At 51.1% G+C, this 115,343-nt stretch carries 107 protein-coding genes, 7 tRNA genes, 1 pseudogene and 1 riboswitch (2 of these 116 cut by a window edge); of the genes and pseudogenes, 66 read left to right on the top strand and 49 right to left on the bottom strand.

All coding sequences use genetic code 11. The annotated features are described in order from the left end of the window. Window positions 1-505 carry the 3' portion of a 5-oxoprolinase subunit PxpA gene (gene pxpA / locus C3D30_RS05860; RefSeq protein ID WP_105284760.1) on the top strand. The gene continues 230 nt to the left of window position 1, outside the view, so the window shows 505 of its 735 coding nt (coding positions 231-735); the start codon falls outside the window, past its left edge; the stop codon is at window positions 503-505. Window positions 506-540: 35 nt separating this feature from the next. Further along, window positions 541-1,332: an endonuclease VIII gene (gene nei, locus C3D30_RS05865; RefSeq protein ID WP_105286591.1), complete on the top strand. Its 792-nt coding sequence runs from the start codon at window positions 541-543 to the stop codon at window positions 1,330-1,332. Here nei and C3D30_RS05870 read toward each other — a convergent pair. From C3D30_RS05870 to C3D30_RS20300, 7 genes are all read right to left on the bottom strand, one after another. Further along, a complete protein-coding gene (locus C3D30_RS05870; RefSeq protein WP_105284762.1) occupies window positions 1,329-2,375 on the bottom strand; it encodes an AbrB family transcriptional regulator in 1,047 nt (348 codons plus the stop codon). The two genes, nei and C3D30_RS05870, sit on opposite strands and share 4 nt — an antisense overlap. 151 nt (window positions 2,376-2,526) lie before the next feature. Then, a complete protein-coding gene (locus tag C3D30_RS05880; RefSeq protein ID WP_105286592.1) occupies window positions 2,527-3,588 on the bottom strand; it encodes a fimbrial protein in 1,062 nt (353 codons plus the stop codon). Further along, window positions 3,585-4,316, bottom strand: coding sequence for a fimbrial biogenesis chaperone (locus tag C3D30_RS05885; protein WP_000142795.1), 732 nt, complete (start codon window positions 4,314-4,316; stop codon window positions 3,585-3,587). Before C3D30_RS05885 ends, C3D30_RS05880 begins: the two co-directional genes overlap by 4 nt. 14 nt (window positions 4,317-4,330) lie before the next feature. Continuing rightward, window positions 4,331-6,790: a fimbria/pilus outer membrane usher protein gene (locus tag C3D30_RS05890; RefSeq protein ID WP_176257471.1), complete on the bottom strand. Its 2,460-nt coding sequence runs from the start codon at window positions 6,788-6,790 to the stop codon at window positions 4,331-4,333. 50 nt (window positions 6,791-6,840) lie between these two features. Continuing rightward, window positions 6,841-7,407, bottom strand: coding sequence for a fimbrial protein (locus C3D30_RS05895; RefSeq protein ID WP_000472410.1), 567 nt, complete (start codon window positions 7,405-7,407; stop codon window positions 6,841-6,843). Between the two features lie 384 nt (window positions 7,408-7,791). Further along, the gene (gene gltA, locus C3D30_RS05900; protein WP_000785828.1) at window positions 7,792-9,075 is read right to left on the bottom strand and encodes a citrate synthase; all 1,284 of its coding nucleotides are present in this window, start codon (window positions 9,073-9,075) and stop codon (window positions 7,792-7,794) included. Window positions 9,076-9,280: 205 nt separating this feature from the next. Next, complete coding sequence (locus C3D30_RS20300; RefSeq protein WP_122983127.1) at window positions 9,281-9,388, bottom strand: hypothetical protein; 108 nt, start codon at window positions 9,386-9,388, stop codon at window positions 9,281-9,283. Window positions 9,389-9,768: 380 nt separating this feature from the next. Here C3D30_RS20300 and sdhC point away from each other — a divergent pair, with 380 nt between their 5' ends. The 29 genes and pseudogenes from sdhC to pnuC all read left to right on the top strand — a co-directional run bounded on the left by sdhC (window position 9,769) and on the right by pnuC (window position 33,697). Next, a complete protein-coding gene (sdhC, locus tag C3D30_RS05915) occupies window positions 9,769-10,173 on the top strand; it encodes a succinate dehydrogenase cytochrome b556 subunit (protein WP_000263354.1) in 405 nt (134 codons plus the stop codon). Continuing rightward, entirely contained in the window at window positions 10,167-10,514 is a 348-nt protein-coding gene (sdhD, locus tag C3D30_RS05920; RefSeq protein ID WP_000254365.1) for a succinate dehydrogenase membrane anchor subunit, read from the top strand. The genes sdhC and sdhD overlap by 7 nt, the downstream gene beginning before the upstream one ends. Beyond that, entirely contained in the window at window positions 10,514-12,280 is a 1,767-nt protein-coding gene (sdhA, locus tag C3D30_RS05925) for a succinate dehydrogenase flavoprotein subunit (protein WP_000775532.1), read from the top strand. The genes sdhD and sdhA overlap by 1 nt, the downstream gene beginning before the upstream one ends. 15 nt (window positions 12,281-12,295) lie before the next feature. Continuing rightward, window positions 12,296-13,012 (top strand): succinate dehydrogenase iron-sulfur subunit SdhB, encoded by a 717-nt coding sequence (gene sdhB / locus C3D30_RS05930; protein ID WP_001235265.1) that lies wholly within the window; start codon window positions 12,296-12,298, stop codon window positions 13,010-13,012. 258 nt (window positions 13,013-13,270) lie between these two features. Beyond that, complete coding sequence (gene sucA, locus C3D30_RS05935) at window positions 13,271-16,072, top strand: 2-oxoglutarate dehydrogenase E1 component (RefSeq protein ID WP_016159060.1); 2,802 nt, start codon at window positions 13,271-13,273, stop codon at window positions 16,070-16,072. A 14-nt stretch (window positions 16,073-16,086) separates the two neighbouring features. Next, window positions 16,087-17,304: a 2-oxoglutarate dehydrogenase complex dihydrolipoyllysine-residue succinyltransferase gene (odhB, locus tag C3D30_RS05940; RefSeq protein ID WP_016159059.1), complete on the top strand. Its 1,218-nt coding sequence runs from the start codon at window positions 16,087-16,089 to the stop codon at window positions 17,302-17,304. 184 nt (window positions 17,305-17,488) lie between these two features. After that, window positions 17,489-18,655: an ADP-forming succinate--CoA ligase subunit beta gene (sucC, locus tag C3D30_RS05945; protein WP_001048608.1), complete on the top strand. Its 1,167-nt coding sequence runs from the start codon at window positions 17,489-17,491 to the stop codon at window positions 18,653-18,655. Further along, window positions 18,655-19,524, top strand: a complete 870-nt coding sequence (gene sucD / locus C3D30_RS05950) for a succinate--CoA ligase subunit alpha (protein ID WP_000025458.1) — start codon at window positions 18,655-18,657, stop codon at window positions 19,522-19,524. The genes sucC and sucD overlap by 1 nt, the downstream gene beginning before the upstream one ends. A gap of 219 nt (window positions 19,525-19,743) precedes the next feature. Further along, a pseudogene (locus C3D30_RS05955) lies at window positions 19,744-20,349 on the top strand (tetratricopeptide repeat protein); the annotation flags it as partial. Window positions 20,350-21,826: 1,477 nt separating this feature from the next. Then, window positions 21,827-23,395: a cytochrome ubiquinol oxidase subunit I gene (cydA, locus tag C3D30_RS05960; RefSeq protein ID WP_010345240.1), complete on the top strand. Its 1,569-nt coding sequence runs from the start codon at window positions 21,827-21,829 to the stop codon at window positions 23,393-23,395. 15 nt (window positions 23,396-23,410) lie between these two features. Next, window positions 23,411-24,550 carry a cytochrome d ubiquinol oxidase subunit II gene (gene cydB, locus C3D30_RS05965; RefSeq protein WP_000568269.1) on the top strand — a complete coding sequence of 380 codons (1,140 nt, stop codon included), beginning with the start codon at window positions 23,411-23,413 and terminating at the stop codon, window positions 24,548-24,550. Between the two features lie 14 nt (window positions 24,551-24,564). Then, on the top strand, window positions 24,565-24,678 hold the full coding sequence (cydX, locus tag C3D30_RS05970; protein ID WP_000270283.1) for a cytochrome bd-I oxidase subunit CydX: 114 nt from the start codon (window positions 24,565-24,567) through the stop codon (window positions 24,676-24,678). Then, entirely contained in the window at window positions 24,678-24,971 is a 294-nt protein-coding gene (gene ybgE / locus C3D30_RS05975) for a cyd operon protein YbgE (RefSeq protein ID WP_000034602.1), read from the top strand. Before cydX ends, ybgE begins: the two co-directional genes overlap by 1 nt. Before the next feature lie 149 nt (window positions 24,972-25,120). Continuing rightward, window positions 25,121-25,525: a tol-pal system-associated acyl-CoA thioesterase gene (ybgC, locus tag C3D30_RS05980; protein WP_001098384.1), complete on the top strand. Its 405-nt coding sequence runs from the start codon at window positions 25,121-25,123 to the stop codon at window positions 25,523-25,525. Continuing rightward, complete coding sequence (gene tolQ / locus C3D30_RS05985) at window positions 25,522-26,214, top strand: Tol-Pal system protein TolQ (protein WP_000131314.1); 693 nt, start codon at window positions 25,522-25,524, stop codon at window positions 26,212-26,214. The genes ybgC and tolQ overlap by 4 nt, the downstream gene beginning before the upstream one ends. Before the next feature lie 3 nt (window positions 26,215-26,217). Next, window positions 26,218-26,646 carry a colicin uptake protein TolR gene (gene tolR / locus C3D30_RS05990; RefSeq protein ID WP_000090097.1) on the top strand — a complete coding sequence of 143 codons (429 nt, stop codon included), beginning with the start codon at window positions 26,218-26,220 and terminating at the stop codon, window positions 26,644-26,646. Between the two features lie 64 nt (window positions 26,647-26,710). After that, window positions 26,711-27,979 carry a cell envelope integrity protein TolA gene (gene tolA, locus C3D30_RS05995; RefSeq protein WP_105286595.1) on the top strand — a complete coding sequence of 423 codons (1,269 nt, stop codon included), beginning with the start codon at window positions 26,711-26,713 and terminating at the stop codon, window positions 27,977-27,979. Between the two features lie 132 nt (window positions 27,980-28,111). Beyond that, window positions 28,112-29,404 carry a Tol-Pal system beta propeller repeat protein TolB gene (tolB, locus tag C3D30_RS06000; protein ID WP_010352214.1) on the top strand — a complete coding sequence of 431 codons (1,293 nt, stop codon included), beginning with the start codon at window positions 28,112-28,114 and terminating at the stop codon, window positions 29,402-29,404. Window positions 29,405-29,438: 34 nt separating this feature from the next. Beyond that, entirely contained in the window at window positions 29,439-29,960 is a 522-nt protein-coding gene (gene pal / locus C3D30_RS06005; RefSeq protein WP_010352216.1) for a peptidoglycan-associated lipoprotein Pal, read from the top strand. Between the two features lie 9 nt (window positions 29,961-29,969). After that, window positions 29,970-30,761: a cell division protein CpoB gene (gene cpoB / locus C3D30_RS06010; protein ID WP_000097569.1), complete on the top strand. Its 792-nt coding sequence runs from the start codon at window positions 29,970-29,972 to the stop codon at window positions 30,759-30,761. A 164-nt stretch (window positions 30,762-30,925) separates the two neighbouring features. Next, a tRNA-Lys gene (locus tag C3D30_RS06015) sits at window positions 30,926-31,001 on the top strand. A 26-nt stretch (window positions 31,002-31,027) separates the two neighbouring features. Continuing rightward, window positions 31,028-31,103 (top strand) — tRNA-Val (locus tag C3D30_RS06020). 2 nt (window positions 31,104-31,105) lie between these two features. After that, window positions 31,106-31,181, top strand: a tRNA-Lys gene (locus C3D30_RS06025). A 51-nt stretch (window positions 31,182-31,232) separates the two neighbouring features. Then, window positions 31,233-31,308 (top strand) — tRNA-Val (locus C3D30_RS06030). A 3-nt stretch (window positions 31,309-31,311) separates the two neighbouring features. Continuing rightward, window positions 31,312-31,387 (top strand) — tRNA-Lys (locus C3D30_RS06035). A 47-nt stretch (window positions 31,388-31,434) separates the two neighbouring features. Beyond that, window positions 31,435-31,510: transfer RNA gene (locus C3D30_RS06040), tRNA-Lys, on the top strand. A gap of 33 nt (window positions 31,511-31,543) precedes the next feature. Further along, window positions 31,544-31,619: transfer RNA gene (locus tag C3D30_RS06045), tRNA-Lys, on the top strand. A gap of 278 nt (window positions 31,620-31,897) precedes the next feature. Beyond that, the gene (nadA, locus tag C3D30_RS06050) at window positions 31,898-32,944 is read left to right on the top strand and encodes a quinolinate synthase NadA (RefSeq protein ID WP_000115322.1); all 1,047 of its coding nucleotides are present in this window, start codon (window positions 31,898-31,900) and stop codon (window positions 32,942-32,944) included. A 33-nt stretch (window positions 32,945-32,977) separates the two neighbouring features. Further along, the gene (gene pnuC / locus C3D30_RS06055; RefSeq protein WP_105286596.1) at window positions 32,978-33,697 is read left to right on the top strand and encodes a nicotinamide riboside transporter PnuC; all 720 of its coding nucleotides are present in this window, start codon (window positions 32,978-32,980) and stop codon (window positions 33,695-33,697) included. On the opposite strand, the gene zitB is transcribed toward pnuC, so the two are convergent. Continuing rightward, the gene (gene zitB, locus C3D30_RS06060) at window positions 33,694-34,635 is read right to left on the bottom strand and encodes a CDF family zinc transporter ZitB (protein WP_105286597.1); all 942 of its coding nucleotides are present in this window, start codon (window positions 34,633-34,635) and stop codon (window positions 33,694-33,696) included. The two genes, pnuC and zitB, sit on opposite strands and share 4 nt — an antisense overlap. Window positions 34,636-34,747: 112 nt before the next feature. Continuing rightward, on the bottom strand, window positions 34,748-35,128 hold the full coding sequence (locus C3D30_RS06065; protein ID WP_000784348.1) for a YbgS-like family protein: 381 nt from the start codon (window positions 35,126-35,128) through the stop codon (window positions 34,748-34,750). Window positions 35,129-35,443: 315 nt separating this feature from the next. Between C3D30_RS06065 and aroG the strand changes: the two genes are divergently transcribed. Then, window positions 35,444-36,496 carry a 3-deoxy-7-phosphoheptulonate synthase AroG gene (aroG, locus tag C3D30_RS06075; protein ID WP_001109203.1) on the top strand — a complete coding sequence of 351 codons (1,053 nt, stop codon included), beginning with the start codon at window positions 35,444-35,446 and terminating at the stop codon, window positions 36,494-36,496. A 158-nt stretch (window positions 36,497-36,654) separates the two neighbouring features. Here the strand turns inward: aroG and gpmA are convergent, their stop codons facing one another. The 7 genes from gpmA to modE form a co-directional block, all read right to left on the bottom strand. After that, window positions 36,655-37,407: a 2,3-diphosphoglycerate-dependent phosphoglycerate mutase gene (gpmA, locus tag C3D30_RS06080; protein WP_001295305.1), complete on the bottom strand. Its 753-nt coding sequence runs from the start codon at window positions 37,405-37,407 to the stop codon at window positions 36,655-36,657. A 202-nt stretch (window positions 37,408-37,609) separates the two neighbouring features. Further along, window positions 37,610-38,650: a galactose-1-epimerase gene (gene galM, locus C3D30_RS06085; protein WP_105286598.1), complete on the bottom strand. Its 1,041-nt coding sequence runs from the start codon at window positions 38,648-38,650 to the stop codon at window positions 37,610-37,612. Beyond that, window positions 38,644-39,792, bottom strand: a complete 1,149-nt coding sequence (gene galK, locus C3D30_RS06090; RefSeq protein WP_000053421.1) for a galactokinase — start codon at window positions 39,790-39,792, stop codon at window positions 38,644-38,646. Before galK ends, galM begins: the two co-directional genes overlap by 7 nt. A gap of 3 nt (window positions 39,793-39,795) precedes the next feature. Then, on the bottom strand, window positions 39,796-40,842 hold the full coding sequence (galT, locus tag C3D30_RS06095) for a galactose-1-phosphate uridylyltransferase (protein ID WP_105286599.1): 1,047 nt from the start codon (window positions 40,840-40,842) through the stop codon (window positions 39,796-39,798). Between the two features lie 9 nt (window positions 40,843-40,851). After that, window positions 40,852-41,868, bottom strand: a complete 1,017-nt coding sequence (gene galE / locus C3D30_RS06100) for a UDP-glucose 4-epimerase GalE (RefSeq protein WP_001265443.1) — start codon at window positions 41,866-41,868, stop codon at window positions 40,852-40,854. A 251-nt stretch (window positions 41,869-42,119) separates the two neighbouring features. Continuing rightward, window positions 42,120-43,592: a molybdate ABC transporter ATP-binding protein ModF gene (gene modF, locus C3D30_RS06105; RefSeq protein WP_105286600.1), complete on the bottom strand. Its 1,473-nt coding sequence runs from the start codon at window positions 43,590-43,592 to the stop codon at window positions 42,120-42,122. Between the two features lie 67 nt (window positions 43,593-43,659). Next, complete coding sequence (gene modE / locus C3D30_RS06110; RefSeq protein WP_001147450.1) at window positions 43,660-44,448, bottom strand: molybdenum-dependent transcriptional regulator; 789 nt, start codon at window positions 44,446-44,448, stop codon at window positions 43,660-43,662. Window positions 44,449-44,576: 128 nt separating this feature from the next. Between modE and acrZ the strand changes: the two genes are divergently transcribed. The 4 genes from acrZ to modC all read left to right on the top strand — a co-directional run bounded on the left by acrZ (window position 44,577) and on the right by modC (window position 47,416). Next, entirely contained in the window at window positions 44,577-44,726 is a 150-nt protein-coding gene (gene acrZ, locus C3D30_RS06115) for a multidrug efflux pump accessory protein AcrZ (protein WP_000891515.1), read from the top strand. Window positions 44,727-44,892: 166 nt separating this feature from the next. Further along, complete coding sequence (modA, locus tag C3D30_RS06125) at window positions 44,893-45,666, top strand: molybdate ABC transporter substrate-binding protein (protein ID WP_000113011.1); 774 nt, start codon at window positions 44,893-44,895, stop codon at window positions 45,664-45,666. Then, complete coding sequence (modB, locus tag C3D30_RS06130) at window positions 45,666-46,355, top strand: molybdate ABC transporter permease subunit (RefSeq protein WP_000604034.1); 690 nt, start codon at window positions 45,666-45,668, stop codon at window positions 46,353-46,355. Before modA ends, modB begins: the two co-directional genes overlap by 1 nt. A 2-nt stretch (window positions 46,356-46,357) precedes the next feature. Further along, window positions 46,358-47,416, top strand: coding sequence for a molybdenum ABC transporter ATP-binding protein ModC (modC, locus tag C3D30_RS06135; protein WP_000891689.1), 1,059 nt, complete (start codon window positions 46,358-46,360; stop codon window positions 47,414-47,416). Here modC and ybhA read toward each other — a convergent pair whose 3' ends face one another. After that, window positions 47,417-48,235 (bottom strand): bifunctional pyridoxal phosphate/fructose-1,6-bisphosphate phosphatase, encoded by an 819-nt coding sequence (ybhA, locus tag C3D30_RS06140; protein ID WP_000213423.1) that lies wholly within the window; start codon window positions 48,233-48,235, stop codon window positions 47,417-47,419. Between the two features lie 154 nt (window positions 48,236-48,389). Between ybhA and pgl the strand changes: the two genes are divergently transcribed. Continuing rightward, the gene (gene pgl, locus C3D30_RS06145) at window positions 48,390-49,385 is read left to right on the top strand and encodes a 6-phosphogluconolactonase (protein WP_000815423.1); all 996 of its coding nucleotides are present in this window, start codon (window positions 48,390-48,392) and stop codon (window positions 49,383-49,385) included. A 40-nt stretch (window positions 49,386-49,425) separates the two neighbouring features. Here pgl and C3D30_RS06150 read toward each other — a convergent pair whose 3' ends face one another. After that, entirely contained in the window at window positions 49,426-50,379 is a 954-nt protein-coding gene (locus C3D30_RS06150) for a LysR family transcriptional regulator (RefSeq protein ID WP_105286601.1), read from the bottom strand. Window positions 50,380-50,563: 184 nt separating this feature from the next. On the opposite strand from C3D30_RS06150, the gene C3D30_RS06155 reads away from it, so the two are divergent. The 3 genes from C3D30_RS06155 to C3D30_RS06165 all read left to right on the top strand — a co-directional run bounded on the left by C3D30_RS06155 (window position 50,564) and on the right by C3D30_RS06165 (window position 55,454). Next, a complete protein-coding gene (locus tag C3D30_RS06155; protein ID WP_105286602.1) occupies window positions 50,564-51,616 on the top strand; it encodes a 4-oxalomesaconate tautomerase in 1,053 nt (350 codons plus the stop codon). Between the two features lie 75 nt (window positions 51,617-51,691). Further along, window positions 51,692-53,125: an anion permease gene (locus tag C3D30_RS06160; RefSeq protein WP_001036486.1), complete on the top strand. Its 1,434-nt coding sequence runs from the start codon at window positions 51,692-51,694 to the stop codon at window positions 53,123-53,125. A 67-nt stretch (window positions 53,126-53,192) separates the two neighbouring features. Beyond that, window positions 53,193-55,454, top strand: coding sequence for a hydratase (locus C3D30_RS06165; RefSeq protein ID WP_105286603.1), 2,262 nt, complete (start codon window positions 53,193-53,195; stop codon window positions 55,452-55,454). Window positions 55,455-55,594: 140 nt separating this feature from the next. Here C3D30_RS06165 and C3D30_RS06170 read toward each other — a convergent pair whose 3' ends face one another. The 3 genes from C3D30_RS06170 to bioA form a co-directional block, all read right to left on the bottom strand. Continuing rightward, window positions 55,595-56,878, bottom strand: coding sequence for a putative acyl-CoA thioester hydrolase (locus C3D30_RS06170; protein ID WP_001091595.1), 1,284 nt, complete (start codon window positions 56,876-56,878; stop codon window positions 55,595-55,597). A gap of 151 nt (window positions 56,879-57,029) precedes the next feature. Continuing rightward, a complete protein-coding gene (locus C3D30_RS06175) occupies window positions 57,030-57,506 on the bottom strand; it encodes a kinase inhibitor (protein ID WP_000767387.1) in 477 nt (158 codons plus the stop codon). Window positions 57,507-57,564: 58 nt separating this feature from the next. Continuing rightward, on the bottom strand, window positions 57,565-58,854 hold the full coding sequence (gene bioA, locus C3D30_RS06180) for an adenosylmethionine--8-amino-7-oxononanoate transaminase (RefSeq protein WP_105286604.1): 1,290 nt from the start codon (window positions 58,852-58,854) through the stop codon (window positions 57,565-57,567). Window positions 58,855-58,940: 86 nt separating this feature from the next. On the opposite strand from bioA, the gene bioB reads away from it, so the two are divergent. From bioB to uvrB, 5 genes are all read left to right on the top strand, one after another. Then, window positions 58,941-59,981 carry a biotin synthase BioB gene (gene bioB / locus C3D30_RS06185; RefSeq protein WP_000951213.1) on the top strand — a complete coding sequence of 347 codons (1,041 nt, stop codon included), beginning with the start codon at window positions 58,941-58,943 and terminating at the stop codon, window positions 59,979-59,981. Then, window positions 59,978-61,135, top strand: coding sequence for an 8-amino-7-oxononanoate synthase (gene bioF, locus C3D30_RS06190; protein ID WP_000118850.1), 1,158 nt, complete (start codon window positions 59,978-59,980; stop codon window positions 61,133-61,135). The genes bioB and bioF overlap by 4 nt, the downstream gene beginning before the upstream one ends. Then, entirely contained in the window at window positions 61,119-61,874 is a 756-nt protein-coding gene (gene bioC / locus C3D30_RS06195) for a malonyl-ACP O-methyltransferase BioC (protein WP_105286605.1), read from the top strand. Before bioF ends, bioC begins: the two co-directional genes overlap by 17 nt. After that, entirely contained in the window at window positions 61,867-62,547 is a 681-nt protein-coding gene (gene bioD / locus C3D30_RS06200) for a dethiobiotin synthase (RefSeq protein WP_105286606.1), read from the top strand. The genes bioC and bioD overlap by 8 nt, the downstream gene beginning before the upstream one ends. A gap of 573 nt (window positions 62,548-63,120) precedes the next feature. Beyond that, window positions 63,121-65,142 (top strand): excinuclease ABC subunit UvrB, encoded by a 2,022-nt coding sequence (gene uvrB / locus C3D30_RS06205; RefSeq protein WP_000042545.1) that lies wholly within the window; start codon window positions 63,121-63,123, stop codon window positions 65,140-65,142. A gap of 158 nt (window positions 65,143-65,300) precedes the next feature. Here uvrB and yvcK read toward each other — a convergent pair whose 3' ends face one another. Beyond that, window positions 65,301-66,209, bottom strand: coding sequence for a uridine diphosphate-N-acetylglucosamine-binding protein YvcK (gene yvcK, locus C3D30_RS06210; RefSeq protein ID WP_010347415.1), 909 nt, complete (start codon window positions 66,207-66,209; stop codon window positions 65,301-65,303). A 265-nt stretch (window positions 66,210-66,474) separates the two neighbouring features. Continuing rightward, a riboswitch (molybdenum cofactor riboswitch) is annotated at window positions 66,475-66,619 on the top strand. Here yvcK and moaA point away from each other — a divergent pair. From moaA to C3D30_RS06245, 7 genes are all read left to right on the top strand, one after another. After that, window positions 66,607-67,596 (top strand): GTP 3',8-cyclase MoaA, encoded by a 990-nt coding sequence (moaA, locus tag C3D30_RS06215; protein WP_010351242.1) that lies wholly within the window; start codon window positions 66,607-66,609, stop codon window positions 67,594-67,596. (Overlaps the previous riboswitch by 13 nt.) 21 nt (window positions 67,597-67,617) lie before the next feature. Further along, window positions 67,618-68,130, top strand: a complete 513-nt coding sequence (gene moaB, locus C3D30_RS06220; RefSeq protein WP_000084634.1) for a molybdenum cofactor biosynthesis protein B — start codon at window positions 67,618-67,620, stop codon at window positions 68,128-68,130. A gap of 2 nt (window positions 68,131-68,132) precedes the next feature. Continuing rightward, on the top strand, window positions 68,133-68,618 hold the full coding sequence (gene moaC / locus C3D30_RS06225) for a cyclic pyranopterin monophosphate synthase MoaC (RefSeq protein WP_000080885.1): 486 nt from the start codon (window positions 68,133-68,135) through the stop codon (window positions 68,616-68,618). Beyond that, on the top strand, window positions 68,611-68,856 hold the full coding sequence (gene moaD / locus C3D30_RS06230) for a molybdopterin synthase sulfur carrier subunit (RefSeq protein WP_000598607.1): 246 nt from the start codon (window positions 68,611-68,613) through the stop codon (window positions 68,854-68,856). Before moaC ends, moaD begins: the two co-directional genes overlap by 8 nt. Window position 68,857: 1 nt before the next feature. Next, complete coding sequence (gene moaE / locus C3D30_RS06235) at window positions 68,858-69,310, top strand: molybdopterin synthase catalytic subunit MoaE (RefSeq protein WP_000852287.1); 453 nt, start codon at window positions 68,858-68,860, stop codon at window positions 69,308-69,310. A gap of 135 nt (window positions 69,311-69,445) precedes the next feature. Then, window positions 69,446-70,150 (top strand): Bax inhibitor-1/YccA family protein, encoded by a 705-nt coding sequence (locus C3D30_RS06240; protein WP_000373623.1) that lies wholly within the window; start codon window positions 69,446-69,448, stop codon window positions 70,148-70,150. Window positions 70,151-70,463: 313 nt separating this feature from the next. Continuing rightward, window positions 70,464-72,125 carry a phosphoethanolamine transferase gene (locus C3D30_RS06245; RefSeq protein ID WP_105286607.1) on the top strand — a complete coding sequence of 554 codons (1,662 nt, stop codon included), beginning with the start codon at window positions 70,464-70,466 and terminating at the stop codon, window positions 72,123-72,125. Between the two features lie 219 nt (window positions 72,126-72,344). Here C3D30_RS06245 and C3D30_RS06250 read toward each other — a convergent pair whose 3' ends face one another. From C3D30_RS06250 to C3D30_RS06260, 3 genes are read right to left on the bottom strand one after another with little or no spacing between them, the layout of a single operon-like run. Then, window positions 72,345-73,301 (bottom strand): lysylphosphatidylglycerol synthase domain-containing protein, encoded by a 957-nt coding sequence (locus tag C3D30_RS06250; protein ID WP_000045487.1) that lies wholly within the window; start codon window positions 73,299-73,301, stop codon window positions 72,345-72,347. Next, window positions 73,301-74,542, bottom strand: a complete 1,242-nt coding sequence (clsB, locus tag C3D30_RS06255) for a cardiolipin synthase ClsB (protein WP_000650352.1) — start codon at window positions 74,540-74,542, stop codon at window positions 73,301-73,303. Before clsB ends, C3D30_RS06250 begins: the two co-directional genes overlap by 1 nt. Further along, a complete protein-coding gene (locus tag C3D30_RS06260; protein ID WP_001113360.1) occupies window positions 74,539-75,300 on the bottom strand; it encodes an endonuclease/exonuclease/phosphatase family protein in 762 nt (253 codons plus the stop codon). The genes clsB and C3D30_RS06260 overlap by 4 nt, the downstream gene beginning before the upstream one ends. Window positions 75,301-75,432: 132 nt before the next feature. On the opposite strand from C3D30_RS06260, the gene C3D30_RS06265 reads away from it, so the two are divergent. Next, window positions 75,433-75,843 (top strand): YbhQ family protein, encoded by a 411-nt coding sequence (locus C3D30_RS06265; protein WP_000871987.1) that lies wholly within the window; start codon window positions 75,433-75,435, stop codon window positions 75,841-75,843. Here C3D30_RS06265 and C3D30_RS06270 read toward each other — a convergent pair. From C3D30_RS06270 to cecR, 5 genes are read right to left on the bottom strand one after another with little or no spacing between them, the layout of a single operon-like run. Continuing rightward, window positions 75,805-76,911, bottom strand: coding sequence for an ABC transporter permease (locus C3D30_RS06270; protein WP_000469029.1), 1,107 nt, complete (start codon window positions 76,909-76,911; stop codon window positions 75,805-75,807). The two genes, C3D30_RS06265 and C3D30_RS06270, sit on opposite strands and share 39 nt — an antisense overlap. A gap of 10 nt (window positions 76,912-76,921) precedes the next feature. Then, the gene (locus tag C3D30_RS06275; protein ID WP_000070111.1) at window positions 76,922-78,055 is read right to left on the bottom strand and encodes an ABC transporter permease; all 1,134 of its coding nucleotides are present in this window, start codon (window positions 78,053-78,055) and stop codon (window positions 76,922-76,924) included. Further along, window positions 78,048-79,784, bottom strand: a complete 1,737-nt coding sequence (locus tag C3D30_RS06280) for an ATP-binding cassette domain-containing protein (RefSeq protein ID WP_010351232.1) — start codon at window positions 79,782-79,784, stop codon at window positions 78,048-78,050. Before C3D30_RS06280 ends, C3D30_RS06275 begins: the two co-directional genes overlap by 8 nt. Then, entirely contained in the window at window positions 79,777-80,772 is a 996-nt protein-coding gene (hlyD, locus tag C3D30_RS06285; protein ID WP_016159031.1) for a secretion protein HlyD, read from the bottom strand. The genes C3D30_RS06280 and hlyD overlap by 8 nt, the downstream gene beginning before the upstream one ends. 2 nt (window positions 80,773-80,774) lie before the next feature. Then, window positions 80,775-81,446 carry a DNA-binding transcriptional regulator CecR gene (cecR, locus tag C3D30_RS06290; protein ID WP_010351229.1) on the bottom strand — a complete coding sequence of 224 codons (672 nt, stop codon included), beginning with the start codon at window positions 81,444-81,446 and terminating at the stop codon, window positions 80,775-80,777. A gap of 228 nt (window positions 81,447-81,674) precedes the next feature. Between cecR and rhlE the strand changes: the two genes are divergently transcribed. From rhlE to C3D30_RS06325, 6 genes are all read left to right on the top strand, one after another. Further along, entirely contained in the window at window positions 81,675-83,039 is a 1,365-nt protein-coding gene (rhlE, locus tag C3D30_RS06295; protein ID WP_016159029.1) for an ATP-dependent RNA helicase RhlE, read from the top strand. Between the two features lie 156 nt (window positions 83,040-83,195). Next, window positions 83,196-83,636: an antitoxin PaaA2 family protein gene (locus tag C3D30_RS06300; protein WP_105286608.1), complete on the top strand. Its 441-nt coding sequence runs from the start codon at window positions 83,196-83,198 to the stop codon at window positions 83,634-83,636. Then, window positions 83,636-83,917, top strand: a complete 282-nt coding sequence (locus C3D30_RS06305; RefSeq protein WP_105286609.1) for a type II toxin-antitoxin system RelE/ParE family toxin — start codon at window positions 83,636-83,638, stop codon at window positions 83,915-83,917. Before C3D30_RS06300 ends, C3D30_RS06305 begins: the two co-directional genes overlap by 1 nt. A gap of 170 nt (window positions 83,918-84,087) precedes the next feature. Continuing rightward, the gene (gene dinG, locus C3D30_RS06315; protein ID WP_105286610.1) at window positions 84,088-86,238 is read left to right on the top strand and encodes an ATP-dependent DNA helicase DinG; all 2,151 of its coding nucleotides are present in this window, start codon (window positions 84,088-84,090) and stop codon (window positions 86,236-86,238) included. 27 nt (window positions 86,239-86,265) lie between these two features. Then, window positions 86,266-87,228, top strand: a complete 963-nt coding sequence (gene ybiB / locus C3D30_RS06320) for a DNA-binding protein YbiB (RefSeq protein ID WP_105286611.1) — start codon at window positions 86,266-86,268, stop codon at window positions 87,226-87,228. Between the two features lie 140 nt (window positions 87,229-87,368). Continuing rightward, the gene (locus C3D30_RS06325) at window positions 87,369-88,454 is read left to right on the top strand and encodes a malate/lactate/ureidoglycolate dehydrogenase (protein WP_000443555.1); all 1,086 of its coding nucleotides are present in this window, start codon (window positions 87,369-87,371) and stop codon (window positions 88,452-88,454) included. A 152-nt stretch (window positions 88,455-88,606) separates the two neighbouring features. Here C3D30_RS06325 and ybiJ read toward each other — a convergent pair whose 3' ends face one another. From ybiJ to mcbA, 5 genes are all read right to left on the bottom strand, one after another. After that, complete coding sequence (gene ybiJ, locus C3D30_RS06330; RefSeq protein WP_000849307.1) at window positions 88,607-88,867, bottom strand: DUF1471 family protein YbiJ; 261 nt, start codon at window positions 88,865-88,867, stop codon at window positions 88,607-88,609. 264 nt (window positions 88,868-89,131) lie between these two features. Next, a complete protein-coding gene (gene ybiI, locus C3D30_RS06335) occupies window positions 89,132-89,398 on the bottom strand; it encodes a C4-type zinc finger protein YbiI (protein ID WP_000146361.1) in 267 nt (88 codons plus the stop codon). Between the two features lie 73 nt (window positions 89,399-89,471). After that, entirely contained in the window at window positions 89,472-90,149 is a 678-nt protein-coding gene (gene ybiX, locus C3D30_RS06340) for a PKHD-type hydroxylase YbiX (protein ID WP_105286612.1), read from the bottom strand. A gap of 213 nt (window positions 90,150-90,362) precedes the next feature. Beyond that, window positions 90,363-92,645, bottom strand: a complete 2,283-nt coding sequence (locus C3D30_RS06345) for a catecholate siderophore receptor Fiu (protein WP_105286613.1) — start codon at window positions 92,643-92,645, stop codon at window positions 90,363-90,365. Between the two features lie 264 nt (window positions 92,646-92,909). Then, a complete protein-coding gene (gene mcbA, locus C3D30_RS20305) occupies window positions 92,910-93,170 on the bottom strand; it encodes a DUF1471 family periplasmic protein McbA (RefSeq protein WP_123058516.1) in 261 nt (86 codons plus the stop codon). A gap of 275 nt (window positions 93,171-93,445) precedes the next feature. Here mcbA and rlmF point away from each other — a divergent pair, with 275 nt between their 5' ends. Further along, window positions 93,446-94,372: a 23S rRNA (adenine(1618)-N(6))-methyltransferase RlmF gene (rlmF, locus tag C3D30_RS06355; protein ID WP_010351220.1), complete on the top strand. Its 927-nt coding sequence runs from the start codon at window positions 93,446-93,448 to the stop codon at window positions 94,370-94,372. Here rlmF and ybiO read toward each other — a convergent pair. The 6 genes from ybiO to rhtA form a co-directional block, all read right to left on the bottom strand. Next, window positions 94,369-96,588, bottom strand: coding sequence for a mechanosensitive channel protein (gene ybiO, locus C3D30_RS06360; RefSeq protein WP_016231639.1), 2,220 nt, complete (start codon window positions 96,586-96,588; stop codon window positions 94,369-94,371). The two genes, rlmF and ybiO, sit on opposite strands and share 4 nt — an antisense overlap. A 116-nt stretch (window positions 96,589-96,704) precedes the next feature. Next, a complete protein-coding gene (glnQ, locus tag C3D30_RS06365; RefSeq protein WP_000569080.1) occupies window positions 96,705-97,427 on the bottom strand; it encodes a glutamine ABC transporter ATP-binding protein GlnQ in 723 nt (240 codons plus the stop codon). Then, a complete protein-coding gene (gene glnP / locus C3D30_RS06370; RefSeq protein ID WP_001159053.1) occupies window positions 97,424-98,083 on the bottom strand; it encodes a glutamine ABC transporter permease GlnP in 660 nt (219 codons plus the stop codon). Before glnP ends, glnQ begins: the two co-directional genes overlap by 4 nt. 137 nt (window positions 98,084-98,220) lie before the next feature. After that, the gene (glnH, locus tag C3D30_RS06375) at window positions 98,221-98,967 is read right to left on the bottom strand and encodes a glutamine ABC transporter substrate-binding protein GlnH (protein ID WP_000843874.1); all 747 of its coding nucleotides are present in this window, start codon (window positions 98,965-98,967) and stop codon (window positions 98,221-98,223) included. A 403-nt stretch (window positions 98,968-99,370) separates the two neighbouring features. Next, window positions 99,371-99,874 carry a DNA starvation/stationary phase protection protein Dps gene (gene dps, locus C3D30_RS06385; protein ID WP_000100800.1) on the bottom strand — a complete coding sequence of 168 codons (504 nt, stop codon included), beginning with the start codon at window positions 99,872-99,874 and terminating at the stop codon, window positions 99,371-99,373. A gap of 299 nt (window positions 99,875-100,173) precedes the next feature. Further along, window positions 100,174-101,061 carry a threonine/homoserine exporter RhtA gene (gene rhtA / locus C3D30_RS06390; RefSeq protein WP_010351217.1) on the bottom strand — a complete coding sequence of 296 codons (888 nt, stop codon included), beginning with the start codon at window positions 101,059-101,061 and terminating at the stop codon, window positions 100,174-100,176. A 233-nt stretch (window positions 101,062-101,294) separates the two neighbouring features. Here rhtA and C3D30_RS20310 point away from each other — a divergent pair, with 233 nt between their 5' ends. Beyond that, window positions 101,295-101,360 (top strand): hypothetical protein, encoded by a 66-nt coding sequence (locus tag C3D30_RS20310; RefSeq protein WP_123056750.1) that lies wholly within the window; start codon window positions 101,295-101,297, stop codon window positions 101,358-101,360. Between the two features lie 52 nt (window positions 101,361-101,412). Continuing rightward, the gene (gene ompX, locus C3D30_RS06395; protein WP_010351215.1) at window positions 101,413-101,928 is read left to right on the top strand and encodes an outer membrane protein OmpX; all 516 of its coding nucleotides are present in this window, start codon (window positions 101,413-101,415) and stop codon (window positions 101,926-101,928) included. Between the two features lie 49 nt (window positions 101,929-101,977). On the opposite strand, the gene opgE is transcribed toward ompX, so the two are convergent. Next, window positions 101,978-103,561: a phosphoethanolamine transferase gene (gene opgE, locus C3D30_RS06400; protein ID WP_105286616.1), complete on the bottom strand. Its 1,584-nt coding sequence runs from the start codon at window positions 103,559-103,561 to the stop codon at window positions 101,978-101,980. A 271-nt stretch (window positions 103,562-103,832) separates the two neighbouring features. Next, on the bottom strand, window positions 103,833-103,961 hold the full coding sequence (gene mntS, locus C3D30_RS06405) for a manganase accumulation protein MntS (protein ID WP_001001761.1): 129 nt from the start codon (window positions 103,959-103,961) through the stop codon (window positions 103,833-103,835). 185 nt (window positions 103,962-104,146) lie between these two features. On the opposite strand from mntS, the gene mntR reads away from it, so the two are divergent. Both mntR and C3D30_RS06415 read left to right on the top strand, forming a co-directional pair. After that, window positions 104,147-104,614, top strand: coding sequence for a manganese-binding transcriptional regulator MntR (gene mntR, locus C3D30_RS06410; RefSeq protein ID WP_000091016.1), 468 nt, complete (start codon window positions 104,147-104,149; stop codon window positions 104,612-104,614). Then, the gene (locus tag C3D30_RS06415; RefSeq protein ID WP_000056428.1) at window positions 104,611-105,729 is read left to right on the top strand and encodes an anion transporter; all 1,119 of its coding nucleotides are present in this window, start codon (window positions 104,611-104,613) and stop codon (window positions 105,727-105,729) included. The genes mntR and C3D30_RS06415 overlap by 4 nt, the downstream gene beginning before the upstream one ends. A gap of 58 nt (window positions 105,730-105,787) precedes the next feature. On the opposite strand, the gene ldtB is transcribed toward C3D30_RS06415, so the two are convergent. Continuing rightward, on the bottom strand, window positions 105,788-106,708 hold the full coding sequence (gene ldtB / locus C3D30_RS06420) for a L,D-transpeptidase (RefSeq protein WP_105286617.1): 921 nt from the start codon (window positions 106,706-106,708) through the stop codon (window positions 105,788-105,790). Window positions 106,709-106,926: 218 nt separating this feature from the next. Between ldtB and C3D30_RS06425 the strand changes: the two genes are divergently transcribed. After that, the gene (locus C3D30_RS06425) at window positions 106,927-108,519 is read left to right on the top strand and encodes an ABC-F family ATPase (RefSeq protein WP_105286618.1); all 1,593 of its coding nucleotides are present in this window, start codon (window positions 106,927-106,929) and stop codon (window positions 108,517-108,519) included. A 228-nt stretch (window positions 108,520-108,747) separates the two neighbouring features. On the opposite strand, the gene C3D30_RS06430 is transcribed toward C3D30_RS06425, so the two are convergent. The 4 genes from C3D30_RS06430 to C3D30_RS06445 form a co-directional block, all read right to left on the bottom strand. Then, window positions 108,748-110,007 carry a DUF1479 domain-containing protein gene (locus tag C3D30_RS06430; RefSeq protein WP_105286619.1) on the bottom strand — a complete coding sequence of 420 codons (1,260 nt, stop codon included), beginning with the start codon at window positions 110,005-110,007 and terminating at the stop codon, window positions 108,748-108,750. 150 nt (window positions 110,008-110,157) lie between these two features. Continuing rightward, entirely contained in the window at window positions 110,158-110,973 is an 816-nt protein-coding gene (gene ybiV / locus C3D30_RS06435; protein ID WP_000216899.1) for a sugar-phosphatase YbiV, read from the bottom strand. Between the two features lie 140 nt (window positions 110,974-111,113). After that, window positions 111,114-113,546 carry a glycyl radical protein gene (locus tag C3D30_RS06440; RefSeq protein WP_000209334.1) on the bottom strand — a complete coding sequence of 811 codons (2,433 nt, stop codon included), beginning with the start codon at window positions 113,544-113,546 and terminating at the stop codon, window positions 111,114-111,116. Window positions 113,547-113,551: 5 nt separating this feature from the next. Further along, window positions 113,552-114,451: a glycyl-radical enzyme activating protein gene (locus C3D30_RS06445; RefSeq protein ID WP_010351157.1), complete on the bottom strand. Its 900-nt coding sequence runs from the start codon at window positions 114,449-114,451 to the stop codon at window positions 113,552-113,554. A gap of 129 nt (window positions 114,452-114,580) precedes the next feature. On the opposite strand from C3D30_RS06445, the gene fsa reads away from it, so the two are divergent. Continuing rightward, entirely contained in the window at window positions 114,581-115,243 is a 663-nt protein-coding gene (fsa, locus tag C3D30_RS06450; protein WP_105286620.1) for a fructose-6-phosphate aldolase, read from the top strand. A gap of 87 nt (window positions 115,244-115,330) precedes the next feature. Here the strand turns inward: fsa and moeB are convergent, their stop codons facing one another. Continuing rightward, on the bottom strand, window positions 115,331-115,343 hold the 3' portion of the coding sequence (gene moeB, locus C3D30_RS06455; protein WP_105286621.1) for a molybdopterin-synthase adenylyltransferase MoeB. It continues 737 nt past the right edge of the window; the window shows 13 of its 750 coding nt (coding positions 738-750); its start codon lies off the right edge, out of view; its stop codon occupies window positions 115,331-115,333.

The raw sequence follows: 115,343 nt of genomic DNA on the forward strand, positions 1-115,343 counted from the left end.
GGTTTACGCCCAGACGTTGTATCAAATTGGCGCGCTGGCAGTGATTGTCCGTGCAGAAGGTGGCGTGATGCGCCACGTCAAACCGCACGGCATGTTGTATAACCAGGCGGCGAAAGACGCACAACTGGCAGACGCTATCGCCAGAGCGGTTTACGCTTGCGATCCGGCATTGATTCTCGTTGGACTGGCGGGAAGCGAGCTGATCCGTGCAGGCAAGCGTAATGGCCTGACAACGCGCGAGGAAGTGTTTGCCGATCGCGGCTATCAGGCTGACGGCTCGCTGGTGCCGCGAAGCCAGTCAGGCGCGTTGATTGAAAACGAAGAACAGGCGCTGGCGCAAACGTTGGAGATGGTGCAACACGGCAGAGTCAAAAGTATCACCGGCGAATGGGCAACGGTCACGGCGCAAACGGTCTGTCTGCATGGCGACGGCGAGCACGCACTGGCGTTCGCCCGCCGACTACGCGCTACATTTACCCAAAAGGGGATTGTTGTCGCAGTATAATCCCGCTGAACAAAGAACGAAAAAAGGATATCACCATGCCTGAAGGCCCGGAGATCCGCCGCGCAGCGGATAACCTGGAGGCGGCGATCAAAGGCAAACCTCTAACTGATGTCTGGTTTGCCTTCCCGCAGTTAAAACCTTATCAATCACGACTTATCGGTCAACACGTTACCCATGTGGAAACGCGTGGTAAGGCGTTGTTAACTCATTTTTCCAACGACTTAACGCTCTATAGTCATAATCAGCTTTACGGCGTCTGGCGCGTGGTCGATACCGGCGAAGAGCCGCAGACCACGCGAGTATTGCGGGTAAAACTGCAAACGGCTGACAAAACCATTCTGCTTTATAGCACCTCGGATATTGAGATGTTGACGCCGGAACAACTGACCACACATCCGTTTTTACAACGCGTTGGCCCCGATGTGCTGGATCCGAATCTGACGCCGGAGGTAGTGAAAGAACGGTTATTGTCGCCGCGCTTTCGTAACCGGCAGTTTGCCGGATTACTGCTCGATCAGGTGTTTCTGGCAGGGCTTGGCAATTATTTGCGGGTGGAGATCCTCTGGCAGGTCGGATTGACCGGAAGTCATAAAGCGAAAGAGCTCAACGAGGCGCAACTGGATGCACTCGCGCACGCGCTACTGGATATTCCGCGTCTTTCTTACGCTACGCGGGGGCAGGTGGATGAGAATAAACATCATGGCGCGCTGTTTCGCTTTAAGGTTTTTCATCGTGATGGCGAACCGTGCGAACGCTGTGGCGGCATCATTGAGAAAACCACGCTGTCATCGCGCCCGTTTTACTGGTGCCCTGGCTGCCAGCATTAGGCAGAACGTTTCGGCGCATAGGTTGAAATAAACCGTGCAATGGCTGGCCCCGTCAGCAAAATACTGAACAAGCGCAGGGTTTGCATCGCCATAATGAGCGCCATATCGGCATTGCTCCCTGCGGCGATGACCGCCACCGTATCAAGTCCGCCAGGGCTGGTGGCGAGGTAGGCAGTCATAAAATCAATATGCATAAACCGGGTCAGCCCCCACGCCATACCCGCACAAATAGCCAGTAGAGCAAAAATCGACAGCAGGATTTGCGGTAGCGGGCGTAGTGCTCGCAGTAAGATTTGCTTATCGAAGCCCAGACCAATTCGCCAACCAATCGCCATATAAGCTATCGCCAGCAGCCATTCTGGTAACTCAATTGTGATGAACTCGCCAGACTGGAGTACCGCGCCCGCCAGCATCGGGATGAGCATCGTGCCGGAAGGAAGACGTAGCAGGCATCCCGCCGTACCGGCAACGACCGCGAGCAAAATCGTAAGCAGGATATTAATGCTGACTGGCGGGAACCAGACGATCTGTTGATTAACCGCTTCAGCGTTATCGCCCAGCATCATCCGCGTAACCAGAACTGCCGCACCTGCGACAAACAGTACTCGCAAATATTGCATAAACGCCACCAGACGGATATCTGCGCCGTAATCCTGCGCCATAGCGACCATTGCCGCTGCGCCGCCTGGAGAAGAACCCCAGGCGCCGGTATTACCCGGTAGCGAGCTATAGCGCACCAATAACCAGCCCACGATGGCGCTGGAAAGCAGCGTCACCAGTAAAATGGCTAACACAATTGGCCAGTTAACGGCCAGAGTAGTGAGGATCGAGCCAGTGAGGTTTTGCGCAATCATGCAGCCAAGAATGGCCTGCGCAGCAAGAAAAGCGGAGCGAGGGAGTTGCAGAGTCATTCCGCGCATACTGAAGATGATCCCGGCGATCATCGGCCCAAGTAATAGTGCCGCCGGGAGATGTACCGCGAGGAAACCAATAGAAAGGAGAAGTGATAACACACATAACATTCCCCACTGCAAGACTGGCATCCTTCGCTCCCTCATTATTTTCTCTTTGGTGTATCGATACAGCATAAAGAAAGCCGGGCCTGGAAAAAATAACGGTAATCAAGGAAAAGGGGAAAATAAGCAATTATCTGAAAGAGATGCCCTTTCTGGCTGCAAAGGGCATCATGGTAACTCAGTTATAGTTAATCTTAAAAAGCACTACTGTATCGAAGGGACCAGCCTCGATGGGGGTGCCTGGTATGGATGACAATTCGGCGGTAAAGTTTTTTTCATAAACTAACATGTCGCTGGTGAAATCGGCATATTCGCTGTATTTGTTGAAAGTATAGGGCGAGGCGTTTTCATCCAGTAAACGTAGTTTAAGGCCATTACCAATCAACAATGCTTTATCTTCTTCAACCAACGTTTCTTCGGTATAAAACGAGGAACTGACTTTAAATCCGTCGGTGCACTGGTCATTTTGTGATTTCGTCGTCTTAATACTAAAACTTTTCGACATCGTGTGACGGCGAATATCCAGTACGTTAAATTTACCAAAATCAATCACCTGTGTTTCAGGCGAAATAGAAAAGTTAACGCTGCAATCCAGTACACGGATGTTTTCCAGACCGGTAATATGATATTTCAGGTTTTGGGCGGAAGGATCTTCATTAACACTGCCAGCGCCATCAAATTGCACCACAATATAGTCGCTCAGCGTACTTTGATAATCATGCGGCGGCATTTCACGAACTTTAACATAGAGCCGCATACGCGCGAGAAATGTACGCGACATATGAATATTGCTGGGATCGCCGGAACAAATCTTATTTTGCCACCCCATGGCAATGATTTGCTCTGGTGTGTAGATATCAATTTTCTTGCTGTCGATACACTGGTTGGTGTCGATTCGACTTTTCCCGAGACTGGCATCGTAATCAACGCCGTTATATGTTACGCCAAGTTGATAATAGCGATCCTGCATTCCGGGGTAGGGGTTTACCCAGGCATAAACATGCTCGCTTTCAAAGTTGCCGTTAGTATTGTTATCACAATAGACGGGAATTTTAATATCGTCAGATTCCCAGATTTTATCGCCAGGTTTAGCATTGCCCGGCACAGCAAAGGGTTGAATAGCTTCTGATTTTTCTACAGATCCGCCAGATGTGCCAAAATAGCAGTTCAGCGCCAGCGCAGACTTCAACGGCAGAAATAACAGACAGATGATGAGCAACAATCCCTTGCCAGTACTCATTTCTTCGCCTCCACCGCCTGTAAACGACATTGTCCGTTACAGTTCAGAGTATTCATCCGTAATGCGCCGTAATCATCCATGTAACCCAGGTAAAAATGATTACCGTTATAGCTTCCAGTATTCGTTGTGACGGTGCTAAAAGGGGCAATCATCAGCGATTTAAAACCGGGGAGCACACCTTTATCATTTTGCCCAAGATAGGCAATCGTCAGGTAATAGGCGGTAGGGTTTTTCAGGGTAAGTTGGTTGCCCTGCTGGCTAACCTGTAACTGTAGCTCTACGTGTTCACCTGTTTTCTTGCGCAATGCCGCAGGTCGCCAGAACAACTTGATACGGCTTTGGATCGCGACCTGAAGTATCGCATGGTCGCTGCTTTTATCCGGTGCTGGCGGAATTTCGCGCATGTTATAGTAGAACAGCGTTTCACGATCGCCGGGTAACTGTGTGGTTGACGCTTGCTTTACAATCCGCACCTGCGATGTTGCTTTTGGTTCCAGGCGCTGTATTGGTGGCAGAGCGACCAGAAGATCGTCGCTTTTCTCCCCTTTATCATTTTCTATCCAGGAATAAGCAAGGTAAGGCAGTTTGTCACTCTGGTTTTCTATGCGCAGGCTGGTGGCTTTGTCGTTGGCGTTAAACACAACTCGTGTGCGATCGGGTTGCACGGCAGCGTGGCTACCCAGGCTGACGGCTAACAGAATCAGGGGCAATCCTTTAATAAATGTCATTCTCTTTTCCTTAATTAATGACAAGGTAAAATCAGGCGTTTGGTCGTATCTTCCAGACGTTCTGGCAGATGAATAATGCAACTTTGTTTGTCACCCCAGAGCACTGTAAATTGCTGGTTTTCAGCTACTCCACCAAGCCAGGCATGGCCTTCCTCGCTAACCATACCTACACTGATTCCGCTGCCATTCTGCTGAATATCGGCACCGAGAGGGGGATAGTGACCGCTGACGTCGCGAATAATAATGTTAACGTCTTTACCAGAACGGGAAGCCAGCGATTTGTAACCAATAGCGCCTTCAATCCACGTTTCTTTGATGACGTTTTCAGCAACAGTCACGCCGTCAGGTAAATCATTCATGTTGACTGCCACGGTGGAAGGTTGGTAACTGGAAATTAGCGGCACTACCGCAATACCAAAATGGTTGGTGTAGTCGAGGTTACCCTGAACCGGAATATTTGCCACGCCGTCGGTGCTGACCATCAGCCGTGGCTCGTTGGTTGAACTGCGGCGATGGAAGGCTGCGCCATATTGAGTGGCGGTAAAGGAACCACTCCAGCTACTGCTGACGGAGCTGTAATCATTGGCGGCATAAGTGCCAGACAAATCCCATTCACCGGCTGAACTCAGGTGTTGATAGTTGCCGCTCACCTGTGCGCCATTATCAGGGCGATCGGATTGTGCTCCGGCAGACATGCCCCAGCTATTACGTTCATCCAGCGTATCGTTCCACGACATGCGGTGTGTAGTGCTGTTACTACTGTTTTGCATGTCATAGCCGACTCGACCACCGTTACCGACAGGTAATGAAATCGACAGGTAAATCTGGTTGTCGCGATCTTTGTCTTCGTAGTGGGTTGTGTTGAATGACGTCGAAATTGATATATCTTTCCACTCACCGATATCAATATTAAAACCTGCCGTTATGTTGGCAGTCGTGGAGGTATTTGCGTTCCACCAGGTCTGATGTAACAGGTTGGCGTACAGGTTGAGGTTCAGAGGGGTTATCGGTTGGCCTACTGATAAGCTGATCGTCTGTTTTTCGTCTTGTGCATCGTTGTCGTTGTATTTGTGATCCAGATAGTTGGCGTAGCTGTGAAAATGACGATCGGAGAAGCGATAAGCAGCGAGTGAAATCGTACTATTTATGGCGTCCACTTGTTTGCTGTAATTGAAACGGTAGCTTAAGCCTCGCTCGTCCTGCTGGGTATCAAATTGGCTACTGGCCCAGGTGACATCAAATAACAATGCTCCCAGCCAGAGCATATTTTGCCCGATGCCTATTGCGCCAGAATGATAGTCATTTCCGGAGAGTAGCAAACCGCCATATAACGAGGTATTCGAGAGCATCCCCCAGGACATTTCATTGCTAAAAAAGGTTTCATTTTCAGTTTGATGAGACATTGAGGTTCGCGGCTGACCAACAGCAAGTTTATAGCGAACCTGACCCTGGCGCGTCAGGAAGGGCGTCGAGGCGGCCGAAACCTGAAAGTTGTTCACACGTCCATCGTCTTCCGTCACTTTGACATCCAGCGTACCCTGGACAGACTGATTGATGTCATCAATGATAAACGGGCCTGGCGAGACTTTTTTCTGGTAAATAACTCGCCCCGAATGACTTACGGTGACGGTGGCGTTGGTTTGCGCAATACCGCTGATTTGTGGGGCGTAACCGCGCAATTCCCAGGGCAACATCCGGTCATCGCTGGTCAGTGCCGCACCGGTATAAGAAAAACCGTCGAAAATATTGGAACTGAAATCAGTTTCGCCCAGGGTTAATTTCGAACCTAATTGTGGTAGTGGGCGAAAAAGATAAGTACGTGATATTCCGCCGCTCTGGTCATGGGCATTGTCGCTTTCGGAACGGCTCAACTGGTAATCGCTGCGTAAGCGCCATGCCCCCATGTTAATACCGGTAGTACCATAAGCGTTCAGGTTGGTGTTGCTGCTACTGCCTTGTGGACGGTAGTTGCTGGCAAACAGGTTGTAATCCATCAGAAAGCCGGCTACACCTTCTTTCCATGTTGATGGCGGCATCCAGTTTTCTGAGTGCCATGCCAGCCACGCTTGCGGAATGGTGATATTGAGTTGCTGATTGGTTTGATCGAAATTGAAGCGTATTTCTGGATGCGAGCTAAAATCAACACACTGATTTCTCTGTATTAATGATTGACGGAAGTCTGGTTTTAAACCGAATTTATCCACCAGTGATTCATCAATGCACGGAATGGTTTTATCACCGCTTTTTTGCCAGCTAATTTTTTGCCCGTTACTGATTTGGTTATTATTAACGGCAATGCTAACAAAATATTCACCGGGGGCAATCACCCCTTTGTCTTTTAATAATGAAATATCAATGCTATCACGCATCGATTTGTCGAGGACGCTCAGGTTAAATTCGACCGCCAGCGCGGACGGCATTACCATCGTCAGGCAGGAAATAAAAGAGAGTCGATAAATATTCACGGTGTCCATACCTGATAAATATTTGCAGAAAGGCGGCTACGTCGCCGCCATAATTATGCTTATTTATAATCCAGAACGTAGGTCGCGTTAGCGGTTACGGCACCAGCCGTGACATTGACTGCATTATCAATTTGTTCCATCCAGGCAAAGAAGTTCAGCGTTTGTTCTGTTGAGCTTGAATCCAGGTCGAGGTCTGGCGCAGCTGTACCCAATACGATGTTTGTGTCATTTTTGTCCATCAGTCTTACGCCGACACCTGTTGCTTCGCCAGCACTGGTATTACTCAACAGAGGTGTTGCCCCGGTCGTTTTAGCCGAACCGTCGAAGGTTACGGCAACTTTGGATATCGGCGAACCGCTACCATTATCAGAACTTGGCAGGTCACAGTTTATTAAGCGAATGTCGACGGCCACTTTATTGCTGTGATGATCCCGGTTTATGTGGGTCGTCGTGACTTGTCCAAGGTCAATATTTTTATCAACATCATCTGGATGAATGTCACAAGGAGCTTCAATAATTTCACCTTTAAAGTGAATCTCACCAGAGCCTTCGTCTGCAGCATAAACAGGAGCAGTGAACAACAGAGATACGGCCAATGCGGCCAATGTTTTTTGTCCTTTAAACATAACAGAATCCTTTAAGGAAATAGAAAAATAGTATAGCTCTGCCAGATTATCTGATTTTGCGTGTGGAGTGTTTTTAGTTTTACTTAAAAATAGATTTAGTATTACTAAATACGAAAGTAATTAATTTGTGATGTGAATTGATTTGGCTATTAAAAATAGAAGTGAGAAATGGATATGCATAATATTCAGAAGGTTATAAACAGGACGGAGAGGACAATTATTCCTAAAAAGATATTATATTGATTGCTATATAAGCTGCTTGTTTTTTGTTCCTTGCCCGCTTTTTAATTTTATTTTTACAATTTTTCGTGTTTTATCCAACAAAAAATAACCCGCCATATAAAAAGGGCGGGTTAGATGAATTTACTGCTCAGTCATCAACGATTAACGTTTAATATCGCTTTTAAAGTCACGTTTTTCATAGCCAGTATACAGCTGACGCGGACGGGCAATTTTCATGCCGTCACTGTGCATTTCGCTCCAGTGGGCGATCCAGCCAACCGTACGTGCCATAGCGAAGATCACGGTGAACATGGAAGACGGAATACCCATCGCTTTCAGGATAATACCGGAGTAGAAATCGACGTTCGGGTACAGTTTTTTCTCGATAAAGTACGGGTCGTTCAGCGCGATGTTTTCCAGCTCCATTGCCACTTCCAGCAGGTCATCTTTGGTGCCCAGCTCTTTCAGGACTTCATGGCAGGTTTCACGCATTACGGTGGCGCGCGGGTCGTAATTTTTGTACACGCGGTGACCGAAGCCCATCAGGCGGAAAGAATCATTTTTGTCTTTCGCACGACGAACAAATTCCGGAATGTGCTTAACGGAGCTGATTTCTTCCAGCATTTTCAGCGCAGCTTCGTTAGCACCACCGTGAGCTGGCCCCCACAGCGAAGCAATACCTGCTGCGATACAAGCAAACGGGTTTGCACCCGAAGAGCCAGCAGTACGCACGGTAGAGGTAGAAGCATTCTGCTCGTGGTCAGCGTGCAGGATCAGAATACGATCCATTGCACGTTCCAGAATTGGATTGACTTCATACGGTTCGCACGGCGTGGAGAACATCATGTGCAGGAAGTTGCCAGCGTAAGAAAGGTCATTGCGCGGGTAAACAAATGGCTGACCGATGGAGTATTTGTAACACATTGCAGCCATGGTCGGCATTTTCGACAGCAGACGGAACGCGGCGATTTCACGATGACGTGGGTTATTGACGTCAAGTGAGTCGTGATAAAACGCTGCCAGCGCGCCGGTAATACCGCACATGACCGCCATCGGATGAGAGTCGCGACGGAAGGCGTGGAACAGACGGGTAATCTGTTCGTGGATCATCGTATGACGGGTAACGGTAGTTTTAAACTCGTCATACTGTTCCTGGGTCGGTTTTTCACCATTCAGCAGAATGTAACAGACTTCCAGGTAGTTAGAATCGGTCGCCAGCTGATCGATCGGGAAACCTCGATGCAGCAAAATACCTTCATCACCATCAATAAAAGTAATTTTAGATTCGCAGGATGCGGTTGAAGTGAAGCCTGGGTCAAAGGTGAAGACACCTTTTGAACCGAGAGTACGGATATCAATAACATCTTGACCCAGCGTGCCTTTCAGCACATCCAGTTCAACAGCTGTATCCCCGTTGAGGGTGAGTTTTGCTTTTGTATCAGCCATTTAAGGTCTCCTTAGCGCCTTATTGCGTAAGACTGCCGGAACTTAAATTTGCCTTCGCACATCAACCTGGCTTTACCCGTTTGTTATTTGGCTCGCCGCTCTGTGAAAGAGGGGAAAACCTGGGTACAGAGCTCTGGGCGCTTGCAGGTAAAGGATTCATTGATGACGAATAAACGGCGAATCAAGCACTTAGCAATCCGAATTATTAAACCTGTCTATCACTAATAACTGTCCTAGATGGATTGGTCAATACTTCCACACTGTTACATAAGTTAATCTTAGGTGAAATAGTGACCCCATAACTTTTACGCATTATATGCTTTTCCTGATGATGTTTGTAACAACTTTGTTGAATGATTGTCAAATGAGATGGTTAAAAATTAAATAAATGTTGTTATCGTGACTCAGATCACTGTTCTGGATAAAACCCGACAAAGCATATGTAGGTTAATTGTAATGATTTTGTGAACAGCCTATACTGCCGCCAGGTCTCCGGAACACCCTGCAATCCCGAGCCACCCAGCGTTGTAACGTGTCGTTTTCGCATCTGGAAGCAGTGTTTTGCATGACGCGCAGTTATAGAAAGGACGCTGTCTGACCCGCAAGCAGACCGGAGGAAGGAAATCCCGACGTCTCCAGGTAACAGAAAGTTATCCTCTGTACCCGTAGTCCCCAGGGAATAATAAGAACAGCATGTGGGCGTTATTCATGATAAGAAATGTGAAAAAACAAAGACCTGTTAATCTGGACCTACAGACCATCCGGTTCCCCGTCACGGCGATAGCGTCCATTCTCCATCGCGTTTCCGGTGTGATCACCTTTGTTGCAGTGGGCATCCTGCTGTGGCTTCTGGGTACCAGCCTCTCTTCCCCTGAAGGTTTCGAGCAAGCTTCCGCCATTATGGGCAGCTTCTTCGTCAAATTTATCATGTGGGGCATCCTTACCGCTCTGGCGTATCACGTCGTCGTAGGTATTCGCCACATGATGATGGATTTTGGCTATCTGGAAGAAACATTCGAAGCGGGTAAACGCTCCGCCAAAATCTCCTTTGTCATTACTGTCGTGCTTTCAATTCTTGCAGGAGTCCTCGTATGGTAAGCAACGCCTCCGCATTAGGACGCAATGGCGTACATGATTTCATCCTCGTTCGCGCTACTGCTATCGTCCTGACGCTCTACATCATTTATATGGTCGGTTTTTTCGCTACCAGTGGCGAACTGACATATGAAGTCTGGATCGGTTTCTTTGCCTCTGCGTTCACTAAAGTGTTCACCCTGCTGGCGCTGTTTTCCATCTTGATCCATGCCTGGATCGGCATGTGGCAGGTGTTGACCGACTACGTTAAACCGCTGGCTTTGCGCCTGATGCTGCAACTGGTGATTGTCGTTGCACTGGTGGTTTACGTGATTTATGGATTCGTTGTGGTGTGGGGTGTGTAATGAAATTGCCAGTCAGAGAATTTGATGCAGTTGTGATTGGTGCTGGTGGCGCAGGTATGCGCGCGGCGCTGCAAATTTCCCAGAGCGGCCAGACCTGTGCGCTGCTCTCTAAAGTCTTCCCGACCCGTTCCCATACCGTTTCTGCGCAGGGCGGTATTACCGTTGCGCTGGGTAATACCCATGAAGATAACTGGGAATGGCATATGTATGACACTGTTAAAGGGTCGGACTATATCGGTGACCAGGACGCGATTGAATATATGTGTAAAACCGGGCCGGAAGCGATTCTGGAACTGGAACACATGGGTCTGCCGTTTTCGCGTCTTGATGATGGTCGTATCTATCAACGTCCGTTTGGCGGCCAGTCGAAAAACTTCGGCGGTGAGCAGGCGGCACGTACAGCGGCAGCGGCTGACCGTACCGGTCACGCACTGTTGCACACGCTTTATCAGCAGAACCTGAAAAACCACACCACTATTTTCTCCGAATGGTATGCGCTGGATCTGGTGAAAAACCAGGATGGCGCGGTGGTGGGTTGTACCGCACTGTGCATCGAAACCGGTGAAGTGGTTTACTTCAAAGCCCGCGCGACCGTGCTGGCGACCGGCGGGGCAGGGCGTATTTATCAGTCTACCACCAATGCCCACATTAACACCGGCGACGGCGTCGGCATGGCTATCCGTGCAGGCGTACCGGTGCAGGATATGGAAATGTGGCAGTTCCACCCGACGGGGATTGCCGGTGCGGGCGTACTGGTAACCGAGGGCTGCCGTGGTGAAGGCGGCTATCTGCTGAACAAACATGGCGAACGCTTTATGGAGCGTTATGCGCCGAACGCTAAAGACCTGGCGGGTCGTGATGTGGTGGCGCGCTCCATCATGATCGAAATCCGTGAAGGTCGCGGCTGCGATGGTCCGTGGGGACCACACGCAAAACTGAAACTCGACCACCTGGGTAAAGAAGTTCTCGAATCCCGCTTGCCGGGTATCCTGGAACTCTCCCGTACCTTCGCTCACGTTGATCCGGTTAAAGAACCGATTCCGGTTATCCCAACCTGTCACTATATGATGGGCGGTATACCGACCAAAGTGACCGGTCAGGCGCTGACGGTGAACGAGAAGGGCGAAGATGTGGTGATCCCTGGCCTGTTTGCGGTGGGTGAAATTGCTTGCGTATCGGTACACGGTGCTAACCGTCTGGGCGGCAACTCGCTGCTGGATCTGGTGGTATTTGGTCGCGCGGCAGGTCTGCATCTACAAGAGTCTATCGCCGAGCAGGGCGCACTGCGCGATGCCAGCGAGTCTGATGTTGAAGTTTCTCTGGAGCGCCTGAACCGCTGGAATAATAACCGTAACGGTGAAGATCCGGTGGCGATTCGTAAAGCACTGCAAGAATGTATGCAGCATAACTTCTCGGTATTCCGTGAAGGTGATGCGATGGCGAAAGGGCTTGAGCAGTTGAAAGTGATCCGCGAGCGTCTGAAAAATGCCCGTCTGGATGACACTTCCAGCGAGTTCAACACCCAGCGCGTTGAATGCCTGGAACTGGATAACCTGATGGAAACGGCGTATGCAACGGCTGTTTCTGCCAACTTCCGTACTGAAAGCCGTGGCGCGCATAGCCGCTTCGACTTCCCGGATCGTGATGATGAAAACTGGCTGTGCCACTCCCTGTATCTGCCAGAGTCGGAATCCATGACGCGACGTAGCGTCAACATGGAACCGAAACTGCGCCCGGCATTCCCGCCGAAGATTCGTACTTACTAATGCGGAGACAGGAAAATGAGACTCGAGTTTTCAATTTATCGCTATAACCCGGATGTTGATGATGCTCCGCGTATGCAGGATTACACCCTGGAAGCGGAAGAAGGTCGCGACATGATGCTGCTGGATGCGCTTATTCAGCTGAAAGAGAAAGATCCCAGCCTGTCGTTCCGCCGCTCCTGCCGTGAAGGTGTGTGTGGTTCCGACGGTCTGAACATGAACGGCAAGAATGGTCTGGCCTGTATTACCCCGATTTCGGCACTCAACCAGCCGGGCAAGAAGATTGTAATTCGTCCGTTGCCAGGTTTACCGGTTGTCCGCGATTTGGTGGTAGACATGGGACAATTCTATGCGCAATATGAGAAAATTAAGCCTTACTTGTTGAATAATGGACAAAATCTACCAGCTCGTGAGCATTTACAAATGCCAGAGCAACGTGAAAAACTCGACGGGCTGTATGAATGTATTCTCTGCGCATGTTGTTCAACCTCTTGTCCGTCTTTCTGGTGGAATCCCGATAAGTTTATCGGTCCTGCAGGCTTGTTAGCGGCGTATCGTTTCCTGATTGATAGCCGTGATACCGAGACTGACAGTCGCCTTGACGGTTTGAGTGATGCATTCAGTGTATTCCGCTGTCACAGCATCATGAACTGCGTCAGTGTATGTCCGAAAGGGCTGAATCCGACGCGTGCCATCGGCCATATCAAGTCGATGTTGTTGCAACGTAATGCATAAATACCAGGCCTGATAAGACGCGCAAGCGTCGCATCAGGCAACCAGTGCCGGATGTGGCGTAAACGCCTTATCCGGCCTGGAAAAGAAATGCAGGAAATCTTTAAAAACTGCCCCTGACACTAAGACAGTTTTTAAAGGTTCCTTAGCGGACGCAGAAAACACGACAAGTCCGCAACAAGTGAACCCCGGCACGCACATCACTGTGCGTGGTAGTATCCACGGCGAAGTAAGCATAAAAAAGATGCTTAAGGGATCACGATGCAGAACAGCGCTTTGAAAGCCTGGTTGGACTCTTCTTACCTCTCTGGCGCAAACCAGAGCTGGATAGAACAGCTCTATGAAGACTTCTTAACCGATCCTGACTCGGTTGACGCTAACTGGCGTTCGACGTTCCAGCAGTTACCTGGTACGGGAGTCAAACCGGATCAATTCCACTCTCAAACGCGTGAATATTTCCGCCGCCTGGCGAAAGACGCTTCACGTTACTCTTCAACGATCTCCGACCCTGACACCAATGTGAAGCAGGTTAAAGTCCTGCAGCTCATTAACGCATACCGCTTCCGTGGTCACCAGCATGCGAATCTCGATCCGCTGGGACTGTGGCAGCAAGATAAAGTGGCCGATCTGGATCCGTCTTTCCACGATCTGACCGAAGCAGACTTTCAGGAGACCTTCAACGTCGGTTCATTTGCCAGCGGCAAAGAGACCATGAAACTCGGCGAGCTGCTGGAAGCTCTCAAGCAAACCTACTGCGGCCCGATTGGCGCCGAGTATATGCACATAACCAGCACCGAAGAAAAACGCTGGATCCAACAGCGTATCGAGTCTGGTCGCGCGACGTTCAATAGCGAAGAGAAAAAACGCTTCTTAAGCGAACTGACCGCCGCTGAAGGCCTTGAACGTTACCTTGGCGCAAAATTCCCTGGCGCAAAACGCTTCTCGCTGGAAGGCGGTGACGCGTTAATCCCGATGCTTAAAGAGATGATCCGCCACGCGGGCAACAGCGGCACCCGTGAAGTGGTTCTCGGGATGGCGCACCGTGGTCGTCTGAACGTGCTGGTGAACGTGCTGGGTAAAAAACCGCAAGACTTGTTCGACGAGTTTGCCGGTAAACATAAAGAACACCTCGGCACGGGCGACGTGAAATACCACATGGGCTTCTCGTCTGACTTCCAGACCGATGGCGGCCTGGTGCACCTGGCGCTGGCGTTTAACCCGTCTCACCTTGAGATTGTAAGCCCGGTAGTTATCGGTTCTGTTCGTGCCCGTCTGGACAGACTTGATGAGCCGAGCAGCAACAAAGTGCTGCCAATCACCATCCACGGTGACGCCGCAGTGACCGGGCAGGGCGTGGTTCAGGAAACCCTGAACATGTCGAAAGCGCGTGGTTATGAAGTTGGTGGTACGGTACGTATCGTTATCAACAACCAGGTTGGCTTCACCACCTCTAACCCGCTGGATGCCCGTTCGACGCCGTACTGTACTGATATCGGCAAGATGGTTCAGGCACCGATTTTCCACGTTAACGCGGACGATCCGGAAGCCGTTGCCTTTGTGACCCGTCTGGCGCTCGATTTCCGTAACACCTTTAAACGTGATGTCTTCATCGACCTGGTATGCTACCGCCGTCACGGCCACAACGAAGCCGACGAGCCGAGCGCAACTCAGCCGCTGATGTATCAGAAAATCAAAAAACATCCAACGCCGCGCAAAATCTACGCTGACAAGCTGGAGCAGGAAAAAGTGGCGACGCTGGAAGATGCCACCGAAATGGTTAACCTGTACCGCGATGCGCTGGATGCTGGCGATTGCGTAGTGGCAGAGTGGCGTCCGATGAACATGCACTCCTTCACCTGGTCGCCGTACCTCAACCACGAATGGGACGAAGAGTACCCGAACAAAGTTGAGATGAAGCGCCTGCAGGAGCTGGCTAAACGCATCAGCACGGTGCCAGAAGCCATTGAAATGCAGTCTCGCGTTGCCAAGATTTATGGCGATCGCCAGGCGATGGCTGCCGGTGAGAAACTGTTCGACTGGGGCGGCGCGGAAAACCTCGCTTACGCCACGCTGGTTGATGAAGGCATTCCGGTTCGCCTGTCGGGTGAAGACTCCGGTCGCGGTACGTTCTTCCACCGTCACGCGGTGATCCATAACCAGTCTAACGGTTCCACTTACACGCCGCTGCAACATATCCATAACGGCCAGGGCGCGTTCCGCGTCTGGGACTCCGTACTATCTGAAGAAGCTGTGCTGGCGTTTGAATACGGTTATGCCACCGCAGAACCACGCACCCTGACCATCTGGGAAGCACAGTTCGGTGACTTCGCCAACGGTGCACAGGTGGTTATCGACCAGTTCATCTCCTCTGGCGAACAGAAATGGGGCCGGATGTGTGGCCTGGTGATGCTGCTGCCGCATGGTTATGAAGGGCAGGGACCGGAGCACTCCTCCGCGCGTCTGGAACGTTATCTGCAACTTTGCGCTGAGCAAAACATGCAGGTTTGCGTACCGTCTACCCCGGCACAGGTTTACCACATGCTGCGTCGTCAGGCGCTGCGCGGGATGCGTCGTCCGCTGGTCGTGATGTCGCCGAAATCCCTGCTGCGTCATCCGCTGGCGGTTTCCAGCCTCGAAGAACTGGCGAACGGCACCTTCCTGCCTGCCATCGGTGAAATCGACGAGCTTGATCCGAAGGGCGTGAAGCGTGTCGTGATGTGTTCTGGTAAGGTTTATTACGACCTGCTGGAACAACGCCGTAAGAACAATCAACGCGATGTCGCCATTGTGCGTATCGAGCAACTCTACCCGTTCCCGCATAAAGCGATGCAGGAAGTGTTGCAGCAGTTTGCTCACGTCAAGGATTTTGTCTGGTGCCAGGAAGAGCCGCTCAACCAGGGCGCATGGTACTGCAGCCAGCATCATTTCCGTGAAGTGATTCCGTTTGGGGCTTCTCTGCGTTATGCAGGCCGCCCGGCCTCCGCCTCTCCGGCGGTAGGGTATATGTCCGTTCACCAGAAACAGCAACAAGATCTGGTTAATGACGCGCTGAACGTCGAATAAATAAAGGATACACAATGAGTAGCGTAGATATTCTGGTCCCTGACCTGCCTGAATCCGTAGCCGATGCCACCGTCGCAACCTGGCATAAAAAACCCGGCGACGCAGTCGTACGTGATGAAGTGCTGGTAGAAATCGAAACTGACAAAGTGGTACTGGAAGTACCGGCATCAGCAGACGGCATTCTGGATGCGGTTCTGGAAGATGAAGGTACAACTGTAACGTCTCGTCAGATCCTCGGTCGCCTGCGTGAAGGCAACAGCGCCGGTAAAGAAACCAGCGCCAAATCTGAAGAGAAAGCGTCCACTCCGGCACAACGCCAGCAGGCGTCTCTGGAAGAGCAAAACAACGACGCGTTAAGCCCGGCGATCCGTCGCCTGCTGGCTGAACACAACCTCGAAGCTAGCGCGATTAAAGGCACTGGTGTCGGTGGTCGTCTGACCCGTGAAGATGTGGAAAAACATCTGGCGAAAGCCACGGCGAAAGAGTCTGCACCGGCTGCTGCTGCTCCAGCGGCACAACCAGCACTGGCTGCACGTAGCGAAAAACGTGTCCCGATGACTCGCCTGCGTAAGCGTGTGGCAGAGCGTCTGCTGGAAGCGAAAAACTCCACCGCCATGTTGACCACGTTCAACGAAGTCAACATGAAGCCGATTATGGATCTGCGTAAGCAGTACGGTGAAGCATTTGAAAAACGTCACGGCATCCGTCTGGGCTTTATGTCCTTCTACGTGAAAGCGGTGGTTGAAGCCCTGAAACGTTACCCGGAAGTGAATGCTTCTATCGATGGCGATGATGTGGTTTACCACAACTATTTCGACGTCAGCATGGCGGTTTCTACGCCGCGCGGTCTGGTGACGCCGGTTCTGCGTGATGTCGATACTCTCGGCATGGCAGATATCGAGAAGAAAATCAAAGAGCTGGCTGTTAAAGGCCGTGACGGTAAGCTGACGGTTGAAGATCTGACCGGTGGTAACTTCACCATCACCAACGGTGGTGTGTTCGGTTCCCTGATGTCTACACCTATCATCAACCCGCCGCAGAGCGCAATTCTGGGTATGCACGCTATCAAAGATCGTCCGATGGCGGTGAATGGTCAGGTTGAGATCCTGCCGATGATGTACCTGGCGCTGTCCTACGATCACCGTCTGATCGATGGTCGCGAATCCGTGGGCTTCCTGGTAACGATCAAAGAGTTGCTGGAAGATCCGACGCGTCTGCTGCTGGACGTGTAGTAGTTTAAGCCTCACCTGCACTGTAGACCGGATAAGGCTTTATCGCCTTCTCCGGCAATTGAAGCCTGATGCGACGCTGGCGCGTCTTATCAGGCCTACGGGTGACCGACAATGCCCGGAAACGATACGTCATATTCGGTCTACGGTTTAAAAGATAACGATTACTAAAGGATGGACAGAACACATGAACTTACATGAATATCAGGCAAAACAACTTTTTGCCCGCTATGGCTTACCGGCGCCAGTGGGTTATGCCTGTACTACTCCGCGCGAAGCAGAAGAAGCCGCTTCAAAAATCGGTGCGGGTCCGTGGGTAGTGAAATGTCAGGTTCACGCTGGTGGCCGTGGTAAAGCGGGCGGTGTGAAAGTTGTAAACAGCAAAGAAGACATCCGTGCTTTTGCAGAGAACTGGCTGGGCAAGCGTCTGGTAACGTATCAAACAGATGCCAATGGCCAACCGGTTAACCAGATTCTGGTTGAAGCGGCGACCGATATCGCTAAAGAGCTGTATCTCGGCGCCGTTGTTGACCGTAGTTCCCGCCGTGTGGTCTTTATGGCCTCCACCGAAGGCGGCGTGGAAATCGAAAAAGTGGCGGAAGAAACCCCGCACCTGATCCACAAAGTTGCGCTTGATCCGCTGACTGGCCCGATGCCGTATCAGGGACGTGAGCTGGCGTTCAAACTGGGTCTGGAAGGTAAACTGGTTCAGCAGTTCACCAAAATCTTCATGGGCCTGGCGACCATTTTCCTGGAGCGCGACCTGGCGCTGATCGAAATCAACCCGCTGGTTATTACTAAACAGGGCGATCTTGTCTGCCTCGATGGCAAACTGGGCGCTGACGGCAACGCACTGTTCCGCCAGCCTGATCTGCGCGAAATGCGCGACCAGTCGCAGGAAGATCCACGTGAAGCGCAGGCTGCACAGTGGGAACTGAACTACGTTGCGCTGGACGGTAACATCGGTTGTATGGTTAACGGCGCAGGTCTGGCGATGGGCACCATGGACATCGTTAAACTGCACGGCGGCGAACCGGCTAACTTCCTTGACGTTGGCGGTGGCGCTACCAAAGAACGTGTAACCGAAGCGTTCAAAATCATCCTCTCTGACGACAAAGTGAAAGCCGTTCTGGTTAACATCTTCGGCGGTATCGTTCGTTGCGACCTGATCGCTGACGGTATCATCGGCGCGGTAGCGGAAGTGGGTGTTAACGTACCGGTCGTGGTACGTCTGGAAGGTAACAACGCCGAACTCGGCGCGAAGAAACTGGCTGACAGTGGCCTGAATATTATTGCAGCAAAAGGTCTGACGGATGCAGCTCAGCAGGTTGTTGCTGCAGTGGAGGGGAAATAATGTCCATTTTAATTGATAAAAACACCAAGGTTATCTGCCAGGGCTTTACTGGTAGCCAGGGGACTTTCCACTCTGAACAGGCCATTGCATACGGCACGAAAATGGTTGGCGGCGTAACTCCAGGTAAAGGCGGCACCACCCACCTCGGCCTGCCGGTGTTCAACACCGTGCGTGAAGCCGTTGCCGCCACTGGCGCTACTGCTTCTGTTATCTATGTACCAGCGCCGTTCTGCAAAGACTCCATTCTGGAAGCCATCGATGCAGGCATTAAACTGATTATCACCATCACTGAAGGTATCCCGACGCTGGATATGCTGACCGTGAAAGTGAAGCTGGATGAAGCAGGCGTTCGTATGATCGGCCCGAACTGCCCGGGCGTTATCACCCCGGGTGAATGCAAAATCGGTATCCAGCCGGGTCACATTCACAAACCGGGTAAAGTGGGTATCGTTTCCCGTTCCGGTACACTGACCTATGAAGCGGTTAAACAGACCACGGATTACGGTTTCGGTCAGTCGACCTGTGTGGGTATCGGCGGCGACCCGATCCCAGGTTCTAACTTTATCGACATTCTCGAAATGTTCGAAAAAGACCCGCAGACCGAAGCGATCGTGATGATCGGTGAGATCGGCGGTAGCGCAGAAGAAGAAGCGGCTGCGTACATCAAAGAGCACGTCACCAAGCCAGTTGTGGGTTACATTGCCGGTGTGACTGCGCCGAAAGGCAAACGTATGGGTCATGCTGGCGCCATCATTGCCGGTGGTAAAGGGACTGCGGATGAGAAGTTCGCTGCCCTGGAAGCCGCAGGCGTGAAAACCGTTCGCAGCCTGGCTGATATCGGTGAAGCACTGAAAACTGTTCTGAAATAAATATCTGTAATAAGAAATAGCCCTCGCCGCTTCCCTCTACAGGAATGGCGAAGGGCTGTCGGTTTCGACATGGTTGGCCATCTTATGATGGCCTTTTTTGTTTTTATTCGGGCGCTAATCCGAAAAGCTTTCCCGCTGCTTTTTTTCCCATCCCTTGCGCAATAATGCCCGGCGAAATATCTCTTCTCCATGCAGTAAAAGGATTTATACATGAAGAAAATTGTTCTGCCGAGCTCCCTGGTGCGTAGTTATAGTGTCCCTGCTGGAGAACGAGGGAACATCTGGACCGTGTTTAAACTCAATCCAGACGGCGAGTTTGAAGATATCAACTCTGTTACCAGCGCCAATTTTAATGACACCACATTAGGCGTTAGGGATTTAGCCACTGTGATAATACCTGCGACGGGCTCTTCAACTCCGGCTTCGCCCGCGATGCAAAACAGTGGAGATACTCAACTGGTAAGAAAATATAATCATGAAGGTGAAGCTGTTTACAAAACCGGTCAACTTGAGCAAGCCATTCAACTCTTCCAACAGGCAACAGAATTAGATGGCAATTACGGACAGGCATTTAGTAACCTGGGTCTGGCTTATCAGAAAAATGGCAACATAGCGGAAGCGATTTGGGCAAATCGTAAAGCGATCTCGTTAGCCAGTGGAGCAAATGCGGCGACAACGCGCGCTAACTCCTATTATAACATTGCCAAAATTTATGAAACTGCAGGACAGAACGCTGATGCATTGCAGCATTATCAACTCGCTTATGCGGAAAAAAATAAGCCCTCTTATGAAGAGGCTATCGCACGTGTAAAAGCAAAAATGTAAATCAGCTGTATTTTGAGGGCAACTGATGATACCCGCTGTTTACGAATATCTTATTTGCCGGTTACACAGTTTCCTGATTTGACCTGCGTGAGAGGCGCAGGTCATTAATCATTTCAAACATGAACTACGGTCGAAAATATTATTTCAGCATGAATTAATATATATTTTTTTTGGGGCTTTATAAGTAGCTGGTGCTTCTTTTCAATGCGATTGTATAAAAAACTTTTTTAATATAATTAGTTATATCACTTGATGTACTACTGAATTATCAACTATTACTTTAAGGTTCAGTAGTCGTAAAGCCGTATCTCCAGATAATTAAATTTCTGATATCTTACAATATCATCATATTCAAATGGTTAAATTAAGAATATTACACAGCCAAAACAGGCAGATTGAAGCAATCTGTTAGATGTTGCAGAACAACCTTGATTCCAACGGCGAAATCATGTTTACCCACCAGGTTACTGTTCATATGGAGCTGAATACCACTCAGTTCATGCTTGATGAGTCGATATCGCTATATCCATAGATAGAGGAGAGTACAATCGTATCAACGCCAATCACATGTGTTGCTTTCTTCATGGGGAATCCTTTGTAAGGCAGAGAGTTAATATTTTTTAGACAAGGTAGCGTGTACCCGAGAATACCCAGTGTTTTCTAACGCCTGGCTATAATTCCGTTTTGTTGTTTCGTATCCCTGTTATAACAATTTCTCTTGATTTTCAATCGTTGAGGGAATCATTGAATACAGATCGGGAAATATCAATGCCATATATAAATTCTTTTGAAAATTCTTGTTCTATCTGACTATACCGAAGGTATCTATTTCTTTTTGTGATTATTACCAGAGAAACAATAAGTAACGGATTTACAGTTCGGCGCTCATAAAGACAACAATCAATTAACTATGATAAAAATTTGTTATGTGAAATAGCAACAAATTGGCTACTCTAATCAATTAGGATTATAAAAAATTGATAAGGTGGCTTTGTTAAATAAAATACTGGTTTTTTATCTATGTCTTTTTGTTGTGATAATTATGTTGCATTATTATTTTACAATAAATTAACAACAAGGCTTTTGGTGATTCATGCTTCACACATAATTAACACATCTGATTGATTTTGATGTAAATCAATTTTTAATTCTTGAAAAAAATCTGCAAAACACGATAAATTGTCGTAGATCAAATTGGTGAGATGGTGACAATTTCGCTATAAATTGATCACTGTCGAAAAATGCAATTTTGCTCAATAAAAACCTGTTTATTGTAAGGATTTTGCGGCGTAATATAATTACGGGATCAATTTGGTTTATTCATTAACATATTTGTAACTTTTTTATCATTGTCTTTCCTCTTTTGATGAAATGGCAACGATAGGGGCGAGCAAATAATTTTGTATTGGGGCATGCGTGTGACCCTTTCTAACGGGGTTCACTCTCGGAGTCTTCATGCGATGAGCAAGGAGTCATGATGTTAGATATAGTCGAACTGTCGCGCTTACAGTTTGCCTTGACCGCGATGTACCACTTCCTTTTTGTGCCGCTGACGCTCGGTATGGCGTTCCTGCTGGCCATTATGGAAACGGTCTACGTCCTTTCCGGCAAACAGATTTATAAAGATATGACCAAGTTCTGGGGCAAGTTGTTTGGTATCAACTTTGCTCTGGGTGTGGCAACCGGTCTGACCATGGAGTTCCAGTTCGGGACTAACTGGTCTTACTATTCCCACTATGTGGGGGATATCTTCGGTGCGCCGCTGGCAATCGAAGGTCTGATGGCCTTCTTCCTCGAATCCACCTTTGTAGGTCTGTTCTTCTTCGGTTGGGATCGTCTGGGTAAAGTTCAGCATATGTGTGTCACCTGGCTGGTGGCGCTCGGTTCAAACCTGTCCGCTCTGTGGATTCTGGTTGCGAACGGCTGGATGCAAAACCCAATCGCGTCCGATTTCAATTTCGAAACTATGCGTATGGAGATGGTGAGCTTCTCCGAGCTGGTGCTTAACCCGGTTGCTCAGGTGAAATTCGTTCACACTGTAGCGTCTGGTTATGTGACTGGCGCAATGTTCATCCTCGGTATCAGCGCATGGTATATGCTGAAAGGTCGTGACTTCGCCTTCGCTAAACGCTCCTTTGCTATCGCTGCCAGCTTCGGTATGGCTGCCGTCCTGTCTGTTATTGTTCTGGGTGATGAATCTGGTTACGAAATGGGCGATGTGCAGAAAACCAAACTGGCTGCTATTGAAGCCGAGTGGGAAACTCAACCTGCGCCTGCCGCCTTTACTCTGTTTGGTATTCCTGATCAGGAAGAGCAGACGAACAAATTTGCGATCCAGATCCCTTACGCGCTGGGTATTATCGCAACGCGTTCTGTGGATACACCGGTTATCGGCCTGAAAGAACTGATGGTGCAGCACGAAGAACGTATTCGTAACGGGATGAAAGCGTACTCTCTGCTCGAACAACTGCGTTCTGGTTCCACCGATCAGGCTGTACGTGACCAGTTCAATAGCATGAAGAAAGACCTCGGTTACGGTCTGCTGCTGAAACGCTATACGCCAAACGTGGCAGATGCGACTGAAGCGCAGATTCAACAGGCAACCAAAGACTCCATTCCACGTGTGGCGCCGCTGTACTTCGCGTTCCGTATCATGGTGGCGTGTGGCTTCCTGCTGCTGGCAATTATCGCGCTCTCCTTCTGGAGTGTAATCCGTAACCGCATTGGCGAGAAAAAATGGCTGCTGCGCGCCGCGCTGTACGGTATTCCGCTGCCGTGGATTGCTGTAGAAGCGGGCTGGTTCGTTGCTGAATACGGTCGTCAACCGTGGGCTATCGGTGAAGTGTTGCCTACCGCAGTAGCGAACTCGTCACTGACTGCAGGCGATCTCATCTTCTCGATGGTGCTGATTTGCGGCCTGTATACCCTGTTCCTGGTGGCAGAATTGTTCTTAATGTTCAAATTTGCACGCCTTGGCCCAAGCAGCCTGAAAACCGGTCGCTATCACTTTGAGCAGTCTTCCACGACTACTCAGCCGGCACGCTAAGACAGGAGTCGTCAAATGATCGATTATGAAGTATTGCGTTTTATCTGGTGGCTGCTGGTTGGCGTTCTGCTGATTGGTTTTGCAGTCACTGACGGTTTCGACATGGGGGTGGGGATGCTCACCCGTTTCCTCGGTCGTAACGACACCGAGCGTCGAATTATGATTAACTCTATCGCGCCACACTGGGACGGTAACCAGGTATGGCTAATCACCGCAGGTGGCGCGCTGTTCGCTGCCTGGCCGATGGTCTATGCCGCTGCGTTCTCCGGCTTCTATGTCGCGATGATCCTCGTACTGGCGTCTTTGTTCTTCCGTCCGGTCGGTTTTGATTACCGTTCCAAGATTGAAGACACCCGTTGGCGCAACATGTGGGACTGGGGCATCTTCATTGGTAGCTTCGTTCCGCCGCTGGTGATTGGTGTGGCGTTCGGTAACCTGTTGCAGGGCGTACCGTTCAACGTTGATGAATATCTGCGTCTGTACTACACCGGTAACTTCTTCCAGTTGCTTAACCCGTTCGGCCTGCTGGCTGGTGTGGTGAGCGTAGGGATGATCATTACTCAGGGCGCGACCTATCTGCAGATGCGTACCGTGGGCGAACTGCACCTGCGTACCCGTGCAACTGCACAGGTGGCGGCGCTGGTGACACTGGTCTGCTTTGCACTGGCTGGCGTGTGGGTGATGTACGGTATCGACGGTTATGTCGTTAAATCGACAATGGACCATTACGCAGCATCTAACCCGCTGAATAAAGAAGTTGTTCGTGAAGCTGGCGCATGGTTGGTGAACTTCAACAATATGCCGATTCTGTGGGCTATTCCGGCGCTGGGTGTTGTTCTGCCGCTGCTGACCATCCTGACTGCACGTATGGATAAAGCCGCGTGGGCGTTTGTGTTCTCCTCCCTGACGTTGGCCTGCATCATCCTGACTGCCGGTATTGCAATGTTCCCGTTTGTGATGCCGTCCAGCACCATGATGAATGCAAGTCTGACGATGTGGGATGCAACTTCCAGCCAGCTGACGCTTAACGTCATGACCTGGGTTGCGGTGGTTCTGGTTCCGATCATTCTTCTCTACACCACCTGGTGTTACTGGAAAATGTTCGGACGTATCACCAAAGAAGACATTGAACGTAACACCCACTCTCTGTACTAAGTAAGGAGCTAATAATGTGGTATTTCGCATGGATTCTGGGAACGCTTCTTGCCTGTTCATTTGGGGTAATCACCGCGCTGGCGCTTGAGCACGTCGAATCAGGCAAAGCCGGTCAAGAAGACAGCTAATGAGTAAAATTATCGCAACTTTGTATGCGGTAATGGACAAGCGCCCCCTGCGGGCGCTTTCCTTCGTGATGGCACTTCTGTTAGCAGGATGTATGTTTTGGGACCCATCACGTTTCGCCGCGAAGACCAGTGAACTGGAAATCTGGCATGGTTTATTGCTGATGTGGGCCGTCTGTGCTGGCGTGATTCACGGCGTGGGTTTTCGTCCGCAGAAGGTTCTTTGGCAAGGGATTTTTTGCCCACTGCTTGCCGATATTGTTCTCATTGTCGGGCTGATTTTCTTCTTCTTTTAAATCAGAATTCTCTTTAAAAATTTATGGACCTTCAACAGTCCATAAATTTTTACGCTCCCTTAACTTGCCCTCATTCCCAAACCTCAATCGCACGCGTATAGTAGCAGCGTTTAAAAGTTCTAACTTTTGTTGCATTACCGGGATGTAAAGTGAATACAACGCTGTTTCGATGGCCGGTTCGCGTCTACTATGAAGATACCGATGCCGGTGGTGTGGTGTACCACGCCAGTTACGTCGCTTTTTATGAAAGAGCACGCACAGAGATGCTGCGTCACCATCACTTCAGTCAACAGGCGCTGATGGCTGAACGCGTTGCCTTTGTGGTACGTAAAATGACGGTGGAATATTACGCACCTGCGCGGCTCGACGATATGCTCGAAATACAGACTGAAATAACATCAATGCGTGGCACCTCTTTGGTTTTCACGCAACGTATTGTCAACGCCGAGAATACTTTGCTGAATGAAGCTGAGGTTCTGGTTGTTTGCGTTGACCCACTCAAAATGAAGCCTCGTGCGCTTCCCAAGTCTATTGTCGCGGAGTTTAAGCAGTGACTGACATGAATATCCTTGATTTGTTCCTGAAGGCTAGCCTTCTGGTTAAACTTATCATGTTGATTTTGATTGGTTTCTCAATCGCATCCTGGGCCATTATTATCCAGCGGACCCGTATTCTTAACGCTGCAGCACGCGAAGCTGAAGCGTTTGAAGATAAATTCTGGTCTGGAATCGAACTTTCCCGCCTCTATCAAGAGAGCCAGGGAAAACGGGATAATCTGACTGGTTCGGAACAAATCTTTTACAGCGGGTTCAAAGAATTTGTGCGCCTGCATCGTGCCAATAGCCATGCGCCGGAAGCCGTAGTGGAAGGGGCGTCGCGTGCGATGCGTATTTCCATGAACCGTGAACTTGAAAATCTGGAAACGCACATTCCGTTCCTCGGTACGGTTGGCTCCATCAGCCCGTATATTGGTCTGTTTGGTACGGTCTGGGGGATCATGCACGCCTTTATCGCCCTCGGGGCGGTAAAACAAGCAACACTGCAAATGGTTGCGCCCGGTATCGCAGAAGCGTTGATTGCGACGGCAATTGGTCTGTTCGCCGCAATTCCGGCGGTAATGGCTTATAACCGCCTCAACCAGCGCGTAAACAAACTGGAACTGAATTACGACAACTTTATGGAAGAGTTTACCGCGATTCTGCACCGCCAGGCGTTTACCGTTAGCGAGAGCAACAAGGGGTAAGCCATGGCCAGAGCGCGTGGACGAGGTCGTCGCGATCTCAAGTCCGAAATCAACATTGTACCGTTGCTGGACGTACTGCTGGTGCTGTTGCTGATCTTTATGGCGACAGCGCCCATCATCACCCAGAGCGTGGAGGTCGATCTGCCAGACGCTACTGAATCACAGGCGGTGAGCAGTAACGATAATCCGCCAGTGATTGTTGAAGTGTCTGGTATTGGTCAGTACACCGTGGTGGTTGAGAAAGATCGCCTGGAGCGTTTACCACCAGAGCAGGTGGTGGCGGAAGTGTCCAGCCGTTTCAAGGCCAACCCGAAAACGGTCTTTCTGATCGGTGGCGCAAAAGATGTGCCTTACGATGAAATAATTAAAGCACTGAACTTGTTACACAGTGCGGGTGTGAAATCGGTTGGTTTAATGACGCAGCCTATCTAAGCATCTGCGTTTTCCTTGCTTGAAAGAGAGCGGGTAACAGGCGAACAGTTTTTGGGAACCGAGAGTGTCAAAGGCAACCGAACAAAACGACAAGCTCAAGCGGGCGATAATTATTTCAGCAGTGCTGCATGTCATCTTATTTGCGGCGCTGATCTGGAGTTCGTTCGATGAGAATATAGAAGCTTCAGCCGGTGGCGGCGGTGGTTCGTCCATCGATGCCGTAATGGTTGATTCAGGTGCGGTAGTTGAGCAGTACAAGCGTATGCAAAGCCAGGAATCAAGCGCGAAGCGTTCCGAAGAGCAGCGCAAGATGAAGGAACAGCAGGCAGCTGAAGAACTGCGTGAGAAACAAGCGGCTGAACAGGAACGCCTGAAGCAACTTGAGAAAGAGCGGTTAGCTGCTCAGGAACAGAAGAAGCAGGCTGAAGAAGCCGCTAAACAGGCCGAGTTAAAGCAGAAGCAAGCGGAAGAGGCGGCAGCGAAAGCGGCAGCAGATGCTAAAGCGAAGGCTGAAGCGGATGCCAAAGCAGCCGCAGAAGCAGCGAAGAAAGCGGCTGCAGACGCGAAGAAAAAAGCGGAAGCAGAAGCTGCCAAAGCCGCTGTTGAGGCACAGAAAAAAGCCGAGGCAGCAGCTGCGGCGCTGAAGAAGAAAGCGGAAGCGGCAGAAGCAGCCGCAGCAGAAGCGAGAAAAAAAGCGGCAGCCGAAGCTGCCGAAAAAGCGAAGGCCGAAGCTGAGAAGAAAGCAGCGGCAGAAAAAGCGGCTGCTGATAAGAAAGCGGCAGCAGAGAAAGCCGCAGCCGAGAAAAAAGCAGCAGCAGAAAAAGCGGCTGCTGAAAAGGCTGCAGCTGAGAAGAAAGCAGCGGCAGAAAAAGCCGCCGCAGACAAAAAAGCCGCAGCGGCAAAAGCAGCAGCTGAAAAAGCCGCTGCAGCAAAAGCTGCCGCAGAGGCAGATGATATTTTCGGTGAGCTAAGCTCTGGTAAGAATGCACCGAAAACCGGCGGTGGGGCGAAAGGGAACAATGCTTCGCCTGCCGGGAGTGGTAATACTAAAAACAATGGCGCATCAGGCGCAGATATCAATAACTATGCCGGGCAGATTAAATCTGCTATCGAAAGTAAGTTCTATGACGCATCGTCCTATGCAGGCAAAACCTGTACGCTGCGCATAAAACTGGCGCCAGATGGCATGTTACTGGATATCAAACCTGAAGGTGGCGATCCCGCACTTTGTCAGGCTGCGTTGGCAGCAGCTAAACTTGCGAAGATCCCGAAACCACCAAGCCAGGCAGTATATGAAGTGTTCAAAAACGCACCATTGGACTTCAAGCCGTAATCGCGATGTTGACCGTCACGGCGGTTAACATCAAACATCGGTTGTCGCTGGGTTCTGGTAGTTTTGTGTATTTGAGTTTGTTAACATTCTGCTAAATTATCGTGGGCTATCTGTCCAGATAAGGGAGATATGATGAAGCAGGCATTACGAGTAGCATTTGGTTTTCTCATACTGTGGGCATCAGTTCTGCACGCTGAAGTCCGCATTGTGATCGACAGCGGTGTAGATTCCGGTCGTCCTATTGGTGTAGTTCCTTTCCAGTGGGCAGGGCCTGGCGCGGCACCCGAAGATATTGGTGGCATCGTTGCTGCTGACTTGCGTAACAGCGGTAAATTTAATCCGTTAGATCGCGCTCGTCTGCCACAGCAGCCGGGTAGTGCGCAGGAAGTTCAACCTGCTGCATGGTCTGCGCTGGGCATTGATGCTGTCGTTGTAGGTCAGGTCACTCCAAATCCTGACGGCTCTTACAATGTTGCTTATCAGCTGGTTGATACCGGCGGTGCGCCGGGTACTGTACTTGCTCAGAACTCCTATAAAGTTAACAAGCAATGGCTGCGTTATGCTGGTCATACCGCCAGTGATGAAGTGTTTGAAAAACTGACCGGCATTAAAGGTGCGTTCCGTACCCGAATTGCCTACGTTGTTCAGACCAACGGAGGTCAGTTCCCGTATGAACTGCGCGTATCTGACTATGACGGTTACAACCAGTTTGTGGTTCATCGCTCACCGCAGCCGCTGATGTCTCCTGCGTGGTCACCAGATGGTTCTAAACTGGCATATGTCACCTTCGAAAGCGGTCGTTCCGCGCTGGTTATTCAGACGCTGGCAAATGGCGCTGTACGTCAGGTGGCTTCATTCCCGCGTCATAACGGTGCGCCTGCATTCTCGCCAGACGGCAGCAAGCTGGCATTCGCTCTGTCGAAAACTGGTAGCCTGAACCTGTACGTAATGGATTTGGCTTCTGGTCAGATTCGTCAGGTGACTGACGGTCGCAGCAACAACACCGAACCGACCTGGTTCCCGGACAGCCAGAACCTGGCATTTACTTCTGACCAGGCCGGTCGTCCGCAGGTTTATAAAGTGAATATCAACGGCGGTGCGCCACAACGTATTACCTGGGAAGGTTCGCAGAACCAGGATGCGGATGTCAGCAGCGACGGTAAGTTTATGGTAATGGTCAGCTCCAATGGTGGGCAGCAGCACATTGCCAAACAAGATCTGGTAACGGGAGGCGTACAAGTACTGTCGTCAACGTTCCTGGATGAAACGCCAAGTCTGGCACCTAACGGCACTATGGTAATCTACAGCTCTTCTCAGGGGATGGGATCCGTGCTGAATTTGGTTTCTACAGATGGGCGTTTCAAAGCGCGTCTTCCGGCAACTGATGGACAGGTCAAATTCCCTGCCTGGTCGCCGTATCTGTGATAATAATTAATTGAATAGTAAAGGAATCATTGAAATGCAACTGAACAAAGTGCTGAAAGGGCTGATGATTGCTCTGCCTGTTATGGCAATTGCGGCATGTTCTTCCAACAAGAACGCCAGCAATGACGGCAGCGAAGGCATGCTGGGTGCCGGCACTGGTATGGATGCGAACGGCAGCAACGGCAATATGTCTTCCGAAGAGCAGGCTCGTCTGCAAATGCAACAGCTGCAGCAGAACAACATCGTTTACTTCGATCTGGACAAGTACGATATCCGTTCTGACTTCGCTCAAATGCTGGATGCACACGCAAACTTCCTGCGTAGCAACCCGTCTTACAAAGTCACCGTAGAAGGTCACGCGGACGAACGTGGTACTCCGGAATACAACATCTCCCTGGGTGAACGTCGTGCGAACGCCGTTAAGATGTACCTGCAGGGTAAAGGCGTTTCTGCAGACCAGATCTCCATCGTTTCTTACGGTAAAGAAAAACCTGCAGTACTGGGTCATGACGAAGCGGCATACTCCAAAAACCGTCGTGCGGTACTGGTTTACTAAGAGAATTGCATGAGCAGTAACTTCAGACATCAACTATTGAGTCTGTCGTTACTGGTTGGTATAGCGGCCCCTTGGGCCGCTTTTGCTCAGGCACCAATCAGTAGTGTCGGCTCAGGCTCGGTCGAAGACCGCGTCACTCAACTTGAGCGTATTTCTAATGCTCACAGCCAGCTTTTAACCCAACTCCAGCAACAACTCTCTGATAATCAGTCCGATATTGACTCCCTGCGTGGTCAGATTCAGGAAAATCAGTATCAATTGAATCAGGTCGTGGAGCGGCAAAAGCAGATCCTGTTGCAGATCGATAGCCTCAGCAGCGGTGGTGCAGCGGCGCAATCAACCAGCGGCGATCAAAGCGGTGCTGCGGCATCAACGACGCCAACAGCTGATGCAGGTACTGCGAATGCTGGCGCGCCGGTGAAAAGCGGCGATGCAAACACTGATTACAATGCAGCTATTGCGCTGGTACAGGATAAATCCCGCCAGGATGACGCGATGGTGGCATTTCAGAATTTCATCAAAAATTACCCTGATTCAACTTACCTGCCAAACGCCAATTATTGGCTGGGTCAGTTAAACTACAACAAGGGTAAGAAAGATGATGCGGCGTACTATTTTGCTTCGGTGGTGAAAAACTATCCGAAGTCACCGAAGGCTGCGGATGCGATGTTTAAAGTCGGCGTCATCATGCAGGATAAAGGTGACACCGCGAAAGCGAAAGCCGTGTACCAGCAGGTTATCAGTAAATACCCTGGTACTGATGGCGCTAAACAGGCGCAAAAACGTCTGAACGCGATGTAATGCATAACACACGACCAGAAGTCGCATTATTTCTGGTCGTGTCGTGCGAATCATAAGCAGTTGAGTGATCTACATCGAAATTTTTGTTGCGCTCAAATCTGAAATCAGTAATATATGCCGCCGTTGCCACGGGATATCAAACAAACCGAAAGCAACGCAAAAGTGGGTCGTTAGCTCAGTTGGTAGAGCAGTTGACTTTTAATCAATTGGTCGCAGGTTCGAATCCTGCACGACCCACCACTTTAAGTAGTATCCAGCGTAGTATCGGGTGATTAGCTCAGCTGGGAGAGCACCTCCCTTACAAGGAGGGGGTCGGCGGTTCGATCCCGTCATCACCCACCACCGGGTCGTTAGCTCAGTTGGTAGAGCAGTTGACTTTTAATCAATTGGTCGCAGGTTCGAATCCTGCACGACCCACCACTAATTACGGTGGGTTAGGTGGAAATAGTTTGTAGTATCCAGCGTAATATCGGGTGATTAGCTCAGCTGGGAGAGCACCTCCCTTACAAGGAGGGGGTCGGCGGTTCGATCCCGTCATCACCCACCACTCGGGTCGTTAGCTCAGTTGGTAGAGCAGTTGACTTTTAATCAATTGGTCGCAGGTTCGAATCCTGCACGACCCACCAATTTTAATATTGGCACCGAGTAAAAATCTTTCAGGTAACACCCGTATGGGTCGTTAGCTCAGTTGGTAGAGCAGTTGACTTTTAATCAATTGGTCGCAGGTTCGAATCCTGCACGACCCACCATCCTGAATGATTAAAGCAGCATAATCCCGCAAGGGGTCGTTAGCTCAGTTGGTAGAGCAGTTGACTTTTAATCAATTGGTCGCAGGTTCGAATCCTGCACGACCCACCAATGTAAAAAGGCACCCTAAAGGTGCCTTTTTGCTATTCAAGCATCCCTCAATTTCAATTCTTAAACCTGATGACATACTTCGTGCTTGCTGTGCAAACAACTCTACGTCGGTGGAGTAAGCTACATAGCATCGCATCCGGCATCTCATACGTAATTCGAGTGACTTTTCTCCACCATTCGGCTATCTTGTTTAGCATATAAAACAAATTAAACCGATAGTGGCGAATATTACGCTTTATGTCGGTCTAAATGTTAAGCCTGTAAAACGAGATGGCAAGATGAGCGTGATGTTTGATCCTGAAGCGGCGATTTATCCTTTCCCCCCGAAGCCGACACCGTTAAGCATTGATGAAAAAGCGTATTATCGCGAGAAAATAAAACGTCTGCTAAAAGAACGTAATGCGGTGATGGTCGCCCACTACTATACCGATCCCGAAATTCAACAGCTGGCGGAAGAAACTGGCGGCTGTATTTCTGATTCTTTAGAAATGGCGCGCTTTGGTGCCAAACATCCCGCTTCAACGCTACTCGTAGCCGGGGTGAGATTTATGGGAGAAACCGCCAAAATTCTCAGCCCGGAAAAGACAATTCTGATGCCGACACTTCAGGCTGAATGTTCACTGGATCTCGGCTGCCCAATTGAAGAATTTAACGCATTTTGTGATGCCCATCCCGATCGTACTGTTGTGGTCTACGCTAACACTTCTGCTGCGGTAAAAGCGCGCGCAGACTGGGTGGTAACTTCAAGTATTGCTGTTGAACTCATTGATCATCTGGATAGTCTGGGTGAAAAACTCATCTGGGCACCAGACAAACATCTGGGTCGTTACGTACAAAAACAGACGGGCGCAGATATTTTATGCTGGCAAGGCGCCTGCATTGTGCATGATGAGTTTAAGACTCAGGCGTTAACCCGCTTACAAAAACAATACCCTGATGCAGCCATACTGGTGCATCCGGAATCACCACAAGCTATTGTCGATATGGCGGATGCGGTCGGCTCCACAAGTCAGTTGATCAATGCTGCGAAAACATTGCCGCATCAGCGCCTTATTGTGGCAACTGACCGGGGTATCTTCTACAAAATGCAGCAGGCGGTGCCAGACAAAGAGTTACTGGAAGCACCAACCGCAGGTGAGGGCGCAACCTGCCGCAGCTGCGCGCATTGTCCGTGGATGGCCATGAATGGCCTTCAGGCCATCGCAGAGGCATTAGAACAGGGAGAAAGCAAACACGAGGTACATGTTGATGAAAGGCTGCGAGAGAGGGCGCTGGTGCCGCTTAATCGTATGCTGGATTTTGCGGCTACACTTCGAGGAAACTGACAATAAGGCGTCATGTTACGCATTGGGGGAAAGATGGATTTTTTTAGCACACAGAACATTCTGGTTCATATACCGATCGGCGCTGGTGGTTACGATCTTTCATGGATCGAAGCGGTAGGGACGATCGCAGGGTTACTGTGCATTGGCCTTGCCAGTATGGAGAAAATCAGCAACTACTTTTTTGGCTTGATCAACGTCACCCTGTTTGGCATTATTTTCTTTCAAATTCAATTATATGCCAGCTTGTTGCTACAGGTGTTTTTCTTTGCCGCCAACATTTACGGTTGGTATGCCTGGTCACGACAAACCAGTCAGCATGAAGCTGAGTTAAAAATTCGCTGGCTGCCATTACCTAAAGCGTTAACCTGGCTGGCGGTTTGCGTTGCTGCTATCGGCCTGATGACGGTATTTATCAATCCGGTATTTGCTTTCCTGACACGTGTTGCAGTCACTATTATGCAGGCGTTAGGTTTACAGGTTGCGATGCCGGAACTACAACCGGACGCCTTCCCGTTCTGGGATTCCTGCATGATGGTACTATCCATCGTGGCAATGATTCTGATGACGCGCAAATATGTCGAAAACTGGTTATTGTGGGTCATCATTAACGTGATAAGCGTGGTGATTTTCGCCTTGCAGGGCGTCTATGCCATGTCGCTGGAGTATCTGATCCTGACGTTTATTGCTCTTAACGGCAGCCGGATGTGGATCAACAGCGCACGCGAAAGAGGTTCACGCGCGCTATCTCATTAATGGTGATGATGTGAATGGCCAGACACTCCTTCATTAAGGTGGCAGTCTGGCCCATGACAAGGTTGATATTCCATCTGAATGGTGGCGTGCTCAATCTGATAGTGATCCATCAGATAATGTTGGATCGTATCCAACAACGCGTCATGATCGTGTGGCGGGATCACCTGCACATGCAGCGTCATTACTGGCTTTTCACCCACCATCCACACGTGTACATGGTGCACATTGCGGACTTCCGGGATTTCCCGGCACATACGACGCTTCAGTTCAGCGATATCCAGCGACACCGGCGCCCCTTCAAGTAATTCATTCACGCTATCTTTCAATAATCGCCACGCGCTGCGCAGAACCAGAAGCGACACCAGTATCGAGAGAATGGGGTCAGCAGGCGTCCAGCCGGTCCAGATAATAATCAACGCGGCAACGATAGCACCAACCGAACCCAGCAGATCTCCCAGTACATGCAGTGCTGCTGCGCGCACGTTAAGGTTTTTCTCTTCACTACCGTGATGAAGTAACCAGAAAGAAAGTATATTAGCCAGCAGCCCAGCTACGGCAATCGTCATCATCATGCCGCCTTCCACCGGACGCGGCGTGCGAAAACGTTCTATCGCCTCCCAGACAATCAAAATGGTAATCACCACCAGGGCGATGGCATTCACAAACGCCGCGAGCGTGGTCAATCTTAGCCAACCGAAAGTGTGGCGAATGGTGGGAGGACGACGTGAAAATTGCACGGCGAGTAGGGCAAAAAGCAGGGCAGCAGTATCGGTAAGCATATGTCCCGCATCGGCCAGCAACGCCAGAGAACCTGAGAGAAAACCGCCAATAACCTCAACCAGCATAAACCCGGCGGTCACGCCGAAAGCATACAACAAGCGACGAGCATTATTATCTTCTGGCAGGTGTGAAGATGTGTGTGAGTGTGAGTGCGCCATGACGAGTCATCCCTTAATTAATCTCACTTAACTTTATGACATCATACCGCTTTTAGAGGGGAAAAATTAAAAGGGAGAGACTCTGCTCTCCCGGTATTGGCTTTTTGGCAGATTACTGCGTGGTACCGTCGGTTTTGGTATCGACATCATTATTGATGCCATCACCAGTTTGTACTTTTTTATTAATGTCCGGGCAGCGACCATCTTTGCACATCGTATTTTTGTGCTCTTCATCTTTGGTCATGCCGTCATTGTTCATTGAAGAACCATCCGGATGCAACATTGTGCCGCCAGAACCGGTATTTACCCCGTTATTGTCGACGTTATTTGGTGCGACATTTTCACGGGCGTCCGGGGCTACCTGGCCCGCATCAGCTGCGGCGTTTGCCTGGCCGTTATTAGTTTGCGCTCCGCTATCGGCGGCCAGTGCGGCACCGCTGGCAAGGCTTAGAGTGGCAGTCAGAAAAAGTGTGGCCAGTTTTGTCATTTTCATAGGATGCTCCTGTTATGGTCGTTATGTCGGATAACCTCTTCCAACAGTGCATTTGCAGGTGAATATCAGGTAATGGTTTAAGATTTCAGCCAGAAGAATAAATCCAGCAGAGAATCTTGAAAAAATTAATAAACAGAGAAGTTACAGTTAGAAATTGTAGGTCAGATCTCGTTATTCGCGACAATCTGGCGTTTTTCTTGCTAATTCCAGGATTAATCCGTTCATAGTGTAAAACCCCGTTTACACATTCTGACGGAAGATATAGATTGGAGGGATTGCATTCACTAAGATAAGTATGGCAACACTGGAACAGACATGAATTATCAGAACGACGATTTACGTATCAAAGAAATCAAAGAGTTACTTCCACCTGTCGCACTGCTGGAAAAATTCCCCGCTACCGAAAATGCCGCGAATACGGTTGCCCATGCCCGAAAAGCGATCCATAAGATCCTGAAAGGTAATGATGATCGCCTGTTAGTGGTGATTGGTCCTTGCTCAATTCATGATCCGGTAGCTGCTAAAGAGTATGCCACTCGCTTGTTGGCGCTGCGGGAAGAGCTTAAAGACGAGCTGGAAATCGTTATGCGCGTCTATTTTGAAAAGCCGCGCACCACGGTGGGCTGGAAAGGGCTGATCAACGATCCGCATATGGATAACAGCTTCCAGATCAACGACGGTTTGCGCATTGCCCGTAAATTGCTGCTTGATATTAACGACAGCGGCCTGCCTGCAGCGGGTGAGTTTCTGGATATGATTACCCCGCAGTATCTCGCTGACCTGATGAGCTGGGGCGCAATTGGCGCACGTACAACCGAATCGCAGGTGCATCGCGAACTGGCATCAGGGCTTTCTTGTCCGGTAGGTTTTAAAAATGGCACCGATGGTACGATTAAAGTGGCTATCGATGCTATTAATGCCGCCGGTGCGCCGCACTGCTTCCTGTCCGTAACGAAATGGGGGCATTCAGCAATTGTGAATACCAGCGGTAACGGTGATTGCCATATCATTCTGCGCGGCGGTAAAGAGCCTAACTACAGTGCGAAACACGTTGCTGAAGTGAAAGAAGGGCTGAACAAGGCGGGTTTACCGGCGCAGGTGATGATCGATTTCAGCCATGCAAATTCGTCCAAACAGTTCAAAAAGCAGATGGAAGTTTGCGCTGACGTTTGCCAGCAAATTGCCGGTGGCGAAAAAGCTATTATCGGCGTGATGGTTGAAAGCCACCTGGCGGAAGGGAACCAGAGTCTGGAAAGCGGTGAGCCGCTGGCCTATGGCAAGAGCATCACCGATGCCTGCATCGGCTGGGAAGATACCGATGCTCTGTTACGTCAACTGGCGAATGCAGTAAAAGCGCGTCGCGGGTAAGGTTTAATTGTCGGATGCACCGCCAGAGTGGCGTATCCGATTAATCACCGTAGGCATGATAAGACGCGCAGCGTCGCATCAGGCAATGTGCTCCATTGTTAGCAACAAAAAAGCCGACTCACTTGCAGTCGGCTTTCTCATTTTTAAACGAATGACGTTTACTTCGCTTTACCCTGGTTAGCCACCGCCGCTGCTTTCGCTGCGATCTCGTCAGCATTACCCAGATAGTAGCGTTTCAGCGGTTTGAAATTCTCGTCGAACTCATACACCAGCGGCACGCCAGTCGGGATATTCAGCTCAAGAATCTCTTCTTCGCTCATGTTGTCGAGATATTTCACCAGTGCACGCAGGGAGTTCCCATGAGCGGCGATGATCACGCGCTCACCGCTCTTCATACGCGGCAGAATGGTTTCATTCCAGTAAGGGATCACGCGGTCAATGGTCAGCGCCAGACTTTCAGTCAGCGGTAGTTCTTTCTCGCTCAGCTTCGCGTAACGCGGATCGTGACCCGGATAACGCTCATCATCTTTAGTCAGCTCCGGCGGAGTCACCGCAAAACCACGACGCCACTGTTTCACCTGCTCGTCGCCATACTTTTCAGCGGTTTCTGCTTTGTTCAGACCCTGCAACGCACCGTAGTGACGTTCGTTCAGTTTCCAGGATTTCTCAACGGGCAGCCATGCCTGATCCAGTTCGTCCAGCACATTCCACAGAGTATGGATAGCGCGTTTCAGCACCGAGGTGTAAGCAAAGTCAAAGCTGTAACCTTCCTCTTTCAGCAACTTACCTGCTGCTTTTGCTTCGCTTACGCCTTTCTCAGACAGATCCACGTCGTACCAACCGGTGAAACGGTTTTCTTTGTTCCACTGACTTTCGCCATGACGAACCAGAACTAGCTTAGTTACAGCCATATACTTACTCCTCAAATCATTATTAAATGATAATAATTCTCATTATATTGCCGTGACGAAGCAACAGCAATGCTTACGCATAACCATAGCGAAAATAGTGTCGCAGTGTAAGGTTGTTGTGAATATTGAGTTGCAAATATGTCGGTGTTTGCTGGTGATTTGAGCAATATGAGGATAAAGCCCTCATCACGAGGGCTTAAAATTATTCAGCAATAAACTGATATTCCGTCAGGCTGGAATACTCTTCGCCAGGGCGCAGGAAGCAGTCCGGCTGCGGCCATTCAGGGTGGTTCGGACTGTCTGGCAGAAATTCGCTTTCCAGCGCCAGTCCTTGCCAGTCGGCGTAAGGTTCGGTTCCCCGTGACGGCGTACCGCCGAGGAAGTTACCGGAGTAAAATTGCAGAGCCGGAGCGGTGGTGTAGACCTTCAGCTGCAATTTTTCATCTGCTGACCAGACATGCGCTGCCACTTTCTTGCCATCACCTTTGGCCTGCAACAAGAACGCGTGATCGTAACCTTTCACTTTGCGCTGATCGTCGTCGGCAAGGAACTCACTGGCGATGATTTTGGCGCTGCGGAAATCAAAAGACGTCCCGGCGACAGATTTCAGGCCGTCGTGCGGAATGCCGCCTTCATCAACGGGCAGATATTCGTCCGCCAGAATCTGCAGTTTGTGATTGCGCACGTCAGACTGCTCGCCGTCGAGGTTGAAATAGACGTGGTTAGTCATATTCACCGGGCAAGGTTTATCAACTGTGGCGCGATAGGTAATAGAGATACGGTTATCGTCGGTCAGACGATACTGAACCGTCGCGCCGAGATTCCCCGGAAAGCCCTGATCGCCATCTTCTGAAGTCAGGGCAAACAGTACCTGACGATCGTTCTGGTTCACAATCTGCCAGCGACGTTTGTCGAACCCTTCCGGGCCGCCATGCAACTGGTTAACGCCCTGACTTGGCGAAAGCGTTACGGTTTCACCGTCAAAGGTATAACGGCTATTGGCGATACGGTTGGCATAACGACCAATAGAGGCTCCCAGAAACGCAGCCTGATCCTGGTAGCATTCAGGGCTGGCGCAGCCAAGCAGCGCCTCGCGGACGCTGCCATCGGAAAGCGGAATACGGGCTGAAAGTAAAGTCGCACCCCAGTCCATCAGCGTGACTACTATCCCTGCGTTGTTACGCAAAGTTAACAGTCGGTACGGCTGACCATCGGGTGCCAGTGCGGGAGTTTCGTTCAGCACTGTCCTGCTCCTTGTGATGGTTTACACACGTAAAAAGTCTCTTTAATGCCTGTTTTTGCTTCATATTGTTCAGCGACAGCTTGCTGTACGGCAGGCACCAGCTCTTCCGGGATCAGCGCGACGATACAGCCGCCAAATCCGCCACCGGTCATGCGTACGCCACCTTTGTCGCCAATCACAGCTTTTACGATTTCTACCAGAGTGTCAATTTGCGGCACGGTGATTTCGAAATCATCGCGCATAGAGGCATGAGACTCCGCCATCAGCTCGCCCATACGCTTCAGGTCGCCTTGCTCCAGCGCGCTGGCAGCTTCAACGGTACGGGCGTTTTCGGTCAGGATATGACGCACGCGTTTCGCCACGATCGGATCCAGTTCATGCGCTACGGCGTTGAATTCTTCAATGGTGACATCGCGTAGGGCTGGCCGCTGGAAGAAACGAGCACCGGTTTCGCACTGTTCACGACGGGTGTTGTATTCGCTGCCAACTAGGGTACGTTTGAAGTTACTGTTGATGATGACCACAGCCACACCTTTCGGCATGGAGACTGCTTTGGTGCCCAGTGAGCGGCAATCGATCAGCAAGGCATGATCTTTCTTGCCCAGCGCGGAAATCAGCTGATCCATGATCCCGCAGTTACAGCCAACAAACTGGTTTTCTGCTTCCTGACCGTTAAGCGCGATTTGTGCGCCGTCCAGCGGCAGATGATAAAGCTGCTGCAATACGGTTCCGACCGCCACTTCCAGTGAGGCGGAAGAACTTAACCCGGCACCCTGCGGCACATTGCCGCTAATCACCATGTCCACACCGCCGAAGCTATTGTTACGCAGTTGCAGATGTTTCACCACGCCACGAACGTAGTTCGCCCATTGATAGTTTTCATGCGCGACAATGGGCGCATCGAGGGAAAACTCGTCGAGCTGATTTTCATAATCGGCTGCCATTACGCGAACTTTACGGTCATCGCGTGGCGCACAACTGATCACGGTTTGATAATCAATCGCGCAGGGCAGAACGAAACCGTCGTTGTAGTCGGTGTGTTCACCAATCAAATTCACGCGGCCAGGCGCCTGAATGGTGTGAGTGGCAGGGTAGCCAAATGCGTTGGCAAACAGAGATTGTGTTTTTTCTTTCAGACTCATTTCTTACACTCCGGATTCGCGAAAATGGATATCGCTGACTGCGCGCAAACGCTCTGCTGCCTGTTCTGCGGTCAGGTCTCGCTGGGTCTCTGCCAGCATTTCATAACCAACCATAAATTTACGTACGCTGGCAGAGCGCAACAGAGGCGGATAAAAGTGCGCGTGCAGCTGCCAGTGTTGATTCTCTTCGCCATTAAATGGCGCACCGTGCCAGCCCATAGAGTAGGGGAAGGAGCACTGGAAGAGGTTGTCATAACGACTGGTCAGCTTTTTCAACGCCAACGCCAGATCGTTGCGCTGGGCGTCGGTCAAATCGGTGATCCGTAATACGTGGGCTTTGGGCAGCAGTAGCGTTTCGAACGGCCAGGCAGCCCAGTAAGGCACAACGGCTAACCAGTGTTCGGTTTCGACAACGGTACGGCTACCGTCTGCCAGCTCGCGCTGAACATAATCCACCAGCATTGGCGATTTCTGCTCGGCAAAATATTCTTTTTGCAGGCGGTCTTCGCGCTCAGCTTCGTTAGGCAGGAAGCTATTTGCCCAAATCTGTCCGTGCGGATGCGGGTTAGAGCAGCCCATCGCCGCACCTTTGTTTTCAAAGACCTGCACCCATGGGTACGTTTTCCCCAGTTCTGCAGTTTGCTCCTGCCAGGTTTTGACGATTTCCGTCAATGCCGCAACGCTCAGTTCTGGCAACGTTTTACTGTGATCCGGCGAAAAGCAGATCACCCGGCTGGTGCCGCGCGCGCTCTGGCAACGCATCAGCGGATCGTTGCTTTCTGGCGCATCTGGCGTGTCAGACATCAAGGCCGCAAAGTCATTAGTGAAAACGTAAGTCCCGGTGTAATCGGGGTTTTTATCGCCTGTCACCCGCACATTACCTGCGCAGAGGAAGCAATCTGGATCGTGCGCAGGTAACACCTGTTGGGCTGGCGTTTCCTGCGCCCCCTGCCAGGGGCGCTTAGCGCGGTGCGGTGAAACCAGAATCCATTGCCCGGTGAGCGGGTTGTAGCGGCGATGTGGATGATCAACGGGATTAAATTGCGTCATGGTCGTTCCTTAATCGGGATATCCCTGTGGATGGCGTGACTGCCAGTGCCAGGTGTCCTGCGCCATTTCATCGAGTGTGCGCGTTACGCGCCAGTTCAGTTCACGGTCGGCTTTGCTGGCATCCGCCCAGTAGGCCGGAAGGTCGCCTTCGCGACGCGGTGCAAAATGGTAATTAACCGGTTTGCCGCAGGCTTTGCTGAAGGCATTAACCACGTCCAGCACGCTGCTGCCTACGCCTGCGCCGAGGTTGTAGATGTGTACGCCAGGCTTGTTCGCCAGTTTTTCCATCGCCACGACGTGACCGTCCGCCAGATCCATTACGTGGATGTAATCGCGTACGCCAGTACCGTCTTCGGTCGGATAATCGTTACCAAAAATCGCCAGTGAGTCGCGACGGCCTACAGCAACCTGGGCGATGTATGGCATCAGGTTATTCGGAATGCCTTGCGGATCTTCGCCCATATCGCCCGACGGATGCGCGCCAACCGGGTTGAAGTAGCGCAGCAGGGCAATGCTCCAGTCCGGCTGGGCTTTTTGCAGGTCGGTGAGGATCTGTTCCACCATCAGTTTGCTTTTGCCATAAGGGCTTTGCGGTGTGCCGGTCGGGAAGCTTTCAACGTATGGAATTTTGGGCTGATCGCCATAGACGGTGGCGGAGGAGCTAAAAATAAAGTTTTTGACGTTAGCGGCGCGCATGGCGCTAATCAGGCGCAGAGTACCGTTGACATTGTTGTCGTAATATTCCAGCGGTTTTTGTACCGATTCGCCAACGGCTTTCAGCCCGGCGAAGTGGATCACGGTGTCGATAGCGTGATCGTGCAGGATCTCGGTCATCAACGCTTCGTTACGGATATCGCCTTCAACAAACGTTGGATGTTTGCCGCCTAAACGCTCGATAACAGGCAGTACGCTGCGCTTACTGTTACAGAGGTTATCAAGAATGATGACATCATGACCGTTTTGCAGTAATTGCACGCAGGTATGACTTCCAATGTAACCGCTACCACCGGTAACCAGAACTCTCATAATTCGCTCCATTAGGCTTATGGTATGAAATAACCATAGCATAACAAAGATGCGAAAAGTGTGACATGGAATAAATTAGTGGAATCGTTTACACAAGAATTTAGCCATTTTTTATGTGCGATTAATTGATTATAAAATAGAGGGTTTATGAATGATTGCGCTTTTTATCTGAAAAAAAGACGCGGTTTCATGCCTGGATGCGTTAAACCGTAGGCCGAATAAGGCTTTCACGCCGCATCCGGCACAGTCACTCAATTTATTTTGGTAAGCGCATAACGATAGAGGTCACCGTCTGGCACGAACTCCAGACGATGGGTAATACAGGCAGGCGCATCTTCAGCGTGGTGCGAAACAAACAACAACTGCGTTTCACCTTCGCTAATCAGCACATCAACAAATCTACGGATAAGCTGGCGATTCAGCGGATCAAGCCCTTGCAATGGTTCATCAAGAATAAGCAACGTCGGATGTTTCACCAGTGCGCGGACGATCAATGCCAGACGCTGTTGCCCCCAGGAAAGGCTATGGAAAGGGGCGTCTGTGGTGCGTTTATCAATGCCGAGAATATCCAGCCACTGCTGCACCAGTTTGTGCTGGCGATCCGAAACGGCCTGATAAATGCCAATCGAATCAAAATAGCCAGAAAGGATCACATTACGCACAGTGGTGCTGACGCGGTAATCCAGATGCAAACTACTGCTGACGTAACCGATATGCTTTTTGATATCCCAGATGGTTTCACCGCTGCCGCGACGCCGACCAAACAGCGTTAAATCGTTGCTGTAACCTTGCGGATGATCGCCCGTGATCAGGTTTAATAACGTCGATTTTCCTGCGCCATTTGGCCCGACAATTTGCCAGTGCTCGCCAGGATTCACCTGCCAGCTAAGGTTGTTAAGAATGGGGCGATCGTTATAAGAAACCACACCATTGTTCAGCACAATGCGCGGTTCGTTGGCGGGTAAGGCGTGACGCGCTGAAGGCTCATCCGGCTCCGGCAGTTGCACACCTTCAAGTCGCTCGCTGTGCGCCAGTTGCGCGACGAGAGCTTGCTGAAGCAGTTCCTCTTTAGCGCCCGTTTCTGCTAACGTGCAATCCGCCAGCACTCCGGCAAACTGGACAAATTCCGGGATCTCATCGAAGCGATTGAGCACCAGTACCAGAGTAATACCGGACTGATGTAACGAGGCGAGTAGCTCAGCCAGCTGCTGACGTGAGGCAACGTCAAGGCCATCGAACGGTTCATCAAGAATCAACAAGTCAGGCTCCGACATCAGCGCCTGACAGAGCAGGGTTTTACGCGTCTCGCCAGTGGAAAGGTATTTAAATCGTCGGTCGAGGAGGGCGGTAATACCGAACTGCTGCGCCAGTTGCAAACAACGCTGTGCATCTTTAACTTCATCCTGAATGATCTCAGCCGTGGTACGCCCGGTGTCATCTTCGCCAGGACTAAGCATATCGGTATTATTCCGCTGCCATTCGTCGCTGACGAGCTTTTGCAATTGCTCGAAGGAGAGACGAGTGATGTGGGAAAACTGGCTTTGCCGTTCACCTTTCAAAAGCGGAAGTTCCCCCGCCAGCGCGCGAGCCAGCGCCGACTTCCCGCTGCCATTTGAACCGACAAACGCCCAACTATCACCCGCATTTAACGTTAGCTGAGACAATTGCAGCGTTTTTGTGTCGCTAAGACGAAACGTGCCTTGCAAAATTTGCAACGATGACATTTTATATCCCATTTTTTGCAGCGATTACTGACAGGGATACGTGTTTCATAACAAATTGTCAACACGCTTAGCACAGCGTGGCGATAATCACGCTGTCGGCATTAAAGTAGGCCGTGACATTCTGCCCTTGCTCAAGAGAAGCCGCTTCATTTACCGGCACCGTGGCGCACAGGGTTTGCCCGTCGGGTAGCGCCATTAATACTTCGCACTGCTCCGCGCCGCGCTCAATATGACTAATAATGCCCGGCAATTGGTTGTCGGCGTTTTGTGCGACCGCCTCGTCCTGAGTAATACCTACCCACGGCGCTTTCAGCAGTATCAATACTTCTTTGCCTTCATCCAGACCCAGACGCGCGCCGCTTTGCGCGGTAATCGCGACTTTTAATCGTGTTTTACCATCAGCCAGTAGGACATCAACATGCTGTTGAACGTCATCGTGATCGCGGGCGGTGATGGTGCCGAACCACTGGTTACGGGCGCTGGTCTGCAGTGAAAAACGTGAGATAGCTGCCAGCAGGCTGTTCAGCGGCAGGGCGTCGTCGTCACTTAACACATCAAAGGCTTTTTGCTGGATCTGCGCCAGGAGGTCATAGAGCTGAATCAGCCGCTGGCCATAGCGGGTCAGTACCGCGCCACCGCCACCTTTTCCTCCTGTAGCACGTTCAACCAGCGTATGTTCGCTTAACTGATTCATCTCGTTAATGGCATCCCAGGCGCTTTTATAGCTGATACCGGCATCTTTCGCCCCCTGGCTGATAGAACCGGAAAGGGCAATGTGTTTTAGTAGCGAAATGCGGCGTGGGTCGGCAAATAGCTTTTGTTGAAGCTTAAGGGTGAGAAGGATTTCGGCCTGCATAACAATGTCCTGGCAAAAGTCTTATTGTGACGGAAAACGAACGCCACGCAAAGCTGACCGCACAAAAGGGGAGTGCTTTTCTGTGCTTAGCGGTTAGAATAGTGACAGGACTATATCTGGAGTTGACCATGTTAGAGTTATTAAAAAGTCTGGTATTCGCCGTAATCATGGTACCTGTCGTGATGGCCATCATCCTGGGTCTGATTTACGGTCTTGGTGAAGTATTCAACATCTTTTCTGGTGTTGGTAAAAAAGACCAGCCCGGACAAAATCATTGATTCCCTGAATGCCCGCTTAGTCGGGCATTTTCTTTTTTCTCAACTTCCTGCTTTTCCTGCCGATATTTTTTCTAGCTACCTCTCAAAGGTTAACAATAACTGCTGGGAAAATTCTGAATCAGTCGTTATATTGTTGCCTACATAACGTTACATGAAGGGGTTACCAATGGCTCGTAAATGGTTGAACTTGTTTGCCGGAGCGGCGCTCTCTTTAACTCTTGCAGGCAATGCGCTGGCAGACGAAGGGAAGATTACAGTTTTTGCGGCAGCATCACTGACCAACGCAATGCAGGACATCGCTACGCAGTATAAAAAAGAGAAAGGCGTGGACGTCGTTTCTTCTTTTGCCTCGTCTTCTACCCTGGCCCGTCAGATTGAAGCGGGCGCGCCTGCGGATCTGTTTATTTCTGCCGATCAGAAATGGATGGATTATGCGGTTGATAAAAAAGCGATCGACACTGCCACGCGTCAGACATTGCTCGGCAATAGCCTGGTCGTTGTAGCACCGAAAACCAGTGCACAGAAAGATTTCACCATCGACAGCAAAACCAACTGGACTTCGCTGCTGAATGGCGGTCGCCTGGCGGTTGGCGATCCGGAACATGTCCCCGCTGGTATTTATGCGAAAGAAGCACTGCAAAAACTGGGCGCATGGGATACGCTCTCCCCAAAACTGGCTCCGGCGGAAGATGTTCGTGGGGCGCTGGCGCTGGTTGAACGCAATGAAGCACCGCTGGGCATTGTTTACGGTTCTGACGCGGTTGCCAGCAAAGGGGTTAAAGTAGTAGCCACTTTCCCGGAAGATTCGCATAAAAAAGTGGAATATCCGGTTGCCGTCGTGGAAGGGCATAACAATGCGACAGTGAAAGCATTTTACGATTATCTGAAGGGACCGCAGGCTGCGGAAATCTTTAAACGTTACGGATTTACAACTAAGTAATGATACTGACCGATCCAGAATGGCAGGCGGTTTTACTAAGCCTGAAAGTTTCTTCCCTGGCTGTGCTGTTTAGCCTGCCGTTTGGGATCTTTTTTGCCTGGTTACTGGTGCGTTGCACGTTTCCGGGCAAAGCTCTGCTCGACAGCGTGCTGCATCTACCGCTGGTGTTACCGCCAGTAGTCGTCGGCTACTTGCTGTTAGTTTCTATGGGACGGCGCGGATTTATCGGTGAACGCCTGTATGACTGGTTTGGCATTACCTTCGCCTTTAGCTGGCGCGGCGCGGTTCTCGCTGCCGCCGTCATGTCTTTTCCGCTGATGGTGCGGGCAATTCGTCTGGCGCTGGAAGGCGTTGATGTCAAACTGGAACAGGCCGCAAGAACACTCGGGGCTGGGCGCTGGCGTGTTTTCTTTACCATCACGTTACCGCTGACTTTGCCGGGAATTATTGTCGGTACGGTGCTGGCTTTCGCTCGTTCGCTCGGTGAATTTGGTGCAACCATCACCTTTGTTTCTAACATTCCTGGTGAAACGCGAACCATTCCTTCGGCCATGTATACCCTGATCCAGACCCCCGGCGGGGAAAGCGGTGCGGCGAGACTTTGCATCATCTCTATTGCGCTGGCGATGATCTCCTTGCTGATTTCAGAATGGCTGGCCAGAATCAGCCGTGAGCGGGCGGGGCGCTAATCATGCTGGAACTGAATTTTTCCCAGACGTTGGGCAACCATTGCCTGACCATTAATGAAACGCTGCCCGCCAACGGCATCACTGCTATCTTTGGCGTCTCCGGTGCCGGAAAAACCTCGCTGATTAACGCCATCAGTGGACTGACACGTCCGCAAAAAGGGCGGATTGTCCTCAATGGTCGGGTACTAAATGACGCCGAAAAAGGTATCTGTCTGACGCCAGAAAAGCGTCGCGTTGGCTATGTGTTTCAGGATGCGCGGCTGTTTCCGCATTACAAAGTGCGTGGCAATCTGCGCTACGGCATGGCGAAAAGCATGGTCGATCAGTTCGACAAGCTGGTGGCGCTTTTAGGCATTGAACCGTTACTTGAACGTTTACCGGGCAGCCTGTCCGGTGGCGAAAAACAGCGTGTGGCGATTGGTCGGGCATTGCTGACGGCGCCGGAATTGCTGTTGCTGGATGAACCACTGGCATCACTGGATATTCCGCGTAAACGCGAACTGTTGCCTTATCTGCAACGTCTGACGCGGGAAATTAACGTTCCTATGTTGTATGTCAGCCATTCTCTGGATGAGATCCTCCATCTGGCAGACAGAGTGATGGTGCTGGAAAACGGTCAGGTGAAAGCCTTTGGCGCGCTGGAAGAGGTATGGGGCAGCAGCGTGATGAATCCGTGGCTGCCGAAAGAGCAACAAAGTAGCATTCTGAAAGTGTCGATACTGGAGCATCATCCGCATTACGCAATGACCGCGCTGGCGCTGGGCGATCAGCATTTGTGGGTCAATAAGCTGGACGAGCCGTTACAAGCTGCGCTACGTATTCGCATTCAGGCTTCCGATGTCTCGCTGGTTTTACAGCCTCCGCAGCAAACCAGCATTCGTAACGTGTTGCGCGCAAAAGTTGTTAATAGCTATGACGACAACGGTCAGGTGGAAGTCGAACTGGAAGTCGGTGGTAAAACGCTGTGGGCGCGTATTAGCCCGTGGGCCAGGGATGAACTGGCAATCAGACCTGGCCTGTGGCTGTACGCGCAAATTAAAAGTGTGTCGATAACCGCCTGATTAAATCAGGTGGCTATAAATGAACTGGGCAATGCTGTCGGTGGTGTTATCCCCAATCACAATGTTGGCGCGCGCTTTTACTGCGTCATCGGCGTTGCCCATCGCTACACCCGTCCCGGCGGCTTCCAGCATACTGATATCATTAAAGTTATCGCCAAACGCAATCACATCATCCATCGACCAGCCTTGTGCCTCAATCCATTTCGTCAGGCGTCTACCTTTGCTGTTGCCGCCGCGTGCAATATCAACTTGATCGTGCCAGGACCATTCGCACTCCAGTCCTAATTCATGTTCAACATGCTTACCAAAATGCTGCAATCGCGGCAGGTCATCGTGCGTCAGGGCGAACTTCCACACCGCCTTAACTTCTTGTGCCGTCTCGGCCAGCGAGGCAACCTGGGTAAAGGTCGGACGCTGTTCTGGCGGCAGGGTTTGCGCCCAGTTAGAAGTACGAATAACATGCCCGGTCGGGTGTTCATACACCATTGCATCATCGACATACATCAGGCCGTGAATGTGGTGTTCATTCAGCATCTCAATGAGTTGCAGGGCTTTATTAACAGGCATTGGATCGGCTTCAAGCACGGTTTTTGCATGATAATCATACAAATAGGTGCCGTTACAGCAAATAGCAGGTGTATCCAGCGCCAGCGCCTGATAAAAAGGATGAATAGCGACGTGATGGCGACCCGTGACGATAATCAATTGATAGCCAGCTTCGCGAGCGCGAGCCAGTGCTTCTATAGATGAGGGAAGCAGGGTCTTTTTCGGGGTCAATAAGGTGCCGTCTAAGTCGAGAGCAATCACGCGTGTGGTCATGGCGTTTTCCAGATTAAGGTTAAGAATTTTCGTCTAAGCGAATGGTACACCGATACCACTATCGGACAAAATTCTGCGCTTTAATTCAGCATTCACCGCCAAAAGCGACTAATTTTAGCTGTTACAGTCAGTTGCTAAATGCAAAGGAGCATTCATGAAGCAAACAGTTTATATCGCCAGCCCTGAGAGCCAGCAAATTCACGTCTGGAACCTGAATCATGAAGGCGCACTGACGCTGACGCAGGTTGTTGATGTGCCGGGGCAGGTGCAGCCGATGGTGGTCAGCCCGGACAAACGTTATCTCTACGTTGGCGTTCGCCCTGAGTTTCGCGTCCTGGCGTATCGTATCGCCCCGGACGACGGTGCTCTGACATTCGCCGCAGAGTCGGCGCTGCCGGGTAGCCCGACGCATATTTCTACCGATCACCAGGGACAGTTTGTCTTTGTAGGTTCTTACAATGCGGGTAACGTGAGCGTAACGCGACTGGAAGATGGCCTGCCAGTGGGCGTCGTCGATGTGGTCGAGGGGCTGGACGGCTGCCATTCCGCCAATATCTCACCGGATAACCGCACGCTGTGGGTTCCGGCATTAAAGCAGGATCGCATCTGCCTGTTTACGCTCAGCGATGATGGTCATCTGGTGGCGCAGGACCCGGCGGAAGTGACGACCGTTGAAGGCGCTGGGCCGCGTCATATGGTGTTCCATCCAAACGAACAATATGCGTATTGCGTCAATGAGTTAAACAGTTCAGTGGATGTCTGGGAACTGAAAGATCCGCACGGCAATATCGAATGCGTACAGACGCTGGATATGATGCCGGAAAACTTCTCCGACACCCGGTGGGCGGCTGATATTCATATTACTCCGGATGGTCGTCATTTATACGCCTGTGACCGTACCGCCAGTCTGATTACCGTTTTCAGCGTTTCGGAAGATGGCAGCGTGTTGAGCAAAGAAGGTTTCCAGCCAACGGAAACCCAGCCGCGCGGCTTTAACGTTGATCACAGTGGCAAGTATCTGATTGCCGCCGGGCAAAAATCTCACCACATCTCAGTTTACGAAATTGTCGGCGAGCAGGGGCTACTGCATGAAAAAGGTCGCTATGCGGTCGGGCAGGGGCCGATGTGGGTGGTGGTGAACGCACACTAACCGTTGAGTTACCCGGCGCAGTATTTCCTGCGCCGGGGTATTACCCCATCTCCTGTAACGCATGTCTCTGGCGTTCGACGATATTGGTCCATAAATTGTCTTTATCATCAGTCCACAAATTAATCAGCAAGGCAAAAAAGCGTTCTGCAGCCGGAGAAAGCACGGCATCTTTGCGACGAATAATCCCCAATGTCCGACGTATAAAGGGTTCCACCAGCGGGATACCAATAATCGAAGAATAGGGCGCATGAGGCATTGCCAGACCTGGAAGCGCCGAAATCCCCAGTCCTGCTTCCACCAGTCCTAATGACGTCGAAAGATGACGCACTTCGTAAAACCAGTCCAGCTTCCAGGGTTTGTCGGACAATTTTTGCTCAATCAGCAGTCGGTTGCCGCTGGAGGAGCGCACACCAATCATTTTGTAACCTACCAGTTCCTGCCATTCCACTAGCTGCTTTTTGGCTAATGGGTGGTCACGCCGACAGGCCAGCACAAACGGCTCGTTGACCAGTGGCGTAAAATCGATGGATGAATTTGTGATGTTGTTCATGTTTATGCCAAAGTCCGATTCGTTGCACAGCACCGATTCCATGCAATTATTCGTGCCTTGTTCCAGAATTCGCACTTTAATATTGGGATATAGCTCATTAAATTTGCCAATTGCCAACGGCAAGAAATAAAACACGGCGGTAGGAATACACGCTAATGTCACCATACCACGATGATAAATATTCATGTCGCGAATATTAAACAGTGTTTCATCGAATTTTTTTATTAATTCCCGCGCCTCAGGAAGCAACATTCTCCCCGCTTTTGTTAAAGTAACCTTGCGAGTTGTACGCTCAAAGAGTTGAATATGTAAATCCTCTTCCATCTTTTTTATTCTGCGCGTTAATGCAGGTTGCGTAATATTAAGTAATTTAGCAGCATTGTTAAATGAACTGGACTCTGCCAGCGTGACAAATGCTTTCATACTTGATAACTCATGCTTCATTATTACTCCGGAAAATGGAAGCGGTGCTTTTTAGTGATTTGCAGTTAAACCAGTTTAACTGCCTTTTAATCACTTAAATTAATGAAAAAATGTTATTAATCGTGAAGCTAAAGTCATTAGAGATGCTTTGCCCTTAATGTAACCATATCGCAATAAGTTATGTTTTTAAATTGAGGGCATTATTATGAAAAAAATACCCTGCGTGATGATGCGAGGTGGAACCTCGAGGGGCGCGTTCCTGTTAGCGGAACATTTACCTGAAGATCAAACGCAGCGCGATAAAATATTGATGGAAATTATGGGTTCCGGTAATGATCTGGAAATTGACGGTATCGGCGGCGGTAATCCGCTGACCAGTAAAGTCGCCATTATTAGCCGTTCCAGCGATTCTCGTGCTGATGTCGATTATTTGTTTGCGCAGGTAATCGTCCATGAGCAACGTGTCGATACCACACCTAACTGCGGCAATATGTTATCTGGCGTTGGGGCATTCGCCATTGAAAATGGTTTGATTGCAGCGACATCACCGGTCACCCGCGTGCGTATTCGCAACGTCAATACAGGCACGTTCATCGAAGCCGATGTGCAAACGCCAAACGGTGTCGTCGAGTATGAGGGTAGCGCCAGAATTGATGGTGTACCAGGGACAGCCGCGCCGGTCGCGCTCACTTTCCTGAATGCTGCCGGAACAAAAACCGGAAAAGTTTTCCCGACGGATAATCAGATTGATTATTTTGACGATGTCCCGGTGACTTGTATCGATATGGCGATGCCAGTCGTTATTATTCCGGCTGAATACCTGGGAAAAACAGGCTATGAATTACCAGCAGAACTGGATGCCGACAAAGCATTATTAGCCCGCATTGAATCTATCCGTCTACAAGCGGGTAAAGCAATGGGCTTAGGCGATGTCAGTAATATGGTTATCCCTAAACCTGTACTTATTTCTCCAGCACAGAAAGGCGGGGCAATCAATGTGCGTTATTTTATGCCCCATTCTTGCCATCGCGCGCTGGCGATAACTGGTGCTATTGCCATTTCCAGTAGCTGTGCGCTGGAAGGCACCGTCACCCGACAAATCGTCCCTTCTGTCGGATACGGCAATATCAATATTGAACACCCCAGTGGTGCGCTTGACGTTCATTTAAGCAATGAAGGTCAGGATGCCACGACGTTACGCGCATCTGTTATTCGGACGACCAGAAAAATATTTTCCGGTGAAGTTTATCTTCCCTGAAAAAATTCTTTGTCGTGATAAGGACAATCAATAAAGGACTTCTGTATGAGTCATACAGAAAGAACAGGATTTTAAATGAATAAGAAATCGTTATGGAAGCTAATTCTGATATTAGCGATCCCATGTATTATTGGCTTTATGCCAGCTCCGGCAGGATTAAGTGAACTGGCGTGGGTACTGTTTGGTATCTACCTGGCGGCAATTGTGGGTCTGGTTATTAAGCCATTCCCGGAACCTGTCGTACTGTTAATTGCGGTTGCCGCTTCGATGGTGGTCGTGGGTAACTTATCCGACGGTGCATTTAAAACCACCGCTGTATTAAGCGGTTACTCTTCCGGTACAACCTGGTTGGTGTTCTCGGCGTTCACCTTAAGCGCCGCGTTTGTTACCACCGGCTTAGGTAAACGTATCGCCTATCTGCTGATTGGTAAAATTGGTAGCACAACCCTGGGACTGGGTTACGTTACCGTATTCCTCGATCTGGTACTGGCTCCGGCAACACCGTCTAACACCGCGCGTGCGGGCGGCATTGTGTTACCGATCATCAACAGCGTGGCGGTGGCTCTTGGGTCCGAACCGGAAAAAAGCCCGCGTCGTGTTGGACATTACCTGATGATGTCCATTTACATGGTCACCAAAACCACCAGCTACATGTTCTTTACCGCAATGGCGGGGAACATTCTGGCGCTGAAAATGATCAACGACATTCTGCACCTGCAAATTAGCTGGGGTGGATGGGCGCTGGCAGCCGGTTTACCGGGCATCATTATGCTGCTGGTCACTCCTCTGGTGATTTACACCATGTATCCGCCAGAAATTAAAAAGGTCGATAACAAAACCATCGCTAAAGCGGGCCTTGCCGAACTGGGACCGATGAAAATCCGTGAAAAAATGCTGCTCGGTGTCTTTGTGCTGGCGCTGCTGGGCTGGATTTTCAGTAAGTCTCTGGGGGTTGATGAATCCACTGTGGCAATCGTTGTTATGGCAACCATGCTGCTGCTGGGTATCGTTACCTGGGAAGATGTGGTTAAAAATAAAGGCGGCTGGAATACCTTAATCTGGTACGGCGGTATTATCGGTTTAAGCTCCTTATTATCAAAAGTTAAATTCTTCGAATGGTTAGCTGAAGTCTTTAAAAATAACCTGGCATTTGATGGTCATGGCAACGTTGCCTTCTTTGTCATTATTTTCCTTAGCATCATCGTGCGTTATTTCTTCGCTTCTGGTAGCGCCTATATCGTTGCTATGTTGCCGGTATTTGCCATGCTGGCGAACGTCTCCGGCGCACCGTTAATGTTAACTGCGCTGGCGCTGCTGTTCTCCAACTCTTACGGCGGCATGGTCACTCACTATGGCGGCGCGGCTGGTCCAGTTATCTTCGGTGTTGGCTATAACGACATTAAGTCCTGGTGGCTGGTCGGTGCGGTTCTGACGATATTAACCTTCCTGGTGCATATCACCCTCGGCGTGTGGTGGTGGAATATGCTGATCGGCTGGAACATGCTGTAAATACTCAAAAATATCCATTCATTATTTTTCTGCGCACTTTACGGTGCGCAGATATCTGGAGCATTTGATGATCAAGTTATCTGAAAAAGGCGTGTTTCTCGCCAGTAATAACGAAATAATTGCCGAAGAACATTTCACCGGCGAAATTAAAAAAGAAGAAGCAAAGAAAGGCACTATTGCCTGGTCTATTCTCTCTTCTCATAACACGTCCGGAAATATGGACAAACTTAAAATTAAGTTTGATTCCTTAGCCTCCCACGATATTACCTTTGTTGGTATTGTACAGACCGCTAAAGCGTCCGGCATGGAACGTTTCCCGCTGCCGTATGTGCTGACCAACTGCCATAACTCACTGTGCGCCGTCGGCGGCACCATTAACGGTGATGACCATGTTTTTGGTTTATCGGCAGCGCAGCGTTATGGCGGTATTTTTGTGCCTCCGCATATTGCGGTCATCCATCAATATATGCGTGAAATGATGGCAGGCGGCGGCAAAATGATCCTCGGTTCAGACAGCCACACCCGTTACGGTGCGTTAGGTACAATGGCGGTCGGCGAGGGCGGCGGCGAGCTGGTAAAACAACTGCTTAATGACACCTGGGATATCGACTATCCGGGCGTTGTTGCAGTGCATTTGACCGGAAAACCAGCACCCTATGTGGGGCCGCAGGATGTGGCGCTGGCAATTATCGGCGCGGTGTTCAAAAACGGCTACGTCAAAAATAAAGTGATGGAGTTCGTGGGGCCAGGTGTTGCTGCGCTCTCTACCGATTTCCGTAACAGCGTTGACGTTATGACCACTGAAACCACCTGTTTAAGTTCTGTCTGGCAAACCGATGAAGAAGTTCATAACTGGCTGGCGCTGCACGGTCGCGGCCAGGATTACTGCCAGCTTAACCCTCAACCGATGGCGTACTACGATGGGTGCATTAGCGTTGATTTAAGTGCCATCAAACCAATGATTGCGCTGCCGTTCCACCCGAGCAACGTGTATGAAATCGACACGCTGAACCAGAACCTGACCGACATTCTGCGTGAGATTGAAATCGAGTCCGAGCGCGTGGCGCACGGTAAAGCCAGACTCTCGCTGCTGGATAAAGTCGAAAATGGTCGCCTGAAAGTACAACAGGGGATTATCGCAGGCTGTTCTGGCGGTAACTATGAAAACGTTATTGCAGCGGCGAATGCACTGCGTGGTCAATCCTGTGGCAACGACACCTTCTCGCTGGCGGTTTATCCGTCATCACAGCCGGTGTTTATGGATTTAGCCAAAAAAGGCGTGGTAGCAGATTTGATTGGCGCAGGCGCAATCATCAGAACTGCGTTCTGCGGCCCATGCTTTGGGGCAGGTGATACGCCAATCAACAACGGTTTGAGTATTCGCCACACCACGCGTAACTTCCCGAATCGCGAGGGCTCTAAGCCAGCTAATGGTCAGATGTCAGCGGTTGCATTAATGGACGCCCGTTCTATCGCTGCGACTGCGGCAAACGGTGGCTATTTAACCTCTGCCAGCGAGCTGGATTGCTGGGACAACGTGCCGGAGTATGCCTTCGATGTAACGCCGTATAAAAATCGCGTCTATCAAGGCTTTGTGAAAGGGGCGACCAAGCAATCGCTGATCTACGGACCAAACATTAAAGACTGGCCGGAATTGGGCGCGCTGACTGACAATATCGTCCTCAAAGTGTGCTCGAAGATCCTCGACGAAGTGACTACCACTGACGAATTGATTCCTTCCGGTGAAACCTCTTCTTATCGTTCAAATCCGATTGGTCTGGCGGAGTTTACCCTGTCACGCCGCGATCCAGGTTATGTTGGCAGAAGTAAAGCGACTGCTGAGCTGGAAAATCAGCGTCTGGCAGGGAATGTCAGCGAGCTGGAATCCGTATTTGCCCGTATTAAACAGATTGCTGGTCAGGAACATATTGATCCGCTGCAAACTGAAATTGGCAGCATGGTTTATGCGGTCAAACCAGGTGATGGTTCTGCGCGTGAACAGGCGGCGAGCTGCCAGCGTGTGATTGGCGGTCTGGCGAATATTGCCGAGGAATACGCGACTAAACGTTACCGTTCTAATGTCATCAACTGGGGGATGTTACCGCTGCAAATGGCAGAAGTGCCGAACTTTGAAGTGGGGGATTACATTTATATTCCTGGCATTAAAGCGGCGCTGGATAATCCAGGTACGACCTTCAAAGGTTATGTGATCCATGAAGATGCGCCGGTTACGGAAATCACGCTCTATATGGAAAATCTGACTGCGGAAGAGCGCGAGATTATCAAGGCGGGTAGTTTGATTAACTTCAATAAAAACCGTCAGATGTAAAAAGCGCCATGTGAATGTAGGTCGCATCCGGCACTTATTGTCGGATGCGATGCTGGCGCATCTTATCCGACCTACGAATCGCATCGACCCGTAGGCCGGATAAGGCGTTTACGCCGCATCCGGCAATGAGTTAATAGCTCTTATTTCTTTGCTTCTGCAACCACTTTGCTACCCACGCCACGGTTATTGTATTCCCACATGCGGTTGTAGTTAGTGTCATTCAGATTGCGCTGTACTTCGTCGTTATCATCAACGCTGCCGGTGTTACCCGCAAACGGACGATTAGAGATCACCGCATCGGCCCACGGTTTAGCCGTGTTAAAACCTTCGTTGATGGCGCTATCACGGATCACTACCTGACCGTTGGTATTGGCATCAACATCCAGCGAGCGGCCCAGCTGCGCGACGCCATCACCGGAAGCATTGAAACGGCTGTTTACCGCGAGGAAACCGTAGTAAATATTGGACAGCGTAGCCGGTGCAAACACATACGCTTCTTGCTGAGTACGTGAGTTCACCACGCGGAATTCGGTATTATCGAACACCACTGCACCACGGCCGGAAACGATATCCACATCCCCTTCGATGTAGCTATTAGTTACCAGAGTACGCGGCTGACGGTTGGTTTCCAGACGGTTCTGCACACCACTGTTGGTAACAAAGAAGGTATTCTGACGACCGAGAATGTTAACGTTGTTGATCTGCACTTTATCGCCGTCAGTACGCAACGCCACTGCCGGATGGTTACCCGCATCTACGCTATCGCCCAGGGTGTTTTCAATGGTCAGGTTTTGCAGTTGCAGACCATTGTTTTGTGACCAGAAGACCGCAGAACAGAGAACGCCGATGCTGTTGCTGCGTTTGCTCTGGCAGCTATCGTACATGTACCACGCTGGTTTACCTGGCATATATTTGCCGCGCGGGTTGACGTCATGACGCCAGTCGGCAGGGCTCATTCCACCATCAAGGGAAAGCCCAATCTTCACATCAATCGGTTTTTCGCCCATACCGTAGACAGTGATTCCCCCCGGAGCGGCAGGGACATAAACTGTACCTTCATACTCACCTGGCATCACGGCAATATACTGGCGCTTATTTGTACGCTTGATAATCGCCGCATCTACCGCCGCCTGAATCGTGGTATGCGTTACACCTTGAGTACCCGCCGGGCCGACAACAAAGTCAGGTTGCGCAGGCAGGGTAATCGGGGAAGGATTCCATGCTGTAGCACCTGGCGTCAGGGACGCAAAATAGTGTTGAGCATCGAAATTCTGCGCTTCTTTTGCCGACAGAATCGGGCGAGAAGACGTACCAGGTGCTACTTGATCGGAAGGACGTTGATCGGGCGGTGTTGAGCTACAGGCGGTCAGCGTCACGCCAAAAGCCAGTGCCAGCGCCAGACGGGAAACTGAAAATGTGTTCACAGGTTGCTCCGGGCTTTGAAATGGAAAAATGAATCCGTTGAAGCCTGCTTTTTTATACTAACTTTAGCGAAACGGGAAGGTAAAAAGACAAAAAGTTGTTTTTAATACCTTTAAGTGATGTCAGATGGCCTTGCACCATCTGACAGATTATTTAACTGAACATCGCGGTAATTGATGCACTGGCGAGAGAGTGGAAATGGACGTTAAAACCGACCATCGCGCCGCTGGCACCTTCATCGACATCAATACGTTCTACATCCAGCGCGTGAACGGTAAAAATGTAGCGATGGGTTTCGCCTTTCGGCGGCGCAGCGCCATCGTACCCGGTTTTACCAAAATCAGTGCGTGTCTGGAGCACGCCATCAGGGATTGCTACCAGACCAGAGCCAAATCCTTGCGGCAATACACGGGTATCGGCAGGCAAGTTAACAACTACCCAGTGCCACCAGCCGGAGCCGGTCGGCGCATCCGGGTCGTAGCAGGTGACGACAAAACTTTTTGTTCCCGCAGGAACATCATCCCACGCCAGATGTGGCGAAATATTATCGCCATCGTAACCCATGCCGTTAAAGACATGACGATGCGGTAGCTTATCGCCATCGCGCAGATCATTACTGATGAGTTTCATTAACCCTCCTTTCTTGTTTGCAGAAAGTGTAGCCAGAAACCCTCACGCTGACTTCCCGTTATTGGCAAAAAAATGTTTCATCCAGTACGGCGTGATTTACCGCTGCGGTCAGGCGCTGCAACTGTTCCGGGCGAATAATATAAGGCGGCATCAGGTAAATCAGTTTGCCAAAAGGCCGGATCCACACACCCTGCTCGACAAAGAATTTTTGCAGTGCTGCCATATTCACCGGACGAGTGGTTTCGACCACGCCAATTGCCCCCAGCACGCGCACATCGGCAACCATTTCGGCGTCACGGGCTGGTGCCAGTTGCTCGCGTAGTTGCGCTTCAATATTTGCCACCTGCTGTTGCCATTTACCGGATTCGATAATCGTCAGGCTGGCGTTCGCTGCCGCGCAGGCCAGCGGATTGCCCATAAAAGTTGGCCCGTGCATAAAGCAACCGGCTTCGCCGTTACTAATAGTTTCCGCAACCTGACGTGTGGTGAGCGTAGCGGAAAGGGTCATCGTGCCGCCGGTTAAGGCTTTACCGAGGCATAAAATGTCCGGCGCGATCCCCGCATGTTCACAAGCAAACAGTTTGCCGGTTCGACCAAATCCGGTGGCGATTTCGTCAGCAATCAGCAAGATACCTTCGCGATCGCACATTTTGCGGATTCGTTTTAACCATTCCGGATGGTAGATGCGCATCCCGCCTGCGCCCTGGACAATCGGTTCAATGATCACCGCAGCAATTTCATGACGATGCGCCGCCATCAGGCGCGCAAAGCCCACCATATCGCGCTCATCCCATTCGCCGTCCATGCGGCTTTGCGGAGCCGGGGCAAACAAGTTTTCTGGCAGATAGCCTTTCCACAGGCTGTGCATTGAGTTGTCAGGATCGCATACCGACATCGCGCCAAAAGTATCGCCATGATAACCATTGCGGAAGGTCAGAAAACGCTGGCGCGTTTCGCCTTTGGCCTGCCAGTACTGCAACGCCATCTTCATCGCCACTTCTACCGCCACGGAACCGGAGTCCGCGAGAAAAACGCACTCCAGCGGTTGTGGTGTTATCGCCACCAGTTTGCGGCAAAGTTCGACGGCTGGCGCATGGGTGATACCGCCAAACATCACATGCGACATGGCATCAATTTGCGACTTCATCGCCGCATTAAGCTGCGGGTGATTGTAACCGTGGATCGCTGCCCACCAGGACGACATACCGTCAACCAGGCGTCTGCCGTCAGACAAAATCAGCTCGCAACCTTCCGCGCTCGCCACCGGATAAACCGGCAGCGGGGAGGTCATGGATGTGTATGGGTGCCAGATATGGCGTTGGTCAAAGGCAAGATCGTCCGTTGTCATAATCGACTTGTAAACCAAATTGAAAAGATTTAGGTTTACAAGTCTACACCGAATTAACAACAAAAAACACGTTCTGGAGAAGCCCCATGGCTCACCGCCCACGCTGGACATTGTCGCAAGTCACAGAATTATTTGAAAAACCGTTGCTGGATCTGCTGTTTGAAGCGCAGCAGGTGCATCGTCAGCATTTCGATCCTCGTCAGGTACAGGTCAGCACTTTGCTGTCAATTAAAACCGGTGCTTGCCCGGAAGATTGCAAATACTGCCCGCAAAGCTCGCGCTATAAAACCGGGCTGGAAGCCGAACGGTTGATGGAAGTTGAACAGGTGCTGGAGTCGGCGCGCAAAGCGAAAGCGGCGGGATCGACACGTTTCTGCATGGGCGCGGCGTGGAAGAATCCCCACGAACGCGATATGCCGTACCTGGAGCAGATGGTGCAAGGGGTAAAAGCGATGGGCCTGGAGGCGTGTATGACGCTGGGCACGTTGAGTGAATCTCAGGCGCAGCGCCTCGCGAACGCCGGGCTGGATTACTACAACCACAACCTCGACACCTCGCCGGAGTTTTACGGCAATATCATCACCACACGTACTTATCAGGAACGTCTCGATACGCTGGAAAAAGTGCGCGATGCCGGGATCAAAGTCTGCTCAGGTGGCATTGTGGGCTTAGGCGAAACGGTAAAAGATCGCGCCGGATTATTGCTGCAACTGGCAAACCTGCCGACGCCGCCGGAAAGCGTACCAATCAACATGCTGGTGAAGGTGAAAGGCACGCCGCTTGCCGATAACGACGATGTCGATGCCTTTGATTTTATTCGCACCATTGCGGTGGCGCGGATCATGATGCCGACTTCTTACGTGCGCCTTTCTGCCGGACGCGAGCAGATGAATGAACAGACTCAGGCGATGTGCTTTATGGCTGGCGCTAACTCGATTTTCTATGGTTGCAAACTGCTGACCACGCCGAATCCGGAAGAAGATAAAGACCTGCAACTGTTCCGCAAACTGGGGCTGAATCCGCAGCAAACTGCCGTGCTGGCAGGGGATAACGAACAACAGCAGCGTCTGGAGCAGGCGCTGATGACCCCGGACACTGACGAATATTATAACGCGGCAGCCCTATGAGCTGGCAGGAGAAAATCAACGCGGCGCTCGATGCGCGGCGTGCTGCCGATGCCTTGCGTCGCCGTTATCCGGTGGCGCAAGGCGCCGGACGCTGGCTGGTGGCGGACGAACGCCAGTATCTGAACTTTTCCAGTAACGATTACTTAGGTTTAAGCCATCATCCGCAAATTATCCGTGCCTGGCAGCAGGGCGCGGAGCAATTTGGCGTCGGCAGCGGCGGTTCTGGTCACGTCAGCGGTTATAGCGTGGCGCATCAGGCGCTGGAAGAAGAATTGGCCGAGTGGCTGGGTTATTCGCGGGCGCTGCTGTTTATCTCCGGTTTTGCCGCTAATCAGGCCGTCATTGCCGCGATGATGGCAAAAGAAGATCGCATCGTTGCCGACCGGCTTAGCCATGCCTCGTTGCTGGAAGCTGCCAGTTTAAGTCCGGCGCAACTTCGCCGTTTTGCTCATAACGATGTCGCTCATCTGGCGCGCCTGCTTGCTTCCTCCTGTCCGGGGTTGCAACTGGTGGTGACAGAAGGCGTATTCAGTATGGACGGTGATAGTGCGCCGCTGGCAGAAATCCACCGTGAGACGCAGCAGCACAATGGCTGGTTGATGGTCGACGATGCCCACGGTACGGGCGTTATCGGTGAACAGGGGCGCGGTAGCTGCTGGCAACAGCAGGTGAAACCAGAATTGCTGGTTGTTACTTTTGGCAAAGGATTTGGTGTCAGCGGTGCGGCGGTGCTTTGCTCTGAAACTGTGGCGGATTATCTGCTGCAATTTGCCCGTCATCTTATCTACAGCACCAGTATGCCTCCGGCGCAGTCGCAGGCATTACGCGCATCTCTGGCGGTTATTCGCAGTGAAGAAGGTGATGCACGGCGCGAAAAACTGGCGGCGCTCATTACGCGTTTTCGTGCCGGAGTGCAGGGTTTGCCGTTTACTCTTGCGGATTCACGTAGCGCCATTCAGCCATTAATCATCGGTGATAACGCTCGCGCATTACGCCTGGCAGAAAAACTGCGTCAGCAAGGTTGCTGGGTAACAGCGATTCGCCCACCAACCGTACCCGTCGGCACCGCGCGTCTACGCTTAACGCTAACCGCAGTGCATGAAACGCAGGATATCGACCGTTTGCTGGAGGTGCTGCATGGCAACGGTCAATAAACAAGCCATTGCGGCGGCATTTGGTCGGGCTGCCTCACAATATGAGCAACACGCAGAGTTACAGCGCCACAGTGCCGACGCCTTACTGGCAATGCTCCCACAGCGTAAATACACCCACGTACTGGACGCTGGTTGTGGACCTGGCTGGATGAGTCGCCACTGGCGAGAACGTCACGCGCAGGTGACTGCGTTAGATCTCTCGCCGCCAATGCTTGCCCAGGCACGCCAGAAGGATGCCGCAGATCATTATCTGGCGGGGGATATCGAATCCCTGCCGTTAGCGACTGCGACGTTCGATCTTGTATGGAGCAATCTCGCGGTGCAGTGGTGCGGTAATTTATCCACGGCACTCCGCGAGCTATACAGAGTGGTGCGCCCCGGTGGCGTAGTGGCGTTTACCACGCTGGTGCAGGGATCGTTACCCGAACTGCATCAGGCGTGGCAAGCGGTAGACGAACGCCCCCATGCCAATCGCTTTTTACCGTCAGCAGATATTGAACAGGCGCTAAAAGGTTTTCGTTATCAACATAATATGCAGCCTGTCACGCTGTGGTTTGATGATGCGCTCAGTGCCATGCGTTCGCTGAAAGGCATTGGCGCAACGCATCTTCATGCAGGGCGCGACCCGCGAGTATTAACCCGTTCACAGCTACAACAACTGCAAATGGCCTGGCCGCAACAGCAGGGGCTATATCCCCTGACGTATTATCTTTTTTTGGGAGTAATTGCTCGTGAGTAAACGCTATTTTGTTACCGGAACGGACACCGAAGTGGGTAAAACCGTTGCCAGTTGTGCACTGTTGCAGGCCGCGAAGGCCACAGGTTACCGAACGGCAGGCTACAAACCCGTTGCCTCCGGTAGCGAAATGACTGCAGAAGGTTTACGCAACAGCGATGCACTGGCGTTACAGCGCAACAGCAGCCTGCAGCTGGATTACGCCACGGTGAATCCATACACCTTCGAAGAGGCGACCTCGCCGCATATCATCAGCGCGCAAGAGGGCAGGCCAATTGACCCATTGGTGATGAGCGCCGGATTACGTGCGCTGGAACACCAGGCTGAGTGGGTGTTAGTGGAAGGCGCGGGCGGCTGGTTTACGCCGCTTTCGGATTCGTTCATGTTTGCAGAGTGGGTAACGCAGGAACAACTGCCGGTGATTCTGGTCGTTGGGGTAAAACTGGGCTGCATCAATCATGCAATGCTGACAGCACAGGCAGTACAGCAGGCAGGGCTAACACTCGCAGGCTGGGTGGCGAACGATGTCACGCCGCAGGGTAAACGCCACAGTGAATATATGGCTACGCTCACCCGAATGATCTCCGCGCCGCTGCTGGGGGAAATCCCCTGGCTCCAGGAAAATCCAGAAAGTGCGCTAACCGGAAAATATATAAATCTCACATCACTGAAGTAGCAAAAAAATTGGTTGAATTGCGAGCGAGATCGCGTCTTCGCTCGCCCGTAATTTAACCAATAAAATGCTAAAAAAATCGCGAAAAAAATTTTACCCCCGCATTATACGATTAGTATGGGAATTGCCCAGGCGGCTGGACATAGGGGCTGCAGGCAGTTATCCACTATTCCTGTGGATAACCATGTGCATTAGAGTTAGAAAACGTAAGGTAAGCGAGAGAATACGCGGCTTGCACGCAAATTGGCGCTAAAGACGGCTTAAATAAATATTTGTTATTTTTCAATCTGTTATATAAATGCAATGGCTGTCAGGAAAGAGTCATCTCCTGCAATAAATCCGTCATCAGCTATCTTGACAAATGTTAAAAAAGCCATTGCTCTGGGGATAACCCTGCAGACCAGAGTTTTATCTCGTCACAGCGTCAATTTTACCTACGGTTTAGACCTTAGTTGACGGCGTAACAGAAATGTTGTGGTGTGAGACTGTTTTTTTATCCAGTATAATTTATTGGCATTATTAATCATGACGAGTAAAATTACACACCTGCCCGCCCATTCCTTCAGGTAGCAACTCATGAGTAAACCATTCAAACTGAATTCCGCGTTCAAACCTTCTGGCGATCAGCCGGAGGCGATTCGACGCCTCAAAGAGGGGCTGGAGGATGGCCTCGCGCATCAGACTCTGCTCGGCGTGACGGGGTCGGGAAAAACCTTCACTATTGCTAATGTCATCGCTGACCTGCAACGCCCAACCATGGTGCTGGCGCCCAACAAAACGCTGGCAGCGCAACTATATGGTGAGATGAAAGAGTTCTTCCCGGAAAACGCGGTGGAGTATTTCGTCTCCTATTACGATTACTATCAGCCAGAAGCCTATGTTCCGAGTTCAGATACGTTTATTGAGAAAGATGCCTCAGTAAACGAACATATCGAACAGATGCGACTTTCAGCAACCAAAGCGTTGCTGGAGCGGCGAGATGTTATTGTCGTAGCGTCAGTTTCCGCTATTTATGGTCTGGGCGATCCTGATTTATATCTCAAAATGATGCTGCACCTCACGGTCGGTATGATTATCGATCAACGGGCTATCCTGCGCCGCCTGGCGGAGTTGCAATATACCCGCAACGACCAGGCGTTCCAGCGCGGCACTTTCCGCGTGCGCGGTGAGGTGATCGACATCTTCCCGGCAGAGTCCGACGACGTTGCGCTACGTGTAGAATTGTTCGACGAAGAAGTGGAGCGTCTCTCGCTTTTCGACCCACTGACCGGGCAGATTATCTCGACCATTGCGCGTTATACCATCTACCCGAAAACGCACTATGTTACGCCGCGCGAGCGCATTGTGCAGGCGATGGAAGAGATTAAAGAAGAACTGGCGGATCGGCGCAAAGTACTGCTGGCAAATAACAAGTTGCTGGAAGAGCAGCGGCTGACCCAGCGTACCCAGTTTGATCTGGAGATGATGAATGAGCTGGGCTACTGTTCGGGCATTGAAAACTATTCGCGCTTCCTCTCCGGGCGCGGGCCTGGCGAGCCACCGCCGACGCTGTTTGATTATCTGCCTGCCGATGGGCTGCTGGTGGTTGATGAATCACACGTCACCATTCCGCAGATTGGCGGTATGTATCGCGGCGACCGGGCGCGTAAAGAAACGCTGGTGGAGTACGGTTTCCGCCTGCCATCTGCGCTGGATAACCGTCCACTGAAATTTGAAGAGTTCGAAGCTTTAGCCCCGCAAACCATCTATGTTTCTGCGACGCCGGGTAATTACGAGCTGGAAAAATCAGGCGGCGACGTGGTGGATCAGGTGGTGCGTCCAACCGGATTGCTTGATCCGATTATCGAAGTGCGTCCGGTAGCGACCCAGGTCGATGATCTTCTTTCAGAAATTCGCCTGCGGGCGGCAATTAACGAACGCGTTCTGGTGACGACGCTGACCAAGCGGATGGCGGAAGACCTCACCGAATATCTCGAAGAACACGGCGAGCGCGTGCGTTATCTTCACTCCGACATTGATACCGTTGAACGTATGGAAATCATCCGCGACTTGCGTCTGGGCGAGTTCGATGTGCTGGTTGGCATCAACTTACTGCGCGAAGGTCTGGATATGCCGGAAGTGTCGCTGGTGGCAATCCTCGACGCCGACAAAGAGGGCTTCCTGCGTTCTGAACGTTCATTAATTCAGACCATCGGGCGTGCGGCGCGTAACGTCAACGGCAAAGCGATTCTCTACGGCGATAAGATAACCCCGTCAATGGCGAAAGCCATTGGTGAAACCGAACGTCGCCGCGAGAAACAGCAGAAGTACAACGAAGAGCATGGCATTACACCGCAAGGGCTGAACAAGAAAGTGGTCGATATCCTGGCGCTGGGGCAGAACATTGCTAAAACCAAAGCCAAGGGCAGAGGGAAAGCGCGCGCGATTGTTGAGCCGGATAATGTGCCGATGGATATGTCGCCAAAAGCGTTGCAGCAGAAAATCCATGAGCTGGAAGGGCAGATGATGAAACATGCGCAAAATCTGGAGTTCGAAGAGGCGGCGCAAATTCGCGATCAGTTGCATCAGTTGCGTGAGCTGTTTATTGCCGCGTCGTGACGAGATGAGAAAGTCGGAATGTTCTTCCGGCTCAGATTAACTATGAAGTCAAAAAAGTGCTCGAACGATCCCCTCGCCCCTTTGGGGAGAGGGAGAGGGTTAGGGTGAGGGGAACAGGCCGCATTGCTCCAGAAGCCTGGTCAGCAATCTCAGCCACGTTAACCCAACGCTTGTAACGCCTTTTCCAGTGCGTTATGTAACAACTGGCGGTCATGACGATAGGGGATATCGCTGGCCTCCAGTACGTCCTGAATCACTATTCTGTCGGTGACCGCAGAAACATCCACTTTCGGCCCAACGACTACGGCATCAATAACCTTCTTGCCGACATACTGCTCCATAATCGCCAGCTTATTTTCCAGCTTCAGATTCGCCGCTGGTAAGCTAAGTTCACGCCCCAGATTGCCTATATAGACCATCGGAGCTGGCGTGCGGCGCAATGCCTGCGCCATTTCCTTAAGCAGCAGGATCGGCATCAGGCTGGTATAAAAACTGCCTGGCCCGATAAGAATCAGATCTGCTTCATTGATAGCATGTACCGCTTCACGCGTGGCAGGCACATTAGGGGTTAACAGTAATTCCTGAATCGGCGTGGTTAACTGGTCAATATTCACCTCGCCGTAAACTTCATGCCCCTGATCGTCAATCGCCATCAGATCAACAGGATGCTCTGACATCGGAATCAAATGCGCGTCCACTTTCAGCAGATTACGAATCAAATTGATGGCTTCCAGAGGCCGCACGCTAAGGTGATCCAGTGCCTTTAACATCAGGTTTCCAAGGTTATGCCCGGAAAGTTCGCCATTACCGCCAAAACGGTATTCAAACATCGCGGAAGCGACGCTGGGTTCCGTAATCAACTGATTAAGGCAGTTGCGCATATCGCCCCAGGCAATACCGCCTTCTGAGCGGCGAATTCGTCCTGTCGAACCACCATTATCGGTGGTGGTCACAATTCCCGTTAAACGAGAACCCAAAGACGAAAGTGAGGAGAGAACGCGTCCCAGTCCATGCCCTCCGCCGAGAGCAACGACACGATCAAGGTCAGCCAGCGTACGATTGCGCATATAAATTCCTGAAGTCAGATTATCCGCGCTACAGTAGCGCAACTGACAGGGAAACAGCAATTAACCTGCCAATATTGAGGATATAAATAATTGTTTTCTACCTCTAAAGGACGATATACGCACTGCATTGCTGATGATGTACATCAAAGTAAAACCGTCATTTTCCCTTATTCTGTAGTGAAATAGCACGATCATGACGCTATATATATGATTACATAGCGAAAAGTGTGAATGGTAAAAATCTCATTTACACGCTAGTATCGGCATAACCACTAAACACTCTAGCCTCTGCACCTGGGTCAACTGATACGGTGCTTTGGCCGTGACAATGCTCATAAAGATTGCCACCAGGGCGAAGGAAGAAATGACTTCGCCTCCCGTATCTGGAAAGGTGTACATGGCTTCACAACTGACTGATGCATTTGCGCGTAAGTTTTACTACTTGCGCCTGTCGATTACCGATGTGTGTAACTTTCGTTGCACCTACTGCCTGCCGGATGGCTACAAGCCGAGCGGCGTCACTAATAAAGGCTTCCTGACCGTCGATGAAATTCGTCGGGTTACGCGCGCCTTCGCCAGTCTGGGCACCGAAAAAGTGCGTCTGACAGGCGGCGAGCCGTCTTTACGTCGCGACTTTACCGATATCATCGCCGCTGTGCGGGAAAACGACGCTATTCGCCAGATTGCGGTCACCACCAATGGTTATCGCCTGGAACGCGATGTCGCGAACTGGCGCGATGCAGGCCTGACAGGCATTAACGTCAGCGTTGATAGCCTCGACGCCCGTCAGTTTCACGCCATTACCGGGCAGGATAAATTCAACCAGGTAATGGCAGGCATCGATGCCGCATTTGAAGCCGGGTTTGAGAAGGTTAAAGTCAATACCGTGCTGATGCGGGATGTCAATCATCATCAACTCGACACCTTTCTGAACTGGATCCAGCATCGCCCCATTCAGCTGCGTTTTATCGAACTGATGGAAACGGGCGAGGGTAGCGAACTCTTCCGTAAGCACCATATCTCTGGTCAGGTTCTGCGTGACGAGCTGCTGCGTCGTGGCTGGCTCCATCAGCTTCGTCAACGCAGCGACGGTCCCGCGCAAGTTTTTTGTCATCCGGATTACGCCGGAGAGATCGGCCTTATCATGCCGTATGAAAAAGACTTCTGCGCCACCTGCAACCGCCTGCGCGTCTCCTCCATTGGTAAACTCCACCTCTGCTTGTTTGGTGAAGGCGGCGTTAACCTGCGCGATCTGCTGGAAGACGATACCCAGCAACAGGCGCTGGAAGCACGTATTTCGGCGGCGCTGCGGGAGAAAAAACAGACCCATTTCCTGCATCAAAACAACACCGGTATTACGCAAAACTTATCGTACATTGGCGGTTAAAACGTCAAAAGGAGAGATCAGATGAGTCAGGTAAGCACTGAATTTATCCCGACCCGTATTGCTATTCTTACGGTTTCTAATCGTCGCGGTGAAGAAGACGATACCTCCGGTCACTATCTGCGCGACTCGGCGCAGGAAGCAGGCCATCACGTTGTCGATAAAGCCATAGTCAAAGAAAATCGCTACGCCATCCGTGCCCAGGTATCTGCGTGGATCGCCAGCGACGATGTGCAAGTGGTGCTGATTACAGGTGGTACTGGCCTGACGGAAGGCGATCAGGCGCCAGAAGCACTGCTGCCGCTGTTCGATCGTGAAGTCGAAGGCTTCGGCGAAGTGTTCCGTATGCTGTCGTTCGAAGAGATTGGCACCGCAACGCTGCAATCTCGTGCGGTGGCGGGTGTTGCTAACAAGACACTGATTTTCGCCATGCCTGGTTCAACCAAAGCGTGCCGCACCGCCTGGGAAAATATCATCGCTCCGCAGCTGGATGCCCGTACGCGTCCGTGCAATTTCCATCCACATTTGAAGAAATAAGTATGTCGCAACTGACCCATATCAACGCCGCTGGCGAAGCGCACATGGTGGATGTCTCCGCCAAAGCGGAAACTGTACGTGAAGCGCGCGCCGAAGCCTTTGTCACCATGCGCAGTGAGACGCTGGCGATGATCATTGATGGTCGCCACCACAAAGGCGACGTATTTGCCACTGCGCGCATTGCCGGTATTCAGGCGGCAAAACGCACCTGGGATTTGATCCCGCTCTGTCATCCGCTGATGCTCAGCAAAGTTGAAGTCAATTTACAGGCCGAGCCGGAACATAATCGGGTACGAATTGAAACGCTTTGTCGTCTGACCGGCAAAACTGGTGTCGAAATGGAAGCATTAACCGCAGCCTCTGTGGCGGCGCTGACCATTTATGACATGTGCAAAGCGGTGCAAAAAGATATGGTGATTGGCCCGGTACGTTTGCTGGCGAAGAGCGGCGGCAAGTCGGGTGATTTTAAGGTGGAAGCGGATGATTAAAGTTCTTTTTTTCGCCCAGGTGCGTGAGTTGGTGGGAACAGATGCAACCGAAGTGGCTGCGGATTTCCCAAACGTAGAAGCATTGCGCCAACACCTGGCAGCGCAGAGCGATCGTTGGGCGCTGGCGCTGGAAGATGGCAAATTACTGGCCGCCGTCAACCAGACGCTGGTGAGTTTTGACCATCCGCTGACTGACGGCGACGAAGTGGCTTTTTTCCCGCCGGTAACCGGAGGTTAAGATGGCAGAAACCAAAATTGTTGTCGGCCCGCAGCCGTTCAGTGTAGGGGAAGAGTACCCGTGGCTGGCGGAGCGTGACGAAGATGGTGCAGTGGTCACGTTTACCGGTAAGGTGCGCAACCATAACCTGGGCGACAGTGTAAAAGCATTAACCCTCGAACACTATCCGGGGATGACGGAAAAGGCACTGGCGGAAATCGTGGATGAGGCGCGTAACCGTTGGCCGCTGGGACGCGTCACGGTGATTCATCGCATTGGCGAATTATGGCCGGGCGATGAAATCGTATTTGTCGGGGTCACCAGCGCGCATCGTAGCAGCGCGTTTGAAGCCGGGCAGTTTATTATGGATTATCTGAAAACCCGCGCACCGTTCTGGAAGCGCGAAGCCACGCCGGAAGGTGATCGCTGGGTCGAAGCCAGGGAGAGCGATCAGCAGGCGGCGAAACGCTGGTAGTTTTTTGTTGGCCGGATAAGGCACCGCTGCATCCGGCAATTTCACCGCTCTGGACATGCGTTTACGCTGCCTCGATGCACACCCTCATCATTTGCAGTATCCTTTAGATATTCCTTATATCTTCAGGAGAAAGTCATGGACAGATTCCCACGTTCAGATTCAATCGTACAACCCCGTGCTGGCTTGCAAACCTATATGGCGCAGGTCTATGGCTGGATGACAGTTGGCCTGTTGCTGACCGCATTTGTTGCCTGGTATGCGGCTAATTCTGCCGCCGTTATGGAGCTGCTATTCACTAACCGGGTCTTCTTAATCGGTTTAATAATCGCGCAATTAGCTCTGGTTATCGTGTTATCAGCGATGATTCAAAAACTCAGCGCGGGCGTAACGACGATGCTCTTTATGCTTTATTCGGCGCTAACGGGCTTAACGCTCTCCAGTATTTTCATTGTCTACACTGCCGCCTCTATTGCCAGTACCTTCGTTGTCACCGCCGGGATGTTTGGCGCGATGAGTCTGTATGGTTACACCACGAAACGCGATTTAAGTGGCTTCGGCAATATGCTATTTATGGCATTAATTGGTATTGTCATCGCCTCGCTGGTGAATTTCTGGCTGAAAAGCGAAGCATTGATGTGGGCAGTCACCTACATCGGCGTGATTGTCTTTGTTGGACTGACGGCGTATGACACTCAGAAACTGAAAAATATGGGTGAACAGATTGATACTCGCGACACGTCGAACCTGCGTAAATATTCCATTCTTGGCGCATTAACGTTGTATCTGGACTTCATCAACCTGTTCCTGATGTTGCTGCGGATCTTTGGCAACCGTCGTTAAACGCATTTCTTATAAAATCCCGGAATGACACCGGGATTTTTTTGTCTATTTGATAATAAGTATATATTTAAAAAATAGACATAAAGATATAATTCACATTGATTATATCTTTATGTCTATGCATATGATGCATTTTTATAAATCTGGTATACCTAAAAGAAAATAGAGTACAATCCTACGGTTTTATTAATGGCTGGCGATATTCATCTGTTAAATAAATGCTTGCGGGTAAAAATCAATCATCTGCTGATAATATATCTCAATGGGATTAATTTTTAAATATATATTCATATAATAAATGAATTGGGGTTCTATGTCTTTCGTATTACCATCGATAACGGCTTATCCACGGCAGTCAAAAAAATACATTTTCATCGCATTGCTACTTGTATCCGTATTATTCCAGCTTTGGCCTGTTTATTTTTTACAGCCATTGAGGGTTATCCTGCGCGTCGGTATCTGCAACTTGCTAATCATCCTGTGTTTGATAGGGTGTTATCGATTATTTGTTGGAAAAATAGCGGCATTGAGTGTGTCACTATTATTGACCATTAACTTTATGGTCGCGCTTTGTACATGGCAAATTTATCAAAGTGAATTTAATATTATCTTTGCGATGAGTATCATGGAAACCCACTGGTCTGAAGTGAAAACAATGTCGGGGTTATATCTATCCTGGATGCCAGTATGTGTTGTTTATTTCTTGCTGACTTATTTTTCTATACACATGGGCGTTAAGTGTGTGTCTACTAAAGTTCAATGTGCATCACTGGTGATACTATTAATATTTATCTCATGGTTTAGCTACAATCAATGGAGTAAACAGAAAAAAGATGGTCTTGGAGGATACTCTCCATTAAGCTCCAGGGTGTTAAGATTTACACCATTTTATACCGCTGCTGATTTTATTATTGCTTATCGAGATATTTCTTTTGCCAGAGAAATAAAACAAATTGATGTGGATTTACCGGGATTGATTGCTAAAGAAACGGATATTGAAAATTATGTTATTATCGTAGGGGAGTCTGTACGGCGCAGTAATATGAGTTTGTATGGCTTTGGCATCAATACCACGCCTGTACAAAATGAGATTGGACCACAGGCGCTTATCTTTGATAATGCGGTTTCCCCAGCGGCGGCAACAGTAACTTCTGTTCCGATGATCCTCAGTAAAGCGACAACAGAAAGTTTTACCGCTGCGGACTTATCAAATAATGTTATTGCCGTAGCTAATAAAGTGGGGTATCAGACTACCTGGTTAAGCACCGTGGGTATGTCCGGGAAGCATAATAACTATATTACGCTCATTGGTCGTTCCAGTAATAATACACATTGGGTAAGCGAGGAATACGATGATAGCCTTCTTCCGTTGTTGGATGAAGCATTAAAAGCCAAGGGTAAGAAATTAATACTGCTACATGGTAATGGTAGCCATGAAATTGCCTGTACACGCTACCCTGAATGGGCAGATAAAATTAAAACTGGGGATAAATACGAGGATTGCTACAACAACTCCATACGATTTACCGATTACATCATTGGCGAAATCATGAAAAGACTGGAGGGAAGTAAATCCTCATTACTCTATTTTTCTGACCACGGTCTGGAGAAAAATCCCAATATTCCATCGTATTATATGCACGCCGCAGATACTCCCAGTAAAGAAGCCTACGATGTACCGCAATTTATCTGGTATAGCCAGGCTGCTATCGCCAGTCAACCGCGTAAACTTGGACACATTCAAGAAGTTTATTCATTGCTTAATAACTATGCGATGATTCTTGACTGGCTGGGCATCTCTACCCACGAAGAGCATTGCAATTCGCCATTATCTCAGTGTTATCGTCCGCACTCCTCCATTCCAGTAACTGATGGCACCCGTGCCAAAATATATGAATATAAAGATCTGCGAGACACCTTTACATCACCGAAGAAAAAGGTTTCTTATCGCGAAGCCAGTCCGAATCCGCTGTAATTTTATGCTGAGAGGACATCGCCAGATGTCCCCTGATGATTATTAAGGAAACAACAAACATTACTCTGGCGTAAAACATACTTTGTTAAAGGGCTGTAGCGTATCAGAATGCAGAAACGCATTAGTTGTGTAGGGCGGCTAAGGCGTTCACGCCGCATCCGCCATGAACAAATAGCACGTTGCTAACAATCTGCACAAACCAAAGAACTTAACTAAACATCACATCGCCGCTTCATTTTTCGCCCGTAGCTTCTTCGCCTGGCTTTCCAGCAACAGGTAACAGATCAGCGCCAGCAGCAGCGGGATAAAGTAGTACAGGACACGGTAAGCGAGCAGGGCGGCGATAATCGTTCCTTTTGATGTATGTTCCCCTGCCAGTAGCGCGATAAACACCGCTTCCAGTACGCCAATACCCGCTGGAATATGCACAATGACGCCGGCAATACTGCTAACCAGCAACACGCCCAGTACAAAGAAATAGTTCACGTTTTGACCAAGTAACAGCCAGATAATCGCTCCCATAACCATCCAGTTAACGCTGGAAATCAGCATCTGGGCGAGGGCGAATTTCCATGAAGGTAGCACCAGCTTTTGCCCTTTGATGGTCATATGACGGTGTTTAGCGAAGGCGCAAAACCATAAATAGACTGCAATTATCAGCAGCAAACCAATGCCGAGAATACGCAGCGTGGTTTGATCGATATACCAGTGATCCGGCAGTTCCACCACGCCCACGGTAAAAATAATCCCGGCGAGCAAAATATAGCCCAGCCAGTTGGTGGTAATACTCAGCGAGAAAATCCGTGTAATAGTGCTACCCGGTAATCCCAGGCGGGAGTAAAGACGATAACGCATACCAATGCCGCCGACCCAGGTACTGAGCGTCAGGTTGAAGGCGTAGCAGATAAATGACACCAGCATCACCTGGCGCTTCGCCAGTTTATGACCGCAGTAGAAGCGGGCTAGCAGGTCATAACAGCCGTAAATCAGATAGCTGACGACCACCAGCCCAACCGCACTGAGCAGTGCAACGCGATTGTAGTCGCGGATGACCTTCCAGACCTCTTCCCAGTCTACCTTTTTGGCGTAGACCACCAGCAACACAATCACCGCGATAAAAAACAGCCAGGTGAGGATCTTCTTTGCCCGGCGCCAGCGTGGATGCGATTTACTCATCAGGGTTTTACCCCCGTGTTTTCTGTTTCTACCCGATCCTGAGTTTCCATTGCCGGCTGCGCGGGCGGATCAACTTGCGCCAGACGTGGCGTATGCGCCGGAAGCCAGCCAACCAGCGCCGGAAAATGGCGTAGAAAGTGGAATGCCAGCACGCTTTTAGTCAGGTTCCACCAGGTGCGTTTTGGCAGCATGGTTTCATCTACCTGCTGGCAGTCAGCGGCGATGATGCCATTCAGATTGTCGCGTAACGTCTGGTTAAAATTACGATCGTGGATGATAACGTTTGCTTCAAGATTCAGCGACAAACTGAGCGGATCGAGATTACTGGAGCCCACCGTCGCCCAGTGATCGTCCATCAATGCCACTTTGCCGTGGAGTGGGCGGCGGCGATATTCAAATACCTGAACGCCGCCTTTAACCAGATAGTTATACAGCAAGCGCGCGCCGACTCTGACAATAGGCATATCCGGTTCACCCTGAATGATCAGTTTGATCCGCACCCCACGCCGTGCCGCTTTACGCAAGGCGTGTAAAAATCGATAGCCGGGGAAGAAGTAGGCGTTGGCGATAATCACTTCTCGCCGCGCCTGAGTGAGCATTTTCAGATAGTGGCGTTCAATATCGCTGCGATGTTCTTCGTTATCGCGCCAGACCAGCAATACCTGCGCTTCTCCCGGCTGGCGGTTCTCTTCTGCCTTGTGATGACGTCGCCACCAGCGCCGTGCCGCGCTTTGTCCGGGCAGGTTTTCCAGTTCAAATTGCAGAATATCTTCCACAATTGGCCCCTCCAGGCGCACCGCGTAATCCTGTTTGGCCTCTGGACCGTAGCTGGACATATGCTCGGCGGAGTAATTCAGCCCGCCAATAAAGGCGATGCGTGCGTCGATCACCACAATTTTGCGATGCATCCGGCGAAACACATTGGTGCGCATACCGAACAGGCGAGGGCGGGGATCGTAATAACGAAACACCACGCCAGCCGCCGTCAGCTCATTGACAAACTCATCGCTGAGATCCGGCGAACCGTAGCCATCCAGCAAGACTTCCGCTTTAACCCCGCGTCTCGCAGCGTCCAGCAATGCTGCGTGTAATTGTTTACCGACGTCATCCTCGAACCAGATAAACGTTTCAAGAATAATGCGTTCTTGCGCCTCGCCAATCGCTTTAAATACAGCGGGATAATATTGCTCGCCGTTCTCCAGCAACTGGATCTTATTGCCTTCGCGCCAGCTACATTTCATAAATGAATCTCCGCACTCAAAGGGGCATGATCAGAAAGATGTCGCCAGGTGCGCAGCGGTAGCGAGGTTGGCGCGCTGGCGCTGGCATTTTTGACATAGATCCTGTCCAGACGTAGTAGAGGAAATTGCACCGGAAACGTGCGCGCCGGGCGTCCGTGGGCGCGGGTAAATATCTCATCCAGCCCGGCCTGTACTTTTAAGGGATGATTGGCTTTTTGCCGCCAGTCGTTGAAATCACCCGCCACTAAAACGGGTTCGTCTGGCGGAAGCTGGTTCACCCATTCGGCGAGCATCGCAAGCTGCGCCTGACGGTGCGCCTCACGCAGGCCAAGATGCACGCACATCACATGAATCGCTTTCCCGGTCACCGGTGGCACAATGCGGCAATACAGTACGCCACGTTTTTCCGCCCCATCGACAGAAACATCACGATTTTCATAATGTTCAATGGGATAGCGTGACAGCACCGCGTTTCCGTGATGCCCTTCTGGATACACAGCATTGCGACCGTAGGCAAAATCGCTCCACATGGTGTCGGCAAGAAACTCGTAGTGCGAGGTATCGGGCCAGTTTTCCACATGCAGTGGATGAACTTCGTGCGCGCCCATCACTTCCTGCAGGCAAACAATATCGGCGCTGACGGTGCGCACGGCGTCGCGAAGTTCCGGCAAAATGAAGCGTCGGTTAAACGCGGTAAAGCCTTTGTGAATATTGATGGTGAGTACCTTGAACGAAAATTGTTGTGTTTGATCGGGCATAATTTTCCTGTCTTTGCCTCTTATCTCATTGAAATAGTGTAGTCGGCGTCACAAAAAGGTGCGGTCTTACGGAATTTTCCGTAAAGTTCGGTACTCTGAGTTAGTAGAGATAAATTCTTCAGGAGAGAAGCCATGAAGTGGCAACAACGTGTTCGTGTCGCAACTGGCCTAAGTTGCTGGCAGATTATGTTGCATTTACTGGTAGTGGCGCTGCTGGTGGTGGGCTGGATGAGTAAAACTCTGGTTCACGTCGGCGTGGGATTGTGCGTGCTGTATTGCGTAACGGTAGTGATGATGCTGGTGTTTCAGCGCCACCCCGAACAACGCTGGCGCGAGGTGGCAGACGTACTGGAAGAGCTGACCACCACCTGGTATTTTGGCGCAGCGCTGATTGTGCTGTGGCTGTTGTCCCGCGTACTGGAAAACAACTATTTGCTGGCAATTGCAGGGCTGGCGATCCTTGCCGGCCCGGCGGTGGTGTCGTTACTGGCGAAAGATAAAAAGTTACATCACCTTGCGTCTAAACATCGCGTACGCCGCTGATCCTGTCGTGGCCGTTATCACCAGTAGCGGCCACAAACTGTTCCACACAATATCCAGACTCGCATCCTTCAAATAAATCTGCTTGGTAATGTCCGTAAAGTGGCGGATAGGGTTAATCCACGTCAGGTTTTGCAGCCACACCGGCATGTTCTCTACCGGCGAAACGTAACCGGAAAGCAGAATGGCGGGCATCATAAAGACGAATACCCCGATAAACGCCTGCTGTTGCGTTGCACAGAGTGATGAAATCAGCAGACCGAATCCCACCAGTGACAAACCGTAAATCACCATCGTGAAATAGAACAGCGCCAGCGATCCGGCGAAGGGGATTTGATACGCCCAGATACCAATCGCCAGCACAATGGTGGCCTGGAACGTGGCGACAATTAACGCCGGTACGGCTTTACCGATGAATATCTGCCAGGTGGTGAGGGGCGAAACCAGTAGCTGATCGAGCGTTCCCTGTTCGCGTTCGCGGGCGACAGAAAGTGAAGTGACGATCATCACGCCGATAGTGGTGATCATGGCGATCAACGATGGCACCACAAACCATTTGTAGTCGAGGTTTGGGTTATACCAGTTGCGTACCACCAGTTCGCTGTTGTTGGGCTTCGGCTTTCCTTCCAGCAGCTCCTGCTGATAGTTTTTGACGATCTGTTGCAGGTAGTTGGCGGCGATTTGCGCACTGTTGGAGTTACGCCCGTCGAGAATTAACTGCAACGGCGCGGTCTGGAACGTATCCAGTTTGCGTGAGAAGTCTGCCGGGAAACGCACCAGCAGTAGCGCCTTTTGCGTGTCGATGGTTGGGCGGATCTCCTGCGGACTTTTCAGCAACAGCACATGGGTAAAGGCGCTGGCACGGGCAAAACGTTGGGTCAGCTCCACCGAATGCTCGCCGTTATCTTCATCGTAGATAGCGATGGTGGCGTTGGTCACTTCCAGCGTGGCGGCAAACGGGAACAGGATCACCTGAATAAGCACGGGTAAAATCAGAATCGCCCGCGTTTGCGGTTCGCGCAGCAGCGACTGCAACTCTTTGCGGATTAACGTCCATAAGCGATGAAACATGCTCTTCTCCCTAATCCAGCCGACGTTTGGTTTTCAGCCACGTCAGGCCGATAAACATCACCGCCGAAGCGATCAAAAACAGCACGTTTACCACCAGCACCACTGGAATATTCCCGGCGAGGAACAGGCTTTGCAGGGTGCTGACGAAATAACGAGCGGGAATAATGTACGTCACCGCGCGGATCACCGCTGGCATACTGTCGATCTGAAAAATAAAGCCGGAAAGCATAATCGACGGCAGGAACGCGGCGTTCAGGGCGACCTGAGCGGCATTGAACTGGTTGCGGGTAATCGTGGAAATCAGCAGCCCCATCCCCAGGGTACTGAGTAAAAACAGGCTGGAGATAAAAAACAGAATCAGCAGCGAACCGCGATAGGGCACGCCGAGAATAAACACCGACACCAGCATACAGAGCAGCATCGCCAGCATACCGAGGAAGTAATAGGGGATCAGCTTACACAACAGCAGTTCCGTGCGGGTAATCTCCGTAGAGAGCAAAGCCTCCATAGTGCCGCGTTCCCATTCTCGCGCCACCACCAGCGAGGTGAGGATCGCGCCGATAACCGTCATGATAATGGTTACCGCACCGGGGATAATAAAGTGCTGGCTTATCGCCGCCGGGTTAAACCAGTAGCGTGTCTGGACGTCGATAAGCGGTTCAAACGTCTGCCCATTGTCCTCTGCCCGCTGCATTTGCCAGATCTGCCAGATCCCTTCGACATACCCCTGCACAAAGTTAGCGGTATTCGGCTCACTGCCGTCGGTGATCACCTGAATCGGTGCGGTGGCGTTGGCGCGCTCCATCTGTTCGGCGAAATCTACGGGAATAACCACCAGACCGCGAATTTTCCCCGCCTGCATTTTGGCGATCAGTTCCTGACGGTTATCGCTGATGGTGGCGTCGATGTAGGGCGAGCCGGTCATGGTGTGGGTGAAATCCAGCGCCGCTTCGCTACGTTGCTCCAGCAAAATCCCGACCCGCAGCTTACTGGAGTCGAGGTTAATGCCGTAACCAAAAATAAACAGCAGCAACAGCGGGATCACCACCGCAATCAGCCAGCTACTTGGATCGCGAATGATCTGCCGCGTCTCTTTGACGCACAGCGCCCGCACACGACGCCAGGAAAGGATCGGATTACTCATTGCCATGCTCCTTATCCCAGTTGTGGATCAACTGAATAAAAGCCTGCTCCATGGTGGGGTCGGGTTGCTCATCGTTAGCCGACTGCGCTTTCAAATCGTCCGGCGTACCGCTGGCAATCAGCTTCCCGCGATACACCAGCCCGATGCGGTCGCAATATTCCGCTTCATCCATAAAGTGGGTGGTAACCATCACCGTAACGCCTTTCTCAACCATGCTGTTGATATGTAACCAAAATTCACGGCGGGTGAGGGGATCAACGCCGGAAGTCGGTTCATCAAGAAACAGAATGTCCGGTTCGTGCATTAGCGAGCAGGCCAGCGCCAGCCGCTGTTTAAAACCCAACGGCAGTTCATCGGTGGCATGTGAGGCGATACTTTTCAGGCCGAACGCCTCGCTCATACGGGAGATTTTTTCGTTCTGCGCCCGACCGCGTAAACCATACACACCAGAAAAAAAGCGTAAATTCTGTTCGACCGTCAGGTTGCCGTAGAGCGAAAATTTTTGTGCCATATAGCCGAGATGCTGGCGCGCTTTACCGGAACTCTCTTTCAGATCCATCCCCAGCACCAGCGCCTGACCAGAGGTCGGCACCAGCAAGCCACACATCATCTTAAAGGTGGTTGATTTCCCCGCGCCGTTTGGCCCGAGCAAACCAAAGATTTCACCGCGTTTGACGGCAAAATTCACATGATCGGTGGCGGCAAAATCACCAAATTTCTTGGTCAGCTCTTTCGCTTCGATCACCGTCTCGCCGGGTGTGCCTTCTACCGTATGTAATATTGCGCCTAGCGGCGATTCCGAGGTTCCGGCACCACCCAGCAAATCAATAAACGCATCTTCAAAACGCGGCGTAGTTTCGTTGATGTTGATTTCCGGCATCCCGTCGGCATGGCGAATATCGTCTGGTGTGGCCTCTTTTTTGAGGATCAGGCGCACGGATTTCCCCTGAATCATCCCGTCGCTGACCTGTGGCAGTTTCAATGCCCGTTGCAGCAATTTGCGGTTGCCCTCGTGCGGGCTGGTCATCAGAAAACTGCGTCCGGCCATGGTTTGTGTCAGGGCTTTTGGTTCTCCCTGATACAGCAACTCGCCTTCGTTCATCAATAACACGTCACGGCACTGCTCGGCTTCGTCGAGATACGAGGTGCTCCAGAGGATTAACATCCCTTCGCCTGCCAGCTCATGCACCATCTGCCACAGTTCGCGCCGTGAGATAGGGTCAACGCCGACGCCGGGTTCATCGAGCAGTAACACTTTCGGCGCGCCCACCAGGGTACAGGCCAGCCCGAGTTTTTGCTTCATCCCGCCAGAGAGCTTGCCCGCCAGGCGTCCGGTAAACGGGCCAAGAGACGTAAACTCCAGCAGGCGAGCAAAAGTCTGCTTACGTGCTTCACCGGTGACGCTGCGCAAATCCGCGTACAGATTGAGGTTCTCCATCACCGTGAGATCTTCATACAGACCGAATTTCTGCGGCATATAGCCAAGCACTGCGTGCAGCGCAGCGTCGTTTTTGATCGGATCAAAGCCAATCACCGTGGCACTGCCGCTGTCGGGTTTCAGTAATCCCGCCAGCATCCGCATCAGCGTGGTTTTGCCCGCGCCATCCGGCCCCACCAGCCCCGTCACATAACCGGCATGAATGGTGCAGTCGAGCGGCGCGACGGCGGGCTTGTCCATGCCCGGAAAGCGTTTTTCCAGGCCGTTCAGCGTGATAACGGCATCATTCATGTCCTGCCTCGTCACCGAATTGCACCGTCACTGGCATTCCCTGGCGTAACGCATCATCGGCGTCGGTCACCACAATACGCAGGCGATAAACGAGGTCGGTACGCAGATCCGGCGTTTCGACGGTTTTCGGGGTAAATTCAGCGGTTGGCGAAACGAAACCAATCTGCCCGTGATAGGGCTTGTCCGGGCGACCATCGGTATAGAGCAGCACTTTGCGCCCCGGCTGCGCCTGGTCAAGATTACGTTCATCAACATAAGCGCGCACCCACACCGGACGCGTCAGCGAGACGGTAAACACCGTGCCGCCTTCATTGAGCACCGTGCCAGGCTCTACTGCGCGGGTTAATAGCGTGCCATCAGACGGTGCGACCAGCGTCGAATCCTGCAAATTCAGCTCCGCCTGCGCCAGTTGCGCCTGTGCCTGTTCGAGGCTGGCTTTCGCCTGGGCGATATCCTGTTCACGGTTACCGGAACGGTACTGACGTAATTTATCCTGAGCTGATTTCAGCGTTGCCTGCGCCTGGTCGCGCGAGGAGCGGGCATTTTCCAGGTCATTTGCCGAAATGGTGCGGCTTTTCCACAACCCTTGCTGGCGGTTATAGAAGTTCTGCGCATAGTCATATGCGGCTTGTGCCTGTTTCACCGCTGCGGCGGCCTGAGCGATTTCTTCGTCGCGATACCCGGCAAGCATCAGGTCATACTGCGCCTGCGCCACTGAAACGCCCGCTTTCGCCTGCATCAGGGCAATCTCATACGGCTTATGATCCAGTTCGCCCAGCACCTGGCCCGCTTTGATCGCATCACCTTCGTCTACCGCCAGCGACTCAACGCGACCACCGACACGGAAGCTCAGATTCACCGTACGAATATCCACGTTGCCATACAGTGTCAGGCCGTTATCCTGGCGGCTTTGATACCACCAGTAGCCTCCGGCAACCACGGCGGCAAGCACCACTACCGCCAGTCCAGTCACGACAGTTTTTTTCATCACTACAAACTCCTTTGCGATAATCCTTGCAAAATCAGGTCGATATGACAGGTTACCGTCTGGTTGATCAGTTCGGTCTTTTCTTCATCGAACGCGCTCCAGCCGGTGCGTAACAGAATCGTTTCTTTACCAAGACGAAACGCCAGAATCTCGCCAAGTAATGCATGGGTATGGAGGATCATGCGGGTATCGTTGGCATCACAACCGGTCCAGGCGGCGATCAGACGCGTAAGATGGCTGTGTAGCGGGCTAATCACCTGTTCATGCACCAGATGGTAGGCCGCCGTAGGAGAGAGCTGCTCACGGGAGATAAACTTGCTGAGGTTGACAGTGTCATCCTGGGTGAGCAGTTGAATCATGTTCCTGCAGGCGCGAAGGATCAGTTCGCGGATGGCTGCGCGATCCGGCTGTGGTTGCGCGAATAAGCGTTCGGCTTCCTCGGCGTGCGGACGGAACTGTTCGCCAATAAAATCGGCAATCCACTGGGCGCAGGCGAGGTATAAATCTTCTTTCGAACCGAAGTAATAGGTAATAGCAGCGATATTCTGCCCGGCCTGGGCGGCAATATCGCGGGTGGTGGCGTTCATTCCATACTCACCAAACTGCGCCAGTGCAGCGGCAATCAGCTGCTTTTTCGCCTGTTCACCTTTGGTTGTCATGGCAGGACTATTCATAGCACAGCCCATTCTTAATCAAATGATTGATTAAGATTATGACTCATTTTTCGCGTTGTCCAGTATGGCTAAGAATTTGAGCAACGCCAGTCACAGGGATAATTTATGCGCTGCGTCACAAAAACTGCTACACTCCGCTCCCTCATGACATTGTGGTTTTTGTCATTTTCCTTTTCAGTATCTCCCTGAAAACTACACCGGTAACGGTCGGGGCGGTTCGGAGTAGTTATGTCTTTCGATTCTTTGGGTTTAAGCCCTGATATCCTGCGCGCCGTTGCCGAGCAAGGTTACCGTGAACCCACCCCTATTCAGCAGCAGGCGATCCCTGCGGTGCTGGAAGGCCGCGACCTGATGGCCAGTGCCCAGACCGGCACGGGCAAAACAGCGGGCTTTACGTTACCGCTGTTGCAACACCTGATTTCCCGAGAGCCGCACGCCAAAGGGCGTCGTCCGGTGCGCGCGTTGATCCTCACCCCGACCCGCGAACTGGCGGCGCAGATTGGTGAAAACGTCCGTGATTACAGCAAATACCTGAACATTCGTTCGCTGGTGGTGTTTGGTGGCGTCAGCATTAACCCGCAGATGATGAAGCTGCGTGGCGGTGTTGATGTGCTGGTGGCAACGCCGGGGCGTTTGCTGGATCTGGAACACCAGAACGCGGTGAAACTGGATCAGATAGAGATCCTCGTCCTTGATGAAGCTGACCGTATGCTCGATATGGGCTTTATCCACGATATTCGTCGTGTGTTAACAAAACTGCCAGCGAAGCGCCAGAACCTGCTGTTCTCCGCGACTTTCTCTGACGAGATTAAAGCTCTGGCAGAAAAACTGCTGCATAACCCGCTGGAAATCGAAGTGGCACGCCGCAATACCGCCTCTGAGCAAGTGACCCAGCACGTTCACTTTGTCGATAAGAAACGCAAACGGGAATTGCTGTCACACATGATTGGTAAAGGTAACTGGCAGCAGGTGCTGGTGTTTACTCGAACCAAACATGGCGCTAACCATCTGGCTGAACAATTAAATAAAGATGGCATTCGCAGTGCGGCGATCCACGGTAATAAATCGCAAGGTGCGCGTACCCGTGCGCTGGCCGATTTTAAATCGGGCGATATTCGCGTGCTGGTGGCGACCGACATCGCCGCGCGTGGCCTGGATATCGAAGAGTTGCCACACGTCGTCAACTATGAGCTGCCAAACGTACCGGAAGATTATGTCCACCGTATCGGGCGTACCGGTCGTGCCGCCGCCACCGGCGAAGCGTTATCGCTGGTGTGTGTTGATGAACACAAACTGCTGCGTGATATCGAAAAACTGCTGAAAAAAGAGATCCCACGCATTGCGATTCCGGGCTATGAGCCGGACCCGTCAATCAAAGCCGAACCGATCCAGAATGGTCGCCAGCAACGCAGTGGCGGCGGTCGTGGGCAGGGTGGTGGTCGCGCTCAACAGCAGCCACGCCGCGCTGAAGGTGGTGCGAAGTCTGGTAACGCGAAACCCGCAGAAAAACCGTCTCGTCGTCTCGGCGATGCCAAACCGGCAGGCGAACAACAACGTCGCCGCCGTCCGCGTAAACCTGCCGCTGCGCAGTAATCTTTTATGCCGGGCTATGCCCGGCATCTTCGCAATAAATCTCTTTCTACCGCAATCTTGCCCTGGGCGATTTATAATCAATGTGCTGCAATTTATTATTAATTGCGCTATCTTTAATTATAAATTGCATGTCGTATACAAAGAGGTCAGCGCATTATGGCACCAGAAACGATCGATCACTCAACCTTACATAAACTGGTTGAATCTGGCGTAGTGGATGCAGCACACGTTATTGGCACCCAGGGAGGCTGGTCGTTGACCGTGAAATACGGGCACACTGAACGGCCTCTTGCAGCACAACGCAGTCGGCAAATTCGCTTGTTTAAACGACTGGAAACGGTTGTCAACTACCTGAAAGATGTTGGTATTGCCCGGTTTGAAGTCGACGCCTCTAATTACGACCCGAACGGTCAGAAGAAAACCACCCGACCAGACAGGGTAGAGGCATTAAAACGTGCTCATGAAGCTGCCGCGTATGATGCCTGGTTTCGTGAACAGGTGCAGGCCGCCATTGACGACCCACGCCCGGCGCTCTCTCATGAAGAGGCCAAAAGTCTATTTGCTGCCCGTAAAAAAGCATTGTTGAAGGGGGATTAATGCGTCTGGAATGGAAGCCAATGTCCCTGTCTGACAGGGAGCAAATCATGGAATACATCAGTAAAGATAATCCACAAGCGGCAATTGCCCTTGATAATCAATTTGAAACTATTGCGGAACAGGCTTGTGAACGCCCGGAGATGTATCGGGCCGGACGAGTCGCTGGCACTCATGAGGCCGTTGTCAGACCGCATTATGTGCTTGTTTATCAAGTGGAGGGCGATACGCTCTCGGTACTGCGTGTTTTGCATACCGCCCTGCAATGGCCGCCAGCGGAATAGGCCTGTGTGCATAGTCTTTTGCTGCGCAATGATGTTTCTTCTGCTGCGGGAAAACCCCACATCCGGAAAACGTCTTTGCGAGCAGCTTTCCAGAAACAGAAAAACCATTACCCCTGAAAACCGAAAAATGCCACAATATTGGCTGTTTATACAGTGTTTCAGGTTTTCTCATGGCATTAACCGCCGCGCTTAAAGCGCAAATTGCCGCCTGGTATAAGGCGCTTCAGGAACAGATCCCCGACTTTATTCCCCGTGCGCCGCAGCGGCAGATGATTGCGGACGTCGCCAAAACGCTGGCCGGAGAAGAAGGGCGGCATCTGGCGATTGAAGCGCCCACCGGCGTTGGGAAAACGCTCTCCTATTTGATTCCTGGCATTGCGATTGCCCGCGAAGAGCAAAAAACGCTGGTGGTCAGTACCGCCAACGTGGCATTGCAGGATCAGATCTACAGCAAAGATTTACCTTTGTTGAAAAAGATCATTCCCGATCTTAAATTCACCGCCGCTTTCGGGCGTGGGCGCTACGTTTGCCCGCGTAACCTGACGGCGCTTGCCAGCACTGAACCCACGCAACAGGATCTGCTCGCTTTTCTTGACGACGAACTGACGCCTAATAATCAGGAAGAGCAAAAACGCTGTGCAAAGCTGAAGGGCGATCTCGACACTTATAAATGGGATGGCCTGCGCGATCATACGGATATTGCTATTGATGACGATCTCTGGCGACGGCTGAGTACCGACAAAGCCAGCTGCCTCAACCGCAACTGTTACTACTACCGCGAATGCCCGTTTTTTGTTGCCCGTCGGGAGATTCAGGAAGCAGAAGTGGTGGTGGCAAACCATGCGCTGGTTATGGCGGCGATGGAAAGCGAAGCTGTATTGCCAGACCCGAAAAACTTGCTGCTGGTGCTGGATGAAGGGCATCACCTGCCGGACGTGGCGCGGGATGCGCTGGAGATGAGCGCCGAAATCACCGCGCCCTGGTATCGGCTCCAACTGGACTTGTTCACCAAACTGGTCGCCACCTGCATGGAGCAGTTTCGCCCGAAGACGATCCCACCGCTGGCAATCCCTGAACGTTTGAATGCGCATTGTGAAGAGTTGTATGAGCTTATCGCCTCTTTAAACAACATTCTCAATCTCTATATGCCTGCCGGGCAGGAGGCTGAGCACCGGTTTGCGATGGGCGAACTGCCTGATGAAGTGCTGGAGATCTGCCAGCGGCTGGCAAAACTGACCGAGATGCTGCGTGGCCTGGCAGAACTGTTCCTCAACGATTTAAGCGAGAAAACCGGCAGCCACGATATTGTGCGTCTGCATCGGTTGATTTTGCAGATGAACCGCGCGCTGGGGATGTTTGAGGCGCAAAGCAAACTCTGGCGGCTGGCCTCGCTGGCGCAATCTTCCGGTGCGCCAGTGACCAAATGGGCGACGCGGGAAGAGCGTGACGGGCAGCTACATCTCTGGTTTCACTGCGTGGGGATCCGCGTCAGCGATCAGCTGGAAAGGCTGCTGTGGCGCAGCATTCCGCACATTATTGTCACCTCCGCAACCTTGCGTTCGCTGAACAGTTTTTCGCGTTTGCAGGAGATGAGCGGGCTAAAAGAGAAAGCAGGCGACCGCTTTGTGGCGCTGGATTCACCGTTCAACCACTGCGAGCAGGGCAAAATTGTTATTCCCCGGATGCGCTTTGAGCCTTCCATCGACAACGAAGAGCAGCACATTGCTGAAATGGCGGCCTTTTTCCGTGAGCAGGTGGAGAGCAAAAAGCATCTCGGCATGTTGGTGCTGTTTGCCAGCGGACGGGCGATGCAGCGGTTTCTCGACTATGTGACGGATTTACGTCTGATGCTGTTAGTGCAGGGCGATCAGCCGCGCTACCGCTTAGTTGAACTGCATCGCAAACGCGTCGCTAACGGTGAGCGCAGCGTGCTGGTGGGCCTACAGTCATTCGCCGAAGGCCTTGATCTGAAAGGCGATCTGCTCAGTCAGGTGCATATCCATAAAATCGCCTTTCCGCCTATCGACAGTCCGGTGGTGATCACCGAAGGCGAATGGCTAAAAAGTCTTAATCGCTACCCGTTTGAGGTGCAAAGTCTGCCAAGTGCTTCGTTTAATCTGATTCAGCAGGTTGGGCGACTGATTCGAAGCCACAGTTGCTGGGGGGAAGTGGTTATCTACGACAAACGCTTGTTGACCAAAAATTATGGCAAGCGACTACTGGATGCATTACCGGTATTTCCAATAGAGCAACCGGAAGTCCCTGAAGGTATAGTTAAAAAGAAAGAAAAAGCGAAATCCCCACGCCGTCGGCGGCGTTAATGATGTGAGTCAGGTAAGGAGTCGTAAATGGACTATCGCAAAATCATTAAAGAGATCGGGCGCGGGAAAAACCACGCACGCGATCTGGACCAGGATACGGCGCGCGGTCTGTATGCCCATATGCTCAATGGCGAAGTGCCTGACCTTGAGTTGGGTGGCATATTGATTGCACTGCGTATCAAAGGGGAAGGGGAAGCAGAGATGCTCGGCTTTTACGAAGCCATGCAAAATCACACCATCAAGCTGACGCCCCCCGTCGGCAAGCCGATGCCGATTGTCATCCCCAGTTACAACGGCGCGCGTAAACAGGCCAACCTGACACCGTTGCTGGCGATTCTGCTGCATAAACTCGGTTTTCCGGTGGTCGTTCACGGCGTTAGTGAAGATCCGACTCGCGTGCTGACCGAAACCATTTTTCAACTGATGGGGATTGCGCCAACGCTACATGCCGGACAAGCACAGGCGAAGCTTGACGAGCACCAGCCGGTATTTATGCCCGTAGGCGCGTTTTGCCCGCCGCTGGAAAAACAACTGGCGATGCGCTGGCGGATGGGCGTGCGCAACAGTGCGCATACCCTGGCGAAACTGGCGACACCGTTTGCCGAAGGTGAGGCACTGCGTCTTTCCAGCGTCTCGCATCCGGAATACATCGGGCGAGTCGCGAAGTTCTTTAGCGATATCGGCGGACGGGCGCTGTTAATGCACGGCACTGAGGGCGAAGTCTATGCTAATCCGCAACGCTGCCCGCAAATAAATCTTATTGACCGCGAAGGGATGCGGGTGCTGTATGAAAAACAGGACACTGCTGGCAACGAGCTACTGCCACAAGCAAAAGACCCGGAAACCACGGCGAAGTGGATTGAACGTTGCCTGGCTGGCAGCGAACCAATTCCCGAGTCACTGAACATCCAGATGGCTTGCTGTCTGGCGGCGGCGGGCGAAGTGGCAACCATTAGCGATGGTCTGGCGCGCATTAAGCAATCATTTTAATTTCTTCCTCAGCCGGATGATGAGTGTCATCCGGTCTTTACTCCACTGCACCATGAAAGTGCAGCATCTTTATTGACCTTCCCGTGTGCGGCGCGCAGCATAAAAAAACAACAGGCATATAACATAAACAGGAGTTAACCATGGAAAGTGGTCATCGCTTTCATGCCCGGACGCTGCACAACTTTGTTCTGACTGTGTTTCGTCAGATGGGTAGCGAGGAACAGGAAGCAAAATTAGTAGCAGATCATTTAATCGCAGCAAATCTGGCAGGGCATGATTCACATGGTATTGGCATGATCCCGAATTATGTGCGTTCCTGGCAGCAGGGCTATTTGCAGATCAACCATCACGCCAAAATTGTCAAAGATGCGGGGGCTGTGGTCACGCTTGATGGCGATCGCGCATGTGGTCAGGTAGCTGCATATGAGGCCATGACTCTGGGGATTGAAAAAGCACGTCACCACGGTATTGCTGCCGTGGCGCTGCGTAACTCACATCATATCGGGCGCATTGGTTATTGGGCGGAACAGTGCGCGGCGGCGGGGTTTGTCTCTATCCACTTTGTCAGTGTGGTAGGGAGCAAGGCTGTTGCGCCGTTCCGTGGTCGTGACAGTCGCTTTGGCACAAATCCGTTCTGCGTGGTCTTTCCCCGAAAAGATAATTTCCCGCTGCTACTTGATTACGCCACCAGCACCATTGCGTTTGGTAAAGCGCGTGTGGCCTGGCATAAAGGCGTGCCCGTACCACCTGGTTGCCTGATCGACGTTAACGGTGTGCCAACGACCGATCCGGCAGTAATGCTGGAGTCACCGTTAGGAGCGTTGTTGGCTTTTGCTGAACATAAAGGTTACGCCCTGGCGGTGATGTGCGAAATTCTCGGTGGTGCGCTTTCTGGTGGTAAAACCACTTATCAGGAAACATTGCAGCACAGCCCGGATGCCGGTTTTAACTGCATGACGAGCATTATCATTAACCCGGAGCTGTTCGGTGCGCCAGATTGTGCAGCGCAGTCCGAAGCCTTTGCCGAGTGGGTGAAAGCCTCGCCGCATGATGACGATAAACCGATTTTGCTGCCGGGTGAGTGGGAAGTGAATATGCGCCGTGAACGGCAGGAGATGGGGATTCCACTGGATGCCGGGAGCTGGCAGGCAATTTGTGACGCCGCGCGGCAGATTGGTATATCAGAAGAGACGTTGCAGGCTTTCAGCCAGCAGTCAGCCAGCTAAAAAAAGCCCGTCCAGTGACGGACGGGCAAACAAGGGTAACATAGGATCAATGAGGGTTGGAGCACATGCGTCTGTCGGCAAACAGACAGGGAAATTCAGAACCTGATAGCTTCTTGCCGGATGCGGCGTAAACGCTTTATCCGGTCTGCGAATTACTTATAGATAACCGCTGTGCCGCTTAATTTATTGTTGTTGGTGGCGGATGTGATGCTGTATCCACTGGCGCCAGCCGCCGCCGCTTTTTCAGCCAGTTTCGCTTCCAGGGCATCGAGGGTGGATGCGCCATCGGCAGAAACTACGCCAATTTTATTCATGCTTTGTGCCTGGGATGCCGTGACCGGCTCCGCCGCGAACACGCCAAATGACAGAGTTGAAAGAGCCATAGCAGCAACAACAGTATTGATAGTTTTCATAATTAATCTCTCGCAGGTGATTTTTGTTTAAGTGACGTTGTTTCGTCGATGTGATGAGTATCACGTTTTTTTACGAGAGATAAAATCGAAGAGAATTGACCGCCTTGTTCAAATAAATTGATTGATATCTAACATGCTGATAATCCATTCATTTATCGTATGTATGAACCAATTTTGTAACACGTGGCAGTCACGGCTGCGTTAAAGGCACGGAATGCCACGAAAAACGCAAATCATACTATCTACACATCATGTCAATTGCAGTTAACGTAACTGGCTGTCTTTCGAACCTCTGCGATTATATCCTGTATAATCCGGTTTTTGTAAATCTTTCTCCTGCTGACAGTGAATGCATAAGCGCACGCCAGGAATGGCTTCCCGACGAGCCTGCGGGATGGGAGCGCCGCACTCTTCACATTCATACAGGCTTTCGCCACGCGGAATTTCACCCCTGGCGCGGGCAATCGCATCTTCAATTGTACTGTTGATCTGTTCGTTGACGGCGTCATCGTTAGCCCAACCGGATGCCATATCGTCCTCCCCATATCAATGCTTGTACAGTTAAGTGTAGCTAATATAGGGGCGAACCTGGGCAGTTCAAGCGTCAGATCTCCGACCATTCCCGCAGCAGATTATGATAAAGATTGAGTAGCGACAGGATCTCTTCTCCTTCACCGTAGCGGTTTTTGAGTGACTGAATATTGTTGTCCAGCTCGAACAGCATGGCGCGCTTTTTATCGTCGCGGACCATTGATTGTATCCACATAAATGACGCCACCCGTACGCCGTGCGTTACTGGCGTCACACAGTGCAGGCTGCTGGAGGGATACAACACCAGATCGCCAGCCGGAAGTTTTACCCGATGTTGCCCGAAGGTGTCATTGACGACCAGTTCGCCGCCTTCGTAACTTTGTGGATCGCTCAAAAACAGCGTGGCGGAAAGATCGGTGCGCATCCAGCCGTTTTGCGGATGACTGCGTACCGCGCCATCCACATGAAAACCATAGGTTTCATTATTCTGATAGCGATTAAACAGCGGCGTGGAAATGGTACGCGGCAAGGCAGCGGCAAAGAACAGTGCATGTTGGTTAACCGCGTTCAGCACTTCATTTTGTAATGCGGCATATAACGCGCTGCGGGTGTCTACCTGTTGATTATTCTTGACCTGCGCGCCTTGTGCGCCGGTGGTGACACGTCCATCAATCCATTCGGCTTGTTCCAGTTGGGCACGAAACCGGGCGACGTCCTGTGGCGATAACACACCGGGAATGTGGTACATCATATAGGTTCTCCAAAAAGTGGGGGCTGAGCATCACACCGATTGTTGATAGAGTGCACTTAACTCATGCCGGATGCGGCGTGAACGCCTTATCCGGCCTACAAAATGATGTAAATTCAATGCATTGCACGAATTTTGCAGGCCTGATAAACGCAGCGCATCAGGCAGTTTTGTTCTCGCCATCAACATTAGTGCGCCCTGCGTCCCACATCTGAATCAGAAATGCATGTTGGCGGTGAGCAGGAAAGTTCTTGGCTCACCCGGATGATAACGGTAGCCGCTCTTGTTGATTGAGGCGACGTAATCGGTATCGAACAGGTTGTAGACGTTTAACTGGAAGTCGAGATTGCGATTAACCCGATAACCCAGTTTGGCATCGGCGACCCAATAACCTTCGGTAAACGCTGGCGTTCCCACCGCGCCGTCTGAACCTTTATGCATACTGCCGATATAGCGAGCGCCCGCACCGACGGAGATATCATCGGTTGCCTGATACTGGCTCCATAGGGTAAAGGCGTGTTCCGGCGTATACGGCAGTGATGAGGAACCATCCTGAGCAACGTCAGCGCCGTTTTTGATAGTCGCTTTTTGCTGGGTGTAACCGCCAATCACTTGCCAGGCCGGAGTGATATTCCCGGCAACGGAAATCTCATAGCCTTCGACGCGTTTCTTACCGTATTGCGAGTAAGTCCCGTCATCATTTTGCTCAACTTCATTTTCGATATCAGTACGGAACAGCGCGGCAGTGAGTAGCAGGCGTTTATCCAGCACCTGCCATTTGGTGCCAATCTCACTGGTTTTGGCTTTTTGCGGTTTAAAGTCGGTACGGCTGGCACTGTTACCGCTGCCAGATTGCGCAAGGGCGAAATTACTGCCACCTGGTGGTTGTTGGGAAACGGCATAGTTCACGTAGACATTGCCATTGTCTGTCAGGTGGTACAGCGCCCCGGCTTTCCAGTTCACCAGATTGCCAGATTTAGCGGTGTCGACAGTGGTGACCGGAGAACCTTTCGCCACGCCAGTAGGGCAGGTAACTGCGCCGCGTCCACTGCCGCCGCAGGCGGTAGCACTGTCATATTCAGTATGATAATTGTCCAGCCGAATTCCGCCGTTCAGCTCAAAATCACGGGTGATTTGCAGCGTATCGAAGGCATAAATTGCAAAGGTATCCGTCTGACCGTTAGCATTGGCACCGTTGCGCGTCAGGCCACCGGGATGAATGCTGCTGTCAGGATGATAAATATTCACCGCCGGTAACGTCACCGGATTAACGCCGTAGTTGGTTTGCGTTTCGCGGGTAAATTCCACGCCGGTACTGATATCATGACCGATAGAGCCGGTATAGAACGTCGAGGTCAGGTTGGTCTGGTTGGTGAGAATTTTATTACTCACATCTTTGGTATTCGCAGTGCGTGACCACGTCCAGCTATTCACATCGCTGGTGGGCTGGGTAATATTCGACGCCCCCCCCATAATTGCCGTCATCAGGTAATCCTGCTTCACGCGCGACCAACGCGTAGTATTGCGAATAGTTGTGTTATCGCTGATGTCGTGCTCAAAACGCATGGTGGCAGTATCGGTGGTCGAATCGTCGTAATCGGAATCCGTACCATAAAAGTTATGCGTATCAACTTTTCCGGAATGATTCAGCGCCGCCGTACCCGCAGAAGGTGCGGAATAGCCCGGTAAACCAATGGTCGGAATGCCGCCGTCTGGCGTATTGTGCTGGGTAACGTGTAAATAGTTGAGATACAAACGATTCGACGTACCGAGACCAAATGCCACGGAAGGGGCGACGCCGTAACGCTCGTTTTTGACTTTATCGCGTCCGGCATCGTGCGTTTTTTCGCCCATCATATTCAGACGTACCGCTGTGGTATCGCCAATGACCTGATTAACATCCAGCGTGCCGCGACGGAACCAGGCGCTACCAATACTGGCGGAGGCGTCAATACCTGAATCATTGCGCGGTTGTTTGCTGATCATATTGATCGAACCCGTCGGCGCACTACGCCCGTAGTCGGTGCCGGATGGGCCTTTAATCACTTCGACCTGTTCGGTATTGAAGGTGTCGCGCGAGACGCTGCCAATATCGCGAATGCCATCAATATAAATGCTGTTAGAGGTATCGGCGCCGCGCATATAAATGGCGTCACCAGTGGTGGAGTTACCGTTCTCACCAGCAAAAAACGCACCCACGCCGGGGACGTTTTTAAGCGCGTCGGTAAGGTTGGTTGCGCCCTGATCTTTAATCACTTGTTCCGAAATCACCGTCATCGTGCGGGTTGTATCCGCTACCGGACGCGAGAATTTCGGGTCGGCAGATTGTTGTGGTGCATAAAGCGAAGGCGTTGATGCTTCGACAACCAGCGTGTCATCCGCGTTAGTTTGCCCTTCGGTGGCCAGTGCCTGTGCCACAGGCGTGATACCGATACAAAGACCGGCAAAGAACGTGAGCGAATGAAATTGTCTGGCTGGGAAATTGCGATTGTTTTCCATTTTGCAGGTGACTTTTTCTTATATGTTAAAATTTTCACTGTCACGAGAAAGCATCTCTGCGGATGCGATGCCACTGTTAATCCCGTAAAAGCGATCGTGCAAGTGATAATAATTTTGATAAGCATTATCACTTGGCGCGATTTTCTATCACCCATTGCGCGAAAAAGAAATACATTTATTTACATTATGTTCATATTTGATGTTTTTTGGTTACAAAATGGGCGAAAACTGCATCCAGAGGCGAATGCAGTTACGTTGGTGGGGTTATTTGTAGATGGTTGCAGTACCGAACATCTGGTCATTTCCGCCTGCGGAATTAATGACATAACCTTTCGCGCCTTGTTCGCGCGCTTTTTCTGCCAGTTTATCCTCCAGATCGCTTAGGTTAGATGCGCCGGTCGCCGAAACGGTTCCGGCTGGTCGTAGTTGACCGCTGTCCTGGCTACTCAGTAGCTGCGCGGCATAAGCCGTGAAGGTGATTCCGCTCAGGACGGTGGCAATCAGTAGTGCGAGGCACTTTTTCATAATGACATCCTCATAAATACAACGAGTAGTGCCTGATAAGTGTAGGTCTCTTGTGCGATGAAAATGACGCAAAAAATTGACAGAGATGTGCTTATTTTTTGAACAATATATTTTTACAAAACAAGACAAATCAATGACATGCAGCGTGCTGATTTTTATGATGAATTGATGAAAAATGCAGTCAGGTTAAGGTTTTGAAGCATGTTAAACGCAGCCAGATATTTACCCTGCTGCGTTATGCGGGTATCTTACGCCGCTGCTTAAAGGAGAATGCTATGTCCGCCCAGAAACCGGGGTTACACCCGCGCAATCGTCATCACAGTCGCTACGATCTCGTCACGCTTTGTCAGGTGAATCCTGAACTGGCTCAATTCCTTACGCTTACCCCTGCCGGTGAGCAAAGCGTTGACTTCGCCAATCCGCTGGCAGTGAAGGCGCTCAACAAGGCGCTGTTGGCACATTTTTATGCTGTGGCGAGCTGGGATATCCCTGACGGTTTTCTCTGCCCACCGGTGCCGGGTCGGGCAGATTATATTCATCATCTTGCTGATTTACTGGCTGAGGCAAGCGGAACAATTCCAGCCAATGCCAGCATTCTGGATATCGGTGTTGGTGCAAATTGTATTTATCCGCTGATTGGTGTGCATGAATATGGCTGGCGTTTTACTGGTACAGAAACTAACAGCCAGGCATTAAGCAGCGCGCAGGCGATCATCAGCGCCAATCCGGGTCTTAACCGCGCTATCCGCCTGCGTCGGCAAAAGGATACCGGCGCCATTTTTAACGGCATCATCCACAAAAACGAGCAATACGACGCAACCTTGTGCAACCCACCATTCCATGACTCCGCAGCAGCAGCGCGTGCCGGCAGCGAACGCAAACGGCGTAACCTGGGGCTGGACAGAGATAACGCGCTGAACTTTGGCGGTCAGCAACAGGAGCTGTGGTGTGAAGGTGGCGAAGTGGCCTTTATCAAAAAGATGATTGAAGAGAGTAAAGGCTTCGCGAAGCAGGTGATGTGGTTTACCTCGCTGGTATCTCGTGGCGAAAACTTACCGCCGTTGTATCGTGCTCTGACGGATGTTGGCGCGGTGAAAGTGGTCAAAAAAGAGATGGCCCAGGGGCAAAAACAGAGTCGCTTTATTGCCTGGACCTTTATGAACGACGAACAGCGCCGTCGTTTTGTCAATCGCCAGCGTTAAAGCGTAGGCTCCCCCGATGGCAGTGGTGCTACCGGGGGCGTTCCCGGCAGCACCTGATAAGTTTGCACCGGCGCACGAACACCAGCCTGGTCGAAATGTTTTTTCACCTGGCTGTCGAGGGCAAATCTCACCGTCCACTGTTTGAGCGGCAGCGTGGTAAACGAAACACGCAGCGTAAACGCGGTATTGCTTAAGCCGACAATACCGGCAAAGTTCGGTTCACCAATAATCAGCCCGCGAATTTCTTCATTTTCCATCACCGCCGCTACGGCATCCTTCAGCGCCTGATTGGCTTTATCGGCATCCTCATGCCGATCGACATCATAGTTTGCTACCACCGAACCAATGCCACGGACGAAGTTAGCAAAGGTGGTTATCGAAGACCACGGAATGATGTGATACGCACCGGTATCCTGACGCACGCCCACGGAGCGAATCGACATCCGTTCCACCGTGCCGGTCAACGGCCCGATGGTAACCAAATCTCCAGTGTTCATACCGTTTTCAAACTGAATGAACACGCCGGTAATAATATCTTTCACCAGCGTTTGCGAACCAAACGAGATAGCCAGACCTAATGCCCCGGCACCTGCCAGCAGCGGCGCGATATTGACGCCGATTTCCGACAACACAATCATGATGGTGATGGTGCTGATAATCACCGCCAGCGCATTGCGAAACAGTGTCAGCAGGGTACGCGTGCGGGCGCTGGGCAGCGGGCGACCGTGAATATCCGAAGCCAGCCGGTTTTCGATCAAACTGGCGAGCACCGTCCAGCCAACCGCCGAGAAGAAAAGGATGAGCGCGATACGGATCAGGATATCCACGGTTTTCTGCCCCGCGCCGTTTTGCAGCCAGTTCCAGAAATCGAACAGCCCCCAGGCGCTGAGCAGCAACATTACCGCCACGCACACCGTTAGAATACGCGCCGTTTTCAGTGCTGCTGATAGCCAGCCGTTCAGCCGTTTTTGCAGCTCCGGATAGTTACGCTGAGTATGTGGCGAGAGAGTGATGGTCTTCGCCAGCCAGCGGGAAAACATACCGGAAACAAACGCCGCGATACCAATAATCGCCAGACTGCGCACCGTTGCGCCCATCATAAATTTCAGGCTGTTTCCTGGATCGAACAACGAAAAGAAAAACAGCACAATAAAATAGGCGCTTGCCAGCCAGTGCCACACCAGCGCAAAGGCGCGGATAAACAGGCTGAAGAATGCCAGCGAGTGCTCCGCGAAGTTGAGCAAATGCTGGGTAATCTCTTTTTTATTACGAAAGATCAGATACAGCGCCCAGACGGTCATGCACAGCATGATTATCACGTTGGCGAGCGCCCCGATTTGCACATTCACCTGATTAGAGATAATCGGCACTGCCACAATCAGTCCATAACCAATCAGACTGCTTAACCAGCTAAGACGGCGGCACCAGTAGCGGGCGCTTTCATCCTGAATATTGAACGGGCGCAGCTCTGCCACGTTCGGGCAGAAAATCAGGCGTAAAACAGCTTTGAAAAATTCAATCAGAGCGAAAGCATTGAGAAACAGGCTTTGTTGAAAAGCGATGGTTTTGCTACCGGCGTTGAGGTTGTCGCTTAGTACCTGGCCGACAAATAACGTCAGAGCCAGCAACAGCAAATCGATAATAAACGCCCCGATGATCATCGCCGGAAGCTGTAACCAGTTGCTGCGCTCACGGTTTTTTTGCCGCGCCCACTGACCCATTTTGCGATATAACGGCAGCGCGCACAGGCGAATCAGCCAGTAAAAACCAAACACTAAAACCGCTAGCATTGAAAAATGGGTCAGCGCATTGCTGAAGGTTTGTAGATTAAACGGCTTATGCGGGGAGCCAGTGATATTGCGGTAAAGTTGCCCGAAGCGGGCGGAAAGGGCTTCACCATAATGGCGGCTGATTTCAGTCACCTTTTGCAGCACGGTTTGCTCTTCAACCAGCGTCGGCGGCACGATTTTCGGTACGGGGTCTGCAGGGGGCGTGGCGGCAACGGTGCGTAGCTGGTCGATCAACTCTTTGCGCGAGGTGTCATTATCCAGCACGTCCGCCAGTGCGCCATAGGCCGCTTTTTTTTGTTCGATATCCGGTTCCTGAGCCGGTTCAGAGCCTGAATCTGTTGTTGCTGTGGTGGTAACGCCGGGTATGGATACTGCATGGACAGGTGCGCCCAGCAGGCAGATGAGGATGAACAGAATCCACCGCATGACTCCTCCAGTGAGAAAACAGAGCAAAAAGATAAGTATAGATGCTGGGGGAGGAGCGATTTGAAATGAGAGGAATCTGGTGTGCCTCCCTTTCAGGGGAAAGGGAGGCTGAGAAGTTAAGAGACGTGCTGTAAAAATTCCTGCAAACGCTGGCTCGGCGGGTTCTTGATCAACACCTGAGGATCGCCATCTTCCGCAATCCGGCCTTTATCAATAAAGATCAGACGTGAAGCCACTTTCTCAGCAAAACCGATTTCGTGGGTCACAATCACCATCGTCATGCCTTCTTCTGCCAGATCCTGCATAACCTTCAGCACTTCATGGCGCAGTTCCGGGTCAAGAGCGGAAGTCGGTTCATCGAATAGCATCATTTTCGGCTTCACCGCCAGCGCGCGGGCAATCGCCACACGCTGTTGCTGACCACCAGAAAGTTCGGAAGGGTAGTGATGTGCGCGTTCTGCCAGACCGACCTTCGCCAGCAGCTCACGTGCCAGTTTTTCCGCCTCTTCTTTGTTTGCGCCACGCACGCGTAGCGGACCAAACATCACGTTTTCCAGCGCCGTCAGGTGCGGGAAGAGGTAAAATTGCTGGAACACCATGCCCGCTTCCTGGCGAATCAGACGCTCGTCAACTTTCGGATCGTTAACCTTCAGACCATCGACAATCAGATCGCCAGAGGTAATTTCTTCCAGTTTGTTGATGCAGCGCAGCAGGGTTGATTTACCGGAACCAGAAGGCCCGATAATCACCACCACTTCGCCCTGAGCAATGTTCAAATCGATATTGTGCAGCACCTGGGTAGGACCAAAATGCTTGGAGACGTTTTTAAATTCAATCACAGGATTTTCATCCTTCTTTCCAGACGACGCAGAATAAAGCTCAGCACCAGGGTAATAATCAGATAAAACACCGCCACGGCGCTCCAGATCTCAAGGGCGCGGAAGTTACCGGCAATAATTTCTTGCCCCTGACGGGTCAGCTCCGCCACGCCGATAACAATAAACAGCGAGGTGTCTTTAATGCTGATGATCCACTGGTTGCCCAGCGGCGGCAGCATACGGCGCAGTGCCAGAGGTAAAATGACGTAGCGAATGGTTTCCCAACGTGAAAGACCAAGTGCCAGCCCGGCTTCACGGAAACCTTTGTGGATTGACAGCACTGCGCCACGAGTGATTTCCGCAATGTATGCGCCGGAGTTGATCATGATGGTGACCACCGCCGCAGTAAACGGGTCGATGCGTAAGTCGTTAAACGCCATCGGCAGGGCGAAGTAGATAAACATCACCTGGACGACGATAGGTGTGCCGCGAATCACTTCAATAAAGACTAACGCGACGTGGTTGGCTATCCAACCGCCAAAGGTGCGTGCAAAACCTGCCGCCAGTCCGATCACCAGGCCGCCAGCCAGACCGAGGATCGAAATCCACAGGGTCATTTTGGCGCCTTCAATCAGAAGCGGAATGGCAGGCCAGATGGCACTCCAGTCAAACTGCATATGTTGTTCCTGTTACCGTGGTGTAAATAATCAAATTCAGGGTAATTAATGGCGTTGGAGCAAGCCTGTGCCCTCACCCTAATCCTCTCCCCAGAGGGGAGAGGGGACTGTCCGTGCGCTTTACAGGCGTGGTGTTATTATTTCGGTTCTGTACCGAACCATTTTTTGTAGATTTCGTTGTAAGTTCCGTTTTCGCGCAGGGTTTTCAACGCGCCGTTGACTTTATCACGCAGCTCGTCGCTACCTTTCGGGAAAGCAATACCGTATTGCTGTGCTTCCAGAGAGTCACCCACCGCTTTGAACTGGCCGTTACCGGCGGTTTTGATGAAGTAAAGAATGTTTGGTGTATCGTGCAGGACGGCGTCTGCGCGGTTAGTACCCAGTTCCATATAGGCGTTATCGATGTTCGGGAACTGTCGCAGATCTTTGGTTTTGATGTTCGTCTTCGCGTAATCAACGGAGCCAGTGCCGCTCTTCACAGCAACCACTTTACCGTCGAGATCTTTCACGCTTTTCACATCGTTGTTGTTCGCTTTCACCATCACTAACAGACCGCTTTTGTAGTAGCCGTCAGAGAAATCGATCGCTTTTTTACGCTCGTCGGTGATAGTGATGCCCGCCAGCGCCAGATCGACGTTTTTGGTTTGCAGCGCCGGAATGATACCGCTGAAATCCATCGGTTTCAGTTCGTAATCCAGCTTCAGTTCTTTGGCGATTGCCGCCCACAGATCGACATCAAAGCCCACGTATTTGTCGCCCTGTTTAAATTCAAACGGAACGAAAGCGGTATCTGTCGCGACAACTAATTTTTTATCTGCGGCATGGGAAGAAACCGCAAAAGCCAGGGTCAGTGCTGCCAGTGAAACTTTTAATACAGACTTCATAGCATTTCCTTTTTTCTATCCACGGGACGATCCCCTGCGTAACATTTACCTATATGAAAAAATCGTGCCAGTTTTGCAACTCGTTGATTTTTCGAGAGGCGATGAAAACGGATTGCACGATTTATGAGGCAACACCGTTAGATTGCACCATTATGGGGCGCCAAAGTGGTGCGCTAAAATAGTGCAGTCAACACAGTGATTATTTAGCGTAAATCCTGATGAAAAAACAATCTTTATGTGACGATTGTGTGATGATGTTGATACAAAAAGTTTACTTTGTCAGGCTGGAAGGGCAGTTGGATGCACTAAAAAAGTGCGTAGAGACTGGGCATTAAAAAAAACGGCCCCCTTTCAGGAAGCCGCTTTTATTGCCTGCTAACGTTTTGAACCATCAGCGGCGGTGTTATTCGATGTTAGATTCGATAAACCACAGGAATTTATCCAGGTCGCGGGAGGCGGCGGTCAGGATATCTGCAGTATCATCATCTTTTGCTTCACCGATGGCTTTACGTACATCATTGGCGACAATTGCATAACGATCCGCCAGCTCTTTCAGGTGATCCTGAACGTTGTGGATGTCCAGCGGGTAGCTTTTCAGCGGTGTTTTGCTATTGATAACTTGAGTGGTGCCAAGGGCAACGCCGCCCAGTTGTACCGCGCGTTCAGCCATGGTATCCAGATGATCGATCAGAGCGGTACGGAAGCCATCCAGCATTTCATGTACGGCAATGAAGTTAGCGCCGCGCATATTCCAGTGTGCCTGTTTGGTAATCAACGAAAGATCAATAAACTGGATAACCTGACGATTCAGCAACTCTACTGTCGCTTTTTTCTCGCTGTCAGAGACATCGTTGCGGGTATAAAGCAGATTGGTCGCTTTTGATTTAACTAATTTAGCGGTACTCATAATTTCATATCCTCTTGATGTTATGTCCCAGTAATTAACGAGACTAAGTATAGCACCGGCTATGTGTTCCGCTATTCTGGCTGTTCCTATCACATTAATAGTGGTAACAAGCGTGAAAGATAAAACCGACGAAAATACAGTGGCTTATATATTCCAATAAGAACGATTCTTATTTATTTGTTCACCAGGAATTTTCGGAATAAATATGCTTTTTGTGTAGTCAGATATATAAGGATGTGGCAGGTGAAAATTAGCGAAATATTCTGCATGGTTATGCATAACCATGCAGAATTGTAAATTTAATTAATATCTATTTCTTCTATTTTGCTCTCTTTGCGTGCTGTCAGCGTGGAGCCCATTGAAGCTGCGATGATAGCGCCGAGCGCCAGAATCTGTATTGGCGTCAGCATCTCACCGAGGAAAATCATCCCGGAAATGGCGGCCAGTGCCGGTTCCATGCTCATCAGCGTACCAAATGTCCGCGTCGGCAAACGGGTGAGGGCAATCATCTCCAGCGAGTAGGGCAGAGCGGTCGAGAGAATTGCGACAGCTAAACCTAATGGAACAACCGACCAATGCCAGAGAGCCTCTCCAGCCTGTAACGCGCCGATTGGCACGAAAATTAATGCCGCAATCAGCGAACCGATCGCCACCGTCGCAGGGCCGTGTTCAGCACCGGCACGTTGCCCACTTAATATGTAGATAGCCCAACAAGCACCGGCACCGAGCGCCAGCGCACAGCCGGTTAAATCGACATGGGAAACATCTTGCCCCAGCGGCAGCAGGAACCACAGACCGAGCACTGCCAGCAAAACCCAAACGAAATCTACCGGGCGACGAGAGGAGAACAGTGCCACCGCCAGTGGCCCGGTGAACTCCAGCGCAACTGCAATTCCCAGAGGTACAGTCTGAATAGAGAGATAAAAGAGATAGTTCATCCCACCCAGAGATACACCGTAAAACAACAGCGGTAACCGTTGTTCTCTGGCAAAACGCAGCCGCCACGGTTTAAAGAAAGCGACAAGAATCAATGTTCCCAGCGCAAGGCGCAGTGCAGTCACTCCAGGCGCGCCAACCAGTGGAAAAAGTGATTTTGCTAATGAAGCCCCACCCTGAATAGACGCCATGGCAACGAGCAATATGACTATTGGTAACCAGACCGGCATTTTACGTAATGACCCTGGCATCCTTTCTCCCATAAAGTTGTATAGCAAGGTAAAACGTGGAGTGTACTGGATGTACCAGTGGCTGGTTGAGCATTTGTTGAAAATTTTTTCCCCGTTTTGGCTAAAATGCGCCAGGATTGATGGATTCATCAGTTTGCTGATTAAGAATAATCTGGATGAGAGAGTGTGAATATATGCGTAATACTTACGCTGTTCACTGAAAAAGTGATTTAAATTTAGATGGATAGCGGCAAATGGAAACGTTCTGTTACACGAAATGGCCCGTTAGACATCACAAATCGCGAAGAGTTTCCCATTAATTTTTGATATATTTAAAACTTAGGACTTATTTGAATCACATTTGAGGTGGTTATGAAAAAAATTGCATGTCTTTCAGCACTGGCCGCAGTTCTGGCTTTCACCGCAGGTACTTCCGTAGCTGCTACTTCTACCGTAACTGGTGGTTATGCACAGAGCGACGCTCAGGGCAAAATGAACAAAATGGGCGGTTTCAACCTGAAATACCGCTATGAAGAAGACAACAGCCCGCTGGGTGTGATCGGTTCTTTCACTTACACCGAGAAAAGCCGTACTGCAAGCTCTGGTGACTACAACAAAACCCAGTACTACGGCATCACTGCTGGTCCGGCTTACCGCATTAACGACTGGGCAAGCATCTACGGTGTAGTGGGTGTGGGCTATGGTAAATTCCAGACCACTGAATACCCGATCTACAAACATGACACCAGCGACTACGGCTTCTCCTACGGCGCGGGTCTGCAGTTCAACCCAATCGAAAACGTTGCTCTGGACTTCTCTTACGAGCAGAGCCGTATTCGTAACGTTGACGTAGGCACCTGGATTGCCGGTGTTGGTTACCGCTTCTAATCACTTCGGTGATATAAAAAATCCGCCTCTCGGGGCGGATTTTTTTATCTTAAGATTTGGGATCGAATATATCGGTTCCGAGATGGTTGTAATCCACCTTCTGTAACTGGAAGTTAGTGATATATATCGACCCGGCTTTCTTCTCAGAGATAAACGGGTAATTGATGTTGATCTCCTTCGCTTTAATCCCTGTCCATTGAGAGAAAAAACCTAAGAAGTCATTGGCTGAACGGCGGGCTTTAATTATCCGGTGCGCTTTATCGTCGCTGGAAATGACCATAAAAGGCACCTGGAAATTTTGCTGATATTTATCGTCATGAGCCAGATATTGCACTTCTTTACCGCGTTCTTTAAAGGCCAGACCGTGGTCAGAAAAGTAAACCAGCGAGAAACTGCTACCGCTGTTGCGTAACTGGTCATAGAGTTTGCGCAGTAAATCGTCCGTTTGCGTCATGGTGTAGAGATAGCACGACGTCTCTTTCGATTGCACAAAGGTTTCGTATTTGCCTTGTGTCCGGTCGCAGGCCTGCGGATGTGAGCCCATCAGATGCAAAACAATCAGTTGCGGTTGCGAGTGTTCTTGCGCCAGCACCTGAGCGGTCATGTCCAGTAACGCTTCGTCTTTGGTGTTCTTATCTGCTTCAAAATTACCTTCTTTCAGGAAGTGCACTTCATCTGCACGTTTAGCAATGCTGGCGATGGCGGTATCGTACTCACCAATTTGTCCCTGATTGGAAAACCACCAGGTCTGAAAACCTGCGCGGTTGGCAAGGGTGACAAAGTTATCCTGAAATTGTGGCTTGCCATCGACGACGCGGTTAAGCGTTAAGCCAAGCGATTTTTGCGTGGAGCCGCTGGCGGCAATGTAGTCAGCGAAGATCAGACCGTTAACGCTGCTGGCAAACGGGGTGTTGTTCCAGTGACCGCCAAAGGCACCGAGAGCGTCGCGACGTGCGCTTTCACCGATCACCACCACATAGGTCTGATATTTCGGTTTAACTGCAGTAACCGTCCAGGTATCTTTCATCCCGGAAAGTTTTGCCATCCGCTCTTGCTCTTCAATCACCTTGTTATTGTTGACGATGACATCCTTAGCGAAACGAAATACCGGATAGCCAGTATCCTTCAATTTAAATACGCCGCCCCAGGCCAGGTTTTGCACGGGAGCAACTAAAAATGTCGCCACACTGAATACCAGACACAGGCTGTCGAAGGTATTCCAGCGCGCTTTTTCATTCTCTTTTTTTCGCCTGATTGCTATTACGCCGAGCGCAAAAATAAATAAGCCGATCAGGTAGCTGTACCACGGAAAAATCGTCAGGATTTCGGTCGACTCTTCCATATTGGTGGAGTGCAATGCCAGCAATGTATTGAAATTAGGCGCGCCGTAGGCCTGAGCAAAAGGGAAATAACAAGCCGCCACCAGCGAACTGACACCGACCAGAATTTTTTGTACGCGAGGCAATGTTCGCCATAGCAAAAGCAAAATAGCCGTAAACGCAGCGGTGTAGAGCAAACTGAAGGGATAACCTAAGCCGAGATTAATTAATAGCGACTGTAAAAAGTAGAACGCAGTCCACGGGCTAAATACCCGGCTACGGGTAACAAGCGATTCTTTGAGGGTTAAATTCATATGCCACTATCGTAACAAACGCCATGTGCTTACCCTGGCGTCAAGGGTCAATACCTGCAAGAGTGCGTGAAGAGGGGAAAAGGGTCCGCATCCGCGAGCCGCAATATACGCAGGGCTGCAAGAAGATAGAGCGAGCCGCCGTTCAGGTCAACTACTGACGAACAAATCTTTTGCGAAGGGGATTGCAAATCCGACAAAAAGTGGGGTTTTTCAGACCAAAACGCGTCGTGCCTGCATAAAAGCAGGAGTGAAGCGGCGTACCGCGACGCCGCTATTTATCGGAAGGTTTATCTTGCTGCGGTTTATTGTTGACCATATCGCACAACATAGAGAGCAGCATTAACCGTACTTTAAAGGGAGAATGACTAAACACGCGCATACACCTCTTGAACTCATTCATAAGACCTCCTGACTTGCTAATCCCGTCGATCCATGAGGGATGATTGCATTACATACAGATATAGCACAGGCTATATTATATAGCTATTGCTAAAACGTTAATTTTTTGTGCCTTCGCAACTCTGGTTTACAATGTGCGCACGAAATGAGAACGCTATATATGTGTCACCATAATGAGGAAGCACAATGAGTCGTCGCGCAGGTACGCCAACAGCAAAAAAAGTGACGCAGTTAGTGAACGTGGAAGAACACGTTGAAGGGTTTCGCCAGGTCAGAGAAGCGCATCGCCGTGAACTTATTGACGATTATGTTGAGCTGATATCTGACCTGATAAGAGAAGTGGGGGAAGCCCGTCAGGTGGACATGGCTGCTCGTCTGGGCGTTTCGCAACCGACGGTGGCTAAAATGCTTAAGCGGCTGGCAACCATGGGACTGATTGAGATGATCCCGTGGCGTGGTGTGTTTTTAACGGCGGAAGGGGAGAAGCTGGCGCAGGAAAGCCGCGAGCGCCATCAGATAGTCGAAAATTTCTTGCTGGTGTTGGGCGTCAGCCCGGAAATTGCCCGTCGTGACGCGGAGGGTATGGAACACCATGTGAGTGAAGAGACGCTGGACGCCTTTCGTTTGTTTACCCAGAAACACGGTGCCAAATGAGCCTGCCTTTTTTACGCACGCTGCAAGGCGATCGCTTTTTTCAGTTATTAATTCTCGTTGGTATCGGATTAAGTTTTTTTGTTCCCTTTGCGCCGAAATCATGGCCTGCTGCTATCGACTGGCACACCATCATTACTTTAAGTGGCCTGATGCTGCTGACCAAAGGTGTTGAATTAAGCGGTTATTTTGATGTGCTGGGGCGCAAAATGGTGCGCCGTTTTGCTACTGAGCGTCGGCTGGCGATGTTTATGGTACTGGCGGCGGCGCTGCTTTCTACCTTTCTGACCAACGATGTCGCGCTGTTTATTGTTGTCCCGCTGACCATCACGCTGAAAAGACTGTGTGAGATCCCGGTTAATCGGCTGATTATTTTTGAGGCGCTGGCAGTGAATGCCGGATCGCTGCTGACGCCGATTGGTAATCCGCAAAATATCCTTATCTGGGGACGTTCGGGTCTTTCGTTTGCCGGTTTTATTGCACAGATGGCACCGCTGGCTGGTGCGATGATGCTGACATTGCTGCTGCTGTGCTGGTGTTGTTTTCCTGGAAAGGCGCTGCAATATCATACGGGGACGCAAACGCCGGAGTGGAAACCACGGCTGGTGTGGAGTTGTCTGGGGCTGTATATCGTCTTCCTTACGGCGCTGGAGTTGAAACAAGAGCTGTGGGGGCTGGTGATTGTGGCGGCGGGCTTTGCGCTGCTGGCACGTCGCGTGGTGCTCAGTGTGGACTGGACGTTGCTGCTGGTGTTTATGGCGATGTTTATTGACGTCCATTTACTGACCCAGCTTCCGGCGTTGCAAGGCGTGTTGAGTAACGTGAGTCATTTATCCGAACCCGGATTATGGTTAACGGCGATTGGTTTATCGCAGGTGATCAGTAACGTGCCGAGTACTATTTTGCTGCTGAACTATGTGCCGCCGTCGTTGCTGCTGGCATGGGCGGTTAACGTAGGTGGTTTTGGCTTGTTACCGGGATCGCTGGCAAATTTGATTGCGCTACGGATGGCGAACGATCGTCGTATCTGGTGGCGTTTCCATCTTTATTCGATACCAATGCTGTTGTGGGCGGCGCTGGTAGGATACGTTTTGTTAGTTATGCTCCCGGCAGTGTAAGAGCTGGCAAATAAAAAAGGCGGATTATGAGTCCGCCTTGCGCTTTAAGTTTTAAAGATTAATTCAGACAAACCGGCATCCCGGAACGGTTTTGAATAGCCTGATCCAGAACAGCCTGGTCAACATCTGGCTGACCGGTCACTGTCTGCACGCTCTTGGTTAGCGTAATCGGCACAATTTCCTGACCTTCAAACTGAGCTTCGGTCGTAGACAGCGGATTATGGACTTCAATATAACGGCTGCCGTCCGGCTCGGTGGTGGCTTTTACCGGCTCATCAATAAACTGTACGCGAGTACCGACCGGCACTTTCTCGAACAGGAATTTGATGTCTTCGTTACGCAGACGCACACAACCGTGGCTTACGCGCAGGCCGATACCAAAGTTGGCGTTGGTGCCGTGGATAGCGTACAGGCGACCGATATACAGTGCATACAGCCCCATCGGGTTATCCGGACCTGCCGGAACGACAGCCGGAAGCGGTTCGCCCGCAGCGCGGTACTCTGCGTGCATTTTGGCGGTCGGCGTCCAGGTCGGGCCTGCTTTCTTACGCTCAACTTTGGTGGTCCAGTTGATAGGCGTATCTTTGCCTAACTGACCAATGCCGATCGGCAGCACGATAACGGTGTTGGTCCCTTTCGGATAGTAATACAGACGCATCTCTGCACTGTTAATGACGATGCCTTCATGAACGGTATCCGGCAGGATCAGCTGCTGCGGAATGTTCAGTACGGTGCCGCCTTTCGGCAGGAAGGTATCCACACCAGGGTTCGCTTCCATCATATTGGAAAGCCCCATCTGATACTCCGCCGCAAAGTACTCCAGCGGCTGAGTGTTACCTTCAGGGATAGTGATCACCTGATTTTGACCAACCAGGCGACTCCCGTCGGTTGGCAGAGGATAAGTTACCGCTGAAGCGGTACTGCAAAAGCCGACAACAGCGAAGGCCGCTGCGAATAACGTTTTCAATTTCATATTCATGTTAAGCGAGATTTCGTGCCTGGCAGGCCATTAGGTTGAGAATATTAGAGTATTGGAAGCGCATTATATGTTCATTCCAGCTAACAGTGAAATCAGATGTGTACGAAATCACATTTTTTGCCTTTGGCTTGAGTGTAGACCTTAAGCGAGGAGCAGGATCTTCTTTCAGATTTATGGCATAATGCACGGTTTGTCATATCTCTTTTCAGGATACGCCTGTGTTAGTTTCCAGTAACGTCACCATGCAGTTCGGCAGTAGGCCGTTGTTTGAAAACATTTCCGTCAAATTTGGCGGCGGCAACCGTTACGGCCTGATTGGCGCGAACGGTAGTGGTAAATCCACCTTTATGAAGATTCTCGGCGGCGACTTAGAGCCGACGCTGGGTAACGTTTCCCTCGATCCCAACGAGCGCATTGGTAAACTGCGCCAGGATCAATTTGCCTTTGAAGAGTTCACCGTGCTGGATACGGTGATCATGGGGCATAAAGAGTTGTGGGAAGTGAAGCAGGAGCGCGACCGCATCTATGCTTTGCCGGAAATGAGCGAAGAAGATGGCTATAAAGTTGCCGATCTGGAAGTGAAATACGGCGAAATGGACGGTTACTCTGCGGAAGCGCGCGCCGGTGAGTTATTGCTTGGCGTGGGAATTCCAGTGGAACAACACTACGGCCCGATGAGTGAAGTTGCTCCCGGCTGGAAGCTGCGTGTGCTGCTGGCGCAGGCGCTGTTTGCTGATCCGGACATTCTTCTGCTCGACGAACCAACCAACAACCTCGACATCGATACCATTCGCTGGCTGGAGCAGGTGCTGAACGAGCGTGACAGTACCATGATTATCATCTCGCACGACCGTCACTTCCTGAACATGGTTTGTACCCACATGGCGGATCTGGATTACGGCGAACTGCGCGTTTATCCGGGCAACTACGATGAGTACATGACGGCGGCGACTCAGGCACGCGAACGTCTGCTGGCTGATAACGCCAAGAAGAAAGCGCAGATTGCCGAGCTGCAATCTTTCGTTAGCCGCTTTAGCGCCAACGCCTCTAAATCTCGTCAGGCAACTTCGCGCGCGCGTCAGATTGATAAAATCAAACTGGAAGAGGTGAAAGCCTCCAGCCGTCAGAACCCGTTCATCCGTTTTGAGCAGGATAAGAAACTGTTCCGTAACGCGCTGGAAGTGGAAGGGCTGACCAAAGGGTTTGATAACGGTCCGCTGTTTAAAAATCTCAACCTGCTGCTGGAAGTGGGTGAAAAGCTGGCGGTACTCGGCACCAACGGCGTCGGTAAATCGACCTTGCTGAAAACGCTGGTGGGTGATCTGGAACCGGATAGTGGCACCGTAAAATGGTCAGAGAACGCGCGCATTGGTTACTACGCGCAGGATCACGAATATGAGTTCGATAATGACCTGACCGTGTTTGAATGGATGAGCCAGTGGAAGCAGGAAGGCGATGATGAGCAGGCGGTGCGCAGCATTCTCGGTCGCTTATTGTTCAGTCAGGATGACATCAAAAAGCCTGCCAAAGTGCTTTCCGGTGGTGAAAAAGGCCGTATGTTGTTTGGTAAGTTAATGATGCAGAAACCGAACATTCTGATCATGGACGAACCGACCAACCACCTGGATATGGAATCCATCGAGTCACTGAACATGGCGCTGGAACTGTATCAGGGCACGCTGATTTTTGTTTCTCACGACCGTGAGTTTGTAAGTTCCCTGGCGACCCGCATTCTGGAAATCACCCCGGAACGCGTGATTGACTTTAGCGGTAATTACGAAGATTACCTGCGTAGTAAAGGGATCGAGTAAGTTATTGTCAGTGGCCCTGGAAATGTCAGGGCTACTGATGACAAATGCAAGATTGTTATCAGGCCTACGTAGACCCTGCAATATATTGAATCTGAAGGGCTTTGTAGGCCGGATAAGGCGTTAACGCCGCATCCGGCATGAAGAAAGCGCACTTTGTCAGCAATCTGAGCAACATCGAACCGACTTCCTTAACCTCACATCAATTCACTTCCACTAATCCATCACCTCTCAAACATCCATGCCCAGCGCGCGTTTACCGTGAACGTTCAGATCCTCCAGCGTAAAACGACCTTGCCAGTTTGTTTCATAATCTTCACGCGGGAAATCCCCCGGCGAGATGCCTTTTTCCAGTGCCTCTTTGACCTTGTGCGCATAAGCCCGGTTCTTCTCGCACATCGGCGCGGCAGGAATATACATCACGTTCCCCCAGCCCTGTTGATTGTCTACCGGTGCGACACAGTGGATCACATCGCAGTGCCACCAGACAGAATCCCCCGCTGTTATTGCCGGAATTGACGTTAGTGCTTTCATCAATAAGGGGTGCCATTTCTCTGAAACAGGCAGAACTTTACCAGGCGCGACGCCGCACAGCTCGTCGTCCGGCACGTCATCCAGCAACGGACGCAGCAGAACGTATGCCATCGCTTCCGGGATCGGCACCACGTGTAACAACCCCTGGCCTGGTAACATATCGGAAAGTGCCGTCCAGCCCTGGAACGTGCGGAACACGGAACATTTGGTAGTGTTATCGACGGTGTATTCTTCTACATCGGTACGGTGTGCGGCATCCCACGGATCGTAATCATCAAAATTACCGTTGAAAACATGGGCAAAAACGCGCTGATAAGCGGGTAATAACCAGCGTTCCAGCGCGCCAGAATCAGTGTGTGCGCCCAGACCTTTGGACGTCGTGCCCGGTGGGCGACGGCGGATCCTGTCTGGATAGATTACGCTGACATCGGGATCAAACCATTGTTTGCCGTTGCTTTCAGACTTCCACAGGCGGTTAAGGAAAGATTGCACCGCAGCCATATTGTCGCTCTGCCGCGCCTGCATCTGTGCCTGTGACCAGTAAATGGGATAGATTTCGGGGCGAGACGCCTCCAGCGAGCCGAAAAAGCTGTCACCGGGACCTTTATAAACATCATCAAAGTGATTGGCATCAAGGTAGTTGAGCATTGCGCGATCCCACGCCAGCGCCTGCTCGCGGGGGAAATGGCCTTTTATTACCGCGCAGCCGCGACGTTTTATCTCATTGCGCGTGGCTTCACTCACTGTACCTGCTGCAATGTCGCTATAAGGAACTTCCGGCCAAACCGGCAGTCCTTGCGCTTTCAGTGCGTCTATTTCTGCTACACGCGCTTCGATTTTTGCAGAGAGTTTATCGAAGACCTGTTGTACATCGCCGATCTGTTGCCGCAGCTCCGCTTTCATCTCACGGATAGCCGTTTTCGCATCTGTTGGCAGCGTCTCATAGGTAAAAGTCATATCAACCTCACAACTTTCGTTCGAAAGTAAAAATGATTGCGATTGATACTTTAAGTTAAAAATAAGTTAACGCAAGATGAAAATCTTGAGTTAGTGCACAAAGTGAGCAAAAAGAGAGGTGCCGGAGCGGTCACTCCGGCCGGGAGAAGATTACTTATTGAAAGGAGTGGTGCTATCCAGCACCGCCTGAATCACATTCAGCGCGCCTTCATGATTATTATCATCGGTAGCGTAACGGGCGATTTGTTTAATGTTTTCCGCAGCATTGCCCATCGCAAAGGAATAATGCGCCATTTTAAGCATCTCTGCGTCGTTACCGCTGTCGCCAATCGCTACCACATTTTGCGGCGACAGACCCCAGCGTTTTAACAACCGCGAAATACCATTTGCTTTATGCAGGCCGGGAATAATCAGGTCGATAAAACCCGCGCCACTGGTGACAGGTTTCATAATGCCATCGAGCGCAACGTGCAGTTTGTCGACAACCAGCGGGATTTGTTCATCCGGCAGGTTGAGCGAAAACTTGAAAAGCACGTCATCAATCTCCTGGTAATCCTTCACAGGTTTCAGTCGATGGTAGTGTTTTTCCATCAGTGCGACGAATGCTTCCGGCGCATTTTCACTGATGTATGCGCTTTGCAGACCACAGGCGACAAAATTGAGTTGTTTATCTTTCAGCAGTTCCCCAATGACAATCCTGGATTCATGCCGGGTCAGTTCGCCGTGGAACAACTGCTTGCCATGTTCGTAGACCAGCGCGCCATTTTCCGCGACAAAAGAGATTTCATCTTTTAGCTCAGGAAAGAAGGAAATAAGCTGGTAATACTGGTTACCACTGGCGACAACGAACTCAATATCGCGCTTTTTCAGTTCCTGATACTGCGCCATAAAACGTGACTGGTTGTACATTTTGGCGTCGTTAAGAAAAGTACCGTCCATATCGCAAACGATAACTTTTACAGTCATAAAAGTGCTCCCGGCAATGAATGCAAACGCCACAGTGTAATGACAATGTGATGCGGAGCACAAACTAATTTCGAATGAAAGCGAGAGTGAAATTGATTTCGTGAATGTTTTAGCCCGGCGGCGACGCCGGGCTGAGGGGATTACAGCATGTGTTCGGTGCGGGCGATGATATCGTCCTGTGCGTCAGGAGAGAGCGCGGTGAAGAAGGCGGAATAGCCCGCGACACGCACCACCAGATCGCGGTACTGATCAGGATGTTTTTTCGCTTCCAGCAATGTTTCTCGGGAAACAATGTTGTACTGAATATGCCAGCCTTTATGCACTTCGAAGAAGGTACGCAGCAGGATCATCAGTTTCTGCTTGTCAGATTCGTTCTCCAGCGTCGCCGGGTTCAGTTTCTGGTTGAGCAACACACCGCCGAGAATCGACGCCGTAGGCAGTTTACCCACCGAGCCAATGACCGCAGTAGGGCCGAGATGGTCAGTACCGGAGGCCGGGCTTGCGCCTTCTGCCAGCGGGGTATGCGCTTTACGTCCGTCCGGCGTTGCCATCGTCTGCGCGCCAAACGGTACGTTGGCGGAAATAGATGATGTACCTGCGTAATAGTTGCCGCCAACCGGACCACGACCGTAGCGCGGGTTGTGGTACTGCTTCAGTTCGTCGATATAGGTCTGATAGGCGCGAGCCAGCAGCGTATCGACGCTATCATCATCGTTGCCATACTTCGGCGCGCCGTTAATCAGACGCTGACGCAGTTGCTCGTGAGTCAGACCTTCGAAGTCTTCCGCCAGTGCGGCAGCCAGTTGTTGCTGACCAATCGCGCCCTGTTCAAATACCAGTTTTTTCACTGCCGCCAGGCTGTTGCCGAGGTTGGCAATACCAACCTGCAAGCCGGAAACCCAGTCATATTTCGCGCCGCCTTGCTTGATACTTTTCGCTCGCTCAATGCAGTCATCCACCAGCGCCGAGCAGAGAATATCGTGCACGTTCTCTTCCAGCATGGTGTCGACGACATATTCGATTTCGATTGATTTGCGGGTGTAGTAACGGATTTGCGTATCCCACGCGTCCATTACTTCATCGAAGTTGTTGAAGTTACCCGCTGACAACGCTTTTTCTTGTGGCAGGAACACTTTGCCACTGGTGGCATCACGACCGCCTTCCAGCGCCGCCAGCATCACGCGGGCGAAGTTGATAAAGCTCATGCCGGTGCAGCGATAGCCCCATTTACCGCCGACGGCGGTTTCGATACAACCAATCGCTGCGTAATCGTAAGCGTCCTGCGGTTCAATACCGAGTTTGATAAATTCCGGGATCACGATTTCGTCGTTGTTGAACGCGGGCATCCCGAAGCCGCAGCGGATCACCTGTACACAGGCATCGAGGAAATCGTTACTCATTCCTGCATGGTAGCGCACGCTGAGGTTAGGCTGAGTGGAGCGCAGACGACCGCAGGATTCAAGGATCGCGTAAGAGAGCGGATTCACTGCGTCCATCGGTTGACCATCAACCAGATTTTGCCCGCCAATGGTGACGTTCTGATACAGCGGGCTACCCGCAGAGGCTTTCGAGTGCGAGCCGGAGCGGATCTTGTTTACTTCCAGCAGTTTCAGCCAGCAGCTATGCAGCATCTCGATGGCATGTTCGCGATCCAGCGTCTGGTTGAGTTCAACGTCGCGGCGATAGTACGGATAGAGATACTGGTCCATACGACCAAACGAAACCGAGTGACCGTTAGATTCAATCTGCAAAATCAACTGGATGAAGTAGCACAGTTGCAGCGCCTGCCAGAAAGTTTGCGGCGGCTGGTGGGCGATAAGATCGCAGTTTTCTGCTATCGCCAGCAGTTCATCACGACGGCTTTCGCGAGTTTCGGTGGCTGCCATTTCACGCGCCAGAGCAGCGAAACGTTCAATATGTTCACTGACTGCCACCAGCACGATATCAATGGCTTTCAGGAACTGCTCGCCGTGCAGATCTTCCAGTACCGTCAGGTTGATACGCGAGCGACGCTCCGCCACTTTCTCGCGCAGACCATCAAGCCCTTTTTCCAGCAGCAGCGGGAAATTCACCGCCAGGTGCGCATCGCCGGAGGTCATATTGCCTTCTGCTTTAATGATACCGGTCGCCAGCAGGCCTTTTTGCTCATCGGTAAACATGCCGTAGCAGCGATCCTGTACCGTCTGACCGCGCCACCACGGGCACACTTCATGCAGAACGCGTTTGTTCTCTTCGCTCACCGCAAAACCAGCACCCGGACGATCCGCCAGATCATCAATCTCTTTTTCGATCCAGGAGACGGTATATTCCGGGAAGATCGGCGCGGCACGAACTTCGCTTGCCTGGTTGCCGATGATCAACTCATCGTGTTTGATCCAGATGGTGCGATTCGCCAGGTGATGTGCCAGTGCCAGTGCGCGACGTACCGGGATCGGCTTATCGAGATGTTGTTGATACATCTCGGTATAGTGCTGTGCGCGCTCGGTACAAACCGGCGGTTTCACAATATGCACCAGCGCATTTTTGTGCGCTTTAATGCGGTCGCTGAGCGTGTCCAGTTTCAGTGTTGTCATGGTTGTTATCCTCGTAAAGTCGCGGTTAACCCTTTCTGGCAGGCATACTGCTGGGCAAAGTCGAGCAGTTCTGGCGCATCAAGCGGTTTTTCCGGGGCGTCATAGGGCAGATTAAGTAAGTGATATTTGTTGATGCCCAGCGTGTGGTAGGGCAGGAAATGAATTTCGCCAACGTGCAGCTCGTCGGCGGCAAAATCGGTAATGGCTTTCACAGAGGTTTCATCGGCATTAAAGCCCTGAATCAGCGGCACGCGAATGATGATTTTTTTGCCCGCTGCGGCGAGTTTTTTCAGGTTATCCAGCACTCTGGCGGCGTTACCGTCGGTCCACTGTTTAAACGGCGCGTCGGCGACGTGTTTTAAATCGGCAAGAAACAGATCGATATAGGGCAGAGAAGGGGCGATATATTTCCACGGCACATGCAGGCAGGTTTCTACCGCAGTATGAATGCCGGCCTCGTGGCTGGCTTGCAGTAGCGCCATCGCCATTTCCGGCTGCATAAACGGTTCACCGCCAGAAAGCGTTAATCCGCCGCCGCTGCGATCGTAAAACGGTTTATCGCGCAGAACGGTCGCCATGATCTCCTCAACGCTTTTCACTTCGCCGCACACGGTTAACGCCTGTGTCGGGCAGCAGTCGGTTAACGCCGTCAGATGTTCAGGGGTTAACTTTTCCCGATGGATAAGCAGGCCATTCAGCGTGCGCTCAATCACTTCCGGGGCGGCCTTAGCACACAGCTCGCAGCCCTCCAGGCACAGACGCGCGTCATACAGCAGATCCTGCGTGCGGGCGCGGCTTTCTGGGTTCTGACACCAGCGGCAACCCAGCGAGCAACCTTTCAGAAAAACCACTGTGCGAATGCCGGGACCGTCGTGGGTCGAGTAGCGTTGAATATTGAAGATCATAGATGCCTCTCTGTTTCGTTCAAACATTAAATTACTTTCGAATGAAAGTTATGTTGATGTGCGTCAACTGTTCAGAGAGTTTTCTCGTGGTAGTCTGGTTTCAGACAAAAGTACATTTTGAGGATGGTTATGGAACTGTATCTGGATACTTCAGACGTTGCTGCAGTGAAGGCGCTGGCGCGCGTTTTTCCGCTGGCGGGTGTGACCACTAACCCAAGCATTATCGCTGCGGGTAAAAAAACGCTGGACGTTGTGCTTCCGGAACTTCATGAAGCGATGGGCGGTCAGGGGCGTTTGTTTGCCCAGGTAATGTCTACCACTGCTGAAGGCATGGTGAACGATGCGCGCAAACTGCGTTCTATCATTGCGGATATCGTGGTGAAAGTACCGGTGACCGCCGAGGGGCTGGCAGCTATCAAAATGTTAAAAGCGGAAGGGATCCCGACGCTGGGCACGGCGGTGTATGGCGCAGCACAAGGGCTGTTGTCGGCGCTGGCGGGCGCGGAATATGTTGCGCCTTACGTCAACCGTATTGATGCTCAGGGGGGGAGCGGTATTCAAACCGTGACCGATTTGCATCAGTTACTGAAAATACATGCGCCACAGGCGAAAGTGTTAGCCGCGAGTTTCAAAACCCCGCGTCAGGCGCTGGACTGCTTACTGGCAGGATGTGAATCAATCACCCTGCCGCTGGATGTGGCGCAGCAGATGATTAGCTATCCGGCGGTTGATGCTGCCGTGGCGAAGTTTGAACAGGACTGGCAGGGCGCGTTTGGCAGAACGTCGATTTAACAGGATGTTCTGCATCCTCATAAATTGCTTATGACGTGGCGGAGTGCACCGACGCCTGCCGCGTCTTATCAGGCCTGGAGGCGACAATTACTGCCCGCAA

Origin of the sequence: Escherichia sp. MOD1-EC5433, assembly GCF_002966005.1 — a bacterium.
Taxonomy (GTDB): domain Bacteria; phylum Pseudomonadota; class Gammaproteobacteria; order Enterobacterales; family Enterobacteriaceae; genus Escherichia; species Escherichia ruysiae.

Excerpts from the sequence above, each read along its gene's own strand:
- gltA (WP_000785828.1), bottom strand. The coding sequence starts at position 9,075 with ATGGCTGATACAAAAGCAAAACTCACCCTCAACGGGGATACAGCTGTT.
- sucA (WP_016159060.1), top strand. The coding sequence starts at position 13,271 with ATGCAGAACAGCGCTTTGAAAGCCTGGTTGGACTCTTCTTACCTCTCT.
- ybiO (WP_016231639.1), bottom strand. The coding sequence starts at position 96,588 with ATGCGGTGGATTCTGTTCATCCTCATCTGCCTGCTGGGCGCACCTGTC.
- C3D30_RS06325 (WP_000443555.1), top strand. The coding sequence starts at position 87,369 with ATGGAAAGTGGTCATCGCTTTCATGCCCGGACGCTGCACAACTTTGTT.
- C3D30_RS06155 (WP_105286602.1), top strand. The coding sequence starts at position 50,564 with ATGAAAAAAATACCCTGCGTGATGATGCGAGGTGGAACCTCGAGGGGC.
- C3D30_RS05880 (WP_105286592.1), bottom strand. The coding sequence starts at position 3,588 with ATGAGTACTGGCAAGGGATTGTTGCTCATCATCTGTCTGTTATTTCTG.
- C3D30_RS05895 (WP_000472410.1), bottom strand. The coding sequence starts at position 7,407 with ATGTTTAAAGGACAAAAAACATTGGCCGCATTGGCCGTATCTCTGTTG.
- C3D30_RS06440 (WP_000209334.1), bottom strand. The coding sequence starts at position 113,546 with ATGACAACACTGAAACTGGACACGCTCAGCGACCGCATTAAAGCGCAC.
- modA (WP_000113011.1), top strand. The coding sequence starts at position 44,893 with ATGGCTCGTAAATGGTTGAACTTGTTTGCCGGAGCGGCGCTCTCTTTA.
- fsa (WP_105286620.1), top strand. The coding sequence starts at position 114,581 with ATGGAACTGTATCTGGATACTTCAGACGTTGCTGCAGTGAAGGCGCTG.
- nei (WP_105286591.1), top strand. The coding sequence starts at position 541 with ATGCCTGAAGGCCCGGAGATCCGCCGCGCAGCGGATAACCTGGAGGCG.
- zitB (WP_105286597.1), bottom strand. The coding sequence starts at position 34,635 with ATGGCGCACTCACACTCACACACATCTTCACACCTGCCAGAAGATAAT.
- modB (WP_000604034.1), top strand. The coding sequence starts at position 45,666 with ATGATACTGACCGATCCAGAATGGCAGGCGGTTTTACTAAGCCTGAAA.
- C3D30_RS05870 (WP_105284762.1), bottom strand. The coding sequence starts at position 2,375 with ATGCCAGTCTTGCAGTGGGGAATGTTATGTGTGTTATCACTTCTCCTT.
- hlyD (WP_016159031.1), bottom strand. The coding sequence starts at position 80,772 with ATGAAAAAAACTGTCGTGACTGGACTGGCGGTAGTGGTGCTTGCCGCC.
- dinG (WP_105286610.1), top strand. The coding sequence starts at position 84,088 with ATGGCATTAACCGCCGCGCTTAAAGCGCAAATTGCCGCCTGGTATAAG.
- opgE (WP_105286616.1), bottom strand. The coding sequence starts at position 103,561 with ATGAATTTAACCCTCAAAGAATCGCTTGTTACCCGTAGCCGGGTATTT.
- C3D30_RS06415 (WP_000056428.1), top strand. The coding sequence starts at position 104,611 with ATGAGCCTGCCTTTTTTACGCACGCTGCAAGGCGATCGCTTTTTTCAG.
- ybiV (WP_000216899.1), bottom strand. The coding sequence starts at position 110,973 with ATGACTGTAAAAGTTATCGTTTGCGATATGGACGGTACTTTTCTTAAC.
- C3D30_RS06300 (WP_105286608.1), top strand. The coding sequence starts at position 83,196 with ATGGCACCAGAAACGATCGATCACTCAACCTTACATAAACTGGTTGAA.
- cecR (WP_010351229.1), bottom strand. The coding sequence starts at position 81,446 with ATGAATAGTCCTGCCATGACAACCAAAGGTGAACAGGCGAAAAAGCAG.
- ybhA (WP_000213423.1), bottom strand. The coding sequence starts at position 48,235 with ATGACCACACGCGTGATTGCTCTCGACTTAGACGGCACCTTATTGACC.
- mntR (WP_000091016.1), top strand. The coding sequence starts at position 104,147 with ATGAGTCGTCGCGCAGGTACGCCAACAGCAAAAAAAGTGACGCAGTTA.
- yvcK (WP_010347415.1), bottom strand. The coding sequence starts at position 66,209 with ATGCGCAATCGTACGCTGGCTGACCTTGATCGTGTCGTTGCTCTCGGC.
- mntS (WP_001001761.1), bottom strand. The coding sequence starts at position 103,961 with ATGAATGAGTTCAAGAGGTGTATGCGCGTGTTTAGTCATTCTCCCTTT.
- odhB (WP_016159059.1), top strand. The coding sequence starts at position 16,087 with ATGAGTAGCGTAGATATTCTGGTCCCTGACCTGCCTGAATCCGTAGCC.
- clsB (WP_000650352.1), bottom strand. The coding sequence starts at position 74,542 with ATGAAATGTAGCTGGCGCGAAGGCAATAAGATCCAGTTGCTGGAGAAC.
- C3D30_RS06250 (WP_000045487.1), bottom strand. The coding sequence starts at position 73,301 with ATGAGTAAATCGCATCCACGCTGGCGCCGGGCAAAGAAGATCCTCACC.
- pal (WP_010352216.1), top strand. The coding sequence starts at position 29,439 with ATGCAACTGAACAAAGTGCTGAAAGGGCTGATGATTGCTCTGCCTGTT.
- C3D30_RS06275 (WP_000070111.1), bottom strand. The coding sequence starts at position 78,055 with ATGAGTAATCCGATCCTTTCCTGGCGTCGTGTGCGGGCGCTGTGCGTC.
- C3D30_RS06445 (WP_010351157.1), bottom strand. The coding sequence starts at position 114,451 with ATGATCTTCAATATTCAACGCTACTCGACCCACGACGGTCCCGGCATT.
- mcbA (WP_123058516.1), bottom strand. The coding sequence starts at position 93,170 with ATGAAAAAGTGCCTCGCACTACTGATTGCCACCGTCCTGAGCGGAATC.
- acrZ (WP_000891515.1), top strand. The coding sequence starts at position 44,577 with ATGTTAGAGTTATTAAAAAGTCTGGTATTCGCCGTAATCATGGTACCT.
- nadA (WP_000115322.1), top strand. The coding sequence starts at position 31,898 with ATGAGCGTGATGTTTGATCCTGAAGCGGCGATTTATCCTTTCCCCCCG.
- bioC (WP_105286605.1), top strand. The coding sequence starts at position 61,119 with ATGGCAACGGTCAATAAACAAGCCATTGCGGCGGCATTTGGTCGGGCT.
- cydA (WP_010345240.1), top strand. The coding sequence starts at position 21,827 with ATGTTAGATATAGTCGAACTGTCGCGCTTACAGTTTGCCTTGACCGCG.
- rhlE (WP_016159029.1), top strand. The coding sequence starts at position 81,675 with ATGTCTTTCGATTCTTTGGGTTTAAGCCCTGATATCCTGCGCGCCGTT.
- C3D30_RS06305 (WP_105286609.1), top strand. The coding sequence starts at position 83,636 with ATGCGTCTGGAATGGAAGCCAATGTCCCTGTCTGACAGGGAGCAAATC.
- C3D30_RS06270 (WP_000469029.1), bottom strand. The coding sequence starts at position 76,911 with ATGTTTCATCGCTTATGGACGTTAATCCGCAAAGAGTTGCAGTCGCTG.
- C3D30_RS06240 (WP_000373623.1), top strand. The coding sequence starts at position 69,446 with ATGGACAGATTCCCACGTTCAGATTCAATCGTACAACCCCGTGCTGGC.
- ompX (WP_010351215.1), top strand. The coding sequence starts at position 101,413 with ATGAAAAAAATTGCATGTCTTTCAGCACTGGCCGCAGTTCTGGCTTTC.
- tolR (WP_000090097.1), top strand. The coding sequence starts at position 26,218 with ATGGCCAGAGCGCGTGGACGAGGTCGTCGCGATCTCAAGTCCGAAATC.
- cydB (WP_000568269.1), top strand. The coding sequence starts at position 23,411 with ATGATCGATTATGAAGTATTGCGTTTTATCTGGTGGCTGCTGGTTGGC.
- galT (WP_105286599.1), bottom strand. The coding sequence starts at position 40,842 with ATGACGCAATTTAATCCCGTTGATCATCCACATCGCCGCTACAACCCG.
- C3D30_RS05885 (WP_000142795.1), bottom strand. The coding sequence starts at position 4,316 with ATGACATTTATTAAAGGATTGCCCCTGATTCTGTTAGCCGTCAGCCTG.
- modE (WP_001147450.1), bottom strand. The coding sequence starts at position 44,448 with ATGCAGGCCGAAATCCTTCTCACCCTTAAGCTTCAACAAAAGCTATTT.
- ybiI (WP_000146361.1), bottom strand. The coding sequence starts at position 89,398 with ATGGCATCCGGTTGGGCTAACGATGACGCCGTCAACGAACAGATCAAC.
- ybiB (WP_105286611.1), top strand. The coding sequence starts at position 86,266 with ATGGACTATCGCAAAATCATTAAAGAGATCGGGCGCGGGAAAAACCAC.
- ldtB (WP_105286617.1), bottom strand. The coding sequence starts at position 106,708 with ATGAATATGAAATTGAAAACGTTATTCGCAGCGGCCTTCGCTGTTGTC.
- aroG (WP_001109203.1), top strand. The coding sequence starts at position 35,444 with ATGAATTATCAGAACGACGATTTACGTATCAAAGAAATCAAAGAGTTA.
- pgl (WP_000815423.1), top strand. The coding sequence starts at position 48,390 with ATGAAGCAAACAGTTTATATCGCCAGCCCTGAGAGCCAGCAAATTCAC.
- C3D30_RS06345 (WP_105286613.1), bottom strand. The coding sequence starts at position 92,645 with ATGGAAAACAATCGCAATTTCCCAGCCAGACAATTTCATTCGCTCACG.
- moaE (WP_000852287.1), top strand. The coding sequence starts at position 68,858 with ATGGCAGAAACCAAAATTGTTGTCGGCCCGCAGCCGTTCAGTGTAGGG.
- tolB (WP_010352214.1), top strand. The coding sequence starts at position 28,112 with ATGAAGCAGGCATTACGAGTAGCATTTGGTTTTCTCATACTGTGGGCA.
- ybiJ (WP_000849307.1), bottom strand. The coding sequence starts at position 88,867 with ATGAAAACTATCAATACTGTTGTTGCTGCTATGGCTCTTTCAACTCTG.
- C3D30_RS06245 (WP_105286607.1), top strand. The coding sequence starts at position 70,464 with ATGTCTTTCGTATTACCATCGATAACGGCTTATCCACGGCAGTCAAAA.
- C3D30_RS06260 (WP_001113360.1), bottom strand. The coding sequence starts at position 75,300 with ATGCCCGATCAAACACAACAATTTTCGTTCAAGGTACTCACCATCAAT.
- bioA (WP_105286604.1), bottom strand. The coding sequence starts at position 58,854 with ATGACAACGGACGATCTTGCCTTTGACCAACGCCATATCTGGCACCCA.
- pnuC (WP_105286596.1), top strand. The coding sequence starts at position 32,978 with ATGGATTTTTTTAGCACACAGAACATTCTGGTTCATATACCGATCGGC.
- moaD (WP_000598607.1), top strand. The coding sequence starts at position 68,611 with ATGATTAAAGTTCTTTTTTTCGCCCAGGTGCGTGAGTTGGTGGGAACA.
- moaA (WP_010351242.1), top strand. The coding sequence starts at position 66,607 with ATGGCTTCACAACTGACTGATGCATTTGCGCGTAAGTTTTACTACTTG.
- gpmA (WP_001295305.1), bottom strand. The coding sequence starts at position 37,407 with ATGGCTGTAACTAAGCTAGTTCTGGTTCGTCATGGCGAAAGTCAGTGG.
- moaC (WP_000080885.1), top strand. The coding sequence starts at position 68,133 with ATGTCGCAACTGACCCATATCAACGCCGCTGGCGAAGCGCACATGGTG.
- sucD (WP_000025458.1), top strand. The coding sequence starts at position 18,655 with ATGTCCATTTTAATTGATAAAAACACCAAGGTTATCTGCCAGGGCTTT.
- sdhA (WP_000775532.1), top strand. The coding sequence starts at position 10,514 with ATGAAATTGCCAGTCAGAGAATTTGATGCAGTTGTGATTGGTGCTGGT.
- ybgE (WP_000034602.1), top strand. The coding sequence starts at position 24,678 with ATGAGTAAAATTATCGCAACTTTGTATGCGGTAATGGACAAGCGCCCC.
- rhtA (WP_010351217.1), bottom strand. The coding sequence starts at position 101,061 with ATGCCAGGGTCATTACGTAAAATGCCGGTCTGGTTACCAATAGTCATA.
- ybiX (WP_105286612.1), bottom strand. The coding sequence starts at position 90,149 with ATGATGTACCACATTCCCGGTGTGTTATCGCCACAGGACGTCGCCCGG.
- galK (WP_000053421.1), bottom strand. The coding sequence starts at position 39,792 with ATGAGTCTGAAAGAAAAAACACAATCTCTGTTTGCCAACGCATTTGGC.
- cpoB (WP_000097569.1), top strand. The coding sequence starts at position 29,970 with ATGAGCAGTAACTTCAGACATCAACTATTGAGTCTGTCGTTACTGGTT.
- C3D30_RS06150 (WP_105286601.1), bottom strand. The coding sequence starts at position 50,379 with ATGAAGCATGAGTTATCAAGTATGAAAGCATTTGTCACGCTGGCAGAG.
- bioB (WP_000951213.1), top strand. The coding sequence starts at position 58,941 with ATGGCTCACCGCCCACGCTGGACATTGTCGCAAGTCACAGAATTATTT.
- dps (WP_000100800.1), bottom strand. The coding sequence starts at position 99,874 with ATGAGTACCGCTAAATTAGTTAAATCAAAAGCGACCAATCTGCTTTAT.
- bioF (WP_000118850.1), top strand. The coding sequence starts at position 59,978 with ATGAGCTGGCAGGAGAAAATCAACGCGGCGCTCGATGCGCGGCGTGCT.
- galE (WP_001265443.1), bottom strand. The coding sequence starts at position 41,868 with ATGAGAGTTCTGGTTACCGGTGGTAGCGGTTACATTGGAAGTCATACC.
- C3D30_RS06165 (WP_105286603.1), top strand. The coding sequence starts at position 53,193 with ATGATCAAGTTATCTGAAAAAGGCGTGTTTCTCGCCAGTAATAACGAA.
- C3D30_RS05890 (WP_176257471.1), bottom strand. The coding sequence starts at position 6,790 with ATGGACACCGTGAATATTTATCGACTCTCTTTTATTTCCTGCCTGACG.
- uvrB (WP_000042545.1), top strand. The coding sequence starts at position 63,121 with ATGAGTAAACCATTCAAACTGAATTCCGCGTTCAAACCTTCTGGCGAT.
- sdhC (WP_000263354.1), top strand. The coding sequence starts at position 9,769 with ATGTGGGCGTTATTCATGATAAGAAATGTGAAAAAACAAAGACCTGTT.
- C3D30_RS06175 (WP_000767387.1), bottom strand. The coding sequence starts at position 57,506 with ATGAAACTCATCAGTAATGATCTGCGCGATGGCGATAAGCTACCGCAT.
- modF (WP_105286600.1), bottom strand. The coding sequence starts at position 43,592 with ATGTCATCGTTGCAAATTTTGCAAGGCACGTTTCGTCTTAGCGACACA.
- glnP (WP_001159053.1), bottom strand. The coding sequence starts at position 98,083 with ATGCAGTTTGACTGGAGTGCCATCTGGCCTGCCATTCCGCTTCTGATT.
- sdhB (WP_001235265.1), top strand. The coding sequence starts at position 12,296 with ATGAGACTCGAGTTTTCAATTTATCGCTATAACCCGGATGTTGATGAT.
- modC (WP_000891689.1), top strand. The coding sequence starts at position 46,358 with ATGCTGGAACTGAATTTTTCCCAGACGTTGGGCAACCATTGCCTGACC.
- C3D30_RS06065 (WP_000784348.1), bottom strand. The coding sequence starts at position 35,128 with ATGAAAATGACAAAACTGGCCACACTTTTTCTGACTGCCACTCTAAGC.
- C3D30_RS06160 (WP_001036486.1), top strand. The coding sequence starts at position 51,692 with ATGAATAAGAAATCGTTATGGAAGCTAATTCTGATATTAGCGATCCCA.
- sdhD (WP_000254365.1), top strand. The coding sequence starts at position 10,167 with ATGGTAAGCAACGCCTCCGCATTAGGACGCAATGGCGTACATGATTTC.
- C3D30_RS06265 (WP_000871987.1), top strand. The coding sequence starts at position 75,433 with ATGAAGTGGCAACAACGTGTTCGTGTCGCAACTGGCCTAAGTTGCTGG.
- C3D30_RS06430 (WP_105286619.1), bottom strand. The coding sequence starts at position 110,007 with ATGACTTTTACCTATGAGACGCTGCCAACAGATGCGAAAACGGCTATC.
- glnH (WP_000843874.1), bottom strand. The coding sequence starts at position 98,967 with ATGAAGTCTGTATTAAAAGTTTCACTGGCAGCACTGACCCTGGCTTTT.
- cydX (WP_000270283.1), top strand. The coding sequence starts at position 24,565 with ATGTGGTATTTCGCATGGATTCTGGGAACGCTTCTTGCCTGTTCATTT.
- moaB (WP_000084634.1), top strand. The coding sequence starts at position 67,618 with ATGAGTCAGGTAAGCACTGAATTTATCCCGACCCGTATTGCTATTCTT.
- sucC (WP_001048608.1), top strand. The coding sequence starts at position 17,489 with ATGAACTTACATGAATATCAGGCAAAACAACTTTTTGCCCGCTATGGC.
- C3D30_RS06280 (WP_010351232.1), bottom strand. The coding sequence starts at position 79,784 with ATGAATGATGCCGTTATCACGCTGAACGGCCTGGAAAAACGCTTTCCG.
- C3D30_RS20300 (WP_122983127.1), bottom strand. The coding sequence starts at position 9,388 with ATGCGTAAAAGTTATGGGGTCACTATTTCACCTAAGATTAACTTATGT.
- rlmF (WP_010351220.1), top strand. The coding sequence starts at position 93,446 with ATGTCCGCCCAGAAACCGGGGTTACACCCGCGCAATCGTCATCACAGT.